The sequence below is a fragment of the Pseudomonas sp. PvP001 genome (assembly GCF_040546375.1).
Classification (GTDB): Bacteria; Pseudomonadota; Gammaproteobacteria; order Pseudomonadales; family Pseudomonadaceae; genus Aquipseudomonas; species Aquipseudomonas coleopterorum.
In genome coordinates, this window is the sequence record NZ_JBEPNQ010000001.1 from 1659075 (window position 1) to 1772582 (window position 113508).

The following is a 113508-nucleotide window of genomic DNA, read 5'->3' on the forward strand; positions in this document are numbered from 1 at the left end:
AGGGCGAATACCGCAGCGCCTGGAATCAACTGGCGAACGGCCTGGTCGTGATAGTGATCCAGACGCCACTCCAACGACTTCAACGACTCGTGACGCAGTTCGTTCAAGGCGCCCAGCATGCTGTCGATACTGCTTTCGAACTGCGCGGCAGACAGCTTGATGTCGCCGCCGAACAGATTTTCGTCCAGCCGCTTCAACTCGCCGTCCAACGTCCCCAGCGCTTTCTGGTACTGCGCATCCCAGCCGCGCAGTTGCTCCGGCAAGCGCTGCTGCAAGGCGCCACCGGCTTTCACCAGTTGCTCGCGCGCATCGTTGATGCGGCTGCGCAGATCACGCATCTGCAGACGACTCTGCAGGCTGAACTGCCCCGCCACCAATGACGAATGACCAATGCTGCCCAACCGCCCGACGCGCTCGATCAGATCAGGCGCCTGCTGGGTCGCGATCTGCATCAGGAGATAGGTTTCCCGCCACGGGTCGACGATTAATCCGCTGGCCATGGCGATCTGCTCGCGCAGCACCTGCACCGACGTCAGCGCGGCCGTGAAGCGATCGTAGCCGTCAGGCCACCAACCCACCTGGCGCAGGCTCGCCAAGTCCAGACCCTTGGTCGCGGTTTGTACCGCTTGCAGCCGCTCCAGGGTATCGGCAGGCGCCTTTTCGCGCGCCAGCTCGCTGCCCAGCTTGTCGAGCGACGCCTGGATCCCCGGCGTGGCCGCCTCAAGCGCAGCGATCGCCGCCTGAGCCTCTGGCGTTGGCTGGCGCTGGATATCCACCGCCTTCCAGCGCGCGGCACGGTTGCGCTGCGCCGACAGCTGCGCATCCAGGCTGTCGAGTGCCAGCAACTGATGCACGCCGCTGCGCTCGGCATCGATGACCGCCAGCCGGTCGCGAAAGTCTTCCCCCAACAGCCACAGACTGCCTACCAGTGGCAGCATGAAAAGGAGAAACAGCAGCTGAAACTTGCGCGCGAAACCATAGCGACCCAGCAACCGGATACCCGGCGACAACAAAGCATGCATGTCCGACAACTCCACGGAGACTGCAGGTACCTACGGAAACGTGGCGCCAGCAAAATGCCATCTCAGCAAGATTCAGACCAATCATCTTCCCTCGGCTTTGCCCGTACCCCGGATCGCCCCCACTGCTGGCGCGGCTCCGCTTTGGTGCAGAAGCCCCTGATTCCCTGCTTCCAATCAGTGCAAAGAATGTGTAACCGGAAGTGGCACGAAAGCCGTAACGCATTACCGATGGCGCGCAAACACTGCCTCCAATGACATGGCCCGGAACCTGCTACACGCAAACCGCAAAAGCTGACCACACAGTTATGTTTCAGCACACGCCAACGCTCACTCAGGCTGGCTCGCTACACACACCGTCGCCGCACGATCCGGCGTCCATCGCCCCAGGGGAGCAACATGCTGGACTCATTCTTCAAGCTCAAGGCGCACAACACCACCGTGCGCACGGAAATCCTCGCCGGGGTCACCACCTTCCTGGCCATGGCCTACATCCTGTTCGTCAACCCCAGCATCCTGGGCGAAACCGGGATGGACAAGGGTGCCCTGTTCGTCGCGACCTGCCTGGCGGCGGCCATCGGCTCGGCGATCATGGGCCTGATCGCCAACTACCCGATCGCCCTGGCGCCGGGCATGGGCCTCAATGCGTTCTTCACCTACACCGTGGTCCTGCACCTGGGCCACAGCTGGCAGGTCGCACTGGGCGCGGTGTTCATCTCGGCGGTGTGTTTCTTCCTGTTGTCGATCTTTCGCATCCGCGAATGGATCATCAACAGCATTCCACTGCCACTGCGTTCAGCCATCGCCGCGGGCATCGGCCTGTTCCTGGCGCTGATCGCACTGCAAAACGCCAAGATCGTGGTCGCCAACCCGGCCACCCTGGTCGGCATGGGTGACCTGTCGAAACCCGAGCCGGTCCTGGCGATCCTCGGCTTCTTCATCATCGTCGCCCTGGAAGCGCTCAAGGTCCGCGGCTCGGTGCTGATCGGCATCCTGCTGATCACCGTGCTGTCCATCGTGCTCGGCATCACGCCGTTCGGCGGCGTGGTATCGATGCCGCCATCATTGGCGCCGACCTTCCTGCAACTGGACATCAAGGGAGCGTTCGACGTCGGCCTGATCAGCGTGATCTTCGCCTTCCTCTTCGTCGATCTGTTCGACAACTCAGGCACCCTCATCGGCGTGGCCAAACGTGCCGGCCTGATGGGCAAGGACGGCCACATGCCGAAAATGGGCCGCGCCCTGATCGCCGACAGCACCGCCGCACTGGCGGGCTCGCTGCTGGGCACCTCGACCACCACCAGCTACATCGAGTCGGCAGCGGGCGTCAGCGCCGGCGGGCGAACCGGCCTGACCGCCATCGTGGTCGCCTGCCTGTTCCTCCTCGCGCTGTTCTTCGCGCCCTTGGCCGGCAGCGTTCCAGCATTCGCCACCGCCCCCGCGCTGCTGTTCGTGGCGGTACTGATGGCATCGGGGCTGGCAGAAATCGATTGGGACGACATCACCGTGGCCGCACCCGTCGTCGTCACCGCGCTGGCCATGCCGCTGACCTACTCGATCGCCAACGGCATCGCGTTCGGTTTCATCACCTGGACGGCGGTCAAACTGCTGAGCGGCAAATGGCGCGAACTCAATTCGGCACTGGTCGTGCTGTCGATCATCTTCGTCATCAAGCTGGGCTGGTTCGGTGGCTGATCGCCGCGCCGCGCGTGCCCTTGTACCCGCGCATGGCCTAAGCGTTTGATCGCGCGCATAAATATTTTGCAAAGGGGTGTTGACACAATCCCGTTTCAAGCGAATAATGCGCGCCACTTGGCTACATAGCTCAGTTGGTTAGAGCATAGCATTCATAATGCTGGGGTCCGGGGTTCAAGTCCCTGTGTAGCCACCAAGTACGAAAAAGGGCTTACCGAAAGGTAGGCCCTTTTTTTATGCGCGCATTTCCACATGACCACAACTTGCTACCATGACCTTCATTTCCCACCCCGGAGGTCTACATGCGCGCAACGGTGCTGGTGCTGGTCGAAACCATCAACGACTACGTGTCGATTCTCGAAGATCAAGGCTACGACCTGATCATGGCGCCCTCGCCTGCCGAGCGTGCCAAGGCGATCGCCGACCACGCGGACCGCATCGATGCCGTGCTCACCCGTGGCCCGTTGGGTTTGACGGCGGAAGAGATGGCGGCTCTCCCTAAGCTGCGCATCATCTGCGTACTGGGCGCAGGCTACGAGAACGTCGATCTGTCAGCCGCCAAGGCACACGGCTTGACCGTGACCAACGGCGCTGGGGTGAATGCATCCTCGGTGGCTGACCACACCCTGGCGCTCTTGCTGGCCCTGATGCGCGATATCCCGCGCGCCGATGCGTCGGTCCGGCGTGGCGAGTGGGTCAAGAGCATGCGCCCTTCGGTGGCCCGCAAGCGGCTGGGCATCATCGGGCTGGGAGCCGTCGGCCTGGCAATCGCCAAGCGCGCCGCGTTGGGTTTCGACATGAGCGTGCACTACCACAACCGCACGCAACGCGATGATGTCGACTATGGGTACTGCGCCAGCCCGGTAGAGTTGGCCGCAGTCAGCGATATTCTGGTGATTGCCACACCAGGCGGCGCGCAAACCCGCGCCATTGTCGACGCCAGCGTGCTGGAAGCGCTCGGGCCGCAAGGGTTTCTCGTGAACATCGCCCGCGGCAGCGTAGTGGCGACGGACGATCTACTGACGGCTCTGCAAAACAACGCAATAGCCGGTGCGGCGCTGGACGTGTTCGACGACGAGCCCAACGTACCAGACGCCTTCAAGACGCTGCACAACGTCGTCCTGACGCCTCACGTGGCAGGCCTCTCACCAGAAGCCACGCGAGACACGGTGACAATGGTAGAACGCAACCTGAGCGCATTCTTCAATGGCGAACCAGTGCTCACACCCGTCCACCTCTAACCACCACCATGCATCACGGCAAACACCCTGTACCCTGTGGGAGCGGGCTCTGCCCGCGAAGGCCGCACCACCGCTCCCCGACCTCACACAAAGATCAAATCACCCCACAAGCCATCCGCGCCGCACCACCACCCAACGGTGCCGGTGAATCGGAATGGTTGTCACCACCGGCATGTACCATCAACGCATGCCCTTCCACCTCGCTCAATTTCTTCAAGCGCGGCGCCAGCACCGGATAGGTCGCGGTGCCATCGGCATTCACGTAGATCGCGGGCAGATCCCCCAAGTGACCTTTGGCATCATAGGGGCCCAGGTGCTTGCCGGTCTTCTGTGGATCGAAGTGTCCGCCCGCCGCTTCCGCAGCCGACATCTTGCCGTCCTTCATCGCCGCCGCGCAGCTGCCGTTGGCATGCACGTGGAAACCATGCACGCCTGCGGGCAGCGACTTGAGCTGCGGCGTGAACTCCAGCCCGTACGGCGTTTCCTCGATCATCACCGTGCCGATCGGCTGCGGCGCGCCCTCGGCGCTGACCAGATTCATCTGGACTTCCTTGGATGCCGCATTGGCGCTACCGATCGACATTGCAGCCATCAGTGCAAGCCAGCCATAAGACTTCATCGTGCCTCCTTCGCTTCGCGTTTGATTACCGGTAGGGCCGCGACTCGCGTCGCCACCCCATCCAGTTCAGAACCCGAATCGGGCCCACTCGTTCCTGCCCATCAATCCAGCGCGCGCAGTCGGTATTGCGGCGGCAGTTGATCGAAGCCACTGATGGTCACGTCCAGGCTTTTCCAGCGCCCATCCTTGATGCCATAGATGCAGCCATGCACCGACAGCTCCTGACCGCGGTGCCAGGCGTTCTGGACAATGCTGGTATGCCCGACGTTGGCCACCTGCTGAATGACGTTGAGTTCGCACAGACGGTCGACCTGCTCCTCCTCGGTCGGCAAGGTCGCCAGCACCTTGCGGTGCTCGTAGTACAGGTCGCGAATGGTCCGCAGCCAGCCATCGATCAAGCCTAGCTGGCGATCCTGCATCGCTGCGCGCACGCCGCCGCAGCCGTAATGGCCGGTCACCAGGATGTGTTTGACCTTGAGCACATCGACCGCGTACTGGATCACCGACATGCAGTTCAGATCGGTGTGCAGCACCACGTTGGCCACGTTGCGGTGCACGAACAGATCCCCCGGCAGCATGCCCACGATCTCGTTGGCTGGCACCCGCGCGTCCGAGCAGCCGATCCAGAGAAACTCCGGGGTCTGCTGACGCGCCAGCTTGGCGAAGAACTCCGGATCTTCTTCCTTGATCGCCTCGGCCCAGCGCGCGTTGTTGTCGATCAGTTCCTGTAGATCATGCATGTTCAAGCCTCAAGAATGATTTGGATTATGACTGGCCAGCGCCGCACAAGGTCACGGTCGGTCCCGACAAATCACGCTGAATCTTTCCATCCGCACGAGGGTCAACCCTATCTAGACACACACCAGAGGATTGCCGTAATGACTGACTCCCATCGCCCCTACGATGCGCCACAACCCAACCCGATCGACGACACCGAAGATCGCATGGGCCAAGTCCGCGAGCTGGATTTCGATGACACGGACGGTCCCACCGGCAGGATCGGCGATACCATCCCCGCCGACGAGCTGGAGCAGCTTGTCCCTGAAGAGCGCGTACGCGAAGCAGGCCTGACCGGCGCCTCGATGGATGATCACAATCCAACCGACGACGACCTGAGCCCTGAAACACTGATCCACGAAGACGGCGCACGTTCGCCCAACGAGCCAGGCGAAAGCGGTCCCGCTGACCAGGAACTGAGCTTCGTCGATGAAGATGACATTGGCGGCGGCGATGGCCTGGATGAAGAAGAACTGGCCCTGATCGATCCGCTCGACGGCAAACGCTGAGGCCGGCGTCCACACCGATCACTTTACCAGGCTCATGCAGGGCAGTGATCGGTGGCGCTTACTTGAACAAAGCAGTCACTCGAACAACGTACAGGCCATGACCAGCGCATCCTCGCGCCCACCGGCCATGGGGTAGTAGTCCCGTCGCTTGCCGATTTCGTTGAAGCCATAGCGCTCGTACAGTCGGTACGCCGATTGATTGCTGGCGCGTAGTTCCAGAAAGCACTCACGCCCGCCCAGCTCGTAGGCTCGCGACATCAGCCGCTCAAGCAACTTCAAACCCAGTCCACGACCCTGGTTCTCCGGCTTCACGGTGATGTTCAGCAGATGAGCTTCGTCGATGATGACGTTGAGCACGCCATGCCCCACCCGTTGCTGGCCGTCGAACATCAACCAGATTTCGTATGATTTCAAACCATCGAGAAAGATGCCACGCGTCCACGGATGGGTGTAGGCAGCGAATTCGATCTTGAGTACGGCATCCAGATCCGCTTCGGTCATTCGGCGAAAGCTTACGGCATCACTCATCACGGTTTTTCCAACGCGGTAGCAGACGGCGCATCGCCTGCCACACGGCAGCCTTGCGCTCGGGTTCATCCATCAACAGCTCAAGACCCGGCACGGCCCAGGCCAGCCCAAGCCCTTCCACTTCCAGCTCGCGGTTGTAATCTTCGGCATTGGCGCGCCCGGCAAAACGAATTGCCGGCAGCCCGACCAACCATAGGCACGTGCACGGCGCCTGCTCCAGCTGCGCCATGACGAAGCCCTGTACGAAATCGCAGGCCGCATCCGGCCCCTGGTCCAACTGGCCGCGCTGCAGAAACGGCCAGCGGATCGGCTCGCCCAGAATCTGCGGCGCATCGGGCAGGCCGGCAGCGCGCAGCATATCCTTGAGCAGCAGGTACGAAGGATCGCGGCTCTGGAACGCCTGACCCGTCGCCAGCTCCACCAGCACCAGGCAAGGACCGGCGCGCAGCACCTGCAAGGCGAAGCGCGGGGGCGGACTGACCGGTTTGGCGACCGGCGCCTCGACGACCTCTTCGGTCACAGCAGTCACGGCCGGTCGTGCAACGCTGGGCCGCGGCACCTCGATCCTGGGCCGCTGAACCTTGGCCGGATCGGGCAGCGCAGGCTCCACCGCGCGCGGAGCATTCGGCAACGCCGAGGTCACCGCCGCCTGCTCGCCAGGCTCCAGAGGCGACGGCAGCACCTCGACATGCGCAAGTACACAGGCACGCGAAGGCGCTGCGAACGGCAGCTCGGTACGGGGCAGCCAATGCACTACCTGCATGGCGTCCAGATAGGCGCGGCGACGGGACTCGTTGAGCAAAGGGTCAGCCATCTGTGGGTAAGTCGAGGCGGTGGATTCTACCGATGTTCGACACGATGTGCCGCCACGTTTTACACAAGCGCTCGCGCGCAGCACCAAAACCCGCCCCATCATGCAGTACAATCGCGACCCTTTAACCTGGCACGAGTCGACCAGCCGATGATCGAACCCAAGCGCGTGCTGCGCGCCCTCGCCGACCACTGGGCCCTGCTGGAGCCGCTGTGCGAGCACTTCGACCAAGGTACCCTGAGCCTTGTCGAGCTGCGTCAGCAGCTGGCTGCCCAACGCCTGGACAGCACTGCCCAGGAGATCACCAGCCTGCTCGACACCTGGATCCGGCTGGACATCCTGGTACCTGTAGCGAAAAGCCCCAACCGCTTCGAGCTCAATGCGCAGATCCACGACTTCCTCGCCTACCTGCGCCGCGAACACCGCCTGGGCCTGTGCCTGGAGATCGAAGCCTACCTGCGCCACCTCGAACGTTTGGCCGGGCACATCCAGGATGCCTTCGACATTCGCGATGGCAACGACCTGGCTCGCCAGCTGCGACTGCTCGACATGCGCGTGCGCGATGTGCTGAAGAAACTGGCCAATGACGAACAGGCGCTGGTGGCCGTGGCCGAGCGGGCCAAGACCCGCGATCGCCAGGTTGACCTGCGCCAGCGCTACGCCGAGGTCCTCGCGACATGGGATGAATACGTCGAACCCATGATCCAACTGGTCAACGCCGACGGCGCCTTCGAGCAAGGCGTGCGCAAGGTCGAAAACGTGCTGCTGCGTTTGCTCGGTGAACAGCAGCGCCTTGGTCACCTGGTCGATGACGACATGCTATTGCGCACCCACGCGCGCATTCTCGAAATGCAGACGTGCGCGCAGTTGACCCTGCGCCATGCCCGCGAACTGCTGCTGCCCCTGCGCGAAGAAGCACGCCGTCACAACGCCGTGACCCGCGGCGCAGCCCTCGCACTCTCGGCCATTCGCCGCAAAGGCCTGGACGCCGTCCCCCAGGCCGCCCTGCCATTGTTCAGCCGTCCGCAGAGCACATTTCTGGGCAGCGCCAGCCAGGTCGAAGCTTACGTCTACGCCCTCGCCCGCTTCGAAGCCAAGCCCGCGCCCTTCCCCAAGGCGCACAAGAGCGACATCGCAGGCAGCCAGCGCGCACCCCGCACGGTCAAGGAAATGCTCGAACGTTGCGAAAACGCCCTGCCGATGCCCGACCTGATGCTCTGGCTGCTCGATCAGGAACCCGATGGCGCCACCGATGAGCTGCTGTACTGGTTCTCGCGCCTGTCACGGGACAAGCGCTTTGCCCGCCAACGCCTCGAACGCCGTGACTACCATACCCGCGAGCACCAGCTGAGCCTGCGCTCCTTCGCCCTGCTTTCCAGCGCCGAGCCCGCCACAGCGGTCACCCCGGCACACTCCGCGAGCACCGAACATGCATCTTGACCTCAACGAATTGACCCACCTGGCGCCGATCTTTCGCGAGCTGCTCAAAGGCTTTCACATCAGCCGCCGCGACCCGGAGCTCTACTCGCAACTCTCGACCCTGCAGGACGTGTACCGCGGCCTGTTCAAGGCCCTGGGCTTCGAACTGGTCTGCGATACCCGCGGCTTCTACTACTTCGTTCCAGAGCTGGCCGCCGCTCAGGTCAACAAGACCGCTCAGCGTCTGTCCCTGTTCACCTTCATCCTGGTAGAGCACCTGGCCGATCAAGGCCGCGATCCGATTGCCGTACTCGATGGCGGCAGCCTGGGCCGCGACGAACTGCCGGCCCTGTTGGACAAATACCGCGACCTGTTCCTGCAGGCCGAAGTGCAGACCCAAGAAGAACTGGAAGAGAAGATCCTGCGGCGCATGACCCAACTCGGCTTCACCGCCGAAGACAATGGCATCTATCGCTTCCTGGCGCCGATGCACCGCTTCCTCGACGTGTGCCTATCGGTGCAGCAGGACCGCGACCTGGCCGCCAGCCTGCACAGCGCCCTGCCCCTGCCGGTGCCGATGCTGGCCGGTGACGACACCGATGAGGGCGATGACATCAGCGACGAACAGGCCTTGGCCCTCGCCATAGCCCAAGAGCGACAGGAGCTCGACGCATGACCCAGGAACGCTACGGCATCCGCCGCTTCGCCTTGCTCAACACTGCCGGCTACAGCCTGGGCCTGTTCCCGCTGGAGCAGCCGCTGTCGGTCTATGGCGCCAACAACCTGGGCAAGAGCGCCTCGATCAACGCCCTGCAGTTCCCGATCCTGGCGCGCATGTCCGACATGAGCTTCGGCAAGTACACCCTGGAGCAGTCGCGTCGCTTCTATTTCGCCACCGATACCAGCTACATCCTCTGCGAAGTCGTCCTGGCCCACGGCCCCCATGTCATCGGAGTCGTCGGTCGCGGTCCTGGTGGGGGCTTCGGTCATCAGTTCTTTGCCTATGCAGGCGAACTGGATCTGGCGCATTACCAGCAGGACGGTACCTGCCTGCGCCAGAAAGAGCTGTTCAGCAATCTCGAACGCCATAACCTCAAGGCCTATGAGCTCAAACCCGAGGAGCTGCGTCGCCTGCTGGTCGGCGGCCACACCAGCGTACCGCTCGACCTCACCCTGATCCCCCTGCGCTCGACCAGCGAGCAGAGCCTGAAAACCTTCCGCGCCCTGTTCATCAACCTGCTGCACATGCGCGAAATCACCGCAGCCAAACTCAAGCAGCTGTTCCTCGATGCCTTCGAGCACAGCCTGCGCTCGGGCAGCGTCGACTACATCGCCGCCTGTGAAGAGGCCTTCCGCGACGTACGCCGCATGGAGCAGGACTACAACGCCCTGGTCGCTGCCGGCCCGCTGGTCGAGGCACTGGCCAATGGCGTCGCCCAGCGCGACGGCCTGCGCGGCAAGCTGCACCGTCTCTCGCCGATCCTGGATGGGCTGCTGGGTACCTGGCAGGACTATGCCGGCGCACGCAAGGAAGAACTGGTCATCCAGTCCGAGCACTACCGCAACGAACAGGATGTGCTACAGACCAATCAGCGCGGCAGCACCCAGGAGCTCATGCGCCTGGAGCGCGAAATCTCGACCATCCAGCGCTGGCTCGGCGAACTCTCGGTCCTCAAGAATCGCTTCGCGCTGGTCACCGACGTACGGATGCTGGAGCAGCAGCTGCTGGCTGCCAAGGATGCCCACGACGAACTGGCCGGCGCCCTGGCGCAGTCTCGGCAGTTCAGCGCACAGGACCTGCAGGAGCGGGTCGGCGACGTCGAGCAGCGCCTCAAGTCCATTCGCCAGCAACTGGAGCATGCCGACAACAACAGCTACGCGCGCCTGCGCGAAGAGTTCTCGCAGCAGGATGTCGACCGCCTGATGCGCCTGTTCAACGGCGCGCTGTTCAGCCTGCCCACCGGTCCACGAGGCCTGGACCTGGATGACGGCAACGCCTGGGTCGACACCGTGCAGACTGTGCTTGACCGCTTCAAGGGCGAGCGCTTCGAACTGCCCGGACTCTCCATCGACCTGTCCACCATCGAACCGCCGGTGTTGCAGGCCCTGGCTGATCGCGCCGCCCTGCGCGAGCAACGTGCGCGCCTGGAAAAGGAGTTGCAGCAACTCAAGACCCAGCAGGCCGTTGCCGCGGACCTTTCGGCCAGCAAGTCGCGCTCCGAGACGCTGTACCAGGAGGTTCTGGACGCCCAGAAGGCCTTGGAAGACTACCGTCGCAGCCAGACTTTGAGCCGCGAAGAGCAGGACCAAACTCGAACAGCTTGCCCAACTCGAAGCGGCCCAGGACGAACTGGCGCGCTCCAGCGACGCCTTCACCGAGCGCGTCGGACAGCTGTCTGCCAAGCTGCAGCTGGTGGGCCGGCAGATCGCCGACCTGGAAAGCAAACAGCGCACCCTGGACGATGCCCTGCGCCGCCGCCACCTGCTCCCGGCCGATCTGCCATTCGGCACGCCTTTCATGGAGCTGATCGACGACTCGATGGACAACCTGCTGCCCTTGCTCAATGACTATCAGGACAGCTGGCAGAGCCTGCAACGTGTCGACGGACAGATCGAAGCTTTGTACGCCCAGGTGCGCCTCAAGGGCGTGGCCAAGTTCGACAGCGAAGACAACGTCGAGCGCCGCCTGCAATTGCTGATCAACGCCTATGCCCATCGCACCGACGAGGCCCTGACCCTGGGCAAGGCTCGACGCGCCGCCGTCACCGACATCGCCCGGACCCTGCGCAACATCCGCAGCGACTACGACAGCCTCGAACATCAGCTGGCGTTGTTCAACCGCGAGATCAACAAGCGCCAGGTGTCGAACCTGCAAAGCTTCCGCATCGTGCTCGCACCCAACAAGGACGCCCTCAAGCACATCGACCAGATCATCCACAGCGCAGGCCAATACGAGGAAGGTGAAACCCTTTCCGTATTCGACCTCAACCAGAGCGCCGAGCAGGACAGCAAGAACGAGGAGGCCAAGGAATACCTGGCCCGCATGGTCGCGGCCAATCATAACCAGCTCGGCCTCAAGGACCTGTTCGAACTGGCCTTCGAAATCACCAAGATCAACGGTCAACCGGTCATCCACACGGACATCGATGGCGCCGCCTCCAACGGCACCACAATGACCATCAAGGCGCTGACCAACATGTACCTGTTGCTGCACCTGATGGATCGCGATCAGGCCGGCCGCATCCGTTTGCCCTATTACCTCGACGAGGCCGCCGATATCGACGAACGCAACCAGGCCGCCCTGCTGGAAACCAGCCAGCAACTGGGTTTCACACCGATTCTGGCGAGCGTGAAACCACAGGTATCCGCTCACGTAGCCATCGATCTCGAAGGCGGTAGTAGCGCCGAAGGCATCTACATCGATGAAGCGGACTGGAAATTCATCCGCCGTCACGACGAACTGACGAAAGCGGTCGCTGCACTCGAAAGCGAGGCAACTCGGTAAACGCAACGCAATGAACGAGCCCCGCAACAGCGGGGCTTTTTTTTGAAGCCTTCAACCACTCGCCGGTCTGATCAGCTCAACCGCCGCCGGGTCGGTCTTGATCAGGCTCAACTGGTGCAGGCTGATGTAGCACCCACCCTTGTATTCGACATCGCGCAACGTACCTTCGTGGGCAAATCTAAGCTTCTCCAGCAGATGCAAGCTGGCGGCATTCTCCGGTTCGACGTCTTCGTGAACTCGACTTTTTCAACCCTTCGAGCGTTCAGTCGTCACTCATATGGATGCCCAGATCGTTACGCCCAGGCGCAACATGCGGCTTGAGAGTCAACGCCGGAATCTCATAGTCCCCACCATTCTGGCGACGAAATCGCAGCGGCTCATCATTGAACAGATTATCCAGGCGGACTGCGTAGGCTTCACAAACCTGTTCGAACCGAGTCGCGTCCATTTTGCCTGTTTTGTAGATCGGAAAAGGCGGCATCACCGTGAACCCAGGATAGAAAAGCACGCCATGTTGAATGGGGAAAAGCAGATCATTCAGCGCACCGTTCACGCCTCGATCACTGTAATGAGGCTCCCACCCGCCCATGGTCACCACCAACATGGCGCGCTTTCCCATCATGCTGCCTTCGCCGTAGCGATCACCCCAATGACTTTCGCTGTGTTCGCCAACGCCGTAGGCAAACCCATAGGCATAGACGCGCTCGATCCAGCCCTTGAGGATTGCAGGCATCGAGAACCACCACAGTGGAAACTGAAAGATCACGGCGTCCGCCCAACGCAACTTTTCCTGTTCTCTCTCGATGTCCAGCGGCTGCGTGCCCGCAGCGAATACACGCTGCGATTCAAGCGCAGGGTTGAAAGGCGCCTGGTTGTCATAGCCAGGCGCATCGTCGGTATCCAGAGGCGCTTTCCAACCCATGGCGTACAGATCCGAAACGACTACTTCGTGCCCCCCGGCTTTCAGGTGAGCGATGGCGAAATCCTTGAGTGAGCCATTCAGGGATCGAGGTTCAGGATGAGCGTAGACAAGCAGCAGCTTCATGTGGAGCTCCGAGTAAATGAAGGCCACACGGTAGCGACTGGCTCGCTATGATAGAAATGAATTCCCGAAACATCTGGTATTTACATGCACAATACCTTGCGCCGCCTGGATCTCAATCTGCTGGTCACGCTGGATGCACTGCTGTCCGAGCAAAACGTCACGCGTGCCGCCCGACTCCTCAATCTGGCTTAATCGACAGTCAGCCTGCAACTGGGCCGGCTGCGAGAGATTCTGGACGATCCTTTGTTGCTGCCAGGCCCGCGAGGGATGTCACCTACCGAGCGGGCCAAGGAGTTGCGCGGACCGTTGCGTGAAGCGCTGGTGGCTTTGGAAGCGACGCTGAGCCCCAGCGCCCCATTCGAGCCTGCACTGTCCAATCACACCTGGAAAATCGCTGCGAGTGATTACGCCGTGACCGCATTGGTCTGGCCATCATTGGCGGTGCTCAGGCGCCTGGCACCGGACACCCGCTTGGTGCTGTTGAACAAGAGTCCCCTCAGCCTCGCCGATGACCTTGAAAATGGTCGGATTGATCTGGCCCTGCACACCCGCGATGAAGCACCACCAAAACTGCGTCACAAGTCTTTGGTTCACGAACGCTATGTGCTGGCAGGGCGTAGAGGTCATCCCGCATTGGCAACCCCGCTTTCACTTGAGGCATTCTGTGGTCTGGAACACGCCGTGGTGTCACCCAATGGCGCTGGCTTCGTCGGCAGTACTGACCAGGCACTGGCTGCCCAAGGCCTGGAACGCAAAGTCGTTCTATCCGTGTCCACTTTCAACTCACTTGTCTCAGCACTGGCTCACAGTGACCTGGTCGCAGTGGTGCCGGAAAGACTTGTGCAGGATGAGCCAGCGCTGCACGTCCAGACACCTCCACTTGCTATTCCAGGTTTTGAGATGCTCATGTTGTGGCCGGAAAGACTGCATCGAGACCCTGGCCACATATGGCTGCGCGATCTCATCACCTCTGGACTGCATAAAGGCACAGATCCATAGGCAGGCGTGCTGCAAAAAAACACCCTCCAGGGTCGTTATTTTTGCCTCGAGAAAGACAAAACCCCTACCTGCTCGCGCAGATAGGGGTTTCGGAATTGAATCTTGACGATGACCTACTCTCACATGGGGAAACCCCACACTACCATCGGCGATGCATCGTTTCACTGCTGAGTTCGGGATGGGATCAGGTGGTTCCAATGCTCTATGGTCGTCAAGAAATTCTGTAGCCAGGATGCCCTTTGGGGGGCACTCCAGCGAATCGGGTATGTGATATTTGTGGGTTGTCTTGCTGCGAACTTTCGGTTCGTGTCATCTCCACAGTCACCGCAATCTGGTCTTCGACGCAAATTGCTTGGGTGTTATATGGTCAAGCCTCACGGGCAATTAGTATGGGTTAGCTCAACGCCTCACAGCGCTTACACACCCCACCTATCAACGTCGTAGTCTTCGACGGCCCTTCAGGGAACTCAAGGTTCCAGTGAGATCTCATCTTGAGGCAAGTTTCCCGCTTAGATGCTTTCAGCGGTTATCTTTTCCGAACATAGCTACCCGGCAATGCCACTGGCGTGACAACCGGAACACCAGAGGTTCGTCCACTCCGGTCCTCTCGTACTAGGAGCAGCCCCTCTCAAATCTCAAACGTCCACGGCAGATAGGGACCGAACTGTCTCACGACGTTCTAAACCCAGCTCGCGTACCACTTTAAATGGCGAACAGCCATACCCTTGGGACCGGCTTCAGCCCCAGGATGTGATGAGCCGACATCGAGGTGCCAAACACCGCCGTCGATATGAACTCTTGGGCGGTATCAGCCTGTTATCCCCGGAGTACCTTTTATCCGTTGAGCGATGGCCCTTCCATACAGAACCACCGGATCACTAAGACCTACTTTCGTACCTGCTCGACGTGTCTGTCTCGCAGTCAAGCGCGCTTTTGCCTTTATACTCTACGACCGATTTCCGACCGGTCTGAGCGCACCTTCGTACTCCTCCGTTACTCTTTAGGAGGAGACCGCCCCAGTCAAACTACCCACCATACACTGTCCTCGATCCGGATGACGGACCTGAGTTAGAACCTCAAAGTTGCCAGGGTGGTATTTCAAGGATGGCTCCACGCAGACTGGCGTCCACGCTTCAAAGCCTCCCACCTATCCTACACAAGCAAATTCAAAGTCCAGTGCAAAGCTATAGTAAAGGTTCACGGGGTCTTTCCGTCTAGCCGCGGATACACTGCATCTTCACAGCGATTTCAATTTCACTGAGTCTCGGGTGGAGACAGCGCCGCCATCGTTACGCCATTCGTGCAGGTCGGAACTTACCCGACAAGGAATTTCGCTACCTTAGGACCGTTATAGTTACGGCCGCCGTTTACCGGGGCTTCGATCAAGAGCTTCGCTTGCGCTAACCCCATCAATTAACCTTCCGGCACCGGGCAGGCGTCACACCCTATACGTCCACTTTCGTGTTTGCAGAGTGCTGTGTTTTTAATAAACAGTCGCAGCGGCCTGGTATCTTCGACCGGCATGAGCTTACGGAGCAAGTCCTTCACCCTCACCGGCGCACCTTCTCCCGAAGTTACGGTGCCATTTTGCCTAGTTCCTTCACCCGAGTTCTCTCAAGCGCCTTGGTATTCTCTACCCAACCACCTGTGTCGGTTTGGGGTACGGTTCCTGGTTACCTGAAGCTTAGAAGCTTTTCTTGGAAGCATGGCATCAACCACTTCGTCGTCTAAAAGACAACTCGTCATCAGCTCTCGGCCTTGAAATCCCGGATTTACCTAAGATCCCAGCCTACCACCTTAAACTTGGACAACCAACGCCAAGCTGGCCTAGCCTTCTCCGTCCCTCCATCGCAATAACCAGAAGTACAGGAATATTAACCTGTTTTCCATCGACTACGCTTTTCAGCCTCGCCTTAGGGACCGACTAACCCTGCGTCGATTAACGTTGCGCAGGAAACCTTGGTCTTTCGGCGTGGGTGTTTTTCACACCCATTGTCGTTACTCATGTCAGCATTCGCACTTCTGATACCTCCAGCAAGCTTCTCAACTCACCTTCACAGGCTTACAGAACGCTCCTCTACCGCATCATCAAAAGATGATACCCGTAGCTTCGGTACCTGGTTTGAGCCCCGTTACATCTTCCGCGCAGGCCGACTCGACTAGTGAGCTATTACGCTTTCTTTAAAGGGTGGCTGCTTCTAAGCCAACCTCCTAGCTGTCTAAGCCTTCCCACATCGTTTCCCACTTAACCAGGATTTCTGGGACCTTAGCTGACGGTCTGGGTTGTTTCCCTTTTCACGACGGACGTTAGCACCCGCCGTGTGTCTCCCATGCTCGGCACTTGTAGGTATTCGGAGTTTGCATCGGTTTGGTAAGTCGGGATGACCCCCTAGCCGAAACAGTGCTCTACCCCCTACAGTGATACATGAGGCGCTACCTAAATAGCTTTCGAGGAGAACCAGCTATCTCCGAGCTTGATTAGCCTTTCACTCCGATCCACAGGTCATCCGCTAACTTTTCAACGGTAGTCGGTTCGGTCCTCCAGTCAGTGTTACCTAACCTTCAACCTGCCCATGGATAGATCGCCCGGTTTCGGGTCTATACCCAGCGACTAAACGCCCTATTAAGACTCGCTTTCGCTACGCCTCCCCTATTCGGTTAAGCTCGCCACTGAATATAAGTCGCTGACCCATTATACAAAAGGTACGCAGTCACAGAACAACGTCTGCTCCCACTGCTTGTACGCATACGGTTTCAGGATCTATTTCACTCCCCTCTCCGGGGTTCTTTTCGCCTTTCCCTCACGGTACTAGTTCACTATCGGTCAGTCAGTAGTATTTAGCCTTGGAGGATGGTCCCCCCATATTCAGACAAGGTTTCTCGTGCCCCGTCCTACTCGATTTCATTGACAAGAGATTTTCGCGTACAGGGCTATCACCCACTATGGCCGCACTTTCCAGAGCGTTCCGCTAATCTCAAACCAACTTAAGGGCTGGTCCCCGTTCGCTCGCCACTACTAAGGGAATCTCGGTTGATTTCTTTTCCTCAGGGTACTTAGATGTTTCAGTTCCCCTGGTTCGCCTCGCATGCCTATGTATTCAGCATGAGATAACTGTCTTATGACAGCTGGGTTCCCCCATTCAGACATCTCCGGATCACAGTCTGTTTGCCGACTCCCCGAAGCTTTTCGCAGGCTACCACGTCTTTCATCGCCTCTGACTGCCAAGGCATCCACCGTATGCGCTTCTTCACTTGACCATATAACCCCAAGCAATCTGGTTATACTGTGAAGACGACATTCGCCGAAAATTCGCATTTACTCAAAGAGCAACTCACAAATTTTACCTTAGCCTGAACCTACACCAGTGAAAGTGTCTGTCCAGTCTATCTTTCTATCACATACCCAAATTTTTAAAGAACGATTCTGAAAAAGATCAGAAATCAGCATTCAACCATCAACCGATGGAATGCTCATTTCTAAGCTTTGACAACGATGGAGCACCAAAAGTGGTGGAGCCAAGCGGGATCGAACCGCTGACCTCCTGCGTGCAAGGCAGGCGCTCTCCCAGCTGAGCTATGGCCCCATAATTGGTGGGTCTGGGCAGATTCGAACTGCCGACCTCACCCTTATCAGGGGTGCGCTCTAACCAACTGAGCTACAGACCCAATCGTCTTCTTCAATGAATCAAGCAATTCGTGTGGGAGCTCATGAGCCAGCTGTTGTCGTCGATTAAGGAGGTGATCCAGCCGCAGGTTCCCCTACGGCTACCTTGTTACGACTTCACCCCAGTCATGAATCACACCGTGGTAACCGTCCTCCCGAAGGTTAGACTAGCTACTTCTGGTGCAACCCACTCCCATGGTGTGACGGGCGGTGTGTACAAGGCCCGGGAACGTATTCACCGCGACATTCTGATTCGCGATTACTAGCGATTCCGACTTCACGCAGTCGAGTTGCAGACTGCGATCCGGACTACGATCGGTTTTGTGAGATTAGCTCCACCTCGCGGCTTGGCAACCCTCTGTACCGACCATTGTAGCACGTGTGTAGCCCAGGCCGTAAGGGCCATGATGACTTGACGTCATCCCCACCTTCCTCCGGTTTGTCACCGGCAGTCTCCTTAGAGTGCCCACCATAACGTGCTGGTAACTAAGGACAAGGGTTGCGCTCGTTACGGGACTTAACCCAACATCTCACGACACGAGCTGACGACAGCCATGCAGCACCTGTCTCAATGTTCCCGAAGGCACCAATCCATCTCTGGAAAGTTCATTGGATGTCAAGGCCTGGTAAGGTTCTTCGCGTTGCTTCGAATTAAACCACATGCTCCACCGCTTGTGCGGGCCCCCGTCAATTCATTTGAGTTTTAACCTTGCGGCCGTACTCCCCAGGCGGTCAACTTAATGCGTTAGCTGCGCCACTAAGAGTTCAAGACTCCCAACGGCTAGTTGACATCGTTTACGGCGTGGACTACCAGGGTATCTAATCCTGTTTGCTCCCCACGCTTTCGCACCTCAGTGTCAGTATGAGCCCAGGTGGTCGCCTTCGCCACTGGTGTTCCTTCCTATATCTACGCATTTCACCGCTACACAGGAAATTCCACCACCCTCTGCCCTACTCTAGCTTGCCAGTTTTGGATGCAGTTCCCAGGTTGAGCCCGGGGATTTCACATTCAACTTAACAAACCACCTACGCGCGCTTTACGCCCAGTAATTCCGATTAACGCTTGCACCCTCTGTATTACCGCGGCTGCTGGCACAGAGTTAGCCGGTGCTTATTCTGTCGGTAACGTCAAGACAGCAAGGTATTCGCTGACTGCCCTTCCTCCCAACTTAAAGTGCTTTACAATCCGAAGACCTTCTTCACACACGCGGCATGGCTGGATCAGGCTTTCGCCCATTGTCCAATATTCCCCACTGCTGCCTCCCGTAGGAGTCTGGACCGTGTCTCAGTTCCAGTGTGACTGATCATCCTCTCAGACCAGTTACGGATCGTCGCCTTGGTGAGCCATTACCTCACCAACTAGCTAATCCGACCTAGGCTCATCTGATAGCGCAAGGCCCGAAGGTCCCCTGCTTTCTCCCGTAGGACGTATGCGGTATTAGCGTTCCTTTCGAAACGTTGTCCCCCACTACCAGGCAGATTCCTAGGCATTACTCACCCGTCCGCCGCTGAATCAGGAAGCAAGCTTCCCTCAACCGCTCGACTTGCATGTGTTAGGCCTGCCGCCAGCGTTCAATCTGAGCCATGATCAAACTCTTCAGTTCAATACTGCAATCGGGTTTTGAGAAAACCCTATAAACTTGGCTCAGCAATCGCAAACTCGAACCCGAAGGATCGAGGTAACTCTTTGATTTCTCGTGGAGTCATTGTGATGCTGATAATCTTGTTGACTAACAGTCTTAACTCACAAGCACCCACACGAATTGCTTGATTCAATTGTTAAAGAGCGGTGGGTTGATTCTTTCGTCTCAACCGAGGCGCGCATTCTACGCTGGCCTCATATTCTGTCAAGCGTTTATTTCGAAGTATTTTTCCAGAAAACTGAACAACTTCAAACACTTGACTCGCTTCGATCACTCGTCAGCGGGAGGCGAATTCTACAGCGTTTAAAACCGCTGTCAACTGCCTTTTTCACCGCTTCCGACCTTGAAGATCGAAGCACTTCCTCACTAGCTGAACGACTAACTCATTGATTAACAAGGCGTTTATCGTTTCGGCTGCGCCGGAAGTGGGGCGAATTATAGAGAGATCTGAGAGGCCGTCAACCGTTAATTCAAACCTTTTTCACTGTAGCTGGTTTTCGCCCCGCCAGGCGGGGAATACGCCGCGCCACGGCAGGAACTCGAAGCAGCATCAGCAATGCGCCGACGGCCGCGTAGATCGACCACTCCTCGAGGTCTGCACGAACGATCCAGAGGAAGTGCAGCAACCCCAGCCCCAGCACTGCATAGATGAGGCGATGCAGTTGCTTCCAACGCCGACCCAACCGCCGTTGGCTGTAGCGGTTGGACGTCACGGCCAATGCCAGCAGACACAGGAACGCCAGGCTTCCAACGATGATATAGGGGCGCTTGACCAACTCGACGCCAAGCTGACTCCAATCCAGCCCCAATACGAAAAACAGGTAAGCCGCCAAATGTAGACAGACATAGGCAAAACACCAAAGGCCCAGCTGACGGCGTACGGCTATCCAGCCCGGCCAGCCAGACAGCTTTTGCAAAGGAGTCATGCATAGGGTGATCAACACCAGAACCAAGGTGCCCAGACCCAGACGATCGACAAGCACCTTGCCCGGATCGGGCCCCAAGGCAAAGATCCACGCCTGGTACAGCCACAACAGCGGCCATACGCAAGCGACCACGAATACACTCAAACGCCAGAACGGGTAACGCATCAGTAGTTTTTCCGCAGATCCATGCCGGTGTAGAGGGATGCCACTTCCTCGCCGTAGCCATTGAACATTGCCGTCTCGCGGACATTGGGGCTGAACAGGCCACTGGGCAGGCGTCGTTCGCGGGCCTGTGTCCAGCGTGGATGGTCAACCTCCGGGTTCACGTTGGCATAGAAGCCATACTCGCTGGGGGCAAGGTTTGCCCAGGTCGTCTCGGGCTGCTCGCTGACCAGACTGATCCGGACGATGGACTTCACGCTTTTGAACCCGTACTTCCACGGCACTACCAGGCGCAAAGGTGCGCCGTTCTGGTTGGGCAGCTCGCGGCCATACATGCCGACGCCAAGAATCGCCAGTGGATTCATCGCTTCGTCGAGGCGCAAGCCTTCCACATAGGGCCAGTTGATCAAGGCAAAGCCGGAGCGCTGGCCAGGCATGCTCTTGGGATCCTGCAGGGTTTCGAAACGGATGTACTTGGCTTTCGAGGTAGGCTCGACCTGCTTGAGCAAGGCCGAGATGGGAAAGCCGATCCAGGGGATGACCATGGACCACGCCTCGACGCAGCGCAGCCGATAGATCCTCTCCTCCAGTTGATAGGGCTTCATGAAGTCTTCGAGCGCATAGCGCCCGGGTTTGGCGACCTCACCGTCTATCACGACCGACCAGGGTTCGGTTTTCAAGGCGCCGGCATTGACTGCAGGGTCGCCCTTGCCGGTGCCGAACTCATAGAAGTTGTTGTAGTGGGTGGCATCCTTGAACGGCGTGATCGCCTCGCCTTGCACGGTGACCGCGCCCCAGCGGGTTTGACCCAGCTTGTCATTCAGCCAGGCGGGCGCACTGCTGGCGTCGACGCCTTCATAGCGTGACGGGTCGGCAGCCGATGCCCAGGAAGGAAGTGCCGAAACGGCCAGTGCTGTTGCGGTGGCGCCCATGAGCGAGCGGCGGGAGAGATAGATCGATTCGGGAGTGACTTCGGACTCTTTGCAGTCCGAAGCACGCGGTAGCTTGATGAGCATGATGCCTCCGTAGCCCTGGCGGTATTCACATACCAAGAGACTACGGATTATGCGGGAAATTGAATTTACTCGGCCTTTTTGTGACGACGCATGCGTAACAAATACTGTACGGGACCGGAAGCCGCGTAGGCGAGGAAGATCAACAGCAGGATACGGGGTGGATCGCTGAACACCACGGCAAACACCAGCACGACCGCCAGGATGGCCACGAAGGGTACGCGCCCCTTGAGATCCAGCTCCTTGAAGCTGTTGTACTTGATGTTGCTGACCATCAGCATGCCTGCGGCGGCTACCAGCAAGGCGACCAGGAATGACATCTTCGAGCCCTGGATGCCGTAGTCGCTGAACGCCCATACCAGACCGGCGACCACACCCGCCGCTGCAGGACTGGCCAGACCGATGAAATAGCGTTTGTCAGCCGTACCGACCTGGGTGTTGAAGCGGGCCAGTCGCAAGGCGGCACCCGCGACGTAGATGAAGGCCACCATCCAGCCAACCTTGCCCATGTCACCCAATGCCCAGCCAAAGGCGAGCAGTGCAGGTGCGACACCGAACGCGACCATATCGGAAAGCGAATCGTATTCCGCTCCGAAGGCGCTTTGGGTGTTGGTCATGCGCGCCACTCGGCCATCGAGGCTGTCGAGGACCATGGCGACGAAGATCGCGATGGCTGCGTAAGCGAAGTACTTGCTGGCTTCGGCAGCATTGCCGGCGCTCTGGGCGCTGATCGAGTTGATGATCGAGTAGAAACCCGCAAACAGGTTCGCCGTGGTGAACAGGTTGGGCAGAAGATAGATACCGCGGTGCCGGACTTTACGTCCTTCGGCGTCATGCCCTTCTTCGACATGCTCATCGATCGGCAGGAGGCTTTCGGCGTCAGGAGCCTTGTTTGGCTCTTGGGGACGTTCGCTCATGGACAATACCTTGCAACGGTGTGGAAAGTTTCGACAGGCGTCTGGGTCGAGGGTTCGACCGCAAAACGTTGCAGCTTTATACCAGAAGCTTGCCACCATAACGAAAAAACGCGGCCGGGGCCGCGTTTTCATCGCTTGGAACTGTATCAGTTCTTGGCTTTGTCGACGATCTTGTTGGCAGCGATCCAAGGCATCATGGAACGCAGCTGCTCACCAATGACTTCGATGCCATGAGCGGCGTTGTTGCGACGCTTGGCGGTCATCGATGGATAGTTGGTGGCGCCTTCGTTGATGAACATCTTGGCGTATTCACCATCCTGGATGCGCTTGAGTGCGTTGCGCATCGCCTGGCGGGACTCGGCGTTGATGACTTCAGGGCCGGTCACGTACTCGCCGTATTCGGCGTTGTTGGAGATCGAGTAGTTCATGTTGGCGATACCGCCTTCGTACATGAGGTCGACGATCAGCTTGAGTTCGTGCAGGCACTCGAAGTAGGCCATTTCCGGTGCATAACCGGCTTCGACCAGGGTTTCGAAGCCGGCCTTGACCAGCTCCACGGTACCGCCGCACAGAACGGCCTGCTCACCGAACAGGTCGGTCTCGGTCTCGTCCTTGAACGTGGTTTCGATGATGCCGGTACGACCACCGCCCACGCCCGAAGCGTAGGACAGCGCGACGTTCTTGGCGTTGCCCGACGCATCCTGGTAGATGGCGATCAGGTCAGGGATACCGCCGCCCTTGACGAACTCGGTACGCACGGTGTGACCCGGCGCCTTGGGTGCGATCATGATCACGTCCAGGTCGGCGCGTGGCACGACCTGGTTGTAGTGAATGGCGAAGCCGTGAGAGAACGCCAGGGTAGCGCCCTGCTTGATGTTGGGCTCGACTTCGGTCTTGTAAAGCTGGGACTGAAATTCGTCCGGGGTCAGGATCATGACCAGGTCGGCACCGGCAACGGCGGTAGCGACGTCGGCAACTTTCAAGCCGTGGGCCTCAGCCTTGGCGACAGTAGCCGAGCCCTTGCGCAGGCCCACAGTGACGTCGACGCCCGAGTCCTTCAGGTTGCATGCCTGGGCGTGGCCCTGGGAACCGTAGCCGATGATGGCTACTTTCTTGCCCTGGATGATCGAGAGGTCGCAATCTTTGTCGTAGTAAACTTTCATTGAATATCACCTGTTATCTGGGCCGTTTCGGCCAGTCGCCAATTGAGTTAGATGCTCAGCACTTTGTCGCCGCGAGCGATACCGGTCACGCCACTGCGCACGGTTTCAAGGATCGAGGCGGTGCCGATAGACTGCAGGAAGCTATCCAGCTTGTCGCTGGTGCCCGTCAGCTGAACGGTGTAGACGCTACTGCTGACATCAACGATCTGCCCACGGAAGATGTCCGTGGTGCGTTTGATCTCGGCGCGTTGGGCGCCAGTGGCCTTGACCTTGACCAGCATCAGTTCGCGTTCGATGTGAGCGCTTTCCGACAGGTCTACCAGCTTGACCACCTCGATCAACTTGTTGAGGTTCTTCGTGATCTGTTCGATCACTTCATCATGCCCTACCGTGGTCAGCGTCAGACGCGACAGGGTCGGGTCTTCGGTGGGCGCCACGGTCAGGCTTTCGATGTTGTAGTTGCGCTGCGAGAACAGCCCTACCACGCGCGACAGGGCGCCGGGTTCGTTCTCGAGCAAAAGTGAAATGATGTGCCGCATAATCAGGTCCGCTCCGTCTTGCTGAGCCACATGTCGCGCATCGAGCCGTCCTTGATCTGCATCGGATAGACGTGCTCGCCGACGTCGACCTGGATGTCGAGGAAGACCAGACGGTCGGTCATGGCGAAGGCTTCTTCCATTTTCGGCTTGAGGTCCTTGAGATCAGTGATGCGCATGCCGACGTGACCATACGCTTCGACCAGCTTGACGAAGTCGGGCAGCGATTCGACGTAGGAATGCGAGTGACGACCGCCGTAGCTCATGTCCTGCCACTGGCGCACCATGCCAAGTACCCCGTTGTTGAGCAGGATGATCTTGACCGGCAAACCGTACTGCAGGCAGGTGGACAGCTCCTGAATGTTCATCTGGATACTGCCCTCCCCGGTCACGCAGGCAACGTGGGCATCGGGAAAGCTCATCTTGACACCCATGGCCGCCGGGAAGCCGAAGCCCATGGTGCCCAGGCCACCGGAATTGATCCAGCGATTGGGCTTGTTGAACAGGTAGTACTGCGCGGCGAACATCTGGTGCTGGCCCACATCCGAGGTGACGTAAGCGTCGCCCTGGGTGACTTCGCACAGCGTCTCGATGACCTTCTGCGGCTTGATCTTGGAGCCATCGCCCTTGTCGTAGGGGAACAGGCCGTTATCGCCACGCCATTCTTCGACCTGCTTCCACCAACCGGCAACGGTGTCCTTGTTCGGGGTTTCGCCGATGTCCTTCAAGGTTGCGAGCATTTCGGTCAGGACGCTGTCCACAGGACCCACGATCGGCACGTCTGCCTTGATGGTCTTGGAGATCGAGGCCGGGTCGATATCGATGTGGATGATCTTGGCGTTCGGGCAGAACTTGGCCGCGCCGTTGATCACACGGTCGTCGAAACGTGCGCCCACGGCCAGGATCACGTCGGCATGGTGCATGGCCAGGTTGGCGGTGTAGCTGCCGTGCATGCCGAGCATGCCGACGAACTGACGATCCATGCCCGGATAGGCGCCCAGGCCCATCAGGGTGTTGGTCACCGGCAGGTCGAGGATCTGCGCCAGCTCGGTCAGGGCCTCGGAGGCGCCACCGAGAATGACGCCACCTCCGGCGTACATGACCGGACGCTTGGCGGCCAGGAGCATTTCCACGGCCTTGCGAATCTGACCGGAGTGACCGCGAACCGCCGGGCTGTAGGAGCGCAGCTTGGCTTTTTTGGGATAGACGTATTCGAATTTTTCGGCCGGGTTGGTCATGTCCTTGGGGATATCGACCACCACAGGACCGGGACGACCGGACTGCGCCAGGTAGAAGGCCTTCTTCAGGACTTCGGGGATCTCCGAGGCGTGCTTGATCATGAAGCTGTGCTTCACGATGGGACGGGAGATACCGATCATGTCGGTTTCCTGGAACGCGTCGGTGCCGACCAGGGTGCTGGCCACCTGGCCCGAGAGGATCACCATCGGAATGGAGTCCATGTAGGCGGTGGCGATACCGGTAATGGCGTTGGTGGCACCCGGGCCGGACGTCACCAGTACCACGCCGGCCTTGCCGGTCGCGCGGGCATAGCCATCTGCCATGTGAGTTGCGGCCTGCTCGTGCCGGACCAGCACGTGCTCGACTGCGGGTTCCTTGAACAGGGCGTCATAGACATGCAGGAGGGCACCACCGGGGTACCCGTAGATGTGCTTAACGCCTTCGTCGCGCAGGAAGCGGACGACCATTTCAGCGCCAGATAAAAGCTCCACGTTGTTCACCTCTAAAACGCCAGAATACCGCTCCATGGGAACGGGTCTTAATAGGTTTACTGCCAGCAGAGCATGAGCGACGGTGGTCGCCGACGTACGTCAGCACTGACTGAGCAAGTATTGGGAGCACCCAAGTGTCACGGGCTTTCCCACCCAGCGCGAGGTAACGCGTTGCGGGTATTACGGGTCGGCGCTGGTGTGCGCCTGTGCTCTGCTGTGTGGGTCTGCTTCTGGCAGTCCCTGTACAGCGGACTTTGGATTGTTGTGATTCGTCTGCTGCAAGTCAAGTGATGCGTGCATTTTATTGCGCACCTGCACCCAAACGGCGCAATAAACCCTGCCTGGCTACTGAGCTATGGTAGTTTCATGCGTAACCAACCCTCAGAGAAGGCGCCATGCGTTCAACCGTTGCCGCAAGTTTGCTGCTGTTTGCCCTGTCCCCATGGGTGATGGCAGGACAAATCTACAAATGGGTCGATAGCCAGGGCGTGACGCATTTTGATGCACGACCGCCCAACGGTGTTGAGGCAACCGCCGTGGAAGGCGTGAAGCCGGTAACCCCGCCCGAGCCGATCTCCAACGAAGCCGTGATGAAAGCCAGTGGTGAAGCCGAGCAACGCCGGATCGACCGCAAGGTGAAGTCGCAGGTGGCCGACGAGACGTCGCGGCGCAACGAGTTCTGTACGGGGGTCAGGACCAACCTGGCGCAGCTCAAGAACAACCCGCGGGTGCTTCAGCAGGTCAACGGCGAGGTCAGGCGCCTGACCGAACAAGAGCGTCAGGCGAAGATCGAGGAAGTGCGCAATGTGATCGACGAGCAGTGCACGTAAGCGTCTAGCGTACCTGCCCGATCAGCTCGTCGAAGCGCGCCAGGCTGGCGCGCAGACCGCGGCTCTGATCGGGGCGATCGGCGTAGACCATTTCAGCCATCGCCAGAATGCCCGAGGCGTTGGGCAGGGGGAGATCCTGCTCGATGATGGTCTTCATGCGGGGCAGGAAGATCCACTGCAACCACTGGTCGAAGTCCAGGGTATCGACGCTGAACGGCTCGACGCTGGCCAGCGCTTCGGCACTGGGTGGCACATCCTGCCACCAACCCTGCTGACGCAATTCGCGTTCGATCAACAGCAAATGCTCGGCGATCGCGAGGAAACGATCATCCATCACGAAGCGCTCTTGGCTTTCTGGCGAGCCAGGTTGGCGCCCGCCGCATCGCCCTGCTTGTCGCGTGACTGGGCAATGATGTTCCACAGGCTCCCCTGCAGATCGGGACGACCATTGGCGTAGGTCAGCGCTCGGCGGGCCAATTGCTCAGCCTGGGCGGCGTCACCCTGGGCCAGCCGCACTTGCGCCAGCTTGTACAGTACCTGCGGCTCGCGCGGTGCGATGCGTTGGGCGCGCTCCAGGCTGGAGGAAGCGCCGTTCAGATCGCCGCCACCCTGCTGTTGCTGAGCGGTGGTCAACAGTGCCAGGACCGGGCCGTCCAGTTGTTCGTCGGCGGACAGGCCGCCACCGCTGCTGGCCCTCGGAATTCCGCTCGGAGCGCTGGCCGGCATGTTGTAGGTCGTGCTTGGCGCCGCAGGGGTATAGGCCGGTGCCTGGCTGACGGGCGCCGAGCTGCTGGGGCCGGGCACTATCGGGCCGGGCGTGATCGGCCCGGTGCTGATCGGCGCGCTGTTGCCTGGCGCTGGGAAGCTCTGGATCGGCTGCGAGCCCGCCCCTTGCGGCACCATGACGACCACGCCGGAATCTTCGGTGATCGCCTGGGCCTGTGCCTTTGGACGAACCACGGTGGTCTGGCGGAAACCGCCGGTGCGCGATACCCGCTCGCCATTGGTGACCGCGGAGCCGGAATCAACCACTGGAATGGAGCCACGTTCCACGCTGGCGCAACCGTTGAGCAAAGCCAATGCCGTCAAGGCAGGAAACCACCACTTGTTCACTTCATTCCCCTTCGCTTAGTTCAACCAGCCTTTGACCCAGTCCATCACCGAATCGTCGGTGGCCGGATTGGCGCCGCCGCATGCGGTGCCTGGAGTCGGTTCGCTGCCGCGAATATACGGCATCTGCACGGCGTTGGGGCAGCTTGCGTCAGAGCCCTGTCCGGTCTTGGCGTCGACCCAGGCCTGCACGATGTTTTCCGGCACCGGTGTATCCAACGGCAGCGGATCGGCTTTCTTCATGAAACTGGTCCAGACCTGCAGCGCACCGGTGGCGCCGGTGAACGGTGTCTTGCCGTTATCGTCACGGCCCAACCAGACCACGGCCAACACGTCCTGGCTGAAGCCGGCGAACCAGCTGTCGCGCGAGTCGTTACTGGTGCCGGTCTTGCCGGCCAGATTCAGATTGCTCGGCAGCACGTTGTAGACCGAACGTCCGGTGCCTTCGCGCATCACCCGCTGCATGGCGTTCTGGATCAGGTAGATGGAGGCCGGGTCGAAGCGCTGCTGGATCTGGAACGGGTAGCGCTTGAGCGGTTCGCCTTCGGCCGTGAGTACGCTGCGAATGCCCCGCATCGGCGTATTGAAACCGCCATTGGCCAAGGTCTGGTACATGGTTGCCACCTGCATCGGCGCCAGGCCGCCGGCCCCCAGCAACATCGATGGGTAGGCAGGCCAGTCGACCTGTACGCCCAGCTTGCCGAGGGTCTTGAGCACGTTGGGCACGCCCAGATCCAGGCCCAGACGGGCCGTCGACAGGTTGTAGGAATGGGCGAGGCCCTGATACAGGAACACCGTGCCATTGGAATTGCGTTCGTAGTTCTGCGGCTTCCAGATCTGACCATCCGCGCCCTTGACCGAAAACGGTACGTCCTGCACCCAACTGGTCAGGGTGTATTTGCTTGGCTGCTCCAGCGCAGTCAGGTACACCGCCGGCTTGATCAGCGAGCCGATGGGGCGCACTGCATCGAGCGCACGGTTGAAACCGGCGAAACCCGGTACGCGGCTGCCGACCAAGGCCTGCACTTCGCCGCTTTCGGGGTTGGTCACGACCATGGCCGCCTCGACTTCATCGGCGCCTTTGCGCCCGGCCAGGCGTTTGAAGGTGTCGGTAACCGACGATTCAGCCTTCATCTGCAGGATCGGGTCGAAACTGGTGAAGATCCGCAGGCCTTCTTCGGTCAAGTCTTCGTCGCGATAATCGTCGCGCAACTGGCGCTTGACCAGGTCGAGGAAGCCGGGGAACGAGCTGTCCGCCAGGCTGCCGCGCTTGGTCACGCCCAAGGGCATCTTCTTGGCGGCGTCGACCGCTTCCTGGGTCGCTACGCCCTGCTGCGCCAGCAGGTCGAGCACCAGGTTGCGGCGTTCCAGGGCCCGCTCGGGATTGCGGCGCGGGTTATAGGAGGACGGGCCCTTGACCATACCCACCAGCAATGCCACCTGGTGCAGCTTGAGCTCGGACAACGGCTGACTGAAGAAGAACTGGCTGGCCAGACCGAAGCCGTGCACGGCGCGCTGGCCGTCCTGGCCGACGAAAACCTCGTTGAGATAGGCCTCGAGGATTTCACCCTTGTCGTAGTGCAATTCCAGCAGCACCGCCATCATCGCTTCGGTCAGCTTGCGGGTCAGGCTGCGCTCGTTGGTCAGGTAGAAGTTCTTCACCAACTGCTGGGTCAGGGTACTGCCACCCTGGCGCATGGCGCCGGAGGAGGTATTGACCCAGATGGCGCGGGCGATGGACTTGGGCGAGACGCCAAAGTGGTGGTAGAAGTCGCGATCCTCGACGGTCACCAGGGTGTCGAGCAGATAAGGTGGCACCTGATCGAGCTTGATCAGAATGCGGTCCTCGAGGTTTTTCGGGTACAGGCCACCGATCAGCAACGGCTCCAGACGCACCACCGCGACCTTCTTGCCGCCGCTGCCGCTGAGCTCCGAGACGTAGTCGCCGGAGAACTTCACACGCACGGCCTGGGGCTGTTCCAGCCCTTCGTAGAACTGGAAGCCACGGGTGTTCAGGTCGACCGTATTGCCGTTGACCGAGTCGGTGCCCGGACCATCGACGGTGGTTTGCCGACGGTAGCCGAGCGCATCGAGCTCGGTCAGGAAATCATTCTTGGCCAGCTTCTGGCCGACGAACAATTCCAGCGGGCGGGCGTACACCTTGGCCGGGATGGTCCAGCGCTTGCCGGAGAATTTCTCCTGGACCACGGCGTCCAGGTAGACGGCAAAGCCGGCGAGGATCACCAGGCCTACCAGGCCCAGCTTGAGGCCCCAGCCGAGCCAGGTGCGCAGGCCGCCAGATGGGGGTTTTTTAGGGGTACGGGAAGATCGGGTTCGAGTCATGGCGGCGGATTATACGCACTTTGATTTGTCGCGGGCAGGGACCGTCGGCGGTTTGCATCACCGCAGACACTGGCCATAATGACGGCCTTGAAATCATCCCAGCCTATGAAGGATCGCCTGTGAGCCAGACCCTGATCGCCGCCCTGCAAAACCCGGCCCTGTACCCGCATCCGGTGGAAGGGTTCCAGGTCATCGAGACGCACATTTCCTGGGTGATACTGACCGGCCCCTACGCCTACAAGATCAAGAAACCGATGAACTTCGGCTTTCTGGACTTCTCCGCACTGGCCGATCGCGCCCACTTCTGCGCCGAGGAGCTGCGCCTCAATCAGCGCCTGACCTCCGATCTGTACCTGCAGGTGCTGCCGATCACCGGCAGCGCGGAAGCGCCTGTGCTGGGCGGCGAAGGTGAGCCGATCGAATACGCACTGCAGATGCGCCAGTTCGAGGGTGGCAATCTGTTGAGCACGCTGCAGGCCAACGGTGAACTGACCCAGGCGCATGTAGATTCGCTGGCGCGGCAGATTGCCGACTTCCATCGTGCGGCCCCCGTGGTCGCCGATACGCACGAAGCCGGCACGCCGAAGGCGGCGATGGCTCCGGTCGAACAGAACTTCGAGCAGATTCGCCCGTTCCTCACCGACAAGGATGACCTGGCCCAGCTGGATGCCTTGCAGGCCTGGGCACAAAGCAGTTATGTGCGCCTGGAACCGCTGCTGGCGCTGCGCAAGCAAGAAGGGTTCATTCGCGAGTGCCATGGTGACATCCACTTGGGCAACGCTACCGTCATCGATGGCGAAGTGGTGATCTTCGACTGCATCGAGTTCAACGAGCCGTTCCGGTTCACCGACGTCTATGCCGACATCGCCTTCCTGGCCATGGACCTGGAAGACCGCGGTCTGAAGAGCCTGGCGCGGCGTTTCATCAGTCATTACCTGGAACTGACCGGTGATTACCAAGGCCTCGAACTGCTGAACTTCTACAAGGCCTACCGCGCGCTGGTGCGGGCCAAGGTGGCGCTGTTCAGCCTGTCGCCGGACGCCACCGGCGTACAGCGTGCAACGACGCTGCGCCAGTACCGCAACTACGCCAACCTGGCGGAAAGCTACAGCGCCATCCCTTCGCGCTTCCTGGCCATAACCAGCGGCGTATCGGCAGTGGGCAAGAGTCACGTCGCCCTGCGCCTGGTCGAAGCACTGGGCGCCATCCGCCTGCGCTCGGACGTGGAGCGCAAGCGCTTGTTCGGCACCCAGACCGCCGAGACAGGCCTGTATGACGCCAGCACCAGCGAAGCGACCTACCTTCACCTGCACAAGCTGGCGGAACACGTGCTGCGCACCGGCCTGCCGGTGGTGATAGACGCGACGTACCTCAAAGCCGAGCAACGCGCGGCAGCGGCGCAAATCGCCGAGTCCACCGGGGTGCCTTTCCTGATCCTGGATTGCAACGCGCCGGCAGCGGTGATTTCCAGCTGGCTGCAGCAGCGTCAGGCCCATTCCGACGACCCCTCCGATGCCACCCAAAGGGTGATCGACGCTCAGCAAGCGAGCCGCGAACCGTTGAGCGAGGCCGAGCTGTTGCAGACCCGTCGCGTGGAAACCCATGAAAGCGGCAGTCTGGACAAATTGGTGGAGCAGATCCGCCAACGCCTGCCAGGGCTGTAACACACCGTAGCGCTCGATCCGAGCAGACCGGCCACGCGGCACGCCGGTCTGCCGCCGCTACACTGTTTGCTGCTGCCTGCCCCATCGTTCCCCCTCTCATGCCTTGGCCGACGCCAGGAGGTTTGATGACCGATGAACTTCTGGCCCTGAAGAATCTGGGCAAGACCTCCGCTCAATGGCTTCATGCTGTCGGTATCCACAATGCTACCGATCTTCGCCGGGCAGGTGCCGTACAGGCGTACTGCGCAGTGAGGCATCGCGGTTTTCGTGCTTCGAAGGTGCTTCTCTACGCGATCGAGGGAGCATTGCGGGATGTGCACTGGAGCGAATTGTCATGCGAACGCAAGCAGAGCCTGAACCGTCAGGTCGCGGCCCTGCTGCCTCCGGGCAGGTTCTAGCACCCATTTTGCACAGCCGACGCAAATAAATGCGCAGAGCACTTGACTCTTAAATGAGAATCGTTATGATTATCACATCCAGTCGCGAGACTGGTGATCTCTGGAAGGCCCTTGGTTCGGACTTTCAGATGTCTCCTCATCAGGCTAATCACGGTTATTGACCCGGCACTTTGCCGGGTCTTTTTTTGCCTGTAGATCCGTAGCGCCCTGCCCCGCGAAGGCTACAGAAGCACCGGCAGGCAACGGTCGATGACGATCTCGTGGGAATCCAGGTGCACGCCATAGGCCAACACCTCGACACCGGCATCCACCGCCTGGCGCAACGCCAGCGCGTAGCCTGCGTCGATCTCCGACGCCGGTCTTACGGCGTCCACGCCATCGATGTTGACGCAATACAGCTGTACAGCGCGCACTCCGCTGCGGGCCAGCGCGGCCAATTCACGCAGGTGCTTGGCGCCTCGCTGGGTCACGGCATCGGGGAACGCTGCGATGCGGCTGTCGGCAAAGCCCAGGGTTACGCTCTTCACTTCGACCCACGCGGAGCCATGCGGGTAATCCAGACGGAAGTCGATACGGCTGCGCTCCTGGCCATAGGGCACCTCGCGCTTGAATGCAGAGAATCCGGCCAGCTCCGCTATCCGGCCGGCGATCAACGCTTCCATCTACCAGCGCATTGGCCCGCGCAGTATTGATGCAGGCCAATCGGCCCTGCGGCGTTTCACTGATCTCCCAGGTACCCGGCAACTTGCGCTTGGGGTCGTTCGAACGCGTGAACCAGACGCGACCACCGGGCATCATGCAGTTGAGCATCGAGCCGGTATTGGGGCAGTGAATGGTCAGCCGCTCGCCGTCTTCAAGCTCGATGTCGGCAAGAAACCGCTTGTAGCGCTGGATCAGACGCCCTTCTTCCAAGGCCGGTGAGAAGATCATCTTGCCTGCCAGCTTTGCAGGCCACGAGCGATCCGCGCCACGGCCTGTTCCAGACGTGGAAGGCTCTGTGTGTAGGCGAAGCGGACATGGTGGCCCGCTTTGTGACGACCGAAGTCCAGCCCCGGCGTGAAGGCCACGTGCTCGGTTTCCAGGAAGTATTGGCAGAATGCGAAGGCATCGTCGCTGAATGCACTGATATCGGCGTACAGGTAGAAGGCGCCTTCAGGCTCGACGGCAATGGCGAAGCCCAAGTCGCGCAGCGCAGGCAACAGATAATCGCGGCGCTGGCCGAATGCTTCGCGGCGCTGTTCGAAGATCTCCAGCGTGGCCGGCTCGAAGCAGGCCAGTGCCGCATGCTGCGCCATGCTCGGGGCGCTGATGTACAGGTTCTGCGCCAGTTTTTCCAGTTCGGGGATAGCCTGAGGGGGTGCAACCAGCCAGCCGAGGCGCCAACCGGTCATCCCGAAATACTTGGAAAAACTATTTAGGACGAAGGCATCGTCATCCACTTCCAGCACACTGGCGGCGGTCGTGCCATAGGTCAATCCGTGATAGATCTCGTCGACCACAAGATGGCCCTGGCGATCCTTCACGGCCTGGCTCAAGGCACGCAATTCGTCGCGACTCAGTAACGTGCCGGTGGGGTTGGCCGGGGACGCTACCAAGGCTCCGACGCTGTGCTCGTCCCAATGCTGCGCCACCAGCTGGGCGTTGAGTTGATAACGCTGCTCAGGACCCACCGGGACCAGTTGGGCAGCGCCTTCGACCAGGCGCAGGAAGTGCCGATTGCACGGGTAGCCGGGGTCGGCCAGAAGCCAGTGCTTGCCGGGATCGACCAGCAGGCTGGCCGCCAGCAGCAAGGCGCCCGAGCCGCCCGGGGTGATCATGATGCGCTGGGGATCGATGTCCAAGCCATAGCGCTGTCGATAGAAGCCGGCGATGGCTTCGCGCAGTGCCGGCAGCCCCCGTGCAGCGGTGTAGCGGGTATGCCCGGCGGCCAATGCGGCCTGTCCGGCAGCAACGATGGGGGCGGCCGTGGTGAAGTCCGGCTCGCCGATTTCCAGGTGGATCACATCGTGCCCCTGGCTCTGCAGTTCATTGGCCCGGGCCAGTAGCGCCATCACGTGAAACGGTTCGATGGCGCGACTGCGTGCGCTGTAGAGCGGAGCCATGGGGATTCCTTGTGGCAGCGAAAAAAGCCGATTCTACCGAACCTTTGCATCGAACGTTTGCACCGAACGCGCGATCGAAACCCACCACATCGTGCCTGCGACGCAGGCGTTCCAGGCACGACAACCGGGAGTAGCGCGTGCTGGTTCGATCTGGTAAGTTCGCCGGCTTGCAGTCGCAGGGCCGGCGGGTGCCGGAGAAGGATCATCCTGCGCAATGGATTAGTAGAGCGAGAGGCGGTTGATTCATGCCCACCAATGAAAAGCAACAAAACACTGGCAACTTGTCCGGTTTCGCTCCCTACGTTCCGACGAAGGGCGAGGAGTACATGGGCAAGCCGATGCGTGCTCACTTCACCAAGATCCTGAACAAGTGGAAACAGGACTTGATGCAGGAAGTGGATCGCACCGTCGACCACATGAAGGACGAAGCCGCCAACTTTCCTGACCCGGCCGATCGGGCCAGCCAGGAAGAGGAATTCAGCCTCGAATTGCGCGCTCGCGATCGTGAACGCAAGTTGATCAAGAAGATCGACAAGACGCTGCAGTTGATCGAAGACGAAGAGTACGGCTGGTGCGAATCCTGCGGCATCGAGATCGGCATTCGCCGCCTTGAGGCACGTCCGACCGCCGATCTGTGCATCGACTGCAAGACCTTGGCGGAAATCAAGGAAAAACAGGTCGGCAAATGACCTGTCGACAAAGGGGCGCCACGGCGCCCCTTTGTATCTGTATTGCCCGTAGAATCCTGCGCCCATGACAACCCCTCCTTATATAGGTCGCTTCGCCCCGACTCCGAGCGGCTACCTGCATTTCGGCTCCCTGGTGGCCGCCCTGGCGTCCTGGCTGGACGCACGCGCTGCGGGCGGTCGCTGGCTGGTGCGCATGGAGGACCTCGATCCGCCGCGGGAAGTCGCCGGTGCCCAGGCAGCCATCCTCCAGACGCTGGACAGCTACGGGTTGCACTGGGATGGCGAGGTGGTCTATCAAAGCCTGCGTCATGACGCCTACCAGCAGGTGATCGACCGCTTGCTCGCGCAGGGGCTGGCCTATGCCTGTACCTGCTCGCGCAAACAGCTGGAACCCTATCAAGGCATCTATCCCGGCACCTGTCGCAATGCCGGGCACACGACCGAGGATGCAGCCATCCGCGTGCGCGTTCCGGAACTGCTGTATCGCTTCGAGGACCGAGTGCAGGGTGCATATTCGCAGCATTTGGGCCGCGAGTCGGGGGACTTCGTCATCCGTCGTCGCGACGGTCTGTATGCCTATCAACTGGCGGTGGTGCTGGACGATGCCTGGCAGGGCGTGACGGATATCGTCCGCGGGGCCGACCTGCTGGATTCGACACCGCGCCATCTGTATCTGCAGGAGTTGCTGGGGTTACCACAACCGCGCTACCTGCATGTCCCTCTGATCATCCAGCCCGATGGCAACAAGCTGGGCAAAAGTTACCGATCTCCTCCCCTGGATCCGGATCAGGCAGCTCCCCTGCTGGTGCGTGCCCTGCGCGCGCTGGGCCAGGCACCTGAGGCCGATCTGGCCGACGGCAGCGTTCAGGATGTGCTGGGCTGGGGCGTGGCGCATTGGAACAGTGATGCGATTCCCCGTGTGCGCACGGTGGCAGAGGCGCAGCTGGGCGAGTGATCGGCAGCCGGGGCATACCCGCCCCTTCGCAGCGACACGCCGATCCGCTACCATCGCCGCACCGTTTTTGCACACGACCCTACCCCGAGGCCAGCATGTATATCTATCGATTGGTCCTGCTTCTGGTGGTGGGGATCTACCTGTTCTCCCCCGCCATCATGGACTGGTGGATCGAGCCCACCGGTGCGTGGTATCGACCCTACCTGCTATGGCTGATTCTGATCGTGGTGACCTTTATCCTGCAGAGCCAGCGTGATGCCGATGAGCTTTAGCCTTACCCAGATGTTGCTGGTCAGCGCAGCCTACCTGCTGGTGCTGTTCGCGGTAGCCTGGATCAGCGAACGCGGCATGATCCCACGGGCGATCATTCGCCATCCGTTGACCTACACCCTGTCACTGGGCGTCTACGCCAGCGCCTGGGCATTCTATGGCACGGTTGGCCTGGCCTATCAGTATGGCTATGGTTTTCTGGCCTGCTACCTGGGAGTGTCCGGCGCCTTTCTGCTGGCGCCGGTGCTGCTGTATCCGATACTCAAGGTCACGCGCACCTATCAGCTGTCATCGCTGGCCGACCTGTTCGCCTTTCGCTTCCGCAGCACCTGGGCCGGCGCGCTGACTACCGTGTTCATGCTGGTCGGCGTACTGCCGTTGCTGGCGCTGCAGATTCAAGCGGTTGCCGATTCCATCGGCATCATGACCGGCGAGCTGGTGCAGAATCGAGTGGCGTTGAGCTTCTGCGTGCTCATCACTTTGTTCACGATCTTTTTCGGCTCGCGTCATATCGCGACCCGCGAGAAGCACGAGGGACTGGTGTTCGCCATTGCCTTCGAATCGGTGATCAAGCTGATCGCGGTGGGCGGTATCGGCCTGTACGCCCTGTACGGTGTATTCGACGGGCCGCACGATCTGGAGCAATGGTTGCTGCAGAACCAGACCGCGCTGGCTTCGCTGCATGCGCCCCTGCAAGAGGGGCCCTGGCGCACGCTGCTGCTGGTGTTCTTCGCGTCGGCGATCGTCATGCCGCACATGTACCACATGGTCTTCACCGAGAACCTCAACCCGCGTGCGCTGGTCAGCGCCAGTTGGGGGCTGCCGCTGTTCCTGTTGCTGATGAGTCTGGCGGTGCCGCTGATCCTCTGGGCCGGTCTGCGTCTGGGCGTCACCACCAACCCGGAATTCTTCACGCTGGGGGTCGGCATCGCCGCCAACAGTCAGGCGCTGGCGCTGCTGGCGTACGTCGGCGGGCTCTCTGCGTCCTGTGGACTGATCATCGTCACCACCCTGGCGCTGTCGGGCATGATGCTCAACCACCTGGTGCTACCGCTGTACCAGCCGCCGGCCGAGGGCAATATCTACCGCTGGCTGAAGTGGACGCGTCGAGCCTTGATCGTCGCCATCATCATGGCCGGCTATGCCTTCTACCTGCTGCTGGGCGCCAAGCAGGACCTGGCTCACCTGGGTATCGTCGCCTTCGTGGCCACGCTGCAGTTCCTGCCGGGTGTGCTGTCGGTGCTGTACTGGCCCACGGCCAATCGCCGCGGATTCATCGCCGGTCTGTTGGCGGGCATGGCGGTCTGGATGGTAACCATGCTGTTGCCGCTGATCGGCAACCTGCAAGGCTTCTACATTCCGCGCTTGAACATGATCTACGTGCTCGACGATACCAGCTGGCACATGGCAGCCATTGCTTCGCTGGCGGCCAACGTCTTGCTGTTCACGCTGATCTCGCTGTTCACCGCTGCCAGCACCGAGGAGGTCAGTGCCGCCGAAGCCTGTGCAGTGGACAACGTACGCCGCCCGCAGCGCCGCGAGCTGCACGCCGCCTCGCCCCAGGAGTTCGCTACGCAGCTGGCCAAACCGCTGGGCGCCAAGGCTGCCCAGCGGGAGGTGGAACAAGCCCTGCGCGATCTCTACCTGCCCTTCGACGAGCGACGGCCCTACGCCTTGCGCCGTCTGCGTGACCGGATCGAGGCCAACCTGTCCGGCCTCATGGGCCCTAGCGTGGCCCAGGACATGGTCGAGACGTTTTTGCCCTACAAGTCGGGCAGCGAAAACTATGTGACCGAAGACATCCACTTCATCGAAAGCCGCCTGGAAGACTACCACTCGCGCCTGACCGGCCTGGCCGCCGAGCTGGACGCGCTGCGTCGCTACCACCGCCAGACCCTGCAGGAATTGCCCATGGGCGTCTGCTCGCTGGCCAAGGATCAGGAGATCCTGATGTGGAACAAGGCCATGGAGGACCTGACCGGGGTGCCTGCCCAGCACGTGGTCGGCTCGCGCCTGGTGACCATCAGCCAGCCATGGCGCAGCCTGCTGATCGACTTCATCAACGTGCCCGACGAACACTTGCACAAGCAGCGCCTGGCTCTGGATGGGCAGACCCGTTGGCTGAACCTGCACAAGGCCGCCATCGATGAGCCGCTGGCACCGGGCAACAGTGGCCTGGTGGTGCTGGTCGAGGACCTGACCGAAACGCAAATGCTCGAAGACAAGCTGGTGCATTCCGAACGCCTGGCCAGCATCGGCAGGCTGGCGGCCGGGGTGGCCCACGAGATCGGCAACCCGATCACCGGCATCGCCTGCCTGGCGCAGAACCTGCGCGAAGAGCGCGAGGAAGACGCCGAGATCACCGAACTGAGCAGCCAGATTCTCGAACAGACCAAGCGCGTGTCGCGCATCGTCCAGTCGCTGATGAGTTTTGCCCATGCCGGTGGCCACCAGCACAGCGATGAGCCGGTCAATCTGGCCCAGGTGGCCCAGGATGCCATTGGCCTGCTGGCCCTGAATCGCCGCAACTTCGAGATCCAGTTCTACAACCTGTGCGACCCCGAGCACTGGGCCGTGGGCGATCCACAACGCCTGGCACAGGTGCTGATCAATCTGTTGTCCAATGCGCGGGACGCCTCGGTGGCCGGGCGGCGCGGTACGCGTCAAGACCGAGGCGAGCGAACAGACCGTCGACCTCATCGTCGAAGACGAGGGCAGCGGCATTCCCAAGAACATCATGGATCGGTTATTCGAACCGTTCTTCACCACCAAGGATCCGGGCGAAGGGACGGGACTGGGGCTCGCTCTGGTCTATTCCATCGTTGAAGAGCATTATGGACAGATCACCATCGACAGCCCGGCCGATATCCAGAGCCAGCGCGGTACCCGGATTCGGGTGACATTGCCGCGTCATGTCGAAGCGACGTCCGCTGTGAACTGAGACCGTCGAGAGAATAGAATCAATGCCGCATATTTTGATCGTCGAAGACGAAACCATCATTCGATCTGCCCTGCGTCGCCTGCTCGAACGCAACCAGTATCAGGTCAGTGAGGCCGGCTCCGTGCAGGAAGCACAGGAGCGGTTCAGCATTCCATCGTTCGACCTGATCATCAGCGACCTGCGCCTGCCCGGTGCGCCAGGCACCGAGCTGATCAAGCTGGGCGAAGGCACTCCGGTACTCATCATGACCAGCTACGCCAGCCTGCGCTCGGCTGTCGACTCGATGAAGATGGGCGCGGTCGACTACATCGCCAAGCCCTTCGATCACGATGAAATGCTCCAGGCTGCCGCACGCATCCTGCGCGATCGGCAAAGCGCACCGGCGGCGGCCGTCGAACGGCCGGCAAACAAGCCAGGCGCCGACAAACCAGCCGCGCAGAACGCCAATGGCGATATCGGCATCATCGGCTCCTGCCCGCCCATGCAGGATCTCTACAGCAAGATCCGCAAGGTGGCTCCGACCGATTCGAACGTGTTGATCCAGGGCGAATCGGGCACTGGCAAGGAACTGGTCGCCCGAGCCCTGCACAACCTGTCCAAACGTGCGAAGGCGCCGATGATCTCGGTCAACTGTGCCGCGATCCCGGAAACCTTGATCGAGTCCGAACTGTTCGGCCATGAGAAAGGTGCCTTCACCGGCGCCAGCGCCGGGCGTGCCGGACTGGTCGAAGCCGCCGATGGCGGAACGCTGTTTCTCGACGAGATCGGCGAGCTGCCCCTGGAGGCTCAGGCACGTCTGCTCAGGGTCCTGCAGGAAGGCGAGATTCGCCGCGTGGGCTCGGTACAGTCGCAGAAAGTCGACGTTCGCCTGATTGCCGCGACTCACCGTGACCTGAAAAGCCTGGCCAAGCTGGGCCAGTTCCGTGAGGACCTCTACTACCGCCTGCACGTGATCGCGCTGAAGCTGCCACCATTGCGCGAGCGTGGTGCCGATGTCGGCGAGATCGCCAAGGCGTTCCTGATTCGCCAGAGCGCCCGGATCGGACGTACCGACCTGCGTTTCGCCGCCGATGCCGAGCAGGCGATTCGGCAGTATTCCTGGCCAGGTAACGTTCGCGAACTGGAAAACGCCGTCGAGCGCTCGGTGATTCTCAGCGAGAGCACCGAGATATCGGCCGAGCTGCTGGGCATTGACATCGAACTCGCCGATCTGCAGGACACCGATGACTTCGTCGGCCTGCCTTCCCAACCGAACGGGGCGAACAACACCGCTCACGACCCCACCGAAGATCTTTCCCTGGAAGATTATTTCCAGCACTTCGTGCTGGAGCATCAAGACCACATGACCGAGACCGAATTGGCGCGCAAATTGGGCGTCAGCCGCAAGTGTCTGTGGGAGCGTCGACAGCGCCTGGGCATCCCGCGACGCAAGTCGAGTGTGGCCAGTGAAAGCTGATACGTTTCAGCTCTAGCCCGCGGGTTTCGCGGCTTGACGGGTAGCCGTGACAAACTGTTACCCTAGGCCTGCGACGTAACAAAACACGGTTCTATCGGTAACGAATCCCGGGTCGATTCTGACCCTCGACCACCGGCCTTTTACCCGCAAAGCCCCGTTCTACAGGGTCTCGCAAAAGTTGGCATGGGACCTGCTATATCTCTGGTACAAGAACAACAACAAGCAAGCAAACCCATAACAAGAACAAGACGAATCGACTCACGCATAACAAGAACAACACGGCGGAGGCGCAGCTAACTGATTCTTTTGGAGAGGCGTTGTTTTTGGGGAAACCCGCAGCCAGGCAGAGAACTACAACAACTGCTTTGAAGCAGAAGCCAGAACTGGTTGGATCACCGCGATCATCACAGCACAGCGACCAAAGCAATCCGTTTGCTCTTGCTCCCGAATAGGGAGCCACCCCCGAACCCAGGTTCGGTGGACAGGGCACTCAACAAAAACAAGAAGCCCGACAAAAAATAAAAACAGAGCACGCAACTACTTCTTGGGGAGCTTCGGCTCCCCTTGTAGTTTCCGGCTTTTGTCCTGCCGCTTGCGCCGACCGGCGCTGCCTCCTACACCATCCCTCGACTAAATGCTAGAATCCCCGCCCATCATGCGGTCGTTCTTCGTATATGGCCGAAAATCCCTTCAAACAGTGCATCCCATGCTGAAGAAGCTGTTCAAGTCTTTGAATACTCCCGCGCGTCACCCGCAGCACCGGCGCACCACGCCCGAAGTGCTCAATGCTGGTCAACACTCGCTGCAACGCAGCCAGTTCAGCCGCCACGCCGTGGGCATCGTCGAGCGCCTGCAGAGCGCGGGTTATCAGGCCTATCTGGTAGGCGGTTGCGTACGTGACCTCATGCTGGGCATCGTGCCCAAGGATTTCGACGTCGCCACCAGCGCCACGCCCGAGCAGGTCCGTGCCGAGTTCCGCAACGCGCGCGTGATTGGCCGGCGCTTCAAGCTCGTACACATCCATTTCGGCCGCGAGATCATCGAAGTCGCAACCTTCCGTGCCAATCATCCGGAAGAGGATGACGAACAGGATGTCCATCGCTCCTCGAGCAGCGAAAGCGGACGCATCCTGCGCGACAACGTCTACGGCACCCTGGAAGACGACGCCCAGCGCCGCGACCTGACCATCAATGCCTTGTACTACGATCCGGTCAGCGAACGGATCCTGGACTACGCCAATGGCGTGCACGATGTGCGCAACCGCCTGATTCGCCTGATCGGCGATCCAACCCAGCGCTATCAGGAAGATCCGGTGCGGATGCTGCGCGCCGTGCGCTTCGCCGCCAAGCTGGACTTCGGCATCGAGAAGCACACCGCTGCGCCGATTCGCGAACTGGCGCCGATGCTGCGCGAGATACCGTCGGCACGCCTGTTCGAGGAAGTGCTCAAGCTGTTCCTGTCCGGCTACGCGGCCGATACCTTCGAGATGCTGGTCGATCTGCACCTGTTCGACTCGCTGTTCCCGGCCACCACCCAGGCTCTGGAAGACACGCCGACCTACACGCACACGCTGATCAGCGAGGCGTTGCGCAATACCGACCTGCGCATCAAGCAGGGCAAGCCGGTTACCCCTGCCTTCCTGTTCGCCGCCCTGCTCTGGCCGGCGCTGCCGGCGCGTGTACTGCGCCTGCAAAGCCGCGGCATGCCACCGATTCCGGCGATGCAGGAAGCAGCGCACGAGCTGATTGCCGAACAATGCCAACGCGTCGCCATTCCCAAACGTTTCACCATTCCAATCCGCGAGATCTGGGACATGCAGGAACGTCTGCCGCGACGCAGTGGCAAGCGCGCCGACCTGTTGCTCGACAATCCACGTTTCCGCGCCGGCTACGACTTCCTGTTGCTGCGCGAAAAGGCCGGCGAAGAAACCGATGGCCTGGGCGAATGGTGGACCGACTATCAGGACTGCAACGACAGTGAACGCCGCGACATGATCGCCGACCTGGGTGGCAAGGACGAGTCTGGCGCGCCACGCAAGCGTCGTCGTACCGGCGCCAAACGCAGCAAGCGTGGCGAGGCCGACGAATAAGCATGGTGCGGGTACACATCGGGCTGGGCAGCAATCTGGACAGCCCGCAACGGCAACTGCGTGATGCCCTGCAGGCCATGGCTGAGCTGCCGGATACCCGACTGGTCGAAGCCTCATCGTTCTATACCAGCGACTCACTGCTGCCCGGCCAGCCTCGCTATAACCAATGCCGTGGCGGCGCTGGACACCGAGCTGGCCCCACTGACGCTGCTCGACGCACTGCAGGCGATCGAAAGCGATCAAGGCCGTGAGCGTGGCGAGCGCTGGGGGCCGCGTACTCTGGACCTGGACATCATCACCTACGCTGATCGGGTGATCGACGAGCCTCGCCTCAAGGTGCCGCACTACCATCTGCACGCACGCGCGTTCGTGCTGTATCCGTTGGCCGAGCTGGTGGACGAGGCATTCGTATTGGCCGATGGCCGCAGCCTGCGCGCGCTTCTGGCTGCCTGCCCGTTTGTGGGGCTGGACAAGCTGTAGCGCCGGTGAGGCCTCTTCGCGGGCAGAAGGCTTGCCGCCCGCCCCGCTCCTACAAAGAACGTGTTGGATTGGGCTTCCGGACCTGTGGGAGTGGGCTCTGCCCGCGAAGAGGCCTTCAACCCAATTGACTTCCCCGGTCGTGCTCACGACTATAGGCGGCCCGTTGCACCCTGAGGTGCCAAACGGCGCGAAACCAACGTTTATGCGTGGGTTTCCAAACATCACGACAGATGATGTTGTGTCGACACAGCGCCAGTCCGAGGATTTTTTTCATGCCCGAAATCACCCTGACCACCCTGCAGAGCCTCAAGCTCAAGGGTGAAAAGATCACCATGCTGACCTGCTACGACGCAACGTTCGCCCACGCCGCCTCTGCGGCAGGTGTCGAAGTGTTGCTGGTGGGCGATTCACTGGGCATGGTTTTGCAGGGGCATGACAGCACATTGCCCGTGACCGTTGCCGACATGGCCTACCATGTGGGCAGCGTGAAACGCGGCAACACAGGCGCGTTCATCGTGGCCGACCTGCCTTTCATGGCCTATGCCACCAGCGAGCAAACGCTGACCCACAGCGCTTTGCTGATGCAGGCCGGGGCACACATGGTCAAGCTCGAAGGGGCTGCCTGGCTCGCCGAGTCGGTCCGCCTGCTCGCCGAGCGGGGGGTTCCCGCGTGTGTCCACCTGGGCCTGACCCCACAATCGGTCAACCTGCTCGGCGGCTACAAGGTGCAGGGGCGCCAGGATATCCAGGCGCGCCAGATGCGTGCCGATGCCATCGCCCTGGAACAGGCCGGCGCGGCCATGCTGCTGCTCGAGTGCGTGCCCGTCGAACTGGCAGCCGACATTGCCCAGGCGGTGAAGATTCCGGTCATCGGCATCGGCGCCGGCAGCGCCGTGGATGGCCAGGTGCTGGTGCTGCACGACATGCTCGGGCTGTCGTTGAGCGGCCGCGTGCCACGCTTCGTGAAAAACTTCATGACCGGGCAGAGCGATATTCAAGGCGCCCTGCGCGCCTATGTGAACGCCGTCAAGGCGGTTGATTTTCCTGCACCTGAACATGGATTCGCCTCATGAACACCGTCAAGACCGTCCGTGAACTGCGCGCCGCCGTGGCCCGCGCCCGTGGCGAAGGCAAGCGTATCGGCCTGGTGCCGACCATGGGCAACCTGCACAGCGGCCATGCGGCGCTGGTCGCCAAGGCCACCCAGCGTGTCGATTTCGTGGTGGCCAGTATCTTCGTCAATCCTTTGCAGTTCGGCCCCAGCGAAGATCTGGACAAGTACCCGCGTACCCTGGCTGCCGATCAAGAGCGCCTGGTGCAAGCGGGCTGCAGCCTGCTGTTCGCACCCTCGGCTGCCGAGATGTACCCCGACGGCATGGCCGGGCAGACCCGTGTGAGCGTTCCGCAACTGTCCGAAGGTCTGTGCGGCACCAGCCGTCCCGGCCACTTCGAAGGCGTGGCGACGGTGGTCAGCAAGCTGTTCAACATGGTTCAGCCGGATCTGGCCGTCTTCGGTCAGAAGGACTATCAGCAACTGGCGGTCATTCGGGCGCTGGTGCGCGATCTCAACATGCCGATCCAGATCATCGGTGAGCCGACCGTGCGTGCCGAAGACGGCCTGGCGCTGTCGTCGCGCAATGGTTATCTGAGCGAAGAACAACGTGCCCAGGCACCGTTGCTGTACCAGGTGCTCAGCCAGGTGGCGGCACAGATCAGCCAGGGCCGTCGCGACTATCCGCTGCTGCTGGACCAGGCCAGGCAAGTCATTGCCCAAGCGGGCTTCGTGCCCGAGTACCTGGAAGTGCGTCACGCACTGACCCTGCGGCCAGCCACGGCCGATGACCGCGATCTGGTCATTCTGGTCGCGGCCAACCTGGGTACCACGCGACTGATCGACAACCTGCACCTGGACCTCGATCACGACCCTCAGCACGGCTGAGCCAAGACGGCTCGAAAGTCGTTCACGCATCGTCCACTAGGCGCAGACAGAACGCGCGCGGCGGTTTAAGGTGGTGCAGCGTCCGAACCGTGCATTGGCAGCCGATCAGCGGCCCCGCAATGACCCTGGCCGCCTGTTGGATCTTTTGATGCAACAGGCACGCAACCGGCCGAGCGTTCCAATGTCCAAAGGCAGTTCAAGAAAAAGGAAATTTGCAGCGATGGCGTACTACCGAACCCCGCACGACGTGACTACCCTGCCCGCTTGGCAGGCGCTAACCCAGCACCGCGCTGCCATGCAAGACTTCAGCATGCGCGATGCCTTCAACGCCGACCCTCAGCGTTTCGAGCATTTCTCCCTGAGCGCCTGCGGCCTGTTCCTCGACTATTCGAAAAACCTGATCGACACGCAGACCCGCGACCTGCTGGTAGAGCTGGCCAACGAAGTGGATCTGCAAGGCGCCATCAAGGCTATGTTCGCCGGCGAGCTGCTCAATGCTTCCGAAGGTCGCCCGGCTCTGCACACCGCTCTGCGCCGTCCGGTTGGCGACAAGCTCAACGTCAATGGCGTCAACGTGATGCCGGACGTGCACAAGGTTCTCAACCAGATCACCGAGCTGGTCACGCGCATCCATGACGGCCTGTGGCGCGGCTATACCGAGAAGCCGATCACCGACGTGGTGAACATCGGTATCGGTGGCTCCTTCCTCGGCCCTGAGCTGGTGTCCGAAGCCCTCCTGCCATACGCGCAGAAAGGCGTGCGCTGTCATTACCTGGCCAACATCGACGGCAGCGAATTCCACGAGCTGTCGGCCAAGCTGCGTGCCGAGACGACCCTGTTCATCGTTTCCTCCAAGTCGTTCAGCACCTTGGAAACCTTGAAGAACGCCCAGGCCGCGCGGGGCTGGTACCTGGCACAGGGCGGTTCGGAAGCCGAGCTGTACCGTCACTTCATCGCCGTGTCGAGCAACAATGCTGCCGCTGTGGAGTTCGGTATCCGCGAGGAAAACATCTTCCCGATGTGGGACTGGGTGGGTGGGCGCTATTCGCTGTGGTCGGCCATCGGCTTGCCGATCGCCATGTCGATCGGCATGGCCAACTTCAAGGAGCTGCTGTCGGGCGCCTACACCATGGACCAGCATTTCCAGTCGGCACCGTTCGAACAGAACATGCCGGTGCTGCTGGCCCTGCTGGGCGTGTGGTACGGCAACTTCTGGGATGCCAAGAGCCACGCGATCCTGCCGTACGACCACTACCTGCGCAACATCACCAAGCACTTGCAGCAATTGGACATGGAATCCAACGGCAAGAGCGTGCGCCAGGATGGCACGCCGGTGAACATCGACACCGGCCCGGTCATCTGGGGCGGCGTCGGCTGCAACGGTCAGCACGCCTATCACCAGCTGCTGCATCAAGGCACCCACATGATCCCGGCCGACTTCATCGTTCCGGTAGTGAGCTTCAACCCGGTTGCCGACCACCATCAGTGGCTGTTCGCCAACTGCCTGTCGCAGAGCCAGGCGCTGATGCTGGGCAAGAGCCGCAGCGAGTCGGAAGCCGAACTGCGTGAACGCGGCATGGCGGAGGAAGACGTGCTGAGACTGGCGCCGCACAAGGTCATTCCCGGCAACCGTCCGAGCAACACCCTGGTGGTCGAGCGCATAAGCCCACGTCGCCTGGGCGCGCTGGTTGCAATGTATGAACACAAGGTGTTCGTGCAGAGCGTGCTGTGGGGCATCAATGCCTTCGATCAGTGGGGCGTGGAACTGGGCAAGGAACTGGGCAAGGGTGTCTACCAGCGTCTGATCGGTGAAAACGAAACGACTGCCGAGGATGCTTCGACCCAAGGCCTGATCAACTACTTCCGCGGCCGTCACCGCGGCTGACCCTCACACGGTCGCGACGCTGCTGGGCAGCGCCGCGACCGTGCGATCCCTCGCAGCACCGGGCAATTGAGGTAGAATTGCCACCCTCCTTTTTTCGTCAGGCGCCTTGCATGCCCGCTTTGATCCAGGCGCTGCGCGCCGCCCTCGACGCTCGTTCGTCATTGCTCGACTCATTGCATGAACAGGGTACCGATTGCTATCGCCTGTTCCACGGCAGCCAGGAAGGTGCCGGTGGCCTGACCGTCGACCGCTATGGCCCACAGTTGCTGGTGCAAAGCTTCCACCAGACGCTGGAGCGTGAAGACCTGTTGGCCTTGCACGGTGCGGTCGAGCAGCATCTGCAGACACCGCTACTGCTGGTGTACAACGACAGGTCACGGGGCAATTCGCGGATCGATCGGGAAGACACGGTGTATCGCGCCGAAGACGCCGCGCTGGTGGATCTGGTTGGACACGAATGGGGTCTGAACTATCGCGTGCGTGGCCGTCATCCTGGCCAGGACCCGTTGCTGTTCCTCGACCTGCGCAATGCCCGTGGCTGGGTCAAGCAGCACAGTGCCGGCAAAAGCGTGTTGAACCTGTTCGCCTACACCTGCGGCGTTGGCCTGAGTGCAGCGGCAGGCGGTGCCCGTGAGGTGTGCAACCTGGACTTTGCCGAAGGCAATCTGGCGGTCGGTGCCGAGAACGGAGCGCTGAACCCCGAGCTTGCGCCCATGCAGTTCATCCAGTCGGACTATTTCCCGGCCATACGCCAGTTGGCCGGGCTGCCGATCACCGCGCGCCGAGGCCAGAAGCTGCCCGCCTACCCGCGCTTGCCGCAGCGTCAGTACGACCTGGTCTTTCTCGATCCGCCAGCCTGGGCGAAGAGCGCATTCGGTACGGTCGATCTGCTGCGTGATTATCAGAGCCTGCTCAAACCAGCGATTCTCGCCACGGCCGAGAACGGTGTACTGGTCTGCTGTAACAACCTGGCGAAGGTCAACCTGGACGACTGGCGCGATCAGGTGCTGCGCTGCGCCGAGAAAGCCGGTCGGCCTGTACGTGAATGCTCGGTACTGGCGCCAGCCGCTGATTTTCCATCCAGCGATGGTCAGCCACCCTTGAAGACGCTGATCCTGAATTTCTAGTTTTCCTACATCAACTGGTGAAAATTCCATGACTTACGTGGGCTGAGTCATAGGAACCACATTGACGTGCCATACTCCAAGCACCTCCGATCACGTCAGATGGCCCCATTTCCATGTCCAAAGGATTGAAACGCACCGCTGCCACCCTCGTGGCGCTGGTTGCGCTGTACGCGATGCTCGGTTTCCTGATCCTCCCCGGCGTAGCGCTGCGGGTAGCCAATCAGCAGCTAGCGGCCTACTCCACCGTGCCTGCACAGTTGCAGCGGTTGGAGTTCAATCCGTTCAGTCTCGAGCTGACCCTGTGGGGGCTGAAGATCGGCGAGCCCGGCGCCGAACAGATCGGTTTCGAGCGGCTGTACGTTAATCTGCAAGTGGACAGCCTGTGGACCGGCGCCTTGCATCTGGTCGCAGTGGAAATGGACAGGCCGCAGACTCAAGTACTGTTCGACAAAAGCGGCAAACTGAACCTGAGCGCTCTGTTCAAGCTTCCGGCCAGCGATACCGCTGCCGAGCAGGACGCGCCTTCCGAGCCCTTCGCCTTGCGCATCGGCAGCATCAAGCTGGTCGATGGGCGTTTGCATTTCAAGGATCTGCGCCCCAGCCAGCCCATCGAATTTCTATACGACTCGATGAATCTGGAGCTGCAGAACCTCAGCACATTGCCGGACGATCATGCCGACATGACCCTGGTTGCCAACAGCCCTCAGGGCGGTCGTATCGACTGGCGCGGCCGGATCGGCCTGAGTCCGGTGTCGTCCCAGGGGTCGTTGAAGGTGACCGATGCGCAGATGAGCGTCTGGTGGCCGTACGTGCGCGACAGCGTGCCGTTGGTTCTGGAAAAGGGCGTGTTCACCCTGAGTGCCGATTACAACCTCAATCTGGCCAAGCAGACCGAGCTGAAACTGGACAAGGTGGCGCTGAGCGTCGCGCCCTTCGCGATCGCGGCTCCCGATGGACGTCCCCTGGCTCGGCTCGAACGCCTAGACGTCAGCGACACGTCGATCGACCTGGTCAAGCAACTAGTCAGTGTCGGTCGGATACGCAGCCACAAGCTGGAAACCTGGGCCGCCCGCGAGGCGGATGGGCAGCTCGATTGGCAGAAGCTGTTCGCCAGCTCGGCACCGCAGCAGCCAGCACCCAAAGAACCGACGAGTTCGCCGGCCAAGCCCTGGCAGGTGCTGCTCAAGGATGTCCAGCTGCGTGACTACCAAGTGCATCTGGCCGACCGTGTGCCTACCGATGAGGTCGCCATGGACGTGGGCCCACTCAACCTGGACCTGCATGACTTCGACAGCCTCAACGGCGCGCCCTTCACCCTCAAGCTCGATACCGGCCTGGGCAAGCAAGGTCATGTGCAGGCCAGCGGCGAGGTCAGTCTGGCACCCGTTACCGCTCGTTTGAAGGTCAGCACCCAGGACATCGACCTGCGTATCGCGCAGGCCTACATCAGCCCGCTGATTCGTCTGGAACTGCGCAGCGGCATGCTCGACAGCGATCTCGATGTGCAACTGACCGGCACCGAGCCCTTGGCCATGACCGTATCCGGTCGCGCCGAAGTCGATCAATTGCACACGCTCGATACGCTCAAGGAGCGCGACTTCGTCAAATGGCAGCACCTGACCCTGACCGGTCTGGAGTATCGCCACGGCGATCGCCTGGACATCGAACGGGTCCAGCTGCAGCAGCCGTATGCGCGCTTCATGATCAACGAGGACCGCACCACCAATATCGACGACCTGCTGATTCCGCAACCGGCGCAGCCCGCCGAGCCGGTCCGGGCTGGCAAACCGGCCGATGCGGAAACGCCAATGGGCATCCGCATCGGCGCCGTGGACATCGACAACGGCTCAGCCAACTTCGCCGACTTCAGCCTGACGCCCAACTTCGCCACCGCCGTCCAGCAACTCAACGGGCGCATCGGCACCATCGACAACCGCCAGGCCAAGCCAGCGCGCATCGACATCCAGGGCAAGGTCGATCGCTATGCGCCGGTGACCATTTCCGGTGCGCTGAACCCGTTCGATCCGATGGCCAGCCTGGACATCACCACCAGCTTCAAGCGCGTGGAACTGACCACGCTGACGCCCTACTCCGGCAAGTTCGCCGGTTATCGCATTCGCAAGGGCCGTCTGAATCTTGACCTGCACTACCTGATCACCAAAGGCCAGCTCAAGGCGGAAAACAAGCTGCTGGTGGAACAACTGCAGTTGGGTGACAAGGTCGACAGCCCCGACGCAGTGGATCTGCCGTTGCGGCTGGCGATTGCCCTGCTCAAGGATTCCGAGGGCAAGATCGCCATCGAGCTGCCGGTGAGTGGCGACCTCAACAGCCCCCAGTTCAGCGTCATGCCGATCGTCTGGCAGACCCTGCGCAATCTCATGGTCCGCGCCGCTCAGGCACCGTTCAAGTTCATTGGCGGGCTGGTCAGTGGTGGTGGGTCGCAGGATCTGAGCACCGTCTCGTTCCGCCCAGGCTCCGATGAGCTCAGTGCCGAGGCGCAAGCGGCGCTGATGAAGCTGGCGACCGCCTTGAAGGAACGTCCGACCCTGCGCCTGGAAATCGAAGGCACCAGCGCCCAGGCCAGCGACGGCCCGCTGATTGCTCAACAGCGGCTGGAGCGCGAATACCAGAGCACCTACTATAAGATGGCCCAGCGCCGCGGCGACAAGGTCCCGGCCACGGCTGCCGAGATGCAGGTGCCCGAAGACGACAAACCGCCGATGCTCGAAGCCATCTACCGCACTCGACTCAAAGGCCAGCCGCCGGTGGAATGGCAACAGCTGGACATCAAGGCGCGCGCCGACAAGTTGCGTGAGGCGGTGCTCAAGTCATGGGCGTCGAACAACGCATTGCTGCGCCAGCTGGGTCAGGCGCGCGCTGGCAGCATCAAGGATTTCCTGGTCGACCAGGGCCAACTGGCTGACGAGCGCGTGTACTTCATCGATGCGGCCCTGGGTCAGGCTGAAAAAGACGGGCGCATCATCACCCCACTGCATCTGGATGCCGAATGAACAAGTTGATTTGGATGAGCTGCGCGCCTTTGTTACTGGCGCTGTGCAACACGGCCAGCGCTGCCTCGACGATGCGCTGCGGCAGCACTCTGGTGTCGCTGAATGATCGTACGGTTCAGGTCGAGCAGAAGTGTGGTGCTCCTGCGAGCAAGGCACAGACTGGCTATGAGCGTTCAGGCCCGATCAATCGGCGGGTAGAACTGCCCATCGAGGAATGGGTGTACGGACCGTCCAACGGCATGAGCCAGTACTTGAAGTTCGTCGGTAGCCGTCTGGTTCAGATCGAGAGCAGCCGCAATTGATTCGCCATTGATTGGTACCCAATTCGCGGGCGTAAAAAAGCCCCGGCGCAGGACGCCTGGGCTTTGAGTGGCCACATCCCTGTGGCCTTCGCATGAAACTTACTCGGCTTTCAGGCCATCAGCGGAAACAGCTTTCACGCCTTTGATTTTCTTGGTGATGGCGACGGCAGTTGCCTTCTGAGATTCGGTCACAGCAACGGTCGACGACAGGGAAACCACGCCTTTGTTGGTCTCTACCTTGATGTCGGTGCCTGGGATGCCTTTCTCGGTGACCAGATCGGATTTGACCTTGGTGGTGATCCAAGTGTCGGAAGTTGCTTCTTTGGCGTGAGTAACTTCACCAGCAGCAACCACCATAGGAGCCTGGGTGGACTGTTGAGCGAAAGCAGCGTTGGCCATGGTCAGGGTCAGCGCGGTAGCAGTAGCGGCAGCAATTGCGAACTTCTTCATACGATTCACTCCTGTTTTTTGAAAAGGTCTGCGACCATTTAATGTCTTGGTGGCAGGTGACAGGGATGTTGCAGGCGTCATGCCAACCTGCTTAACTATTAAAAACCCTTGATAATCAATGACTTAAAATTATGGAACGGCTGTATGATCGTGCAGTTTGCACGCTCGTACAGTTTTTTGCGTGCAAGTTGCAAGTCCACAAAAGTTCCCTGCTCACTTCAATCTTTCACCTGCGCAGCCTTCAGCGTTCCAACCGCTACTTAGTGAACTCTAGGCGAAAAAAAAAGAGCCCCGAAGGACTCTTTCTTTACACCTGCGGGTTTAGACGCCCGAGGCCTTTGCAGCAGCAACGTCCTTGATGGACAGCTTGATACGGCCGCGGTTGTCCACGTCCAGTACCAGTACTTCGACTTCCTGACCTTCCTTGAGGATGTCGGTCACTTTCTCTACGCGTGCATCGCTGAGCATGGAGATGTGGACCAGACCGTCCTTGCCCGGCAGGATGTTGACGAAAGCACCGAAGTCGACGATACGCTCGACCTTGCCGACGTAGATCTTGCCGATCTCGGCTTCTGCGGTGATGCCCAGAACGCGCTGACGAGCAGCTTCAGCGGCTTCCTTGGACTCGCCGAAGATCTTGATCGAGCCGTCGTCTTCGATGTCGATCGAAGCCTTGGTTTCCTCGCAGATGGCACGGATGGTTGCGCCACCCTTGCCGATCACGTCGCGGATCTTGTCGGTGTCGATCTTCATGGCGATCATGGTCGGAGCGTTTTCCGACAGCTCGGTACGCGAAGTACCGATGATCTGGTTCATCTGACCGAGGATGTTCAGGCGCGCTTCCAGAGCCTGGCCCAGGGCGATTTCCATGATCTCTTCGGTGATGCCGTTGATCTTGATGTCCATCTGCAGCGCGGTGACGCCCTTGGCGGTACCGGCGACCTTGAAGTCCATGTCGCCAAGGTGGTCTTCGTCACCCAGGATGTCGGTCAGGATGGCGAACTTCTCGCCTTCCTTGACCAGACCCATGGCGATACCGGCCACCGGCGCCTTCATCGGCACACCGGCGTCCATCAGGGCCAGGGAAGCACCGCAGACCGACGCCATGGAGCTGGAACCGTTGGACTCGGTGATTTCCGATACCACGCGGATGGTGTACGGGAACACGTCGGCGGCGGGCAGCATGGCCTGTACCGAACGACGGGCCAGACGGCCGTGACCGATTTCGCGACGGCCTGCACCGCCCATGCGACCACACTCGCCCACCGAGAACGGAGGGAAGTTGTAGTGCAGCATGAAGGGGTCTTTCTTCTCGCCTTCCAGGGTGTCCAGCAACTGTGCGTCGCGGGCGGTGCCCAGGGTCGCGACGACCAGCGCCTGGGTTTCACCACGGGTGAACAGGGCCGAGCCGTGGGTCTTGGGCAGTACACCGACTTCGATGTTCAGCGGACGCACGGTCTTGGTGTCGCGACCGTCGATGCGTGGCTTGCCGTTGACGATGTTTTCGCGAACGGTGCGGTACTCGATCTCGCCGAAGATTTCCTTCACTTCGGCTGCGGTCGGCTGACCTTCTTCGCCGGAGAACTTGGCGATCACCTGCTCACGCAGCTCGCCCAGCTTGGCGTAGCGATCGGCCTTGACGGTGATGGTGTAGGCCTGGGAAACGGCGTCGCCGAATTCGCCACGGATCGCGCCGAGCAGCTCGGTGTTCCAGGCTTTCGGCGTCCAGCTCCAGGTAGGCTTGGCGGCTTCGGCAGCCAGCTCGCCAACGGCCTTGATGACCGACTGGAACTCGTCGTGGGCGAACAGCACAGCGCCCAGCATCTGGTCTTCGGTCAGCTCTTTGGCTTCCGATTCAACCATCAGCACGGCGTCTTTGGTACCGGCCACGACCATGTCCAGGCTCGACGCCTGCTGCTGCTCGTAGGTCGGGTTCAGCAGGTAGCCAGTGCTCTCGTGGAAAGCCACGCGCGCAGCGCCGATCGGACCATCGAACGGAATGCCGGAAATGGCCAGGGCTGCCGAGGTACCGATCATCGCAGCGATGTCCGGATCGGTTTTCTTGCTGGTGGAAACGACGGTGCAGACGACCTGCACTTCGTTCATGAAGCCTTCTGGGAACAGGGGGCGGATCGGGCGATCGATCAAACGCGAGGTCAGGGTTTCTTTCTCTGAAGGACGGCCTTCACGCTTGAAGAAACCACCGGGGATCTTGCCGGCAGCGTAGGTCTTTTCCTGGTAGTGCACGGACAGCGGGAAAAAGCCCTTGCCTGGATCGGCTTGCTTGGCACCTACCACGGTGACCAGCACGGTCACGTCGTTATCGACGGTGACCAGTACGGCGCCGGAGGCTTGACGGGCAATGCGGCCCGTTTCGAGGGTTACGGTCGATTGACCGAATTGAAACGTCTTGATTACCGGGTTCACGGTTTCCTACCTTCTGTTGGCTCTTGGGGGAACTGGTTTCTTGCGAAATTCTTGGGCAGAGCGGGGAATCGGCCCCGTTGACCGTCCAGATACAACTTGAGGCTGGAAACCTGCCCGCCCCTGCGGTAAGACCGCTGGGGTACGACAGACAACCAACCTCAGGATTGCGCGTGGCGCCCTCGCAGGCCCGAGCTTGTGCCCAGGCCTGCGAACATGGCGAACCACGCTTGTCACCGCGTGTCGGGCCGCTATTAGCGACGCAGACCCAGACGACCGATCAGGGCGCTGTAACGGGTGACGTCCTTGCCCTTCAGGTAGTCCAGCAGCTTGCGGCGCTGGTTGACCATGCGGATCAGACCACGACGCGAGTGGTGGTCTTTGCCGTTGGCCTTGAAGTGACCCTGCAGCTTGTTGATGTTGTGCGTCAGCAGTGCAACCTGCACTTCTGGCGAACCGGTATCACCAACGGCTTGCTGGTAGTCGGCAACGATTTGAGCTTTGTCTTCAACGCTAAGAGCCATGAGGCATCTCCACTATCAAGGGCACTGCATGCAGTGTCCAACAGGCCAGGGCAGAACCCTGTATTCATGAGAAGAGGTGCGACCGTGCCTGTTGACAGCCGTCCTCGACCAGCCGTCACGAACACCGTGACGACCGGGATCGGTCATTCCGACCGAATCAAGCGACGCGGCGCAATGCGCCCGTCTTCGCTCACTTCACCGATACCGATGAAGCGACCATTGTGATCCTGTACCCGCACCATGCCGAACTTGGGGGCTTCCGGAGCCCTTACCGGCTGGCCATGAAGCCAGTAGAACGCACTGTGCTCCGAGAATTGCAGCAGTGGCCAATCCTGCAGGCCGCTGTCCGATGGCAGCAGGAACTTGTCCACCGCCTCGTTTCCGCCCTCGGCATGCACCGCTTCAAGCTCTTCGAGCGTCACGGTTTGCGCCAGGCTGAAAGGGCCCGCCTGGGTCCGACGCAGCTCGGCGACGTACGCACCACACCCCAACGCCTCGCCGATGTCCTCGACCAGGGTCCGAATGTAGGTGCCTTTGCTGCAGTCCACAGCGAACCGCGCGGTGGTCTGCTCGCAGCCAAGCAATTCGAGCCGCGCAATAGTAACAGAACGCGGCTCGCGCTCCACTACTTCACCGGCACGCGCCAGTTTGTAGAGTGGCTGGCCGTCACGCTTGAGCGCCGAGTACATCGGCGGTATCTGGCTGATCTGCCCGCGGAATCGAGGCAACACGGCTTCGATGTCGGACTGACCGACGGTCACCTCGCGGGTCTGCAGAACCTCGCCCTCGGCATCGGCCGTGGTCGTGGTCTTCCCCAACTGGGCCAATGTCTCATAGCCCTTGTCGGAGTCGAGCAGGTACTGGGAGAATTTGGTCGCCTCGCCAAAGCACAGCGGCAGCACGCCGGTAGCCAAGGGGTCGAGACTGCCGGTATGACCGGCCTTCTCGGCATTGAGCAGCCAGCGCACTTTCTGCAAAGCGGCGTTGGAAGTGAACCCCAGTGGCTTGTCCAGCAGGATGATGCCACTGACGTTGCGACGGATACGCTTGACCTGAGCCACCGGGATTACTCCTTGGACTCTTCGGCCGAATCATCTGCGTGATGCTGGCTGTCTTCGGCCACGGCACGCTCGATCAACGCCGACAGATGAGCGCCACGGCTCACGCTTTCGTCGTAGTGGAAATGCAGTTGCGGCACGCTGCGCAACTTCATTTCCTTGGCCAACTGCATGCGCAGGAAGCCGGCGGCCGAGTTCAGCACCTTGATGCTCTGGGCGATATCGGCAGCGCTGTCCTGGCCCATGACGGTGATGAACACCTTGGCATGGCCGACATCGCGGCTGACTTCCACCGCTGTGATGGTGACCAGGCCGACGCGTGGATCCTTGACTTCGCGACGGATCAGTTGCGCCAGTTCACGCTGCATCTGATCACCGATGCGCTGGGTACGGCTGTATTCTTTTGCCATGTTTCATTACCTGTAACTAGAGCGGCAAACGCCCGATCAGGCTGGGCCGGATCGGGCGTTGCGTTTAGAACCTGCCCGGCGACGGCCGGACCGGTTCCTGGAGGTCGCGGCTTAGAGGGTACGAGCCACTTGGACTTTCTCGAAGACTTCGATCTTGTCGCCGACCTTGACGTCGTTGTAGCTCTTGACGCCGATACCGCATTCCATGCCGGCACGCACTTCGGACGCATCGTCCTTGAAGCGACGCAGCGATTCCAGCTCGCCTTCGAAGATCACGATGTCTTCGCGCAGTACACGGATCGGACGGTTGCGGAAGACCACACCCTCGATGACCATGCAACCGGCGATCGCACCGAACTTCGGCGAACGGAACACGTCACGCACTTCGGCGATACCCAGGATGTTCTCGCGAACATCGCTGCCAAGCATACCGGTCAGGGCTTTCTTGACGTCTTCGATGATGTCGTAGATCACGTTGTAGTAACGCATATCCAGACCTTCCTGCTCGACGATCTTGCGCGCTCCGGCATCGGCCCGCACGTTGAAGCCGAACAGTACCGCTGTCGAAGCCAGGGCCAGGTTGGCATCGGATTCGGTGATACCACCGACGCCGCCACCGACCACACGCACCTGCACTTCGTCGTTGCCCAGGCCATTCAAGGCGCCCTGCAACGCTTCCAGCGATCCACGGACGTCGGATTTGAGGACGATGTTGAGCGTCTTCTTCTCTTCCTGGCCCATGTTCTCGAAGATGTTTTCCAGCTTGCCGGCGTGAGCACGGGCCAGCTTGACTTCGCGGAACTTGCCTTGACGGAACAGAGCCACTTCACGGGCTTTCTTCTCGTCGGCAACCACGCTCATCTCATCGCCAGCATCCGGGGTACCGTCAAGGCCCAGGATCTCGACCGGGATGGCCGGACCGGCTTCCTTGATCGGCTTGCCGTTCTCGTCGAGCATGGCCCGTACACGGCCGTAGTTCGAACCGACCAGCACCATGTCGCCCTGACGTAGCGTACCGTCCTGAACCAGCACGGTGGCTACCGGACCGCGGCCCTTGTCCAGGCGCGATTCGACGACCACACCACGGCCAGGAGCCGAAGGCGTTGCGGTCAATTCCAGTACTTCAGCCTGCAGCAACACAGCTTCGAGCAATTCGTCGACGCCGGTACCCTGCTTGGCCGAAACCGGTACGAACGGGGTGTCGCCGCCCCACTCTTCGGAAGTGACGCCGTGAACCGACAGCTCGCTGCGGATACGGTCCAGGTCGGCACCCGGCTTGTCGATCTTGTTCACCGCGACCACCAGTGGCACGCCAGCGGCTTTCGCATGCTGAACGGCTTCGATGGTTTGCGGCATCACGCCGTCGTCCGCCGCGACCACCAGGATCACGATGTCCGTCGCCTTGGCACCACGGGCACGCATCGCGGTAAACGCGGCGTGGCCCGGGGTGTCGAGGAAGGTGACCATGCCACGCTCGGTTTCGACGTGGTAGGCACCGATGTGCTGAGTGATGCCGCCGGCTTCGCCAGCAGCGACCTTGGCACGACGGATGTAGTCGAGCAGCGAGGTCTTGCCGTGGTCGACGTGGCCCATGACGGTCACGACCGGAGCACGAGCGAAGGCTTCACCTTCGAACTTCAGCGATTCGGCCAGGGAATCTTCCAGGGCGGTGTCGCTGACCAGGGTCACCTTGTGGCCCAGCTCCTCGGCAACCAGCTGAGCAGTTTCCTGATCCAGCACTTGGTTGATAGTGGCCGGAGTGCCCAGCTTGAACATGAACTTGATGATCTCGGCAGCCTTGACCGACATCTGCGCAGCGAGATCGCCGACAGAGATGGTCTCGCCGATTTTCACGTCACGCACCAGAGGACCGGTAGGGCTCTGGAAGCCGTGGGCGTTGCGCTTCTTCAGCTTGCCCTTGCCACGACCGCCACGACGGAAGCCATCGCTTTCTTCGTCGGTGGTACGAGGCGCGGCGCGCGGAGTCGGAGCCTTCTCCTTGACGGTGGCACGGTGAGGCTGGTTCTTGCGCTCGCCATCACTGTTGCCACTGCCGCTGCGACGGTCGTCGTTGCGCGGCTTGTCGGGACGACGAGGCTCTTCCTTCTTGCGCTCGGGGGCCGGTGCCGGAGCAACGGCAGCCACATCGACGCTCGGCGCCGATGGAGCTGGCGCCGGTGCGGCAGGGACGTCCGCCTGAACGGTGCTGCCAGGCTGCTTGCGTGCTTCTTCTTCGGCACGCGAACGGGCTTCCTGCTCAGCCTTCTGACGGGCAGCATTTTCCGCTGCGCGACGCTCTTCGAGCTCACGCTTCTGCTCGGCCTGGATTTCTTCCGGGCTGCGCTGAACGAATACTTTCTTCTTGCGTACTTCTACGCTGATGCTCTTGCTACCGGCCACACGCAGGGTGCTTTGGGTCTTGCGCTGCAAGGTAATCTTGCGCGGTTCTTCCGCTTTCGCCTTGTGGCTGCTTTTCAAATGAGCCAGCAGAGCCTGCTTCTCATTGTCGGTCACAACTTGTCCGGCGTCGGTGTGCGGCAGACCTGCCTCACGCATCTGCTGAAGCAGGCGCTCTACCGGTGCGGCGACCTCTTGGGCCAATTCTTTCACCGTGACTTGCGTCATGCACTTCTCTCCTCAGGCCGCGCCAATTACTCGAACCAATGGGCTCGGGCGGCCATGATCAACTTGCCGGCACGATCTTGGTCAATGCCGTCGATGTCGAGCAGGTCGTCAATCGACTGCTCGGCCAGGTCTTCGCGGGTAACTACGCCGCGCACCGCCAGTTCCATCGCCAAATCCTTGTCCATACCCTCAAGCGAGAGCAGGTCTTCGGCCGGATGGGCGTCTGCCAGCTTTTCCTCTGTAGCGATGGCTTTGGTCAACAAGCGATCCTTGGCCCGAGCGCGAAGCTCGTTGACGATATCTTCGTCAAAGCCGTCGATGTTGAGCATCTCTTCCAACGGTACGTAGGCAATCTCTTCCAGGCTTGTGAAACCTTCGTCAACCAGTACCTGGGCCAGTTCTTCATCGACTTCCAGCTCGTCGATGAAGTTGCGCAGGATGTCACCGGTTTCCGCTTGCTGCTTGGCCTGGATGTCCGATTCGGTCATCACGTTCAGTGTCCAGCCGGTCAACTGGCTGGCCAGACGCACGTTCTGACCGCCACGACCGATGGCCTGAGCCAGGTTGTCGGCGCCCACGGCGATGTCCATGGCATGGGCGTCTTCGTCGACGATGATGGCCGCGACTTCCGCCGGGGACATGGCATTGATGACGAACTGTGCCGGGTTATCGTCCCAGAGGACGATGTCGACGCGCTCGCCGCCCAACTCGCCGGACACAGCCTGCACACGCGATCCGCGCATGCCGATACAGGCACCCTGCGGGTCGATGCGCTTGTCCTTGGAGCGAACGGCGATCTTGGCGCGCGAACCCGGATCACGGGATGCGGCCATGACTTCAATGAGGCCTTCAGCGATTTCCGGCACTTCGATGCGGAACAGCTCGATGAGCATTTCCGGCGCAGTGCGCGAAAGAATCAGTTGAGGACCACGGTTTTCGGTACGGATTTCCTTGAGCAGTGCACGCAAGCGCACACCGACGCGGAAGGTTTCCCGCGAAATGATATCTTCCCGAGCCAACAGGGCCTCGGCGTTGTTGCCCAGGTCGACGATGACATTGTCACGGGTCACTTTCTTGACCGTACCCGAGATGATCTCGCCCAGACGCTCGCGGTAAGCGTCGACCACCTGGGCGCGCTCGGCTTCGCGAACTTTCTGCACGATGACCTGCTTGGCGGTCTGTGCAGCGATACGACCGAACTCGATGGAGTCGATCTTCTCTTCGATGACGTCACCCACCTTGGCTTCGGGATGGGTCAATACAACCTTGCTCGGCCAGGTTTCGATGGCCGGATCGTCCAGATCGGCTTCCTCGACGACCGTCCAGCGACGGAAGGTTTCATAGGAGCCGGTGTGGCGATTGATTTCCACGCGAAGATCCACTTCGTCTTCGAAGCGTTTCTTGGTCGCGGTCGCCAGAGCAATCTCCAGCGCTTCGAATATTACGCCTGCCGGTACACCCTTTTCATTGGATACCGACTCAACAACCAGCAGTACTTCTTTGCTCATCGTACGCCTCGCCTTTCGCAAGCCATTGGATCCGCGGGACCCGCAGTATCTGGCACGTCTCAGTCAAAACTGGGAATGATATTGGCCTTGTCGATCGAATCGATCGGCAGCAGGAATTCGTGTTCGTCTACTCGAATCACGACATCCTGGTCCTCCACACCGTGGAGAAGGCCCTGAAAGTTGCGTCGTCCTTCGAAAGGCGCGCGCAGCTTTATCTTTACTTGTGCTCCGGCGTACGCTGCAAACTGTTCGATGGTGAACAGCGGGCGTTCCATGCCTGGAGAAGAAACTTCAAGGGTGTATTCGACCGTGATGGGATCTTCGACATCCAGCACACCACTGAGCTGGCGACTGACGATGGCGCAGTCGTCCACCAGCACGCCGCCCTCTTTATCGATATAGACACGCAAAAGTGAATGGCGGCCTTGAGCCGAAAACTCAATACCCCAGCATTCATAGCCTAGGGCCACGACCACCGGGGCCAACAAGGCCTGCAACTGTTCTAGCTTGCTCGACACCTGAACCCCCTCGTGCATGCTGTGCAAATAAAAAATGGGCGAAGCGCCCATCCCGGATACGCCGTTGAATACCGGCGCTAAGAACTGTCCAGCTAACAAAAAGCCCCTTTGAAAAGGGGCCTTGCTAAAACTGGTTGCGGGAGCTGGATTTGAACCAACGACCTTCGGGTTATGAGCCCGACGAGCTACCAGACTGCTCCATCCCGCGACAAAGCTGGGGCGAAAGTATACGACCGAACCCGTTTTGGGTCAATCCAAGCTTCCACCGACAAGAAAGCCCGCAACAGCGGGCTCTCCTGATTACTAATTGGTACCGAGAAGGGGACTCGAACCCCTACACCCTATGGGCACAACCACCTCAAGGTTGCGTGTCTACCAATTCCACCACCTCGGCAATACAACGTTTGAAACCCTTACCGCTTTTGTAACCCTGATGCTCTTTCGAGAATCATTTTTGCTCTTGAGCCTGAGGAACGTCAGCAGCAGGAGCCGCATCGGTCTTTTGCTCTTGAAGCACCGGAACATCATCTGTAGCCGGCTTCTGCCGTGGTGCTTCGATAACCGCTGGATCTGGCAAACCTACTTGAGTCAGCTGTTGAGCTTTCTCTTTAGCAAAGTAACCTAACCCCAAGCTGGTTATGAAGAAACAGGCGGCAAGTATAGCAGTAAACTTACTAAGAAAGGTAGAGGAACCTTGGCTTCCGAAGACAGTATTTGATGCACCTGCCCCGAACGACGCGCCAGCGTCCGCACCTTTACCCTGTTGCAGCAAAACCAGAGCGACGACGCTCAGGGCACCCAACAGATGAAGAACGACTACGACTGTTTCCAGCATTTTCTCAGTTTCCCGCGGCGCGACAGATCGCACCGAAATCATCTGCATTCAGGGAAGCACCACCAATCAGGCCCCCATCGATATCCGGCATGCCGAACAGTTCGGCCGCATTGGCCGCTTTGACGCTACCGCCGTACAACAGCCGCACAGCTTGTGCGACCTTGGCATCTTCTGCCGTCAACTGGGCGCGGATGGCAGCGTGCACATCCTGAGCCTGTTGCGGCGTGGCCGTCAGCCCGGTGCCAATGGCCCAGACCGGTTCGTAGGCGATCACCGCATGGGTGAACGCTTCGATACCCAGGGCTGTAACCACACTGCCCAGCTGACGACCTACAATATCCAATGTCTGACCGGCTTCGCGCTCTTCCAGGGTTTCCCCTATGCAAAGCACTGGCGTCAGGCCGGCCGCTTGCGCGGCGCGGAATTTCTCGATCAACTGCTGCTCACCTTCGCCGATGACCTGGCGACGCTCGGAATGGCCGATCAGTACCAGTGAACACCCGGCATCGACCAACTGGCTCGAAGCCGTTTCACCGGTCAGCGCACCCTGCTCGGCCTGAACCGCGCAGTTTTGAGCACCGACTGCGACCTTGCTCCCCTGCAGACCCTCGACCACACGGTCGATGAACAGCAGAGGTGGGAACACCGCAACCTCGACAGAGTCGGGCAAGGACTGATCAGACAGACCCTTGATCAGCTCAGCGACGCTGGCGCGGGTACCATGCATTTTCCAGTTACCAGCTACCATGGGGCGACGCATGCTGTACCTCGTCGATCAAAGTGGGCGCAGATGTTACCCAACGCAACGTTCACTGGCAAGCCGTATTCAGGCGCAAACTTCACTCACCAGCCTGGCAAGCTCATCGGCATAGCCACGCACGACCTTTTCGTCGTCGCCTTCGACCATTACCCGCACCAGCGGCTCGGTCCCGGACTTGCGCAACAGTACCCGCCCACGCCCACCCATGGCCTGGGTGACGCGCTCGCACGCTTCCTTGACCGAAGGATGCTCGACCGGATTGACGTCGCCACCGGCGAAGCGCACGTTGACCAATACTTGAGGGCACTTGCGCAGCCCTTGGCGGGCATGGGCAAGGGTTTCATCACGACGCTTGAGGGCCAGCAGCACCTGCAACGCAGCAATGATCGCGTCACCCGTGGTGGTGTGATGGCAGCAGACGATGTGTCCGGAATTCTCGCCGCCCAGCTGCCAGTCGCGCTCCTTGAGCTCGGCCATGACGTAGCGGTCGCCGACGCTGGCGCGCACGAACGGGATGGACAGGTCCTTGAAGGCCAACTCCAGCCCCAGGTTGCTCATCAGCGTCCCCACTACACCGCCATGCAGCTTGCCGCGCTCCTGAAGGTCGCGCGCGATGATGAACAGCAGGTCGTCGCCATCGACGATGGCGCCGGTATGGTCGACCATCAGGACGCGGTCGCCGTCACCGTCGAAGGCGATGCCAAGGTCCGCGTGCCCGATCAGCACGGCAGCCTGCAGCGCTTCCATGTGGGTGGAGCCACAATTGTCGTTGATGTTCAGGCCGTCGGGCGCTGCGGACAGTACGGTGACCTGCGCACCCAGCTCGCGAAAGACGTTGGGGGCAACTTTGTAAGTGGCGCCATGCGCACAATCGATCACCAGTTTGAGACCGGCGAAATCGGTGGTGGTGGGCACACTGCTCTTGCAGAATTCGATGTAGCGGCCAGCGGCATCGTTGATGCGTGAAACCTTGCCCAGCTTGCTGGACTCGGCCACGGTCATGGGTGCATCCATGAGCTCTTCGATCATCGATTCAACTTCGTCAGGCAGCTTGGTGCCCTGACCGGAGAAGAACTTGATGCCGTTGTCATCGTGCGGATTGTGCGAGGCGCTGATGACGATACCGGCCTCGGCATGGAACGTGCGCGTCAGGTAGGCAATGGCAGGCGTTGGCATCGGGCCCAGCAGCAGCACGTCGGCGCCAGCCGCTGACAAGCCGGCTTCCAGCGCTGACTCGAACATGTAGCCGGAGATGCGCGTGTCCTTGCCGACCAATACGCGGCAGGCGCCCATCTTGCGGAACGCCATGCCCGCCGCCCAACCCAGCTTGAGCATGAAGTCAGGGGTGATCGGGTACTCGCCGACACGGCCACGAATGCCGTCGGTGCCAAAATATTTCCTGCTCATAAGTACTCCGTAATTCTTATTCGGCCGCTTCAACGGCGGCGATCATCCGAACGACATCGATCGTTTCGGCCACATCGTGGACGCGCAGGATCTTTGCCCCCTTGGTCATCGCCAGGGCGGCCAGGGCCAAGCTGCCGTTGAGGCGCTCGGTCACGGGCTTGTTCAGGGCCAGGCCAACCATGCTCTTGCGCGAAACACCCACCAGCAAGGGCCGCCCGAGCGCATGCAGTGCCTGCATGTGCTTGAACAGGCTGAGGTTGTGCGCATGCGATTTGGCGAAGCCGAAGCCTGGGTCGAGCAGTATACGCTCAGCAGGGATGCCTGCCGAAGCGCAGGCTTGCATCCGTTCGAGGAGAAAGCTCGACACTTCGCCCAGCAGGTCATCGTAATGAGGGTGATCCTGCATGGTGCCAGGCTCGCCCTGCATGTGCATCAGGCAAACCGGCAGGCCGGTGGCCGCCGCAGCGTCCAGCGCGCCGTCACGGCGCAACGCGCGCACATCGTTGATCAGGCCAGCGCCAAGCCGTGCACTTTCGCGCATGACGGCCGGAGTGGACGTGTCCACCGAAATGATCACATCGAGTTCGCGGTTGATCGCTTCGACCAATGGCGCGACACGCTCCAGCTCTTCGACCACGGAGACCGGGCGAGCGCCCGGACGTGTCGACTCGCCACCGATGTCGATGAGGGTGGCACCCGCCTCGACCATGGCCTGCGCATGACGCAGGGCAAGATCGCGCTGGTTGAACCGGCCGCCATCGGAGAAAGAGTCGGGAGTGATATTGAGGATACCCATGACGTGCGTCTGGGTCAGATCGAGAACTCGGTTGCCGCAAGGCAACCGAGTGGGGTATTGCGAAGGGGTCATGTCAAACCTTAGGTATCAAGCGCGAGACGTCGTGTTTCAGACTTCGGCCGCTGGACCACCGATGGGTGTCTCAGGACGCGGATCCGGTGCGATGGTCGTGCCCGAAGGACCCGAACCACCACCGGACCAGTCGCGAGGCTCACGTGGCGTACGGCCGGCCATGATGTCGTCGATCTGATCGGCATCGATCGTTTCGTACTTCATCAGCGCATCTGCCATCGCATCCAGCTTGTCGCGGTTGTCGGTGAGGATCTGCTTGGCCGTGCCATAGCACTGGTCAATGATGCTGCGCACTTCGGAGTCGATCACCTTCGCGGTTTCACCCGATACGGCTGCTGCGCCACCACCGCCGCCACGACCCAGGTAGCCCTGGTCTTCGTCTTCGGCGTAGAGCAGTGGGCCGAGCTTCTCGGACAGGCCCCACTTGGTCACCATGTTCCGGGCGATCTGGCTGGCACGCATGATGTCGTTGGAGGCACCGGTGGTGACGCCATCGAAGCCCAGGGTCATCTCTTCGGCGATACGACCGCCGTACAGCGAGCAGATCTGGCTGATCAGCGCACGCTTGGAGAGGCTGTAGCGATCCTCTTCAGGCAGGAACATGGTCACACCCAGGGCACGACCACGGGGAATGATCGAGACCTTGTAGACCGGATCGTGTTCGGGCACGACGCGACCGACGATGGCGTGGCCCGCTTCGTGATAGGCAGTGTTCTGCTTTTCCTTCTCGGACATGACCATGGTCTTGCGCTCGGCGCCCATCATGATCTTGTCCTTGGCGAGTTCGAACTCTTTCATCTCGACAAGGCGCTTGCCATTACGGGCAGCGAACAGCGAAGCCTCGTTGACCAGGTTGGCCAGATCGGCACCAGAGAAGCCTGGCGTACCGCGAGCGATGACAGCAGGGTTCACATCGTCGCCCAACGGCGCCTTCTTCATGTGCACCTTGAGGATCTGCTCGCGACCACGGATGTCCGGAAGCCCTACCACGACCTGACGGTCGAAGCGGCCTGGACGCAGCAGCGCAGGGTCGAGTACGTCAGGACGGTTGGTCGCGGCAATGACGATGATGCCGTCATTCATTTCGAAACCGTCCATCTCGACTAGCAACTGGTTGAGCGTCTGCTCGCGTTCGTCGTGACCGCCACCCATGCCAGCGCCACGATGACGACCCACGGCATCGATTTCGTCGATGAAGATGATGCAGGGCGCATGCTTCTTGGCTTGCTCGAACATGTCACGCACACGGCTGGCACCGACGCCGACGAACATCTCGACGAAGTCCGAACCGGAAATGGTGAAGAACGGAACCTTGGCTTCACCGGCGATGGCCTTGGCCAGCAACGTCTTACCGGTACCGGGCGGGCCGACCATCAGCACGCCGCGGGGAATACGACCACCCAGGCGCTGGAACTTGCCCGGATCGCGCAGGAACTCTACCAGCTCGCCGACTTCTTCCTTGGCTTCGTCGCAACCGGCGACGTCAGCCAGGGTGGTCTTGACCTGATCTTCGGACAGCAGGCGCGCCTTGCTCTTGCCGAAACTCATCGGGCCGCCCTTGCCGCCTGCCCCGCCCTGCATCTGGCGCATGAAGAACATGAACACCGCGATGATCACCAGGATCGGGAAGCTGGCCACCAGGAGCTGGGTCCAGATGCTTTGCTGTTCAGGCTGCTTGCCTTCGACCACGACCTTGTTGTCTACCAGATCGCCGATCAGGCCGTTGTCCTGGATGGCGGGCCGGATGGTCTTGAAGGCATCGCCGTCGGTGCGCTTGCCGGTGATGACATAGCCATCGACCGCAACGCGTTCGACCTTGCCGTCCTTCACCTGCTGGATGAAGTCGGAATAGTTGAGGGTCTGCGGCTCGTTGGGGCTGGAGAAGTTGTTCATGACCGTCACCAGGACGGCGGCGATGATCAACCACAGGATCAGATTCTTTGCCATATCGTTCAATTCGCTACCCTCTGAAGCCTGCTACCCGCAACCCGCGCAGGCGTGCTTCGCATGATGTTCACCGGCCAAACTTACTACATTGCCTGCGGCTCCGCAGGCGGCGTCTGTAACCTTTTGTGAAACTTTGACTGCGTAATCTTCGTTTATGCTCAGCATGCCGCGCCATTTAATAAAAGCTATCGACAGCCTCAGACCTCTTGGTCCGGCTTTTCCACACCCTTGAAACCGCGGGCCAGCAGGTACTGCTCGCGGGAGCGGTCACGGGACGAGGAAGGCTTGCGCATCTGTACCTTCTCGAACATCTGCCGAACGGTCTTGTGATACACGTCGAAGCCTTCACCTTGGAAGACCTTGATCAGGAAATCACCGCCCGGACGCAGGACCCGGCTGGCCAGGTCGAGCGCCAGCTCGCAGAGAAACATCGCACGAGGCATGTCGACTGCGGCCAGTCCACTCATATTGGGGGCCATATCGGAAATCACAAGGTCGACTTCCGAATTGCCGACGGCTGCCAGGATCTGCGCCAACACCGCGTCTTCGGTGAAGTCGCCCTGAATGAAAGTGACATCGGGGATGCTGTCCATTTCCAGGATGTCGGACGCAATGAGGCGACCCTGGCCACCAATCAGACGACTGGTCACCTGGGACCAGCCTCCGGGCGCTGCGCCCAGGTCGATGACGCTCATGCCAGGACGGATCAGGCGGTCGCGCTCCTGTATTTCCAGCAGCTTGTAGCTTGCACGCGAACGATACCCGTCTTTCTGCGCCATTTTGACGTAGGGATCGTTGAAGTGTTCTTTCAGCCAATTGAGGCTTGTCTTGGAACGGGCCACGGGGCACCTCGAATAACGGGTCGTGATTAACTGGGCGGAGCCGAGGGCGCTCGGGTAAACTGGCCGCCGCTTTTTACAAGATCAGATGAAGGGTCAGATTATGCCGCTCACTCAGGAGCAGAAGAAACAGTACAAATCGATTGGTCACCATCTCAAGCCGGTTTTGATGGTTGCCGACAACGGTTTGACTGAAGGTGTTTTAGCAGAATTCGAACGCGCCTTGAGCGATCACGAGCTGATCAAGATCAAACTCAACATCCTCGACCGCGAACAACGCCTGCAAGCCGTTGCCGAACTGTGCAAGGTCGGCCGTGCCGATCTGGTCCAGGTCATCGGCAAGATGGCACTGGTTTACCGCAAGAACCCGCAAGTGAACAAGCAGCTGTCGAACGTGCATCGATTCCGCTGATGCTCATGCCGATCCTCAAGGTCGCGCCCTGCGCGCCCTCGAGGGCACCGGCTGCACCACCAGCACCAGGCCGGTAACGCCCGCCACCAGATAGCACAACAACTGCCAGCGCACTGCATCGGCCAGCATCCAGGCCACGGCGAAGTACGCCGCGCACGCCACCAATACCGCCCACAACAGCTGCCCGCGCGCGTCGCGCACAAGGCACGCCGCACCTTGCAGCCGTGCCAGCAACAGCAGTTGCAGCACCGCGCAGAAACCGGCGAACCCCATCAGCATGGAGCCTGTCTGGCTACCGATGTCTTCCACCAGCAGCGGCGCGAGGCCTACCTTGACCAGCGCTGGCAGCACACCGAAATGCAGCATCCACAGGCCACCGACCCAAAGCGTCTGGGTCAGTTGCCAGATGACGGCGCTTACCTGCCGGGACTGCGGCCGATCAAATGTGGGCGACTTCGACAATCTCGTACTCGATCACGCCACCGGGCGTCTTCACGGTAACCACATCGCCCTCTTCCTTGGCGATCAGGGCACGTGCGATGGGCGAGCCATGGGACAGCTTGCCGCCCTTGATGTCGGCTTCATCCTCTCCCACGATCTTGTACTTCACGCGCTCGTCGGTATCGACATTGGCGATTTCCACGGTCGTGCCGAAGATCACCTTGCCGGTTTTCGGAATCGTGGTGACGTCGATCACCACAGCATTCTGCAAACGGCCTTCGATGTCGCGGATACGTGCCTCGACCATCCCCTGCTCCTCGCGGGCGGCATGGTATTCGGCGTTTTCCTTGAGGTCGCCCAATTCGCGCGCCTCACCGATGGCCTGACTCAAGCGCGGACGCTCGGTCTTGCTGAGAAACTCGTGTTCTACCTCCAGGGCGCGATGGCCCTGGACGGTCATTGGATATTTGATCATGCGTTGAGTCCTGCATGGAGATCCTGCAAACGGCGTACGGTCTTTTCCGGACCGAACTTCAGCGCTTCACAGATCGCTTCGCCAGCGGCAATGGTCGTGGTGCAGTAGATCTTGTGCTGCAAGGCGTTGCGACGGATCGAGTAAGAATCGGCGATCGATTGGCGACCTTCGGTGGTGTTGATGATCAAGGTGACTTCGTCGTTCTTGATCATGTCGACCACGTGGGGACGGCCTTCGGTCACCTTGTTCACGCGACGTACTTTCAGACCGGCTTCTTCGATGACGCGCGCGGTGCCTGCGGTGGCGACCACTTCGAAGCCCAGCGCGATCAGGTCGCGAGCGACACCCGCCACCAGTGGCTTGTCGTCGTCGCGCACGCTGATGAACGCGGTGCCGCCGGTTGGCAGCACTTCGCTGGCGCCCATCTGGGCCTTGGCGAAGGCTTCGCCGAAGGTGTCGCCGACGCCCATCACTTCACCGGTGGATTTCATTTCCGGGCCGAGGATCGGGTCGACGCCTGGGAACTTGGCGAACGGGAACACCGCTTCCTTGACGCTGTAGAAGTTGGGAATGATTTCCTGGGTGAAGCCGATTTCCTTCAGCGTCTTGCCGGCCATGACACGCGCCGCGATCATCGCCAGCGAGGTGCCGATGCACTTGGACACGAACGGCACGGTACGCGAAGCGCGCGGGTTGACTTCGATCACGTAGATCTTGTCGCCCTGAAGGGCCAGCTGCACGTTCATCAGGCCGATAACGCCCAGTTCCAGGGCCATCTTCTTGACCTGCTCGCGCACTTCGTCCTGCACGTGAGCCGGCAGCGAGTACGGTGGCAGCGAGCACGCCGAGTCACCGGAGTGAACGCCGGCCTGCTCGATGTGCTGCATGATCGCGCCGATGACCACGTCGGTCCCATCGCACACCGCGTCCACGTCCATCTCGATGGCGCAGTTGAGGAAGTGGTCGAGCAGTACCGGGCTGTCGTTGGACACCTGCACGGCTTCACGCAGGTAGCGCTTGAGCTCGTCCAGTTCGTAGACGATTTCCATGGCACGGCCGCCCAGCACGTAGGAAGGACGCACGACCAGCGGATAACCGATGGTGCCGGCAGCACGAATGGCTTCTTCTTCGCTGCGCACGGTGGCGTTCGGCGGCTGCAGCAGGTTCAGGCGCTGGACCATCTGCTGGAAGCGCTCGCGGTCTTCGGCGCGGTCGATGGCATCCGGGCTGGTGCCGATGATCGGCACGCCGGCTTCTTCCAGCGCGCGGGCCAGTTTCAGCGGGGTCTGGCCACCGTACTGGACGATGACACCCTTGGGTTTCTCGACGCGCACCACTTCCAGCACGTCTTCGAGCGTCAACGGCTCGAAGTACAGACGGTCGGAGGTGTCGTAGTCGGTGGAGACGGTTTCCGGGTTGCAGTTGACCATGATGGTCTCGTAACCGTCGGCGCGCAGGGCCAGGGCCGCGTGAACGCAGCAGTAGTCGAACTCGATGCCCTGGCCGATACGGTTCGGACCACCGCCCAGGATCATGATCTTGTCACGGTCCGACGGGTTGGCTTCGCACTCTTCCTCGTACGTGGAGTACAGGTAGGCGGTGTCGGTGGCGAACTCGGCGGCGCAGGTGTCGACGCGCTTGTAGACCGGGAAGATTTCCAGCTTGTGGCGGTGGCGACGCAGGTTCTTGTCGGTGATGCCCAGCAGCTTGGCCAGGCGCTGATCGGAGAAGCCCTTGCGCTTGAGGCGGAACATCAAGGCCTTGTCGATATCGGCCAGACCCAGGGTCTTGACCTTCTCTTCTTCCTTGATCAGGTCTTCCATCTGCACCAGGAACCAGCGGTCGATCATGGTCAGGTCGAAGATGGCATCCACGCTCATGCCGGCGCGCATGGCGTCGGCGACGTACCAGATGCGCTCGGCGCCCGGCACGGTCAGTTCGCGCTTGAGGATGCCGCTGGCTTCAGGGCTGCTCAGGTCGACTTTCGGGTCCAGGCCGCAGACGCCCACTTCCAGACCACGCAAGGCTTTCTGCAGGGATTCCTGGAAGGTCCGGCCGATGGCCATGACTTCACCCACGGATTTCATCTGGGTAGTCAGGCGGGCGTCGGCCTTGGGGAATTTCTCGAAGGCGAAGCGCGGCAGCTTGGTGACGACGTAGTCGATCGACGGCTCGAAGGACGCCGGGGTCTTGCCGCCGGTGATGTCGTTCTGCAGTTCGTCGAGGGTGTAGCCGACGGCGAGCTTGGCCGCGACCTTGGCAATCGGGAAGCCGGTGGCCTTGGAGGCCAGCGCCGAGGAACGCGACACACGCGGGTTCATTTCGATGACGACCATGCGGCCGGTGTTCGGGCAGATACCGAACTGCACGTTCGAACCGCCGGTTTCCACGCCGATCTCGCGCAGGACCGCCAGGGAGGCGTTGCGCAGGATCTGGTATTCCTTGTCGGTCAGGGTCTGCGCCGGTGCGACGGTGATCGAGTCGCCGGTGTGCACGCCCATCGGGTCGAAGTTCTCGATCGAGCAGACGATGATGCAGTTGTCCTTTTTGTCGCGGACCACTTCCATCTCGTACTCTTTCCAGCCGATCAGCGATTCGTCGATCAGCAGTTCCTTGGTCGGCGACAGGTCCAGACCGCGGGCGCAGATTTCTTCGAATTCTTCACGGTTGTAGGCGATGCCGCCGCCAGTGCCGCCCATGGTGAACGAAGGACGAATGATGCACGGGAAACCGAGCTTCTCGAGGACTGCGTTGGCTTCTTCCATGCTGTGGGCGATGCCCGAGCGTGGGCAGGCCAGGCCGATGGACTTCATGGCCTTGTCGAAGCGCGAGCGGTCTTCGGCCTTGTCGATGGTGTCGGCGTTGGCGCCGATCATTTCCACGCCGAACTTGGCCAGCACGCCTTCGCGCTCCAGGTCCAGGGCACAGTTCAGGGCAGTCTGGCCACCCATGGTCGGCAGCACGGCGTCCGGACGTTCCTTCTCGATGATCTTGGCCACGGTCTGCCATTTGATCGGTTCGATGTAGGTGGCGTCGGCCATGTCCGGGTCGGTCATGATGGTGGCCGGGTTGGAGTTGACCAGGATGACGCGGTAACCCTCTTCGCGCAGGGCCTTGCAGGCCTGGGCGCCGGAGTAGTCGAATTCGCAGGCCTGGCCGATGACGATCGGGCCGGCACCAAGAATCAGGATGCTTTTCAAGTCTGTACGTTTTGGCATGGTTCTCACTCAATTGCGCAGTTCAGCCGGCTGCCCGCCTGGACTTTATTGGGCGGCGCCCTGGCGGCCTGTCCGTCTTCAACGGGGCCAGCCGGGGCGCGCGTTACACACGGGTCCGACAGGAATCAGCGGCGTTTGGCCATCGATTCGATGAAGCGGTCGAACAGTGGCGAGACGTCGTTGGGGCCAGGGCTGGCTTCAGGGTGACCCTGGAAGCTGAAGGCGGCCTTGTCGGTCAGCTCGATGCCCTGCAGGGTGCCATCGAACAGCGATTTGTGGATCGCACGCACATTGCCCGGCAGCGTCGCTTCGTCTACCGCGAAACCATGGTTCTGGCTGGTGATCATCACCACGCCACTGTCGACGTCCTGCACCGGGTGGTTGGCGCCGTGGTGGCCGTGACCCATCTTGACGGTCTTGGCGCCGGCGGCCAGGGCCAGCAACTGGTGACCCAGGCAGATACCGAACACCGGAATCTCGGTCTGCAGCACTTCCTTGATCGCCTGGATAGCGTAGTCGCAGGGCTCTGGATCGCCAGGGCCGTTGGACAGGAACACGCCATCGGGGTTGAGCGCGAGCACGTCGGCGGCCGGGGTTTGCGCCGGCACCACGGTCAGGTGGCAGCCGCGCTCGACGAGCATGCGCAGGATGTTGACCTTGACGCCGTAGTCGTAGGCGACCACGTGGTACGGCAATTCACTGTTGGGCACGTCGGGGTGGCTGTCGGACTTGAGGTCCCAGACGCTGGAGCGCCACTGGTAGGTGTCCTTGGTGCTGACTTCCTTGGCCAGGTCCATGCCCTTGAGGCCCGGGAAGGCGCGAGCGGCGGCGATGGCGGCCTCTTCGCTGATGTCGTCGCCGGCCATGATGCAGCCGTTCTGCGCGCCCTTCTCACGCAGGATGCGGGTCAGGCGGCGGGTATCGATGCCGGCGATGGCGACGACATTGTTGGCTTTCAGGTATTCGTCCAAGGACAGCGTGTTGCGCCAGTTGCTGGCAACCAGCGGCAGGTCGCGGATCACCAGGCCTGCGGACCAGACGCGATCGGACTCGGCGTCTTCGGGCGTGGTGCCGGTGTTGCCGATGTGGGGGTAGGTCAGGGTAACGATTTGCTGGGCATAGGAAGGATCGGTAAGGATTTCCTGATAGCCGGTCATGGCGGTGTTGAACACCACCTCACCAACGGTTTGCCCGTCGGCTCCAATGGCTTCGCCGCGAAAGATGCTGCCATCGGCAAGGGCGAGTATGGCTGGCTTAGTCAAGAAGACCTCCCGTAAATAAAGCCTGAAAGGGCGATCGCAGGTTGTAAAAAAGCGGAATGCCGTATGGATACGTCACCCCGCTTCTTTTCATCGAATTATCTGCGCGCTTTTAGTGGACACACTAAAGCTGTAGCTTACAGAAAAGAGGGGTTTTGGTCTACCGCGAATGCGGTGGGAAGTTCGCGTGATGCGACAGGGGGCAGGGATTTGCGGAGATGGGGCTGGCGTCTTCGCGGGCAGAGCCCGCTCCCACAGGGGTAGCGTTTACCTTTGGGAGCGTGACTAGGGCGATGAAGTCAATGCAGGTCGAGCACATCCTGCATGTCGTAGAAGCCTGGGGCACGGCCGTCGAGCCAGAGGGCGGCGCGTACCGCGCCCTTGGCGAACGTCATGCGGCTGGAGGCCTTGTGGGTGATCTCGACGCGCTCGCCGTCAGCGGCGAACAGCACGGTGTGGTCACCCACCACGTCACCGGCACGCACGGTGGCGAAACCGATAGTCTGACGCTCGCGTGCACCGGTCTGGCCTTCACGGCCGTAGACCGCCACTTGCTTGAGGTCGCGACCCAAGGCACTGGCAACCACTTCACCCATGCGCACTGCCGTGCCCGACGGGGCGTCGACCTTGTGCCGGTGATGGGCTTCCATGATCTCGATGTCAACATCGTCACCCAACACCCGTGCTGCGGTGTCGAGCAGCTTCAGGCACAGGTTGACACCGACGCTGAAGTTGGCAGCGAAGACGATCGGAATGTCCTTGCCTGCCTCGGCCAGCAACGCCTTCTCCTCGGGGCTGAAACCGGTCGTGCCGATGACCATGGCCTTGCCGGCCTTGCGGCAGAACGCCAGGTTTTTCAGGGTCACGGTTGGATGAGTGAAGTCGATCAATACATCGAATTCTTCCGCCACCTTCGCCACGTCACCCGACAACGGCACGCCGATACGACCCAGCGCCGCCAGTTCACCGGCATCGGCGCCGACCAGCGTGCTGTCCGGCCGATCGACCGCGGCAGTCAGACCGGCGCCGGGCGCCTGCTGGACTGCTTCGATCAACGTCTTGCCCATGCGCCCGGCGGCGCCCATCACAGCTATACGTCGCATGCTCGAATCCTTATGCCTTACAGGTCGCCGAAGAAACGCTTCACACCCTCGAACCAACCATTGGCCTTGGGCGAATGGGATTCGTCGCCTTCCAGCGAAGTGCGGAATTCTTCCAGCAATTCACGCTGACGGCGGTTGAGGTTGACCGGCGTTTCCACCGCCACTCGGCACATCAAGTCGCCAGCACCACCGCCACGCACGGGCGCAACGCCCTTGCCACGCAGACGGAACTGCTTGCCGGTCTGGGTACCTTCCGGGATCTTCAGCTTGACCCGACCGTCGAGAGTCGGCACTTCCAGCTCGCCGCCCAAGGCCGCATCGGTGAAGCTGATCGGCACTTCGCAGTACAGGTGCTTGCCGTCGCGCTGGAAGATCGCGTGCTCGCGCACGTTGATGACCACGTACAGATCGCCGGTCGGACCGCCCTGCATGCCCGCCTCGCCTTCGCCGGAGAGGCGAATGCGGTCGCCGGTGTCGACGCCCGAAGGCACCTTGACCGAGAGGGTCTTGTACTCTTCGACACGGCCTTCGCCGTGGCACGAATCGCACGGGTCGGAGATGATCTTGCCCTGGCCATGGCAGCGCGGGCAGGTCTGCTGCACCGAGAAGAAGCCCTGCTGCATACGCACCTGGCCGATACCGCCACAGGTTGGGCAGGTGATCGGCGCCGAGCCCTTCTTCGCGCCACTGCCGTCGCAGGGCTTGCAGTTGACCAGCGTCGGCACACGGATACTGACCGTGGTGCCGCGCACGGCTTCTTCCAGGTTCAGCTCGAGCGTGTAGCGCAGGTCGCTGCCACGCTGGGCGCCACCGCGGCCATTGCCGCCACGGCCGCCACCGAAGAAATCGCTGAACACATCACCGAAGATGTCGGAGAAATTCTGCCCGCCGAAGCCCTGGCCACCGCCACCCATGCTCGGGTCGACGCCGGCATGACCGTACTGGTCGTATGCCGCGCGCTTGCTGGCGTCGGACAGCACTTCGTAGGCCTCGTTGGCCTCCTTGAAGGCTTCTTCGGATTCCTTGCTGTCGGGGTTGCGATCCGGGTGATGCTTCATCGCGAGGCGGCGATAGGCCTTCTTCAGATCCGCTTCGCTGGAGCCTCGCTCCACCCCCAGAACCTCGTAATAGTCACGCTTTGCCATAAGTCTTTTTACTCTTTTGGGAGCCAGCACGCAGGGGCGCCGCTGACCGCGCCGCCAACATCCGATCGCTGTCGCATGTTGTTAAAATTCATGTATTCCAGACACACCAACGCGGGAGCAAGCCCCCGCGCGGCGACATCCTACCAGTCACCGTGCGAGCACAGTCAACCGGCCGACCAACAAGAATTACTTGTTGTCTTTGACTTCTTCGAATTCGGCATCGACGACGTCGTCGTGCTTGCCGGCTTCTTCCGCTGGCTGAGCAGCGGCACCTTCAGGCTTCTCGGCCTGTTCGGCGTACATCTTCTGCGCCACTGGAGCGGAGACCTTGGACAGTTCTTCGACCTTGGCATCGATCGCTGCCTTGTCGTCGCCCTTGACCGCAGTTTCCAGCGCTACGACGGCCGCTTCGATGGCAGTCTTCTCGTCGGCGGTGACCTTGTCACCTGCGTCAGCGACCATCTTGCGAGTCGAGTGCACCAGTGCATCACCCTGATTACGGGCAGCGGCCAGCTCTTCGAACTTGCGGTCTTCCTCGGCGTTGACTTCAGCGTCACGAACCATCTGCTGAATTTCGTCTTCGGACAGACCGGAGTTAGCCTTGATCACGATCGACTGAGTCTTGCCGGTGGCCTTGTCTTTCGCGCCGACGTGCAGGATGCCGTTGGCATCGATGTCGAAGGTCACTTCGATCTGCGGTACGCCACGTGGAGCCGGTGGAATCTCGGCCAGGTCGAACTTGCCCAGCGACTTGTTCTGCGCGGCTTGCTTGCGCTCGCCCTGCAGGACGTGGATGGTCACGGCGCCCTGGTTGTCGTCGGCGGTCGAGAATACCTGCGATTTCTTGGTAGGAATCGTGGTGTTCTTCTCGATCAGCGCAGTCATCACGCCACCCATGGTTTCGATACCCAGGGTCAGCGGGCTGACGTCGAGCAGCAGTACGTCCTTCACGTCGCCGGCCAGTACGGCACCCTGGATGGCAGCACCCATGGCAACGGCTTCGTCAGGGTTGACGTCCTTGCGAGCTTCCTTACCGAAGAAATCGGTCACCAGCTTCTGTACCAGCGGCATACGGGTCTGACCACCGACCAGGATCACGTCGTTGATCGCGCCAACGTCGATACCGGCGTCTTTCATGGCGGTGCGGCAAGGCTCGATGGTGCGTTGAACCAGGTCTTCGACCAGCGATTCCAGCTTGGCGCGGGAGATCTTCACGTTCAAGTGCTTCGGACCGGTCGCGTCTGCAGTGATGTACGGCAGGTTGACGTCGGTCGACTGGCTCGAGGACAGTTCGATCTTGGCTTTTTCCGCAGCTTCCTTCAGGCGCTGCATGGCCAGCGGATCACCCTTGAGGTTCATGCCGCTTTCTTTCTTGAACTCGTCGACGAGGTAGTCGATCAAGCGGATGTCGAAGTCCTCACCACCCAGGAAGGTGTCGCCGTTGGTGGCCAACACTTCGAACTGGTGCTCGCCATCGACTTCGGCGATTTCGATCACGGACACGTCGAAGGTACCGCCACCCAGGTCATAAACGATGACAGTGTGGTCGCCCTTGGCCTTGTCCATGCCGTAAGCCAGTGCAGCGGCAGTCGGCTCGTTGATGATGCGCTTGACGTCCAGACCCGCGATACGACCGGCGTCTTTGGTGGCCTGACGCTGGCTGTCGTTGAAGTAGGCTGGCACGGTGATGACCGCTTCGGTCACCGCTTCGCCCAGGTAGTCTTCGGCGGTCTTCTTCATCTTTTTCAAGATTTCAGCCGAGATCTGTGGCGGAGCCATTTTGTTGCCGTTGACTTCAACCCAGGCGTCCTTGTTGTCAGCTTCGACAATCTTGTAAGGCACCATCTGGATGTCTTTCTGCACGACGTCTTCGGAGAAACGACGACCGATCAGACGCTTCACCGCGTACAGGGTGTTATGCGGGTTGGTGACCGCCTGACGCTTGGCCGACTGACCGACGAGGATCTCGCCGTCGTTGGCGTACGCGATGATCGAAGGTGTGGTGCGAGCGCCTTCGGCGTTCTCGATGACCTTGGCCTTGCCGTTTTCCAGAATGGAGACGCAGGAGTTGGTGGTCCCCAGGTCGATACCGATAATCTTGCCCATGTTTCTTCTCCTGGCACTAAGGCCCGAAAATTTTGGATTTGGTTGCCGCGACAGTGGTGGCTGTCTGCGGTAGCACTTAAACGCTTGACACTAAGATGGGGGCCACTTGGCCGATTTCAAGCCTGCTCGTCGATCGAAGGCGAAACCGGTGCGGCGGCCTTGCTGACCACGACCATGGCCGGGCGCAGCAGGCGTCCATTGAGCTGATAGCCCTTCTGGAAAACTTTCAAGACACTGTTGGGCTCGACGTCCGCACTTTCCTGCATGGCCATGGCCTGATGATGCTCGGCGTTGAACGGCTGACCGTGCGGATCGATGGCTTCGAGGTTGTAACGCTTGAGCGTGTCCTGGAACATCTTCAGGGTCAGCTCCATGCCTTCGCGCATCGGACGGATGCTTTCGTCATCGGGGCTGGACAGCTCGATGCCGCGCTCCAGACTGTCGAGCACAGGCAGCAGGTCGCCGGCGAACTTCTCGAGGGCAAACTTGTGCGCCTTTTCCACGTCCTGGTCGGCGCGGCGACGAACGTTCTGCAGGTCGGCGGCTACGCGCAGGGACTGGTCCTGGGCGGCGACGAGCTGTTCTTCGAGCAATTGCACGCGCGCGGTGAGGTCTTCGGCACCGGCGTCGGCAGCCTGATTAGCGTCTAGATTCTGATCGTCCAGGTTCTGTTCGTCAGCCATTGGTTCTCTCCTCTCGATTACGTCCGCGAGGTCGACTCGCGCTTCTGACCGGTATATGGGGTCACAAATCCGCGCTTCAAGGGCTGACGACAAGCGGCGACACGCGAGCTTTGCGAGTCAGCAATAAAAAATCCCGGGATCAGGCGAAAACGAGCTAAGGACGAATATTGTCAGCCCTGCATGAAACACTGTATAAATAACCAGACACTCATGCCTGGGGGCGGTCTTATGCTGGTGCACCTGTCCGTACACAACTATGCCATCGTCGAACATCTCGACCTCGAACTCGAGCGCGGGATGAGCGTGATCACGGGCGAGACCGGCGCCGGCAAATCGATCATGCTCGATGCGCTGGGCCTGGCCCTGGGCGACCGTGCCGACAGCGGCGTGGTTCGCCCCGGCGCCGACAAGGCCGACATTCTGGCCACGTTCGACCTGGTCGATATCCCCGAGGCCAGTGCCTGGCTGGCCGAGCGCGACCTGGAAACCGACGGCCCCTGCATTCTGCGCCGGGTGATCACCGCCAAGGGCGGTTCGCGCGGCTACATCAACGGCACCCCCTGCCCGCTGGGCGACCTCAAGTCCCTGGGTGAGCTGCTGATCGACATCCACAGCCAGCACGAGCACCAGTCGCTGCTCAAGACCGACACCCATCGCCGCCTGCTCGACGAATATGCCGGTGCCAGCGACCTGGCTCGCCAAGTGCAACTGGCCGCGCAGAAATGGCGGCAGACTCGCCAGGAACTCGAACGCCTGTCGGATTCCGGCGACGAGCAGCGCGCACGCCACCAACTGCTCAGCTATCAGCTGGAAGAGCTGGAGAATCTCGGCCTGGGTGAAAATGAGCTGGAGCAGCTGGAACAGGAACACAAGAACCTGACCAACGCCGAAGCACTGTTCGGTATCTGCCGCCAGGTCATCGACCACTGCAGCGAAAACGATTCGGGCAACGTGCTCAGCGCGCTGACCGCCAGCCTGAATCGCCTGGGCGGCGTCAGCAATGCACCGAACGCACTGGGCGAAGCCGCCTCGATGCTGGCCACGGCGCAGATCCAGGTGGAAGAAGCGGTTGGCGAACTCAATCGCTTTCTCGATCACTTCGAGGCAGACCCGGCGCGTTTACAGCACATCGAGGAACGCCTCGACACTATCTATACCCTGGCGCGCAAACATCGCGTGCACCCAACCGAAGTCGTGGCGCTGCAACACCGCTTGCTCGAAGAGCTGGAAGGCTTGAACGCCAGCGACGAGTCGATCGAGCAACTGGGTGAAGAACTGGCGGCCTATGCCCGTCACTATCAGGAAAAAGCGCGCGAGCTGACCGGCCTGCGTACCCATGCGGCAGCGCAACTGGCCTCGGCGGTGGAAGTGGAAATCCAGCGCCTGGGCATGCCTGGCGGGCGCTTCACTATCGAACTGCGCGCCAACGCCCATGAGGATTTGCACCCCAATGGTCTGGAGCAGGTTGAGCTGCTGGTCAGCGCCAACCCTGGGCAGCCCATGAAGCCCCTGGCCAAGGTGGCTTCGGGTGGTGAGCTGTCGCGGATCAGTCTGGCGATCCAGGTGATCACGGCGCAGACCTCGCGGGTCCCGACGCTGGTGTTCGACGAAGTGGACGTGGGCATCGGCGGGCCTACCGCCGAAATCGTCGGCCAGTTGCTGCGTCGCCTGGGCGAACGTGGCCAGGTGTTGACCGTGACCCACCTGCCACAGGTGGCGGCTCAAGGGCATCATCACCTGTTCGTGCACAAGGTGCGCGGCAGCGACGAGACGCGCACGGCGGTGTCGAACCTGGGCAAGGGCGAACGCGTGGAAGAAGTGGCGCGAATGCTGGGCGGGATCGATTTGACCAAGGAATCGCTGGCGCATGCCAAGAAGATGGTGGTGACGGCCAAGGGGTGATGGTGGCGGGTCTGGCCTCTTCGCGGGCAGAGCCCGCTCCCACAATACTGCAATGCAACCCTGCTCCATGTGGGAGCGGGCTCTGCCCGCGAAAGGGCCGTGACTGACACACCGCGCACAAAAAAGGCGACCCTAGGGTCGCCTTTCTGCATCAAGCCCGAGATTACTTGGGCCGGCGCACGTACAGCACCAGGTTGTGATCGACCAACTCGTAGCCGTTCTGGATCGCACGCTCCTTCTGGAGCCGTTCAATCTCGTGATCGGTGAACTCGATCACTTCACCCGACTCCACATCGACCATGTGGTCGTGATGCTCGCCGTCTGCCAATTCGAACACGGCATGGCCGCCGTCGAAGTTATGGCGCGCTACCAGACCGGCCGCTTCGAATTGAGTCAGAACACGGTAAACCGTGGCCAGACCCACATCCTCGCCAGCTTCCATCAGCGCCTTGTAGACCTCTTCGGCGCTCATGTGGCGTTGCTGTGCCGATTCCAGCATTTGCAGAATCTTGACCCGTGGAAGGGTCACCTTGAGGCCGGCTTTACGCAGTTCGCTATTATCAACCATGGTCAGCTTTCTCAACGATGCGGCTTCGCAGCATCTCTTAATACGGGTATGATCGGGGTTTACGTTGTCCCAGCCAAGATAGTGGAAGTCGCCCACCGATGCAAAACACCAAGCACTTGCTAACCAGCCTCACCTTCGTGGGACTGCTCGCACTCGCCGGTTGTTCATTCCCCGGGGTTTACAAAATCGACATCCAGCAGGGCAATGTCGTCACGCAGGACATGATAGACCAGTTAAGGCCCGGAATGACCCGTCGGCAAGTAAGGTTTATCATGGGCAACCCTCTGCTGGTCGACACGTTCCACGCCAATCGCTGGGATTACCTGTACAGCCTGCAGCCAGGCGGCGGCGAACGTCAGCAGGAACGCATGAGCGTCCTGTTCAACGGCAACGACCAACTGGTTGGCCTGTCCGGCGATTTCATGCCTGGCGTCAGCAAGGACCAGGCGATTCTGGGCAGCGATACCGACACCAATGTCGTGCCTCAGCAGGGCGAGCCACAGAAAGTCGACGAGCCGCCCAAGCCTGGCTCGATGCTCGAAGACATCCAGCGCGATGTGGACGGTGTGAAGACGGTTCCCGTCCCAACGCCCCAGCCGCTGGACGTTTCGCCGCAGTAAGCAGGCGATACGAAAAAAGCCCGGTGATGCCGGGCTTTTTCATGGGCGAAGAAAACAGGTCTCAGCGTGCCTTGCGCGCTTGCGCCGCCTTGGCCGCGCGCAATCGCCGCACTTCTTTCGGGTCCGCCAACAAAGGTCGATAGAGCTCGATGCGATCACCTGCCTGCAGCACGTATTCGGCAGGAGAATCCACAAGCTTTGCGAAGATGCCTACCGGGCATTGGGAAAAATTCACGCGTGGAAAGCGTACGGCGATGCCTGACATTTCGATGGCCTGGGCCACCGTGGTACCCACGGGTACCTGAAGCGAGATCAATGCCTGGTCATCGACAGCGGCATAGACCACTTCAATCTCGATCGACTGGTCAGCCATGCAACTGCTTGGCGCGCTGGCAAAAGGCATCCACCAGGGTATTGGCAGCCTGGTTGAACAGCGGACCCAAGGTGGCACGAACGATAGGGCCTGCGTAGTCGAAGGACAGATCCAGGCTGATCTTGCAGGCCTTCTCACCCAACGGCTTGAATACCCACATACCGTGCAATTGATTGAACGGGCCTTCCTCCAGATTCATCTCGATGGAGCGACCGGGCTCCAGGGTATTGCGGGTCACGAAGTGCTGACTCAACCCACCCTTGGCAATGTCCAGGTTGGCGCGCATCAAGGTGTCGGTTTCTTCGAGGATGGTGGTGGCCGAACACCAGGGCAGGAACTCGGGATAGCGCGACACATCGTTGACCAGGTCGTACAAGGCCTGAGCAGGATATGGCAGCAAAGCCGAGCGTTGAATATGGGTAGTCATGCGAGCGTCACTTCCAAAGCTGGGCGGCGGACGCGAGCATCACGCGCCGGCCGGACGACGCCAACGGCGCCTTGAAAATAAGGTAGGCATGCCAGCAGACAGGGGGCATGCCAACGAAATCATGGGGCTTCTTTGTCGACAGCGGCAGAGCGCAGGCTATCCAAAAAGATCACGTATTGTCCGGTATTCATTGCAACCGCTCAAGCACACCGCAATACCGTAGCCGAGAGCGCAACGACTGCCTATAATGCGCGCCCTATGGCCAAATTAAAGAAACACCCTACAGGGACCATCGCGCAGAACAAGAAAGCGCGACACGATTACTTCATCGAACACCGTTTCGAGGCTGGCTTGGTCCTGGCCGGTTGGGAAGTAAAAAGCCTGCGTGCCGGCAAGGCGCAACTGGTGGACAGCTACGTGCTGCTCAAGGATGGCGAAGCCTGGCTGATGGGTAGCCACTTCACCCCCCTGACCACGGCCAGCACCCACGTGATCGCCGACCCGACGCGTACCCGCAAACTGTTGCTCAACCGCCGCGAGCTGGAAAAGCTGTTCGCCCAGGTTCAGCAGAAGGGCTATGCCTGCGTGGCCTTGTCGATCTACTGGAGCAAGCACTTGATCAAGTGCGAAATCGCTTTGGGCAAGGGCAAGAAGGAATACGACAAGCGCGACACCGAGCGCGAGCGCGATTCCAACCGCGAGCTGCAGCGTGCCGTGCGCAACAAGGGCAAGGAAGACTGATCTACCCGCCCTTGCAGCGCCGGTTTCACCGCGTTTTCCGGCTTGCTTTCACAAGCCGTTGCGTCGCTGCGCGCGAGCGGTTCGCTGCACCGTCTGCCGCGCCTCGTCGAGCACACCCTGCACGTAGGTGATGTGCAGACTGGCCAACTCCCGCGCCTGTTCTGCCTGCCCCTCGACGATTGCTTGAAACAGCCGCCGATGCTGCGCGATGAGCTTGTCGCGGGTTTCGACACTGTGCCGATGCATCCCCCCGATGTTCACCACCATATTGCGCTTGAGCATGTCGAACAGCCCGCGCACGGTGTGCAGCAACACTGCGTTGTGACTGGCTTCGGCGATGGCCAGATGGAAGTTGGCATCGGCCACGCCCTCCTCCTCCCGCGTCACGCTGTCGACCCGCCGGTAACAGTCTTCCAGAACATCCATGGCGAGCTCCAGTTGTTCACGATCGATCTCCGTGGCGCGCTGCGCCGCATAGAACGCGCATGACGCTTCCAGCGTGTGACGAAATTCCAGCAGATCGCGCTGGCTCTCCGGATTGCTTTCCAGCAGCGCCAGCAATGGATCGCTGAAGGTCGAGCCCAGCTTGTGGCAGACATAGTTGCCGCCGCCCTGACGACTGACCAACATGCCCTTGGCCACCAGCTTCTGGATGGCTTCACGCAACGAGGGGCGCGACACGCCAAATTGCTCGGCGAGTGCTCGCTCGGCCGGCAAGCGCTCGCCTGCACGCAGCGTGCCCTCCAGGATCATGGCTTCCAGACGCTCGACAATGCCATCGGACAAACGCCGCTGGCGGACTTGATCAATACCCATGGGTGGCTCCAACACACGATTGCTTCGGCCGCACTCGACCAAAGTCATAGACAAGGAAATTGACAGCCCCACGGCTGCGCCCTAACCTGACTTGGATTTATTGTAAATTGGTATTACCAATCTGTGCAATCAAACAGCCGCACAACAGCGCCAAGCCTTCCAAAAAAAACAAGGGGCCTCAGCTTATGCAAACCTGGCAGCAGATCTACAACCCGCTCGGAAGCCTCGGGCTGTCCGCCCTGGTTGCCGTCATTCCCATCGTGTTCTTCTTCCTGGCGTTGGCCGTATTCCGCATGAAGGGGTACATCGCCGGCAGCATCACGCTGGCGCTGTCCATCATCCTGGCCATCTTCGCCTACGGCATGCCCGCCGACATGGCGCTGGCCGCCGCGGGTTACGGGTTCATGTACGGCCTGTGGCCGATCGCCTGGATCATCGTGGCCGCTGTGTTCCTCTACAAGCTGACGGTGAAGAGCGGCCAGTTCGAAATCATCCGCAGCTCGGTGCTGTCGATCACCGACGACCAACGCCTGCAGGTATTGCTGATCGGCTTCTGCTTCGGCGCGTTTCTGGAAGGTGCGGCAGGCTTCGGCGCGCCGGTGGCGATTACCGCTGCCCTGTTGGTGGGCCTGGGCTTCAACCCGCTCTACGCCGCAGGCCTGTGCCTGATCGCCAACACCGCGCCGGTGGCCTTCGGTGCCCTGGGCATCCCGATCATCGTCGCGGGTCAAGTGACCGGCATCGACCCGTTCAAGATCGGCGCCATGACCGGCCGCCAACTGCCGTTGCTGTCGCTGATCGTACCGTTCTGGCTGGTGTTCATCATGGACGGCCTGCGCGGCGTTCGGGAAACCTGGCCAGCGGCGCTGGTCGCAGGCTTGAGCTTTGCCATCGTGCAGTACCTGACCTCCAACTTCATCGGCCCGGAACTGCCCGACATCACCTCGGCCCTGGCCAGCATCGTCTGCCTGACCCTGTTCCTCAAAGTCTGGCAACCCAAGCGCGCGGCCAGCAGCGAAACGGTCGCCGTCAGCGGTGGCGCAGCCGTGATGGGCGGAGGGCCAACAGGTAAAGCCACCAACGTCGGTGGCTCGACGCCAACGCCCTACAGCCTGGGGCAGATCCTCAAGGCCTGGTCGCCGTTCCTGATCCTGACCGTACTCGTCACCATCTGGACCCTGAAGCCGTTCAAGGCGATGTTCGCCCCGGGCGGCGCCATGTACAACTTCGTGTTCAACTTCGCCATCCCGCACTTGGACCAACTGGTGCTGAAGACTGCGCCCATCGTCGCCACCGCCACACCGATGCCCGCCGTGTTCAAGTTCGACCCGATCTCGGCCACCGGCACGGCGATTCTGTTTGCCGCGATCATCTCGATGATGGTGCTGCGCATCGACATCAAGACCGCGCTCAAGACGTTCGGTGAAACGTTGTTCGAACTCCGCTGGCCGATCCTGTCCATCGGCATGGTGCTGGCCTTCGCCTTCGTCACCAACTTCTCGGGCATGTCCTCCACCATGGCGCTGGTCCTGGCCGGTACCGGCTCCGCATTCCCGTTCTTCTCGCCGTTCCTGGGCTGGCTCGGTGTATTCCTCACCGGCTCGGACACCTCGTCCAACGCCCTGTTCGGCTCGCTGCAAGCCACCACCGCGCACCAGTTGGGTGTGAGTGACGTGCTGATGGTGGCCGCCAACTCCAGCGGCGGCGTGACCGGCAAGATGATCTCGCCGCAGTCCATCGCCGTCGCCTGCGCCGCCACCGGCCTGGTGGGACGGGAGTCCGACCTGCTGCGCTTCACGCTCAAGCACAGCCTGTTGTTCGCCACCATCATCGGCTTGATCACCTTGGCCCAAGCATACTGGTTCACCGGCATGCTGGTGCACTGATCGGCAGCCGATCTACGTCTATCACACCAAACCTGGGGGCTAACATGCCCCCTTTTGGTGCCTTATGAATTTTTTTACATCCGCACACGTTTTGTACAGAACCCCTGCATTGGCGCGAAGTCCATTCATCAGGCCCGTAAGCAATCGGGCTATTTCTGACTGCGGACGCCGATCCTACCGAGGAGCGCCGAGTCCACCTTGAGTAAGGAGATTCTTATGAAGCGTACCTATCTGTCCGGCCTGATCGTAGCCTCCGCCCTGGTAGCATCCCCTGTGTTCGCAGCTGAAGACCTGTGCGCCGTCAACATGCAGAAGCTGAACGACGCCAAGACCACCTCCATGCAGCTGGGCGACCCTGCCAAGAGCCAATACGACGACGCATACAAAGCAGCCATGGCCGCCCACGCTGCCAAGGACGAAAAAGCCTGCATCTCGCACTCCACCGATGCCATGAACATCCTGATGGATGCTCAGAAAAGCAAAGGCTGACCGCCACGCCAACCATAGGGTTGGCCTGACGCCGCAAAATGACGTAGACTACGTCTCCCCTGCCTAACCGCAGGGGCTGGGGCCGATTAGGATTCGACGCCGGTTGCGAAACTTTAGGTGCATGCCGACTTGGTAACAGAAGTCGTAAATCCACTGTTGCAACTTTCTATAGTTGCCAATGACGAAACCTACGAGGGCCAAGCTCTCGCTGCCTAACGGTAGCTGAGCCGCTCTTCTGGCTACTTCGGTGCCAGCGATCATCAGGGGATGCCTGTAAACCCAAAGTGATCGTCACGCAGAACAGGATCGTCGTGTAGCACGCTGTGGGCAAAGCGACTAAAACTTACACAGCTCGTCCAATGCACCCTGCCAGTCGGGCGGCTGCGGATTAACTCAGTAGACACGGCTAAGCATGTAGTACCGACAGCGGAGTACTGGCGGACGGGGGTTCAAATCCCCCCGGCTCCACCAAACAAGCTTTACAAATCAAGCACTTAGCGAATATCGCAAGTGCTTTTTTTGTGCCTTTTAGGGCTGTTTTGGCTCCATAATGACAGCCTAATGCCAGCCTCAACATATTGGATTTTGGTAGGCGTATGACTGGGCAAAATGAGCATGGAAGATGAGAATGGTTATCGCACCTAAAGCACGGATAGCGCACCCTGCGCACCTCAGGGTAGACTTACCATAATGGTAACCTCGACGATCCTCAGCCGATATTCTCACAACGAGACACCAAGGATCAGCGCTCGCACCATACCAGACGGGCCGTTGTACCCTCCCGCTGAAGTCCTTCAGTTGCTTGCTAATGGAGCCCTGATAAGCCCAACAACCAACGACTGTATCGACAACGTTCAGGACCTAAACCTAGATCCATCTGCGCTGGCAGATTTGCTGGAAGACGCTGTGGTACGGGGGCGTTATCTCAACGCTCAGTGGTGTCAGACAGGCAAACCGGGAGTCTGGGCCGCCTGCGACGCCTACCGTGTCTCCAGGAAGGAATGGAATGAATACGCCTACAAGGAACTGGATGTGACCTACTACGTCAAATTTTGCATTGGCAAGCTAGGTGGGCTTATCTTGCTAGTCTCCTGCCACACCTCAGACCGCTAGGGAGGAAACATGAGCACTCAAATTGAAATTTGCCCCCTTTGCGGCGAAGGGAGCTTGCACGAGGCAGGGCGTAACCGCAAAGTCGAGCATCAAGGCGTCGTTGGCCTTGTATACACCAAAGCATCTGTCTGTGATTCGTGCGGTTGCGCTCAAGCTTCTTCGGCGCAGGTACGAGATAACCAGCGTGCAATGACCGCCTTTCAGAAACAAGCTGAGGGAAGGTTGACAGGACTTGAAATGCGCGAAGTTCGCAAGAAGATTGGCCTTACTCAAGCCCAAGCGTCCTTTATGTTTGGCGGCGGACCTAATTCATTTGCGAAGTACGAAGCCGATGATGTCGCACAATCCGAAGCCATGGATAACTTAGTGAGGATGGCTTTTGAGTTGCCAACTGCTAGAGCCTGGCTCCAGAATAAAGCCTCTGCCAAAATCATGAAGACCACCACTGGACATATTCGGGCGCAGCGAAATTATCATTATCAGGTACAAGCTCTGCACCGCGGCGAGATGACAACTGTATTAACCAATGCGCTGATCGATGTAACAAGAGTCGTCACATTATCTCAAATTGAAAGCAACCCAAAATTTACAGCCGTTACACTACAAGATCATGACGTGATGCTGGTGGCAAATTCGCTTGGTGTATGGAACGAAAAAGACCTAGTGGATAAACAGACTCGTCTATATGGCGAAGAAGAAAATCTCCAATCGCACCTAGTCCCAAAGTACAGCGAGACAGACTATGACCGCCATACCCGACGGTAGGGATACCCCAGAGTTCAAAGACGTCTACGTGACACAAGTCAACGCAGCCATTGCAGACGCCTTTGATCCAACCTCTGTCATAGATTTAGCCGGTTTGGAGTTCCGAACTCTTGTCTTTGTCGAGCGTTCTCAGTCAATCGTTTCAAAGTCTGAAGGTACGGGCCTCTTTAAAGTCTTCTTTAAATTTGGAGCAAAGTGGGCACGATTGCATGATACCGACTCAGAGCCAACCCCTGCAGCTTTAGAAACAAAACTGGGCCCAGAGCAAAACGACGTAATTACCATTGAATGTGGTATAGCAGCCGAGTTTGCGTTAGCTAAACGATACAAGCAAACTGAGTTGGACGACTTCGCCTTGACCAGAGCAGTCGGCTTTGTAGTTCCTTATTGGAGGAATTTCCTAATTGCACAATGCGCCATGATGCGCTTGCAGGGCTTGGCAATTCTTGATGGGAATTTAACTAGCGAAAGCAATAACGGCAATCTTTAAGCTATGAATTTCAGTATAGTTGGTGATGCTGACCCACACGAAGAAGGCTAGCACCACCTCCACCTACGTCATACCTGCACCTTCAAGATTATACGCTAGCGAAAAAACTGGCTTATGGCTAATGCAGGTAAGTTTGTATAGGGCGCATATGGGCACGCTGGAATGGCTGAACCCTACACCCAAGCTGAGTGACGTTGACACCTAGACCAGATTCTGGTCCGTGCACAACGACCCCTTCCCACACATCCGCTGCAGGAGCTGTGATGGGTGGCAATCGCTACAGGATAATACTAGTCCGCCACCAGCCCAGCGAGTGACCTGAATGACCAAAGACTTTGCGCCTCCGCGCTTTCAAACCGACAACTTTCATTGTCCATTCCCTGAATGCGGGACTTATTCACACATGGAGTGGCTTCGGTACGATCCGATAGTGTGGATTGCCAGGTGTGCTCGCTGCCAGCAAAGCTCCATCTGGCGTAAGTATCTCGCAGGAGAGAGCGTCGGCGCGCAAGAAACTGGTGGTGCCCTGTTGTACCCAATCGCGACGGAGGCACCGCCACATCATCCGGACCTTCCTGTGCATATCCAGCCTGACTATGAAGAGGCCCGGCTGATCTGCTCCACCTCTCCCAGAGCTGCAGCAGCACTGTTGAGGTTATCCGTGCAGAAAATTTGCAATCATTTACTTCAGAAACAGGGCGATATCAATAGTCAGATTGGCGAATTGGTCCGACAAGGACTGCCTGCGAAGGTGCAGAGATCACTGGACTCTCTGAGGGTAATCGGAAACGAATCAGTTCATCCTGGAACGATGGATCTCAACGACTCTCCAGAGCTGGCTCTTGCGCTTTTTCGACTCATCAACCTTATAGTCCAAAGCTGCATAACCGACCCTAACGAAGCAGATGAAATCTTCAGATCGTTGCCTCCAGACAAACTAAAGGGTATCGAGGCACGGGATAAAGCAAAACCGGGAGATACATAGGGGCTTCCAGAATAGGGCAGCACGGCGCTTCACCTGCCGCTGTCGAAGTAGTCTCGGTACGGCTGAACAGCAGCATCCCTGGTCAGATTGAGTTTCATCAGCCTCAACCCTCCCACGCCGCCCAGGCCCTGGAATCGGATCCAGACCCTCTTCGTATCGGCGCCGGTGGTGAACTGCAGCGACCAACGAGCTTCGGCCGCAGCTGCCGTGAATCGCATGGACGCCAGGGTGGTGCCTGGGAAGGCATGGCCGGCGCCGTCATCTGCGCCGGTATTGATCTGCACCTGAGGATAGTTCCCTGTGAAGGTGGCGGTTCGGGTACCGCTGACGATGTAGGTAGTGGACGGCTCCACCAGCATCCCCGAATCAGCATCGTTCGAAGTGGTGAAGTTGTCGAAATTGCCTGACACGCCATTGTACTCGACAAACGGGTCACCGCCGTTGAAGCCAGCTTCTGTCTTTCGCGCGTAGCCTGGGTCCGCCGACCACCCAGCAAGGTCAGCCGCGAACTTGTAGTTCTTGATCAGCTGCAGCCCGCGGCGATCCTCTTTGCTGGCAATGACGCCTTGAATCGAGGCCTTGTTGCCCGGCCCCGTGCTCACTGCACTCCCTGCCGTGACCGTCATAGTTCATCGATCTCATAGACCGCGTTCCCAGTCGGTGTCACGCGGAAGCTGCCACGGCCCAGCCACAAGGCCTGGCAGGCGGTTTCTGTGAATGTGAAGGCGGGAACCCAGGTTTCGCCGGATGGCTTCTCGACTATGACCGTGCCGGACTTGACTACAGCGGTTATCACGACCGGTGAATTGGAGAGGCGCCAAGGGAAAACGTTTTGAACGGTGTAAGCAGCCACGGTGGTCACCTTTGGAAAGCAGCGCAGTGAAGCGCAGGATTGTTGGTCAGGTCACGCGATACCCAGGAACAGGGATCGCTCGGCGGCGCGGCGCTTGACCAGGCCCGGCAGCACCTTGCCGCCAGAGTTGACCCAGCGCGAGAACTGCTCGGCGGCGCCAGCGGCATCGCCAGCGTTCAGCTTGCGCAGCAGCGTCGACTTGGTGAAATTGCCCTCCCCGACGTTGTAGGTGAACGACACCAGCGCATCGAACTGGCCTTGGTTGAGCGGCACCCGTACCAGGCGCTCCACGATGCCCTCGAACCGGACCAGGTCGGTCGCCAGCATCTGCTCGGCCTGGGCTTCGGTGATGACCATGTTCCGGGTGACGCCCGATGTACTGCCGTAACCGATCGTCCAGGGAAGGCCGCCGGTGCCGGGGTCCGGGTAGGCCTTGAGTCGCAGCCCCTCGGCGGATTTGATGAGGGCGATGCCCTTCGGTGAGGTCTTCATGTGTTTCTCCAGGCGAAAAAAAGCCCGCGCTGGGCGGGGATACAGGTTTGTATTTGCAGTAATTTTATTCAGGTGATAGACATGTCACTCATCCTTTAGGACTTGGTGAATAAAGTGGAAATGGCCGTCGCACTAATATCGCTCGCAACAGCAATAATCTCTTTAATAAATGCGTGGAAATCAAGAAAAATTGCATCTCAAGCAATGATCGTGATCCAGCAAAACTCTCTGAGGATTAATGAGTTAGAGCAGAAGATAGTAGTATCTCAGAGGAATACCCATGGCGGTGTAAATGTTAGTGGCAATACCGCATATGGAAATGGCGGAGATGGATTCAATATACGTTCTAACTAGCCTAGGCCTCTGAATAGCCATCCGATACGGTAGCAGTGGATGGCTATTCAGGAGTTTGTGCATTAGCAAGTTGCGCCACCAGTTCGGCAATGGTCTGCTGAGCGGTACACAGATCCGCCTTCTTGGCGCTCAGTTTGCCACGCATCTGGATCAAGCTGCTGGCTCAACCGCCGATCGCATCGTTTCCGTGACATAGCGCTCCGGCGGAGATGGCCATTCGGAGGCTGCTGGCCAGCCGATCTGCGATGGAACTCGACCAAGCGCGACGCGGTACTTCTTCCAGGCCTTGAGCGCGGCGGCCTCAACGTCCGTGGCATCGTCCAGGTCGACGGCATCCTGCAGCGGCGCGATGGCGTAGTCGGCAGCAGCGCGCCGGCGGGCGAGCTCCGCCTTGGCGTCAGCCATCATCCTGTCTGCTGCGGCCTGCTCCTTCATCGCCTTGGTGATCAGTTGGCTCCAGTCGATATTGCTCATGCCTCAGGCTCCTGGGCGGGCGAAGCGACAGCTTCAAGTGCGGAAGTGACCTCGGGTAGCGGTTGGGGGAACAGAACCTCACCATCTGGCACGTCCAGCAAAGGCACCGGGAACGCCTGGGCCGGGCTGTAGTTCTGCGGCAATGGCAGCAGTAGGGTCAACTCCAGCTCCCCGCCTACCTTGTCCAATTGGTTGACGAACCACTCGCACTTGATGGCTGAGGCTGGAAGCGTGTCGCCGTCATTCATCCGGGAGAAGTCGAATGCCTCTCCGTTGACGATCAGTGTTGCGCCCACGCGGGAGACTTGAAGCGTATCGTCTCGCCGCTGGGGGGAAAGATTGATCTTCATTATTTCCAGCGACCTCTTGCGATATAGGAAAGGTAAGATGCCGCACCATTCGCAGGTGAAATAACCCTAGCCGCAAAACCGTATGTCTGGGCTTGCCCGTCTGTAGCAGCCCAGCAATAGTACCCACCGCTAGTAATCGCGCTAATTACGATTGATGGAATATTTACGAAAGCAACAGCAAAGGTGAAACCGACAGCAATGGAGTGAAAAACACTCCCCCCCCCAGTATTTGCGGTTTGTGAATTAGGACTGATGCCCCAACATTCCATGGTGCCGTCAGCGTACTTTACATAGCTGCCGTTGGAGTTGGAGCCAGAGTCGACAATGCCACCGACGCCCATCAGTGCGTAGAGCTCGCCATCGTTGGCGTTGAGCTTTGCAAAGGCAGACGGTGCTGGCTCGCCTCTCTTCCCGTTCGCCTGAACGGTGGTGATATCGACAATCTGTCTTGCCATTATTGACCCCTAATTATTCATCTTGGCGAAGAGCGCAGGCAGGTAGAAAGCTGTTGGGTTACTGGTGCCGGAAGTAATGGCCCAAAGTGTTCCGGATGGGAAATCCCACCAGCAATACAACAGCCTGCCTGGCGCGTTGCCCGCCACCATGCTCATGGAGAAGTTGTTCAGCATCATGTATTCATTGGCGGGAAAGTTGAACGGCACGGTGTAATAGTTGAAAAAAGCTGCGCCGCCGCTTGGCACGGACTTTACGAACGTCCAGTTCTGATAGGCACGAGTAAAGAGCGCAGACGGGGTTCCGCTGTCGAAGAGCAACTTACCCGCGCCGTCCCATAGATCCATCCCCCATGTAGCGACACGCGTAGCCATGAACGCTGCTGCGAAGTATCGACCGTTTGGTTGTGCGGTATTTACGTCATAGGCTCGGACGTAGAAGCCCGTCCAAGCGCCGGGCGACCCGATGACGCGCGCAAAGCAGAGACCGGAGATATTGCCGGTGGTGTCCGGTCTCACGAAGATCAGGGGCGGCTCCGTGCTGGTTATGGTGAATGGGAAAGAGGTGGTAGAACCCAGCCCGGACTCCTCGGTAGGCGCATATCGCCCACTGCACATCACGCAAAGTCGCGCGTACTCGGAGTCCAGCGTGACTACGTTGCTGTTGTTGGTGAATTCCAGGCCGTACGCCATTATGCAAACCTTATGACAAGTAGCCTCATGGTCCCCGCAGTGGCCGTCCATGTCCCTGCGGGAAAACCTCGGTTCCAGTTGTAAACGCGCACCACATCGTTGAGCACCTCAGTCTCGAATTGAGTAGCGCCCGAATACGCACCGATAGGGATTACTGTTGCTGTTCCATTGCTCGGCGTGATGCCTGGCACCGAGAAGTCCTGCGAGGCCTTTGGGCTGCTTGGGTTCGTCGGAAAGCTGACCAGCGCCGATAACACCACACGCATCGTGAATGAGGTCGGATCGAGTTGTAGCGCCCCGTCCGGCCCCCATGTCGCCAGTCCAAAGCTCATTCGGTGAGGTCTCCCAATTGCACGCGCTTGACGTTGTTGTTGTCGTAAACCCGCACGGATCGATTGGTGATCACCAGACGCCCGCCGCCGGCGACCATCCCGTTTATTTCAAGCGTGCCGTTCTTGTTCAGGATCCATCCTGACTGCCCCGCGACGTAGTTCGTCGAGCTGATGTAGCTGCCGATCTTGGCATTGGTGATGGTTCCATCCTGGATATAGGCCGCCTGAATGAACGTCTGCCCGCCGGTGATGGCGAAGAACGACTGCGGATCCTTGTTGTTGGTGTTCATCACCAAGAATGTATCGGCGCGCACCACAAACTGGGATCGAGCGCCGCTCGAACCTGCTTCGAGCCCAAGCCCGAAACCCGCTGCGTAGGGTTGGCCGTCCTGAGTAAGCTCCATCCGCACCGACCAGATAGCGGCCAGCTTCCCATTGGTGTTGGCCAACGCACTGCTGGTCTGCTGAACTGCTGCGGTGGCCCCATTGACAGCGGCCTGGGCCGTATCCACGCGCGTTGACAGCGCATTGTCTGCGCTGACCCTGGCGGTCTGCTCGGAGGAAAGCGCCGCATTGGTTTGGCCAATAGACGCATTGATGCTGTCGATGCGCTGGGCGACGGCGTTCGTTGCATTGACTGTCACCGACTGCACGGTGACGGTACCCGCGTAGACGGTGTCCTCGCCGACGTTCCATCCATCATCCCCGGTCAGGTCTGGTGTGATCTGCGCCGTCAGGCCGTCCACCCTTTGCGCGGTCGCCGTCAAGTCTGAACCCTGCTTGTCCACAGTGCTTTTCAGGCTGCTGATCCCGTTGGCGTTTGCCGCAAGACCTGTGGCCGGATCATTGATGGCAGACTCAACGCCGGACAGCTGCTCCGCGTTCGCTGTGGTTTTGTCATCGACCGTGCTGATGTCCGCGGTGTTTTTCTGCACCTGCGCAGCGAGGCCGTTGGCCGCTTGCACGACCTGGCCCGTGTCCAGCCAATAGTTGCCGTTGGGCGGAGCATTGGCCTCACCCGCCGGCACTGCAACCTTTGCCGTGTACAGACGCTGTCCTTGGCGTATGGTCTCACCCGCTGCATAGGCCTTCGACGGTTCGTACTCCAGAGCATCTACCAAGTCGCCGATATCGGCTTTCAGCTCGTCCAGACGATCGTTTACCGATCCCGGACCCGAGCCGTCGATCAAGTCGATCCGGTCAAGCAGGTGCTCGCCGAGCTGTGTTTCCGTGAGGCGGCCTGTCAAAGCCTCGAGGTAGGCGCCCACATCGTTGGAGGTGGCCGCAGCCACGTACAGGAACGCGCTCTTGCCATAGGCGTTCACCGAGCGCACGAAATAGTAGTAGTTCGTGTAGAAGGCCAGGCCGGTGTGCGTGAAGGTCAGGCCCTGCCCCAGGTACTGGGCGTCCGATGCTTGTGCCTTGGGGTTGGTGCTGAAGAAGTACTCATAGAAGCCGCCATTCAGCCCGCGCAGGGTGTTGCTCGGGATCAGGGTGATCGAATCAATCGAGGCCTGCACGACGCAGGCTTCCGGCATAGGCGGGCCGTCGATCGATACCGTGATGGATGCCTCGCCCGAGCGCGCCATGGGCCCGATCGCGGCAACACTCATGGTGTAGCTGCCCGATCCCAACCCACTGATGTTGCATTGGCTGCTGGTCGCCGGGATGGTGTGGGCCTGCACAACGGCGCCGCCCTGGCGCACGGTGACCACGAAGGCCGAGACGATACCGGCCGGCTGGTTCCACGACAGCACGCCCTGCACCACCTCTGCGGAGGTATCTGGCGTCCAGGCAAGGCCGGTGGGCGAGCCCAGGCCACCCGACGGCAGGCTGATGAAGCCCAGAGGGTTGTAGGGCTGGCCCACGGCGTCATCGAAGATTGCCTGCTCATACTGAGCCAGAGAAACCGTACAGCCTTCCTTGGCGCCCATGGCCCAGTTGGTGACGATGAACTCGCCCAAAATGTTCAACAATGGCAGGTTCACGCGTACCACGCGGCCCGGACGGCAGTTATACCCGGCAAAGTTCATCGGGATGCTAATCGCGCCGCCCGCGCGCCGCCGGCGCAACTCGATGTTGGCCAGGCGTTGCGGCTGATAGGCGTCCGTCACATAGGGATAGCTCAACGTCTCCGCCGCTTCGCCACCGTCCTCGGCCAGCCACTGGCTGACCACCACCTCGGGATAGTCCGTCTCGGCCCATGCCTGGGTGGTATCAATGAAGGTACCGCGCACCGTGTTGATGGCCGCATCGTTGGTCGATTCGGTACCGCCCTTGATGACACCGATGACCATGTCTTCAATGATCTCGAAGTCATAGGGGCCATAGTAGGCACCGGCCTGCAGCATCCAGCGACCACCCACCCGGATAAGCTTGCCTGCGCACGACGCCTCCAGCTTCTGGATGACCTGCGTGCGCTGCTCATCGGCGGCGATCACGCAAGCCGTGGTGTAACGCTGGCTGCTGGTGCCGTCTGCGTTCGTCACCAGCTCGTCGCACACGTTGGCCGCGCTGGCGAAGGTGGGAAACACGATCTCGTCGTCAGGCACGCCGCACCGGGTGCGCAGATACCAGAGGATGTGCAGCGCCGTGTTCTGGGTGTAGCCGGAGGCGCCGGTGCGCGGATCGTAAATGTCGTCGCGCCCTCGCACCACAAACCGCACGTCCGGAATGCCTGAGGGGAATTTCTCGGCGTTGTAACGCAGCGAGAGGCGCACATAGGACAGGCCCCGGCCGATCTGCGTGTCTTTCCAGTCAGGGCAGTTCGCCTTTAGAAAGGCGTTGACCGTGGTCGGGTTGACCACCAGCTCGTACGTGGCATCGTCGCCAAACTTGCTGATCGATTCTTGCCCCAGAAAAATGTCTTCCAGCCTGCTGACGGGGCCTTCGCTCAGGACATAAACCAGGTGCACCCACTCCCCTGCCAGTTGAACGCCGCTCTGCTCCTGAGCCCAGACAAGCACGCCACCGGTGCTGACGCGACCCAGGATGAAACGGATCGGCGCCTTTGACGACCGAACCGTCTGAGCGGACGGCTCACTGGCACGCGTTGACGAACTGTTGGTAAGCGCCTCCTGCTGGGAAGCGGCATAGAACGCCAGACCGGCGCCGACGACCGCGCCGACCGGACCGCCCTGGACGAAGCCGACGACAGCGCCCACGGCGACCTGAGCAATTTTCCTGACTCCGCCGCTCATTCAACTCTCCACACTGTTGTCGGCTCACACACCACCCGAGCGGCGCCGTCATTGGTCGCTGCCCAGAATTCGCCCGCCCAGAACACTGCGATGGCCTTACCCTGCGGTCCTTCGTACATGGCGACGTCTCCGCGCTGGACGAATGCCGGCGGCACTCGGGCGAAACATGCGTCCCACGCCGCCTCGAGGCTGCCATGGTTCTTCTTCAGCGCGCGCTTGGCACCTGCCTCGGTGCGGTACTTGCCGCGGTACAGCTCAGCAGGATCAACCCCGCACACAGCCACTGTGCAGTCAGCAGCGAACAGGCAGCAGTCAAATTCGCCCCATGAAAAAGGCCGCTCTAGGGCGGCCTTGATGACGTCGTGCAGACGCGTGGTCCAATCTCGATTTCGCATAGGGTCACTTTTCGTAGGTGAACGCCGGAGCATCCTTGCCAGCGCCCCAATACAGGGGCCATTCGGCCATCTGTGCGACGGCGTAGAAGAAGCGATCGCCGTCGTGGCGGGCCTGGTGGTTTTCATCCGTCCAGCGCTCGGTGCCCGTGCGGTTCCACTCCGCCATTCGGTCGATCACCGGGACGATGATGCTGTTGCCGTTGCTGCCGTTTCCGCCGAACTGAAACTCGGCGGCGTCCATGCGGCCGGAGAACAGAATGTCGGCCGCGTAGTTGCCGGCCTCGTCGAATGCGACAAACATGAGCTTGCCAGGCCTGCCGCGACAGCCCCGGATGTTCGTCTCGCGAAGGATGTAGGCGTCCAGGCCTGACAGCTTCAGATCAACAGACATGGGCGACCCAGAGTTATCGCTTTCCTGCGACTGCCCAATCTCCCCGAACTGACCGACGCCCTCATAGGTGATGCCTTCGATGACGATCTGTCCGGTGCCCGTGTGTGCGTACACCATGCCGTCGATGAAATCCAACTGGCAGGCATAGACCACCATGAAGCGACCGGTGGACAGGATGTCGATCACGCCTTGGCTGAAGGGAAACGAAGTAGCCATCAGAAGGCCTCCCGGAATTGCAGGGTGCAGTTGGATACCACCGGCTGAATGGCTACCTCGTGGGTATCCACGACGCGGCGCATTTCCGAGTACGGGTTGCGGTACTCCACCGCGGTACCTGCCTTGAGCGAACGACGGATACGCTTGTTCAGCATCACCGTGACCCTGCCCTGGGCATTCGCGAAGGCGTCCTGCACAACTTCGAACATCTCGCCTTCGATCGTCAGGTAGTCGCCTAGGGAAAAAACCCTGGCGTTTGGAGTGACGCCGCCGATGATCATGGTAGTGGCCTGGGCCACTCCAGAGACCACCACCGCCGCACCCACGTCATCGTCACGGGTGCGCGTGAGCGCGGGAATCTTTACCGTGCCGAACATCCCGTGCAGTCGACCGATCAACGCCGTCAGCTGCCGCTCATCCTCTTCAAACAGCACGCCGAAGGTCAGCGTGCACATCCAGTAGGCGCCAGGGTAGCCAACGATCTGCTGCGCGTTGGAGAGTGTCGAGGTGAACGCCTGGTTGTTGTACGTCATGCCCCACGAGGTTTCGGTCGGTTCCAGCGATTCAGGCCACTCAAGCGCCATGGGTACTCCTAAAGCCGGTCACCGGCGATTGATCAGTTGTCGGGCTGCCCCGTTTCTTTTGAGGTCGCCGAGCACCATCTGGTAGCCGGCCTGTGCGCCTTCCTGCGCCGCCTGCTTGAGCTCCGCCCTGGACACCGCATCACCGCCGCCACCGAAGTGAAAATGCTGAGTCACGCCCGCCAGGGTACTGGCGGCCTTCGAGCTTGAGTCGGTATCGCCGCCGCCCAAAGCACGTACGCCCAATGAGCCGTCCGCGCCACGCGTCAGCGGCATGATCGCTTCCGGCCCAGCTTCGCCAAAAACGCCTGCGCCCTTGGCAAAAGCGAAAACCTGCGGGCTGTCATAGACACCACCGGAAAAGGAGGACAGGCTGGGAGAGTCGTAAACGCCGCCCTTGGCATTCGCGACAACTTCGCTGAATCCGGTCATGGTTCCCTGTCCGAGAGCTGCACTACCGCCGGACAGAAAGCTAAAGGCGGAACTAGCGAGCCCGACCAGGGCCTGCTTGGCCTGGATTCGGATCAAGTCCTCAATAACGGAGTCGGCCAGGCTTTTGAACGACAGCTTGCCGGTTTTGGCGAACTGCACGATGGCGTCTTCGGTGCTGCTGAGCGCATTGGAGAACATCGATTCGGTCTGGCCAGCAACATCTGCAGCGCTGTCGCGATAGTTTTGCCACGCGCGGGTCGCGCCATTGCTCCAGTCGCTTTGCGCCTGGTCGATCTTCTGCCAGCCTTCCTGCATGACCTGCACTTGCCGGGTGCCGTATTCCTCGGTCAGCTCGATCTGTTTCTGCAAGTCCTGCCGTTGCTTTTCGGTGGTAGCCGTGGCCAGGTCGGTGCGTAGCGCAAGGATCTTGTCGTTGGTCTGCCGCTCCAGGTCGAGGCGCGCTTGAGCACGCTCCGAGTCCTTGTCGCCCATGCCCACGGCCGATGCCATGGCGTCGTAAGAAGCCCGCGCGTTGTTCAGCTGCTTTTCCAGATCCGCCTGATACTGCATGGCCTGTGACAGGCCGGTCGCCGACGCGACTGTGGTGTCGTACTGATCCTTCAGCCAGCCAAGGCCCTTGGCGTATTCATCAACCGAAATTTTGTTGCTCTGGAACAGCAGGTCGAGCTCTTCGGTTTTCTTCTTGAGCTCATCAGCCGCAGCGCCTACCGGGTCGAAGGTCTTTTTCAAGGCATCGAACGATGTCTGGGCCGTCTTGACCTGCTGTTCCAGCGCGCTGTTGGCGGCCTTGCGGGCCCTTTCTGCTTCGGACTCCCCCTTGGTGGCGGCCTTGTCGGCCTCCTTGAGCTTATCAATCGCCTTCGCTCGCTCGCGGATCTTGGCGGCCAACTCACTTTCGGACTTGATCTTGTTCTCGATGATGAACCGATCGGCCTGCTCCAGAGCGGTCTTGTCCTGCAGCGTGTGCTGCTGTTTCTCAAGTTGCTGAAGGAACGTGTTGCCCGCATTAATCGCGGCAGCGTCATCACCGCTTCCCCCGGTAACCGGCTTGGAGGCTTCGACCTTCAACGCTTTGATGCGCTCCTCAGCGATCCTGGCGGTCTGGTCAATGTTGGAGAACTGCTCAGCCTGTTTCTTCCATCCGTCGATTGTCTTCGGATCAACACCGCTGGCTGCGGCTTTTTCCAGAATTGGAATAATCGACTGCCCGGTCTTCCGCGCCTCCTCCATCTCGTGAGTAAGGGTGCGGTAGGCAGCTGTACCGGCTTCGCTCGATCGTGGGCCGACCAGCGCCGTCTTCATCATGTTTTGCAGCGATGAGAACTCTTCGCCGGCCTGCTTGGCCGCCTGCGTTTGCTCTTCGCCCCACCGAACCATCGCCCCTGCACGCTGCTCGGCAGTCATCTGCCTGAACTTCCCGATGAGCTGGTCGAGGGGTTCCTTCAGGTCATCAAGGCTTTTCGCGGCGTCCTTGGCATTGCTGCCCATGGTGAGGAACGCTATGCCGGCGCCGACGGCCAGTGCTGCGACACCAGCCGGGCCACCCAACAGGGCGAGTACGCCGGTAGAGGCCGTTTTAAGCGTGGTCTGAGCAGCGGCGAGTTGGGCAGTCGCGGCCCGCTCCGCCATCCGGGCCTCGGCCAGCTGGATCGACATCTGCGTCTGAACTGCCGTTCCGCGTGCTGCGATGGCTTCTTTCTCCGCCCGCAACACGGCTGATTGCGCCGCGATCTGGTTGGCAGTGGCCACGCGCTCTGCGCTAGCGGCCTGGGCAATGTTTGCCGAAAAAGACTTTGCACTCGCCGCGGTGCTCGCAGCCAGGTTCGACAAGTAGCCGACAAATGCAGCCGTTACCTTGCCCCCCAGGATCGCCACCAGAATATTCAGGTTGTCGGCAAGGAAGCCGATGCCAGCGCCCAAGCCTTCGGTGACGCCATTCTTCGACATCGCGTTGAGGCGCTGGGTAACGCTTTCGATACCAGGCAGCATTCCAGCCACCAACTGGTGCGAAGCACCCGCAAACGATGCCTCCAGCGTCTTTATGGACTGGTTGACCTCAACCAGCCGAGCCACCTGGATGCTCGAAAGAATGTTGCCGGCCGACTCCGCTTGATCGCCAAGCTGCTTGAAACCTGCGCCGTTGTTCCTGAGCAGTGGAATCAGCGCTGTAGCCTCATCCGCCATGGCCTCCATGTAGGTGGTCATCTGCTGCTGGTTAAGCCCCGCCTTTTCCAGCGAGTTGTAGTAGAGCTGCAGGGCCTGAGGCCCGGACAGGCTGGCGAACATCTGAGCGGTGACGCCCACCCGAGGCGCGATCTCCTTGAAGAAGTCCGCCATCTCGCCACCGCCGCGCGAGATGAACTCCCCGGCGCGGTCGGTGGTGTCCTTGTAGATATCGGCCAGCTTTTCCTGCTCGACACCCACGGTTCGGGCGCCGGCGGCCATGCGCTGGAACTCGGTGGTGGAGGTGTTCGACAACGTGGAGAGGTTGCGCACTTCCTGCGCATACTCGGTCGTCTTGGTGGTGATCGCCACCAGCCCCGCGATCGCAGCCGTTGCGGCCAAGCCCATGCCCGTGAATGCCGCGCTGATCGAGCGCTGTAGCACGCTGGCATTGGCACCGGTGCGGTCGAAGGCTTTATCGACCACACCCAGGCTGTTATCGATTTGGCCGGACGTTTTGGCCACGGCCGTTTCGCCCCGCGCCAGCTCTTGGCGCAACTGAGCGGTGGTGGCCTCGATGCGTACGAGCATCCCCTGGACGTCGGAATCAGCCATGCGGGGCCCCTAATGATGGTTCACAGATCTACTGCGCAGCCTTGCGCCCGGTCAGTGCCTGGCGCAGTTTTTCAGCCACGGTGGTGGGTTTGGGTTTTTCTGCCGATCGGCCACTGCCAAATGGGTTTGTCATCCGCGCCCATTCGATCTTGGCGTCCATGGCAATGAAGAGTTCGGGGAGAGGTGTTCGCCAGGCAATGTCCGGCGCCCAGCCTAGCCAGCCGGTGGCCACCGCAAAGAGGCGGTCCACATAGCTGCCATCTTCGACGGCGCTTACGCCTTCCCCGCTTCGACGTTTCCCGGCGTTTCGCCGCGGGGGTTATACAGCGCGCCGAGGTAACCGGTTAGCTGCACGGCGATGCCGGAAACACCAGCCAGCCAGACCTTTTCGGGCATTTCGCGGGAGGCATCGGCGCTGAGCCCGGCGCCGGCGGCGATGATCAGCGCCACACCGTCAACGCTCAGCACACGCAGGGATTCCGCAGCGCCGCGCAGGCCACCAAAGTGCGCTTCGATCTTGCGCACCGCCGCCAGGGTAATGGTCAAGTCGAAGGATTCGTCACCGACCTGCACCGAGGTCGCGCCGTGTAGGGTTTTGCTCATGGATCAATTCCTTGGGAAGCGGGGCCGAAGCCCCGGCAATCAGGCGGCAGGGCCGGCGATCACTTCGATGATGTCGGAGTTGATGCCCATGGTGATGTTGCGGCGGACGACGTTGTCGGCAGCGCCGGGTGCCACGGTGTTGTTCATCACCTTCACCCGGAAATAGAAGGTGGTCGGCAGCACTACCGGGTTGGCCGTCGGGCCGCCATCGTTCAGCGTGACCTTGATGTTGTAGTCACCCTTGGTACGGTCCTTGTGCGCGACCTTCACGGCTTTCTGGCCCAGGTCGCCGTTGTCCAGGCCGACCGTCAACGTCAGGTCGCCCGCATCGGCGGTGCCCTTGTACTTGCGCACGCGGCCATCCTTGAGCGACGTGAAATTCACGCTGCTGAAGGTGTCGCCGAACTCGCCCAGATCCTCGATTTCGCCCACGTCGACGTAGACGTCCTTTTTGTAATCGGCTTCGGTGTTGGCACCGGTCTTGGTGCCGATGCCGAGGCGGCACCCGGCGGCGGTGTTCAGATTGTCGGCCATGGAAATTCCTCCAAAAGGCACATTGGATAAAGCCGCGAGGCGGCCGATGTTGAATCAGTGAGTGGTGATGACGCGCACCGTGATAGCGCCCATGTAGGTGACACCGTCGGCATCGCGCTGCGCATCCGCACGCTCGACCCGGACAGACACCGCCCGGCCCTCTTCCAGCGGCAAACGGCGCTCATCCAATGCGGCTGTGACTTCGGCGTTGATGCGCTTCACCTCGGCTTGCCCGTGGGCATCTGACCAGACGGTGAGATAGATCAGGCGCATCTGCCGCTTGCGGCCGGCGATAGGGCTGATGTTGGTCGAGATTTCGCGGTCGATGGAGAGGTACGGCATCGGCGTGTCGAGTGGCGCGCCATCGTAGATGGGGCATGTCACTTCGGCCTCCAGCCGCGCGACCAGCGCCACCTGAAGAGCCACGGATGGATCAGCCATCGCTCACCCCCTGGCTGGCCTTCTTCAGCGTTCGGTTCACAGCAGCGCGAATGTCTGCCAGCACTACCTCCCGGTTCACGTCCAGGGCAGGCCGTAACCATGGGTGTGCCGGCAGCGCGGGAATGTCGGGATACTTGCCGAAGAAATGCGCACCATCGGACTTGTTCTTGACCGAGCGGTTGCGGTTGCCCGCGCGCTTCTTGCCGTCGTACCCCTTGGTTCCATACTCCAGAAACCGCAGGTAGAAGAATCGACGGTTGTCCTTTTTGCCCCGAATGCCAATCTGCGCATCCAGCCCGCTCTTGGACACGAACGCCTGCAGGGCGCCGGCCGCTTCACCGGTGTCACGCGGCACGGTCGCCTGCATGGTGGCCAGGATTTTGTTGGCGGCCTCCTGCATGGCCGGGCGCAGTTCGTTGTCCATCGTCTGATGGATATTGCGTAGCGTCCGGCGCAGCTTGAAGTCGCCGGACATGCGGGACCGGCGCGCCACGGCTTACTCCTTGCTCTTGGCGGGCTTGGCGGGGGCGCCCGCGTCGTCATCGACTTTTGCCACCAGGCCGCGGTCGATCAGCGACTGGGCGGTGGTGGCGTCGGTGACAAACTCGTCGCCGGCGGCGCGATCGCCTACGGTACCGGACAGATCGGCCAGTGCTCGAACTTTCATGGGAATATCCTCAAGGGTTGGGAACGTTGGTGCAGAGCAGCCGGAGCATCGAAAGCTCGTTGTCCGGCAGCGCTGCCACGATCAGATAGGTGACGCCCCTGTTCTCCAGGCGGCAGCCGGCGACCAGATCGGCGCGGGGCCTGACTCGCACTTCTGCGGTTACGATGGCAGACAGCTGTTCAGCCACCGCTTCGATGCGGCCGGTGGGCAACGTGAACTCGGCCCACAGCTGGCCAGAATCGACCCAGGTGTCATCAAAGCCACCGGTTCGATTCTTGACCCGCACAGGTTTGTAGAGGGTGGGACGGTGTCGAAGGGGCCCGGCTCGCATCAGAATTTCTTCCTGTACCAGAGCAATCGATCAACGGCCAGCGGGACCTCCGAGGAGATTGTGCCGATGACCACCGCTTCACGGTTGGCGTACCAGTGGCCTACCAACAGCAGGACCGCCTGCTGAACATCCTTGGTCAGCGCCATCTGGTCCGGAAGCACGGGGACGCCCTCGACCAGCACACGGTCGCAGTGCTGTTCGACGTGAGCCAGCGCGGCCGCCATATAGCCTTCGATCAGCTGATCCTCTTCGACCCCGTCGACGCGCAGGTGCGTCTTGACCAGGGCGAGCGCGATCATTACGACGCCTCTTTCTTAGCCTTATCCTCGGCTTCTTTCTTGGCCTTTTCCTCGGCCTCGAGGCGGTCGGCCTCTTCCTGTGCCGCCTGCTCTTTCAACCGCTCCTGCTCAGCTTTTTCAGCTGCCGCTTTGTCCGCTGCAGCCTTTTCTGCTGCCGCTTTCTTTTCGGCTGCCGTGGCCGGCTTGGTTTCCTTCGGTGCAGCACCGTCGGTAACCTGAACGGCCAGGCCCTTGCCGATCAAGCCATAGGCATACTCGTCATCAACATCTTCGAGAACTTCGCCAGCGTGGATCCGCGCCAAAGCCACACCCAACTTGACCGGGTCACCCTCAAAGCCCCACAGGGTTCGAATTTTCATGCATCACCTCAACAAAAAGGGGCCCGCAGGCCCCCAGCGACTGGAAGGGTTACTTGGCAGCCGCGAAGCGGCCTTTGACGAAAGCGTATGGACGGCGAACCGCCAGGCCCAGGCGCTCTTCCACCAGCAGCACGCGCTGGTTCTTCACGAAGTCGTCATTGATCCAACCCACCTTCACGGTGAAGGCCATGCGGTCGTACAGGCGGGCGCCCTGGGCAAACGAGCCAACCACGAATTCACCGCCGGTGGCCGCTACACCGCCAGCAGCAGGCACGCCTTCGTCCATGCTGTCGGACACCACGACCGGACGGCCCCACAGCACAGGAGTGACCATGCCCTGCAGGTTGGCGAACAGGTAGCGGCTGTCTGCATCCTTGAGCAGCTCGATGTTCATCCAGTCCAGGTCGGTCATGACGATCGCGTCAGCGCCGCGCTTGGACTGCTTGCGGACCTGGTAGATCGCACGACGCACAGTATCGATCGCCGTATCGCCAGCCTGGCCCAGGGCAGCGTTGAAAGCGCTGGCCTGGGTCATGATGCCGTTCAGGTTGTTGCCCTGACCGTCGCCTTTGAGGATCTGCCCTTCTTCCTTGAGCTTCAGGTCGTAGCGCAGCAGTTCCTGGATGTAACTGTACAGCTGAGGGATGTCGTCGAGCGCTTCGTCGGTGACAGGCATCCACACGGCGATCTTGCGCACGTTGTCGGTTTTCTGCTCGAACGTGACGTCGCTAGACGGCTTGGCCGCGCCTTCGGCAACCATGCCAGCACCGCGGGTATGCAGCTTCTCGAGGAAGTAGCTGTAGCTCTGGCCATCCACCGGTGTGGTGGGGATCAGGTCGCGGATCACCAGATCCTGGCGCGGCCGATCCTGGATGACAGGATCCCACTGCGTGGGCACCAGGCCCGCGCTGGTCAGCTTGGTTTCAGACATGGAAGCCATGTCGGACTTGGTGATTTCGATCTCGGCCTGGTTCTGGTTCTTCTGCTGCAGTGCCTTGTAGGCGTCGTTGCCCTTGACCAGATCGATGAAGCTTTTCTTCTCCCCGCCATGGTTGCGCAGCTGAATGCCCTTTTCCTCGAGCTTCTGCACTTGCTCGATGACGCGCTCCAGCTCGCCTTTCTGGGTTTCGATCTTGGACTTCATTTCCAGCGTCACGGAGTTGCCTTTCTGCAGCTCTTCGGTGACGTGGTCGTACTTTTGCTGCAGGCCCTGGAAGCCTTCTTTCAGTTGCTTGTCCAGGGAGTCGCGCAGCTCTTTCACTTCGCTCATTGTGATGCTCCGAAATGTTGAGTGAACAGGGTTGAAATGTCTTTCAGCTCATCCACGATCACCGTGGCCGCTGCGCCACCATCACGGTGCACAGCGGAGTAGCCGAGCGAAGCGACAGCTGCCGCTTCCTTTTGCGAAAGGCCCATGCGGTCGCGCAGTGCCTTCTCAAAAAGTCTGATGTCCGATTTGACGTCGGTAACGGTGGCTTCCGGGTTCATGCCGAAAGGCACCAGCGAGGCTTCCCACAACTCAGCCTGCTTGATGATCCTGATGCTGCGGCCCTCGCGCTCTTCGTACGCGGCCAGTAGCGTGTTGAAGCCGATGGACATGCTGTCCAGCGTGCCTTCCTTCATCAGCTCATACGCATCGCGCGCATAGCTCACAGCCAGGTTGACCTTGCCCTTGATGTAGAGGCCGTGGGCATCCTGGGTGAAGTCCGCAGAGCCGATGAGCCGGGTCAGATCATGAAACAGCGCCAGCTTCAGACGGCCCGCGCGGGTGGTTTTCACCTTCGTGAAGGCGCCCGGCAAAATGACGTCGTCACCCAGGTCAACGTTGTTGAACACCGCGGCATAGCCCTCGAAGTTGCCAGCGTCGTCGACGGCCTTGACCTCGAAGGGAAACTCAATTTTTGTCAGCATTGCCTTGCGTCTCCCACCGGGTGACCCGGTTGTATTCTTCGCCTACCAGCGGCGGCAGGTTTTCCTTTTCGCGAACTTCGTTGGTGCTCATCCAGCCAGAGCCCCCCGAGCCACCCAGCGCCGACCCGTAGTACGAAGCGCGCGCGGAACTGTCGGCCCGCAGCAAACCCTCGACGACAAACTCGACGAACCGATCCGTATCTGCGTAGAGCTTGTCGTTGAGCTCGTCTTCGATGGCGTCGAGGTAGGGTTTCACGCCGAACGTCACGAACCCGCTGGTTTGCTGCTCCAGGTTGGAGCCCATGATCGAGGTCTTGCTGGCACGGTTGGCCAGGTACAGCGGAACGCCCCAGACGCCGGCCAAGGCCTCTTCCTGGAACTGCTGGGACTCAATGAACTGACTGTCTTTCTGGGTCAGGCCAGCGGGCACGATCTTCGGCCCACCCTGGAGGATGGCCATCTTGCCGAGGTCTTCGGTGTCGGCCTTGCGCACGTCGGGAAACTTGGCCATCACCTGAGCCTGCTGCTCAGCGGTGAGGAAGTTGTCGTAGATGACGTAGCCGCCGGTGAACCCACCCTTGCGCATGAACCGCGCCGACCAGTCGTGTGCCGCTTTGGCCAGGCCGATGGTCTCCGCCTGGTGCTCCACCGGCGACATGCCGTTGATGCCGTCGGTGCTGAACAGCTTGAAGTGGAGCATGTTCTCCGGAGATACCGGAACACGATTGCCATCAAGGTTGACGTAATAGATCAACCGAGATTCGAGCGTGTCGACGGTGACGTTGTCCGGCGATACCAAGGTAAAACCGATTGGGTCACCTGATCCATTGCGCTCGATGATTGCGTACGCGTTGCCGCGCAGCGCCATGTTCACCACCACGGCCTTGAGAAAATTCAGCCGCGTCATGTACGGGTTCGGCTTGCGCAAGATCCGACTGGCGCGGTCTTTCGCTTTCACTATCTGCCGCTGGCCGTCCTTGTCGTCGTAGAGCTTGAGCGGCAGTCCGGACACCGTTTCGCTGAGGATCTTCACGCAGGCCCAGACGATGCTGATGTTCATCGCCTTCGTCGGAGTGATGCGCACGCCGGCTTTGGTCGCCTTGCCGCCGACGGTCATGTCGACTTCGACGTGGTCGCCGGTTTTCGGATCCTCATAGCCGAACATCCGCCAGGACAGCGGGTTGTACCAATGAGATGCCATAGTCAGCCTACAAGGTCGAAGAAACCGTTTTTCAAGTAGTCATCCATCCCGCCTTTGCTTTCGGGGTTGAGTGACATAAGGGATACCGCGTTGAAGGTCGCCATGAGCGGGTCGATCTTGGCCGAGCCCGATGCCTGCTTGGTGATCAGGATCGAGTTGCCGCGCGGCTCAACGCGGGCGTTGCCGCAGCACCAGGCCATCATCGGTTGCCCGCCATGGATCAGGCCGCCCTCGGCCAACTTGCGCTCGGTCGTCTTGATCGCGCCACCCAGCTTCCAGCCCTGCGAAATGCCGATGATCTTGTCTTGGGGCACACCCGCCGCGACCAGGGCGTCGAGCACACCGCCGATACCGGCCGGGTCGACACCGACTTGGTCCAGCAGGCCAGCCTTCTCAACGCGCGCGGCCAGATCAGCGACCTCTTCCAGGTCATCGCCGATCAGCTCGACCATGGTCAGGTGGTTTTCCTTGGCGAAGTCATGGAGCCGCGGCGCCTCGGCCTTGCGGCGTTCCAGCACCGAGGGGTGGGCCCAGGCGTGGGTCCAGAGCAGCCATTGCCGTGTGGCCTTGTCGCGACCAATCGCCGCGAAGCCCAGCAGGTCGTCCAGACCGCCGCCATCGATGCCGATATCGATCACTTCGCAGCGCTCGATCAGGTCATCCAGCGTCAGACCGGGCGCCTTCGCCTGGACCTCCCAGAACTCGGCGCCAGCCCAGCGATCGGAGCGCAGCGCCAGACCGATCTCGACGTTCAAGTGCTTGGCGAGGAAGCCGCGAAACGACTCTTCTCCGTCGATCTGCGCCTGTGCAAACCCGCGCTCAATGAATGGCTCGTCCACCGACAGCCCCAGGTTGGGGTTGGTGATGTACGCGTTCTTCACATCGCGGTGAGCGCCGACGTCGATCATGTGTTTCGGGAATTCGTAGAGCACTGGCAGAAACGACTTGTCGACGATGCCGCCGTCTCGCACCTGGCGGGCATATAGCAGCTTCTGCCGGAAGACGCCTGCAGGTGGCTCATCGGACTGGGTCGTTGCCCAGATGATGAAACCCTCAGGCCTCGAGGCCAGCCCACCGGTAGCCTCGCGCAACATGGCCTCGGCATTGGCTCGCTTGCCGAAGACCCAGAGTTCGTCAATGAACACGCCAATGGCTTTCTTGCCCGAGACGGTTTCACTGTCGGCTGCCACCACCTTCAGCGTGGCCCCTGTCTGATGATGGGTAACCGTGCGCAGGTGATCCTGCACCTTGAACAGGTCCTTGAGCTCGTCGTCGGCTTTGACCATGTCCCTGATCGGGATGTAGGAGTTGTCGGCGATCTCCTTGGTCGGGGCCAGGATGATGAACTCGCCCGAGGTCCGCCAGTTCAGCACCAGGGCGGTCAGCATGATGCCGGCGGCGATGGTCGACTTGCCGTTCTTCTTGCTGATCAGCAGCATGAACTCACTGATCATCCGGCGACCGCTGTACGGGTCATAGGCGCCGAAGATGGCGGCGACGAACTCGTTGACCCACGACCGCACGGTCTCGCTCATTAGTGGGCTGCCGGTGGCATCCACCATGCGCAGGCCACCGAACACTTCCAGCGCCTCGGCCGCTTGATCTGGGAACAGCGGGTCGAACGGGATCAAGCTCTGGCGGGCAACAATGCGCTGCTCCCAGTCTTTGCAGGCGGTTGACCACTCCATCATTTCACCACCGACAGCGGGCCTTTACGCACGCCGAACTTGCCTTGAGCGGCACCGGCCGCCTTGTCCTTGGCCACCTCCTTCTTGCCGCTCTCGCCCTTGCGCGGGTGAATGAATGGCATCAGCGCCTTGGCTGCGTCCACACGCAGTTTGGCCTCGGCCTCGAAGTCATTCATCGTCGCCAGCAGGAAGTCCTTCGGATCAGAAAACCGCAGAGCCCTCGACAGATCGAAGGCCGGGTCGCCCTGCTCCTCAGCCGGTAGATCCTGACCGTCGGCTACCGAAGGTTCCGCCGTAGCCGGGGGGCTGCCTTTAACAAATTTGTTAACTTTTTTGTTAACTGGTTGGCCGGTCAAAGCCTCGATCACGAACCTGTCTTTCGCCAACCTGGCGCCAGCCTGCGCAGCGCTGGAAGCCGCGTATCCTGCGGCTATCGCAGCATCTTTGTTGGACGCACCTCCCCTCACCGCATCGACGAATGCGCGCTTTTTGGGGGTGAGTGCCATTTAACAAAAAATCCTGAGCGGGAAAAAATCTGTACGTGCGGTCGAGGGCGGTCTAGCAACCGGGAAAACCCATTTTTTTGACCCCCCCCTCCTACCGGCCATTTTTCGCACCAAAACCGTGCAAATTCGACCCGAACCGGTCAAATCGCCCGACCTGCGGCCTCCTCGCGCTGCTTCACACCGTCATGGCAGGGCTTGCAGAGGGATTGCCAGTTGGTACGATCCCAGAACAGGTTCTGGTCACCGTTGTGGGCGACGATGTGGTCGACCACCGATGCAGCGACTACCAACCCGGCTCGGTCGCAGTACACGCACAGCGGATGAGCTGCCAGATGCACCAGTCGCGCCTTCTGCCAGGCGTAGTTGTAGCCTCGCTGGTTGGCCGTGGTCTTCCCCGCGCGCCATGTGGCCGGAGGGGCGATGCCCACTCGGTCACCTTGAGTAGCTACTCGGTTAGCAAGGGTCTTCAAACGGGCCATCGACTAGCCTTGACCAATAAGTGGAGCGTGGTCGATACGAGCAAGCGACTGAAGCTGGAGCGCAAGAAGGTCGTCCAGATGCCTGGATAAGCGTTCGGCAAGGAAGCCTTCGGCATGCTTCACCAGGTCAACGGTCTGGCTGATTGCGCTCTCCAGCTCATAGCCTGTAGCGAGCGGCGCAGACAAACTGAAACCTTCGACACCAATCATCGGCATAGCGGCCGATTCGAGTACTTCACTCATACAGTCTCCTGCAGCCCTGCTGCTGTAGTCGCGCCACAAAATGGCGGTTATGAATTTGTGGCGCTGTCCGCATCGGCATCCAGTGCGCGTCGACCGCTCCGGGCCAGCACAATGTCTTGGCACCGATGGATAGCAGTGCAGAACTCGGTCCGCTCCATTGGGTGCTCAACAGGCAGCGCCAGGTAGGCGTTCCACACTTCGCCGAGTAGCCGGGCTATGGCGGCTTCCTGTTTGGTGGGCATCGGCTATTTGCTCTGGCTGCGCTTGATCTGCGCGTCGACCTGATCAGCGCAGGTATCGAGCAGGTTGATGGCCCGATCCTTCAGCGCCCAAAGGTCGCCGTTCAGCGCCAGGTTGTCATCGCTATCACTGACCCGTTCGCACGGCACCATTACCGGCGCTTCCAGCCTTACCGCCGATGTCCTTGCCGGCGCTGGTGGCGGGCTTGCCGCGCAGGCCGTCAGGCAAAGGCTGATCAGCCCACTTGCGAACAGCCGGGCTCTTACGCTTGAGGTCTTCAAAGTCCTTCCTCGCTTGGCGGGCCTTGTCTTCGCTGGCCTTGAGGCGCTGCTGCAGATCGGCCAGGTAGTTGGCGTTACGCTTGGCCTCGGCCTGGAGCGTGGTGATGGTCTTCAGGCTTTCGGTGTTGGCTTCGGTTGCGTCCTTGGCCGCCCGCGTCTGCACCGTCACCTGCCCTTCCAGCGCGATCACGCGGTACTGCTGGATGGCAATAAGCAGTGCAGCCACCAAACCGATGATCAGTGCCGCGGCAATGCTTTTGAGCATGTTCATAGGCCGTCCGCCTTGCGTCCGAGGAACTTCACGATCATTTCGCGGATGACGGTCACACCGACAAAGCCGATCGCACCGCCGGCGGCAACGGACAGGCTCGAGGGCCATTCCATCCACTCGATCACGCTGCTCGCGGACAGGCTCAGCCCACCGCAAATCAGTGACTCCAGCAGGATGCGGCGCTTGCTGGTCTCTTTGGCCTCGTACAACACACGAAGCCCAGAAATAACCGTTGCCATGATCGCTCCTTGCCAGAGAGGGTTGCTCAGGTACAGGCGCAGGTGCAGCCATACCTGGGCCCAGAGGTCAGGGTCTTTCTCTGGCATGATTGAAATCCGAATGCCTCCCCACGCTGGGGAGCTAGATACGAAAAGCCCCGGCGATTGCCAGGGCTCGGAATGGGTGCAGGTGGCTGGCGCAAACCTCCAGCTCTAGTGGGGCGGATCGCTGGGTCACGTACCCCGCCCTCTCATCGCGTAGCCGCCCATTGTCCGCACGGGATTAGACGACGCCTCTACCGACTTAGCGCAGCTGCCTGCGCGATAACCTGCATAACGTGCGTGTCTTCCCACGCTGCCCATCGAGCCCTTCCAGTGAGTAGCACAGGTCAAGAATGCTCGAATGCCGGTGTTCTTTCGTAACACGTGACGACCGGCGATACCGTGTCCAGGCTCTACCGGAGGACACCCTCGCTATGGACACACATCAAAACAAAAAACCCGTGCTATCGTTTTGACTCCACGTCAACGGTTTCACGGGGCAAAAACCTATGCAGATAACGCTCAAGTGCAAAAAGTGCGGTAGCACAAACTTCGAGATTCCCAGCAACCCCACAAGTAGCTCGAAGGTCACCTGCGTCGGGTGTGGAGCTACCGAAACTCACGGAAAGCTCAGCAAGCAGGCCCAAGACCAAGCGATGGAACTCATCAAAGGGAAATTCGGAAAATTGTTTAAGTGAAGTGAGCGTACCAATCAGCTGGCGCAGCCAGTCATCGAGGCAGACTTCGTCAGCTTCCAAAGCTAGTTTTGGCATGATCACTTCTAATAAAAAGCCTCGCATTTGGCGAGGCTTGGTAAATATGGTTGCGGGGGCTGGATTTGAACCATCGACCTTTTGGTTATGAGCCCAACGAGCTACCAGGCCGCTCAACCATGCAAACGGAAAGCCCAGCGCTCGGGCTGGGCTTCAGATCCTATTCACCATTCAACTGATCAAGCAAATCATGGCCGGCCCAAGTGAGTTGCACCTTGGCTGGATCCATGGCTTTCGCGGGTGTTTTGCTCAAAAATCCGCCATTTACTAACAGATCAAAATTGTATTGATCATTTGAAGTCCACTCACCGTGGCGTCCAACATGCTCACTCTTCAAATGGGGCAGATCAATGCCGTCAAAATCCGCTTGCTGCTCCACAATATTCAACAACCTGGCGATAGAACTCTCGTCTCGCTTCATGGGGTGCATCCGATGATAAAGGAGAGATCACTATCCGACATCTGAGGTCCGCCATAAAGCAAAAAGCCCGGCGCTATGGCCGGGCTTCGTGTGCTCATCCTGTAGACGCAGAATGGCAATGTGGGTAATTAGATTCTCATTTTCTCAAGAAATCAAGCAGCTTGTGCAATGAGCCCCGCCTCGCCCAGAACGATGCCCGCCGAATGGAAGGCCTTGTCCATTTCCTCCCGCAGCCAGCGGCGCATATCTGATCGCCACCGGTACAGCGTTTTCTCCGGCGTTGG

At 60.4% G+C, this 113508-nt stretch carries 103 protein-coding genes, 5 tRNA genes, 3 rRNA genes, 1 other RNA gene and 6 pseudogenes (2 of these 118 running past the window's edge); 34 read left to right on the top strand and 84 right to left on the bottom strand.

From position 1 onward, the window contains the following. Positions 1-1022: pseudogene (locus ABMD26_RS22160) on the bottom strand (HAMP domain-containing protein) (its annotated part extends 175 nt beyond the left edge of the window); the annotation flags it as partial. 396 nt (positions 1023-1418) lie between these two features. On the opposite strand from ABMD26_RS22160, the gene ABMD26_RS07595 reads away from it, so the two are divergent. The 3 genes from ABMD26_RS07595 (at position 1419) to ABMD26_RS07605 (ending at position 3955) form a co-directional block, all read left to right on the top strand. Further along, a complete protein-coding gene (locus ABMD26_RS07595; RefSeq protein ID WP_049861797.1) occupies positions 1419-2714 on the top strand; it encodes an NCS2 family permease in 1296 nt (431 codons plus the stop codon). A 119-nt stretch (positions 2715-2833) separates the two neighbouring features. Further along, positions 2834-2910 (top strand) — tRNA-Met (locus ABMD26_RS07600). 106 nt (positions 2911-3016) lie between these two features. Further along, the gene (locus tag ABMD26_RS07605) at positions 3017-3955 is read left to right on the top strand and encodes a 2-hydroxyacid dehydrogenase (protein WP_354308816.1); all 939 of its coding nucleotides are present in this window, start codon (positions 3017-3019) and stop codon (positions 3953-3955) included. A 94-nt stretch (positions 3956-4049) separates the two neighbouring features. Here ABMD26_RS07605 and sodC read toward each other — a convergent pair whose 3' ends face one another. Together sodC and can are read right to left on the bottom strand one after the other, a co-directional pair. Continuing rightward, a complete protein-coding gene (gene sodC, locus ABMD26_RS07610) occupies positions 4050-4574 on the bottom strand; it encodes a superoxide dismutase family protein (RefSeq protein ID WP_056844925.1) in 525 nt (174 codons plus the stop codon). Positions 4575-4675: 101 nt separating this feature from the next. Beyond that, positions 4676-5314 (bottom strand): carbonate dehydratase, encoded by a 639-nt coding sequence (gene can / locus ABMD26_RS07615; RefSeq protein WP_049861794.1) that lies wholly within the window; start codon positions 5312-5314, stop codon positions 4676-4678. Between the two features lie 138 nt (positions 5315-5452). Here can and ABMD26_RS07620 point away from each other — a divergent pair, with 138 nt between their 5' ends. After that, a complete protein-coding gene (locus ABMD26_RS07620; protein WP_134721684.1) occupies positions 5453-5860 on the top strand; it encodes a serine kinase/phosphatase in 408 nt (135 codons plus the stop codon). 75 nt (positions 5861-5935) lie between these two features. Here the strand turns inward: ABMD26_RS07620 and rimI are convergent, their stop codons facing one another. Together rimI and ABMD26_RS07630 are read right to left on the bottom strand one after the other, a co-directional pair. Continuing rightward, on the bottom strand, positions 5936-6388 hold the full coding sequence (gene rimI, locus ABMD26_RS07625; protein WP_354308819.1) for a ribosomal protein S18-alanine N-acetyltransferase: 453 nt from the start codon (positions 6386-6388) through the stop codon (positions 5936-5938). Continuing rightward, positions 6381-7190 carry an energy transducer TonB gene (locus tag ABMD26_RS07630; protein ID WP_354311807.1) on the bottom strand — a complete coding sequence of 270 codons (810 nt, stop codon included), beginning with the start codon at positions 7188-7190 and terminating at the stop codon, positions 6381-6383. Before ABMD26_RS07630 ends, rimI begins: the two co-directional genes overlap by 8 nt. Before the next feature lie 159 nt (positions 7191-7349). Between ABMD26_RS07630 and mksB the strand changes: the two genes are divergently transcribed. The 3 genes and pseudogenes from mksB to mksF all read left to right on the top strand — a co-directional run bounded on the left by mksB (position 7350) and on the right by mksF (position 12123). Then, a complete protein-coding gene (mksB, locus tag ABMD26_RS07635; protein WP_354308821.1) occupies positions 7350-8639 on the top strand; it encodes an Mks condensin complex protein MksB in 1290 nt (429 codons plus the stop codon). Next, positions 8629-9294: an Mks condensin complex protein MksE gene (gene mksE / locus ABMD26_RS07640; protein WP_049861792.1), complete on the top strand. Its 666-nt coding sequence runs from the start codon at positions 8629-8631 to the stop codon at positions 9292-9294. Before mksB ends, mksE begins: the two co-directional genes overlap by 11 nt. Next, positions 9291-12123, top strand: a pseudogene (mksF, locus tag ABMD26_RS07645) (Mks condensin complex protein MksF). Before mksE ends, mksF begins: the two are co-directional and overlap by 4 nt. Before the next feature lie 262 nt (positions 12124-12385). Here the strand turns inward: mksF and ABMD26_RS07650 are convergent. Then, complete coding sequence (locus ABMD26_RS07650) at positions 12386-13168, bottom strand: NAD(P)H-dependent oxidoreductase (RefSeq protein WP_134721680.1); 783 nt, start codon at positions 13166-13168, stop codon at positions 12386-12388. Between the two features lie 84 nt (positions 13169-13252). Here ABMD26_RS07650 and ABMD26_RS07655 point away from each other — a divergent pair. Further along, positions 13253-14167: pseudogene (locus ABMD26_RS07655) on the top strand (LysR family transcriptional regulator). A 100-nt stretch (positions 14168-14267) separates the two neighbouring features. On the opposite strand, the gene rrf reads toward ABMD26_RS07655, so the two are convergent. The 11 genes from rrf to ABMD26_RS07710 all read right to left on the bottom strand — a co-directional run bounded on the left by rrf (position 14268) and on the right by ABMD26_RS07710 (position 25921). Beyond that, positions 14268-14383, bottom strand: a 5S ribosomal RNA gene (rrf, locus tag ABMD26_RS07660). 147 nt (positions 14384-14530) lie between these two features. Next, positions 14531-17425: ribosomal RNA gene (locus ABMD26_RS07665) — 23S ribosomal RNA — on the bottom strand. 250 nt (positions 17426-17675) lie between these two features. Further along, positions 17676-17751, bottom strand: a tRNA-Ala gene (locus tag ABMD26_RS07670). Positions 17752-17756: 5 nt separating this feature from the next. Further along, a tRNA-Ile gene (locus ABMD26_RS07675) sits at positions 17757-17833 on the bottom strand. Between the two features lie 65 nt (positions 17834-17898). Further along, positions 17899-19435: ribosomal RNA gene (locus tag ABMD26_RS07680) — 16S ribosomal RNA — on the bottom strand. The 16S, 23S and 5S rRNA genes sit together here with 2 tRNA genes alongside, the layout of an rRNA operon. A gap of 509 nt (positions 19436-19944) precedes the next feature. Beyond that, positions 19945-20565 (bottom strand): protein-methionine-sulfoxide reductase heme-binding subunit MsrQ, encoded by a 621-nt coding sequence (msrQ, locus tag ABMD26_RS07685; protein ID WP_134723044.1) that lies wholly within the window; start codon positions 20563-20565, stop codon positions 19945-19947. Further along, positions 20565-21578 carry a protein-methionine-sulfoxide reductase catalytic subunit MsrP gene (msrP, locus tag ABMD26_RS07690; protein WP_134723045.1) on the bottom strand — a complete coding sequence of 338 codons (1014 nt, stop codon included), beginning with the start codon at positions 21576-21578 and terminating at the stop codon, positions 20565-20567. Before msrP ends, msrQ begins: the two co-directional genes overlap by 1 nt. Positions 21579-21643: 65 nt before the next feature. Continuing rightward, complete coding sequence (pssA, locus tag ABMD26_RS07695; RefSeq protein WP_192069138.1) at positions 21644-22492, bottom strand: CDP-diacylglycerol--serine O-phosphatidyltransferase; 849 nt, start codon at positions 22490-22492, stop codon at positions 21644-21646. A 146-nt stretch (positions 22493-22638) separates the two neighbouring features. Beyond that, complete coding sequence (gene ilvC / locus ABMD26_RS07700; protein ID WP_049858694.1) at positions 22639-23655, bottom strand: ketol-acid reductoisomerase; 1017 nt, start codon at positions 23653-23655, stop codon at positions 22639-22641. Positions 23656-23702: 47 nt separating this feature from the next. After that, entirely contained in the window at positions 23703-24194 is a 492-nt protein-coding gene (gene ilvN, locus ABMD26_RS07705; protein ID WP_049858693.1) for an acetolactate synthase small subunit, read from the bottom strand. Between the two features lie 2 nt (positions 24195-24196). Continuing rightward, positions 24197-25921 carry an acetolactate synthase 3 large subunit gene (locus ABMD26_RS07710; RefSeq protein WP_354308826.1) on the bottom strand — a complete coding sequence of 575 codons (1725 nt, stop codon included), beginning with the start codon at positions 25919-25921 and terminating at the stop codon, positions 24197-24199. Between the two features lie 395 nt (positions 25922-26316). On the opposite strand from ABMD26_RS07710, the gene ABMD26_RS07715 reads away from it, so the two are divergent. Then, positions 26317-26751, top strand: coding sequence for a DUF4124 domain-containing protein (locus ABMD26_RS07715; RefSeq protein WP_354308828.1), 435 nt, complete (start codon positions 26317-26319; stop codon positions 26749-26751). 4 nt (positions 26752-26755) lie between these two features. Here the strand turns inward: ABMD26_RS07715 and ABMD26_RS07720 are convergent, their stop codons facing one another. From ABMD26_RS07720 to mrcB, 3 genes are read right to left on the bottom strand one after another with little or no spacing between them, the layout of a single operon-like run. Further along, the gene (locus tag ABMD26_RS07720; RefSeq protein ID WP_056845258.1) at positions 26756-27085 is read right to left on the bottom strand and encodes a YqcC family protein; all 330 of its coding nucleotides are present in this window, start codon (positions 27083-27085) and stop codon (positions 26756-26758) included. Further along, on the bottom strand, positions 27085-27864 hold the full coding sequence (locus ABMD26_RS07725; RefSeq protein WP_134723048.1) for a tetratricopeptide repeat protein: 780 nt from the start codon (positions 27862-27864) through the stop codon (positions 27085-27087). Before ABMD26_RS07725 ends, ABMD26_RS07720 begins: the two co-directional genes overlap by 1 nt. 15 nt (positions 27865-27879) lie before the next feature. Further along, on the bottom strand, positions 27880-30204 hold the full coding sequence (gene mrcB / locus ABMD26_RS07730; RefSeq protein ID WP_049858689.1) for a penicillin-binding protein 1B: 2325 nt from the start codon (positions 30202-30204) through the stop codon (positions 27880-27882). A 119-nt stretch (positions 30205-30323) separates the two neighbouring features. On the opposite strand from mrcB, the gene ABMD26_RS07735 reads away from it, so the two are divergent. Together ABMD26_RS07735 and ABMD26_RS07740 are read left to right on the top strand one after the other, a co-directional pair. Further along, positions 30324-31868, top strand: a complete 1545-nt coding sequence (locus ABMD26_RS07735; RefSeq protein ID WP_354308831.1) for a bifunctional aminoglycoside phosphotransferase/ATP-binding protein — start codon at positions 30324-30326, stop codon at positions 31866-31868. Positions 31869-31993: 125 nt separating this feature from the next. Continuing rightward, positions 31994-32266, top strand: a complete 273-nt coding sequence (locus ABMD26_RS07740) for a TfoX/Sxy family protein (RefSeq protein ID WP_049858687.1) — start codon at positions 31994-31996, stop codon at positions 32264-32266. A 221-nt stretch (positions 32267-32487) separates the two neighbouring features. On the opposite strand, the pseudogene sfsA reads toward ABMD26_RS07740, so the two are convergent. Together sfsA and ABMD26_RS07750 are read right to left on the bottom strand one after the other, a co-directional pair. After that, positions 32488-33196 (bottom strand): annotated as a pseudogene (gene sfsA / locus ABMD26_RS07745) (DNA/RNA nuclease SfsA). Next, on the bottom strand, positions 33193-34368 hold the full coding sequence (locus ABMD26_RS07750; protein ID WP_354308833.1) for a pyridoxal phosphate-dependent aminotransferase: 1176 nt from the start codon (positions 34366-34368) through the stop codon (positions 33193-33195). Before ABMD26_RS07750 ends, sfsA begins: the two are co-directional and overlap by 4 nt. Before the next feature lie 245 nt (positions 34369-34613). On the opposite strand from ABMD26_RS07750, the gene dksA reads away from it, so the two are divergent. The 13 genes and pseudogenes from dksA (at position 34614) to ABMD26_RS07815 (ending at position 51512) form a co-directional block, all read left to right on the top strand. Then, on the top strand, positions 34614-35057 hold the full coding sequence (gene dksA / locus ABMD26_RS07755) for an RNA polymerase-binding protein DksA (protein ID WP_049858684.1): 444 nt from the start codon (positions 34614-34616) through the stop codon (positions 35055-35057). 64 nt (positions 35058-35121) lie between these two features. Then, the gene (gene gluQRS, locus ABMD26_RS07760; protein ID WP_049858683.1) at positions 35122-36012 is read left to right on the top strand and encodes a tRNA glutamyl-Q(34) synthetase GluQRS; all 891 of its coding nucleotides are present in this window, start codon (positions 35122-35124) and stop codon (positions 36010-36012) included. Positions 36013-36107: 95 nt separating this feature from the next. Next, positions 36108-36284, top strand: coding sequence for a hypothetical protein (locus tag ABMD26_RS07765; RefSeq protein ID WP_003250005.1), 177 nt, complete (start codon positions 36108-36110; stop codon positions 36282-36284). Beyond that, a pseudogene (locus ABMD26_RS07770) lies at positions 36268-39223 on the top strand (sensor histidine kinase). The gene ABMD26_RS07765 and the pseudogene ABMD26_RS07770 overlap by 17 nt, the downstream one beginning before the upstream one ends. A gap of 22 nt (positions 39224-39245) precedes the next feature. Beyond that, positions 39246-40679: a sigma-54-dependent transcriptional regulator gene (locus ABMD26_RS07775; RefSeq protein ID WP_134723054.1), complete on the top strand. Its 1434-nt coding sequence runs from the start codon at positions 39246-39248 to the stop codon at positions 40677-40679. A gap of 706 nt (positions 40680-41385) precedes the next feature. Further along, positions 41386-42768 (top strand): polynucleotide adenylyltransferase PcnB, encoded by a 1383-nt coding sequence (locus ABMD26_RS07780; protein WP_354308845.1) that lies wholly within the window; start codon positions 41386-41388, stop codon positions 42766-42768. Positions 42769-42770: 2 nt separating this feature from the next. After that, a pseudogene (folK, locus tag ABMD26_RS07785) lies at positions 42771-43248 on the top strand (2-amino-4-hydroxy-6-hydroxymethyldihydropteridine diphosphokinase). Positions 43249-43520: 272 nt separating this feature from the next. Further along, a complete protein-coding gene (gene panB, locus ABMD26_RS07790; RefSeq protein ID WP_122743205.1) occupies positions 43521-44321 on the top strand; it encodes a 3-methyl-2-oxobutanoate hydroxymethyltransferase in 801 nt (266 codons plus the stop codon). Further along, on the top strand, positions 44318-45187 hold the full coding sequence (gene panC / locus ABMD26_RS07795) for a pantoate--beta-alanine ligase (protein WP_056845247.1): 870 nt from the start codon (positions 44318-44320) through the stop codon (positions 45185-45187). The genes panB and panC overlap by 4 nt, the downstream gene beginning before the upstream one ends. A gap of 220 nt (positions 45188-45407) precedes the next feature. Further along, on the top strand, positions 45408-47072 hold the full coding sequence (gene pgi, locus ABMD26_RS07800; protein ID WP_134723059.1) for a glucose-6-phosphate isomerase: 1665 nt from the start codon (positions 45408-45410) through the stop codon (positions 47070-47072). A gap of 110 nt (positions 47073-47182) precedes the next feature. After that, entirely contained in the window at positions 47183-48199 is a 1017-nt protein-coding gene (locus tag ABMD26_RS07805; RefSeq protein ID WP_134723060.1) for a class I SAM-dependent rRNA methyltransferase, read from the top strand. Positions 48200-48312: 113 nt separating this feature from the next. Continuing rightward, the gene (locus ABMD26_RS07810) at positions 48313-51210 is read left to right on the top strand and encodes a DUF748 domain-containing protein (protein ID WP_354308848.1); all 2898 of its coding nucleotides are present in this window, start codon (positions 48313-48315) and stop codon (positions 51208-51210) included. Then, a complete protein-coding gene (locus ABMD26_RS07815) occupies positions 51207-51512 on the top strand; it encodes a DUF2845 domain-containing protein (RefSeq protein WP_354308849.1) in 306 nt (101 codons plus the stop codon). Before ABMD26_RS07810 ends, ABMD26_RS07815 begins: the two co-directional genes overlap by 4 nt. Positions 51513-51611: 99 nt before the next feature. Here ABMD26_RS07815 and ABMD26_RS07820 read toward each other — a convergent pair whose 3' ends face one another. The 16 genes from ABMD26_RS07820 to rlmE form a co-directional block, all read right to left on the bottom strand. After that, on the bottom strand, positions 51612-51962 hold the full coding sequence (locus ABMD26_RS07820) for a BON domain-containing protein (RefSeq protein WP_354308851.1): 351 nt from the start codon (positions 51960-51962) through the stop codon (positions 51612-51614). Between the two features lie 321 nt (positions 51963-52283). Then, positions 52284-54389, bottom strand: coding sequence for a polyribonucleotide nucleotidyltransferase (gene pnp / locus ABMD26_RS07825; protein ID WP_049858673.1), 2106 nt, complete (start codon positions 54387-54389; stop codon positions 52284-52286). A gap of 251 nt (positions 54390-54640) precedes the next feature. Beyond that, positions 54641-54910 carry a 30S ribosomal protein S15 gene (rpsO, locus tag ABMD26_RS07830; protein WP_043190760.1) on the bottom strand — a complete coding sequence of 90 codons (270 nt, stop codon included), beginning with the start codon at positions 54908-54910 and terminating at the stop codon, positions 54641-54643. A gap of 143 nt (positions 54911-55053) precedes the next feature. Further along, the gene (gene truB, locus ABMD26_RS07835) at positions 55054-55971 is read right to left on the bottom strand and encodes a tRNA pseudouridine(55) synthase TruB (protein ID WP_056845243.1); all 918 of its coding nucleotides are present in this window, start codon (positions 55969-55971) and stop codon (positions 55054-55056) included. A gap of 5 nt (positions 55972-55976) precedes the next feature. Beyond that, complete coding sequence (gene rbfA, locus ABMD26_RS07840) at positions 55977-56378, bottom strand: 30S ribosome-binding factor RbfA (protein ID WP_049858671.1); 402 nt, start codon at positions 56376-56378, stop codon at positions 55977-55979. A gap of 111 nt (positions 56379-56489) precedes the next feature. Next, positions 56490-59003, bottom strand: coding sequence for a translation initiation factor IF-2 (infB, locus tag ABMD26_RS07845; protein WP_192001417.1), 2514 nt, complete (start codon positions 59001-59003; stop codon positions 56490-56492). A 26-nt stretch (positions 59004-59029) separates the two neighbouring features. Continuing rightward, complete coding sequence (nusA, locus tag ABMD26_RS07850; RefSeq protein ID WP_043190771.1) at positions 59030-60511, bottom strand: transcription termination factor NusA; 1482 nt, start codon at positions 60509-60511, stop codon at positions 59030-59032. 59 nt (positions 60512-60570) lie between these two features. Continuing rightward, positions 60571-61029, bottom strand: coding sequence for a ribosome maturation factor RimP (gene rimP / locus ABMD26_RS07855; protein ID WP_049858705.1), 459 nt, complete (start codon positions 61027-61029; stop codon positions 60571-60573). A gap of 131 nt (positions 61030-61160) precedes the next feature. Further along, positions 61161-61237 (bottom strand) — tRNA-Met (locus ABMD26_RS07860). 100 nt (positions 61238-61337) lie between these two features. Next, positions 61338-61423: transfer RNA gene (locus ABMD26_RS07865), tRNA-Leu, on the bottom strand. 54 nt (positions 61424-61477) lie between these two features. Beyond that, positions 61478-61864, bottom strand: a complete 387-nt coding sequence (gene secG, locus ABMD26_RS07870) for a preprotein translocase subunit SecG (RefSeq protein ID WP_082223522.1) — start codon at positions 61862-61864, stop codon at positions 61478-61480. A gap of 4 nt (positions 61865-61868) precedes the next feature. After that, entirely contained in the window at positions 61869-62624 is a 756-nt protein-coding gene (tpiA, locus tag ABMD26_RS07875) for a triose-phosphate isomerase (protein ID WP_134723065.1), read from the bottom strand. Positions 62625-62690: 66 nt separating this feature from the next. Next, positions 62691-64031 (bottom strand): phosphoglucosamine mutase, encoded by a 1341-nt coding sequence (gene glmM, locus ABMD26_RS07880; RefSeq protein WP_049858668.1) that lies wholly within the window; start codon positions 64029-64031, stop codon positions 62691-62693. Positions 64032-64047: 16 nt separating this feature from the next. Further along, positions 64048-64899, bottom strand: coding sequence for a dihydropteroate synthase (folP, locus tag ABMD26_RS07885; RefSeq protein ID WP_122743198.1), 852 nt, complete (start codon positions 64897-64899; stop codon positions 64048-64050). A 36-nt stretch (positions 64900-64935) separates the two neighbouring features. Beyond that, positions 64936-66846, bottom strand: coding sequence for an ATP-dependent zinc metalloprotease FtsH (gene ftsH / locus ABMD26_RS07890; protein ID WP_049858666.1), 1911 nt, complete (start codon positions 66844-66846; stop codon positions 64936-64938). 197 nt (positions 66847-67043) lie between these two features. Beyond that, on the bottom strand, positions 67044-67688 hold the full coding sequence (gene rlmE / locus ABMD26_RS07895) for a 23S rRNA (uridine(2552)-2'-O)-methyltransferase RlmE (protein WP_049858665.1): 645 nt from the start codon (positions 67686-67688) through the stop codon (positions 67044-67046). 100 nt (positions 67689-67788) lie between these two features. On the opposite strand from rlmE, the gene ABMD26_RS07900 reads away from it, so the two are divergent. Then, positions 67789-68097 carry a YhbY family RNA-binding protein gene (locus ABMD26_RS07900; RefSeq protein WP_049858703.1) on the top strand — a complete coding sequence of 103 codons (309 nt, stop codon included), beginning with the start codon at positions 67789-67791 and terminating at the stop codon, positions 68095-68097. Positions 68098-68112: 15 nt separating this feature from the next. On the opposite strand, the gene ABMD26_RS07905 is transcribed toward ABMD26_RS07900, so the two are convergent. The 8 genes from ABMD26_RS07905 to grpE form a co-directional block, all read right to left on the bottom strand. Next, positions 68113-68463, bottom strand: a complete 351-nt coding sequence (locus ABMD26_RS07905) for an MFS transporter (protein WP_090361969.1) — start codon at positions 68461-68463, stop codon at positions 68113-68115. A gap of 73 nt (positions 68464-68536) precedes the next feature. Beyond that, complete coding sequence (gene greA / locus ABMD26_RS07910; RefSeq protein WP_090356213.1) at positions 68537-69013, bottom strand: transcription elongation factor GreA; 477 nt, start codon at positions 69011-69013, stop codon at positions 68537-68539. Continuing rightward, entirely contained in the window at positions 69010-72231 is a 3222-nt protein-coding gene (carB, locus tag ABMD26_RS07915) for a carbamoyl-phosphate synthase large subunit (protein WP_049858663.1), read from the bottom strand. Before carB ends, greA begins: the two co-directional genes overlap by 4 nt. A 125-nt stretch (positions 72232-72356) precedes the next feature. Beyond that, a complete protein-coding gene (carA, locus tag ABMD26_RS07920; protein ID WP_049858662.1) occupies positions 72357-73493 on the bottom strand; it encodes a glutamine-hydrolyzing carbamoyl-phosphate synthase small subunit in 1137 nt (378 codons plus the stop codon). Positions 73494-73789: 296 nt separating this feature from the next. After that, positions 73790-74593, bottom strand: coding sequence for a 4-hydroxy-tetrahydrodipicolinate reductase (gene dapB / locus ABMD26_RS07925; protein ID WP_354308860.1), 804 nt, complete (start codon positions 74591-74593; stop codon positions 73790-73792). A gap of 17 nt (positions 74594-74610) precedes the next feature. Continuing rightward, a complete protein-coding gene (gene dnaJ, locus ABMD26_RS07930) occupies positions 74611-75738 on the bottom strand; it encodes a molecular chaperone DnaJ (protein ID WP_049858660.1) in 1128 nt (375 codons plus the stop codon). 186 nt (positions 75739-75924) lie between these two features. After that, positions 75925-77898: a molecular chaperone DnaK gene (gene dnaK, locus ABMD26_RS07935; RefSeq protein WP_269082545.1), complete on the bottom strand. Its 1974-nt coding sequence runs from the start codon at positions 77896-77898 to the stop codon at positions 75925-75927. Positions 77899-77960: 62 nt separating this feature from the next. Then, positions 77961-78527: a nucleotide exchange factor GrpE gene (grpE, locus tag ABMD26_RS07940; protein ID WP_354308863.1), complete on the bottom strand. Its 567-nt coding sequence runs from the start codon at positions 78525-78527 to the stop codon at positions 77961-77963. A gap of 228 nt (positions 78528-78755) precedes the next feature. Here grpE and recN point away from each other — a divergent pair, with 228 nt between their 5' ends. Then, a complete protein-coding gene (gene recN / locus ABMD26_RS07945; RefSeq protein WP_056845238.1) occupies positions 78756-80429 on the top strand; it encodes a DNA repair protein RecN in 1674 nt (557 codons plus the stop codon). Between the two features lie 163 nt (positions 80430-80592). On the opposite strand, the gene fur is transcribed toward recN, so the two are convergent. Beyond that, positions 80593-80997, bottom strand: a complete 405-nt coding sequence (fur, locus tag ABMD26_RS07950; protein ID WP_049858656.1) for a ferric iron uptake transcriptional regulator — start codon at positions 80995-80997, stop codon at positions 80593-80595. A gap of 98 nt (positions 80998-81095) precedes the next feature. Between fur and ABMD26_RS07955 the strand changes: the two genes are divergently transcribed. Then, positions 81096-81617 carry an outer membrane protein assembly factor BamE gene (locus ABMD26_RS07955; protein WP_354308866.1) on the top strand — a complete coding sequence of 174 codons (522 nt, stop codon included), beginning with the start codon at positions 81096-81098 and terminating at the stop codon, positions 81615-81617. A 61-nt stretch (positions 81618-81678) separates the two neighbouring features. Here the strand turns inward: ABMD26_RS07955 and ABMD26_RS07960 are convergent, their stop codons facing one another. Both ABMD26_RS07960 and ABMD26_RS07965 read right to left on the bottom strand, forming a co-directional pair. After that, positions 81679-81990 carry an RnfH family protein gene (locus tag ABMD26_RS07960; RefSeq protein WP_354308868.1) on the bottom strand — a complete coding sequence of 104 codons (312 nt, stop codon included), beginning with the start codon at positions 81988-81990 and terminating at the stop codon, positions 81679-81681. Next, positions 81983-82417: a type II toxin-antitoxin system RatA family toxin gene (locus ABMD26_RS07965; RefSeq protein WP_043190809.1), complete on the bottom strand. Its 435-nt coding sequence runs from the start codon at positions 82415-82417 to the stop codon at positions 81983-81985. The genes ABMD26_RS07960 and ABMD26_RS07965 overlap by 8 nt, the downstream gene beginning before the upstream one ends. Positions 82418-82675: 258 nt before the next feature. Here ABMD26_RS07965 and smpB point away from each other — a divergent pair, with 258 nt between their 5' ends. Further along, positions 82676-83158, top strand: a complete 483-nt coding sequence (smpB, locus tag ABMD26_RS07970) for an SsrA-binding protein SmpB (protein WP_043190812.1) — start codon at positions 82676-82678, stop codon at positions 83156-83158. A 48-nt stretch (positions 83159-83206) separates the two neighbouring features. Here smpB and ABMD26_RS07975 read toward each other — a convergent pair whose 3' ends face one another. Continuing rightward, entirely contained in the window at positions 83207-83974 is a 768-nt protein-coding gene (locus ABMD26_RS07975; RefSeq protein WP_354308872.1) for a GntR family transcriptional regulator, read from the bottom strand. A 185-nt stretch (positions 83975-84159) separates the two neighbouring features. Here ABMD26_RS07975 and ABMD26_RS07980 point away from each other — a divergent pair, with 185 nt between their 5' ends. The 6 genes from ABMD26_RS07980 to ABMD26_RS08005 all read left to right on the top strand — a co-directional run bounded on the left by ABMD26_RS07980 (position 84160) and on the right by ABMD26_RS08005 (position 89702). Next, complete coding sequence (locus ABMD26_RS07980) at positions 84160-85860, top strand: lactate permease LctP family transporter (RefSeq protein ID WP_354308874.1); 1701 nt, start codon at positions 84160-84162, stop codon at positions 85858-85860. A gap of 216 nt (positions 85861-86076) precedes the next feature. Next, positions 86077-86349 (top strand): PA2433 domain-containing protein, encoded by a 273-nt coding sequence (locus tag ABMD26_RS07985; RefSeq protein WP_043190822.1) that lies wholly within the window; start codon positions 86077-86079, stop codon positions 86347-86349. A gap of 78 nt (positions 86350-86427) precedes the next feature. After that, positions 86428-86820: a transfer-messenger RNA gene (ssrA, locus tag ABMD26_RS07990) on the top strand. Positions 86821-87471: 651 nt separating this feature from the next. Beyond that, positions 87472-88227, top strand: coding sequence for a type II toxin-antitoxin system MqsA family antitoxin (locus ABMD26_RS07995; RefSeq protein WP_354308876.1), 756 nt, complete (start codon positions 87472-87474; stop codon positions 88225-88227). Positions 88228-88255: 28 nt separating this feature from the next. Continuing rightward, positions 88256-88717 (top strand): hypothetical protein, encoded by a 462-nt coding sequence (locus tag ABMD26_RS08000; RefSeq protein ID WP_354308878.1) that lies wholly within the window; start codon positions 88256-88258, stop codon positions 88715-88717. A gap of 322 nt (positions 88718-89039) precedes the next feature. After that, positions 89040-89702 (top strand): DUF4145 domain-containing protein, encoded by a 663-nt coding sequence (locus ABMD26_RS08005; RefSeq protein WP_354308880.1) that lies wholly within the window; start codon positions 89040-89042, stop codon positions 89700-89702. A 29-nt stretch (positions 89703-89731) separates the two neighbouring features. Here ABMD26_RS08005 and ABMD26_RS08010 read toward each other — a convergent pair whose 3' ends face one another. The 34 genes from ABMD26_RS08010 to ABMD26_RS08180 form a co-directional block, all read right to left on the bottom strand. After that, the gene (locus tag ABMD26_RS08010; RefSeq protein WP_354308882.1) at positions 89732-90328 is read right to left on the bottom strand and encodes a hypothetical protein; all 597 of its coding nucleotides are present in this window, start codon (positions 90326-90328) and stop codon (positions 89732-89734) included. Beyond that, entirely contained in the window at positions 90325-90555 is a 231-nt protein-coding gene (locus tag ABMD26_RS08015; protein ID WP_354308884.1) for a hypothetical protein, read from the bottom strand. The genes ABMD26_RS08010 and ABMD26_RS08015 overlap by 4 nt, the downstream gene beginning before the upstream one ends. Positions 90556-90606: 51 nt before the next feature. Continuing rightward, entirely contained in the window at positions 90607-91047 is a 441-nt protein-coding gene (locus ABMD26_RS08020; RefSeq protein ID WP_354308886.1) for a lysozyme, read from the bottom strand. 504 nt (positions 91048-91551) lie between these two features. Next, a complete protein-coding gene (locus tag ABMD26_RS08025) occupies positions 91552-91875 on the bottom strand; it encodes a tail fiber assembly protein (protein WP_354308888.1) in 324 nt (107 codons plus the stop codon). Next, entirely contained in the window at positions 91872-92225 is a 354-nt protein-coding gene (locus ABMD26_RS08030; protein ID WP_354308890.1) for a hypothetical protein, read from the bottom strand. Before ABMD26_RS08030 ends, ABMD26_RS08025 begins: the two co-directional genes overlap by 4 nt. Further along, the gene (locus ABMD26_RS08035) at positions 92225-92680 is read right to left on the bottom strand and encodes a hypothetical protein (protein ID WP_354308892.1); all 456 of its coding nucleotides are present in this window, start codon (positions 92678-92680) and stop codon (positions 92225-92227) included. The genes ABMD26_RS08030 and ABMD26_RS08035 overlap by 1 nt, the downstream gene beginning before the upstream one ends. Before the next feature lie 9 nt (positions 92681-92689). Next, positions 92690-93370, bottom strand: coding sequence for a hypothetical protein (locus ABMD26_RS08040; RefSeq protein WP_354308894.1), 681 nt, complete (start codon positions 93368-93370; stop codon positions 92690-92692). 328 nt (positions 93371-93698) lie between these two features. After that, positions 93699-96902 (bottom strand): phage tail protein, encoded by a 3204-nt coding sequence (locus tag ABMD26_RS08050; protein ID WP_354308896.1) that lies wholly within the window; start codon positions 96900-96902, stop codon positions 93699-93701. Further along, positions 96899-97297: a DUF6950 family protein gene (locus tag ABMD26_RS08055; protein ID WP_354308898.1), complete on the bottom strand. Its 399-nt coding sequence runs from the start codon at positions 97295-97297 to the stop codon at positions 96899-96901. Before ABMD26_RS08055 ends, ABMD26_RS08050 begins: the two co-directional genes overlap by 4 nt. A 4-nt stretch (positions 97298-97301) precedes the next feature. Then, positions 97302-97904, bottom strand: coding sequence for a hypothetical protein (locus ABMD26_RS08060; protein ID WP_354308900.1), 603 nt, complete (start codon positions 97902-97904; stop codon positions 97302-97304). After that, positions 97904-98488: a hypothetical protein gene (locus ABMD26_RS08065; RefSeq protein WP_354308903.1), complete on the bottom strand. Its 585-nt coding sequence runs from the start codon at positions 98486-98488 to the stop codon at positions 97904-97906. The genes ABMD26_RS08060 and ABMD26_RS08065 overlap by 1 nt, the downstream gene beginning before the upstream one ends. A gap of 18 nt (positions 98489-98506) precedes the next feature. Further along, positions 98507-101716: a phage tail tape measure protein gene (locus ABMD26_RS08070; RefSeq protein WP_354308905.1), complete on the bottom strand. Its 3210-nt coding sequence runs from the start codon at positions 101714-101716 to the stop codon at positions 98507-98509. Positions 101717-101744: 28 nt separating this feature from the next. Beyond that, positions 101745-101966 (bottom strand): hypothetical protein, encoded by a 222-nt coding sequence (locus ABMD26_RS08075; protein ID WP_502948306.1) that lies wholly within the window; start codon positions 101964-101966, stop codon positions 101745-101747. A 23-nt stretch (positions 101967-101989) separates the two neighbouring features. Beyond that, positions 101990-102319: a hypothetical protein gene (locus ABMD26_RS08080; RefSeq protein WP_354308907.1), complete on the bottom strand. Its 330-nt coding sequence runs from the start codon at positions 102317-102319 to the stop codon at positions 101990-101992. Positions 102320-102358: 39 nt separating this feature from the next. Then, on the bottom strand, positions 102359-102853 hold the full coding sequence (locus ABMD26_RS08085; RefSeq protein ID WP_354308909.1) for a hypothetical protein: 495 nt from the start codon (positions 102851-102853) through the stop codon (positions 102359-102361). A 54-nt stretch (positions 102854-102907) separates the two neighbouring features. After that, the gene (locus tag ABMD26_RS08090; protein WP_354308911.1) at positions 102908-103294 is read right to left on the bottom strand and encodes a DUF3168 domain-containing protein; all 387 of its coding nucleotides are present in this window, start codon (positions 103292-103294) and stop codon (positions 102908-102910) included. Further along, positions 103287-103787 carry an HK97-gp10 family putative phage morphogenesis protein gene (locus ABMD26_RS08095; RefSeq protein WP_354308913.1) on the bottom strand — a complete coding sequence of 167 codons (501 nt, stop codon included), beginning with the start codon at positions 103785-103787 and terminating at the stop codon, positions 103287-103289. The genes ABMD26_RS08090 and ABMD26_RS08095 overlap by 8 nt, the downstream gene beginning before the upstream one ends. 3 nt (positions 103788-103790) lie before the next feature. Continuing rightward, entirely contained in the window at positions 103791-103961 is a 171-nt protein-coding gene (locus ABMD26_RS08100; RefSeq protein ID WP_354308915.1) for a hypothetical protein, read from the bottom strand. A 10-nt stretch (positions 103962-103971) separates the two neighbouring features. Continuing rightward, complete coding sequence (locus ABMD26_RS08105; RefSeq protein ID WP_049859351.1) at positions 103972-104292, bottom strand: head-tail adaptor protein; 321 nt, start codon at positions 104290-104292, stop codon at positions 103972-103974. Then, complete coding sequence (locus ABMD26_RS08110; RefSeq protein WP_354308917.1) at positions 104292-104591, bottom strand: head-tail connector protein; 300 nt, start codon at positions 104589-104591, stop codon at positions 104292-104294. The genes ABMD26_RS08105 and ABMD26_RS08110 overlap by 1 nt, the downstream gene beginning before the upstream one ends. Continuing rightward, the gene (locus tag ABMD26_RS08115; RefSeq protein ID WP_354308919.1) at positions 104591-104950 is read right to left on the bottom strand and encodes a hypothetical protein; all 360 of its coding nucleotides are present in this window, start codon (positions 104948-104950) and stop codon (positions 104591-104593) included. Before ABMD26_RS08115 ends, ABMD26_RS08110 begins: the two co-directional genes overlap by 1 nt. Positions 104951-104999: 49 nt before the next feature. Next, the gene (locus tag ABMD26_RS08120) at positions 105000-106220 is read right to left on the bottom strand and encodes a phage major capsid protein (protein WP_354308921.1); all 1221 of its coding nucleotides are present in this window, start codon (positions 106218-106220) and stop codon (positions 105000-105002) included. After that, on the bottom strand, positions 106217-106861 hold the full coding sequence (locus tag ABMD26_RS08125) for an HK97 family phage prohead protease (protein ID WP_192136667.1): 645 nt from the start codon (positions 106859-106861) through the stop codon (positions 106217-106219). Before ABMD26_RS08125 ends, ABMD26_RS08120 begins: the two co-directional genes overlap by 4 nt. Beyond that, positions 106845-108062 carry a phage portal protein gene (locus ABMD26_RS08130; protein WP_354308923.1) on the bottom strand — a complete coding sequence of 406 codons (1218 nt, stop codon included), beginning with the start codon at positions 108060-108062 and terminating at the stop codon, positions 106845-106847. Before ABMD26_RS08130 ends, ABMD26_RS08125 begins: the two co-directional genes overlap by 17 nt. Before the next feature lie 2 nt (positions 108063-108064). Further along, positions 108065-109750: a terminase large subunit gene (locus tag ABMD26_RS08135; RefSeq protein ID WP_354308925.1), complete on the bottom strand. Its 1686-nt coding sequence runs from the start codon at positions 109748-109750 to the stop codon at positions 108065-108067. Next, a complete protein-coding gene (locus ABMD26_RS08140; RefSeq protein ID WP_354308927.1) occupies positions 109750-110256 on the bottom strand; it encodes a terminase small subunit in 507 nt (168 codons plus the stop codon). The genes ABMD26_RS08135 and ABMD26_RS08140 overlap by 1 nt, the downstream gene beginning before the upstream one ends. Before the next feature lie 140 nt (positions 110257-110396). Continuing rightward, the gene (locus ABMD26_RS08145; RefSeq protein ID WP_354308929.1) at positions 110397-110735 is read right to left on the bottom strand and encodes an HNH endonuclease; all 339 of its coding nucleotides are present in this window, start codon (positions 110733-110735) and stop codon (positions 110397-110399) included. A 3-nt stretch (positions 110736-110738) separates the two neighbouring features. Beyond that, positions 110739-110978, bottom strand: coding sequence for a hypothetical protein (locus ABMD26_RS08150; protein WP_354308931.1), 240 nt, complete (start codon positions 110976-110978; stop codon positions 110739-110741). A 245-nt stretch (positions 110979-111223) separates the two neighbouring features. Further along, positions 111224-111442, bottom strand: coding sequence for a hypothetical protein (locus ABMD26_RS08155; RefSeq protein ID WP_354311810.1), 219 nt, complete (start codon positions 111440-111442; stop codon positions 111224-111226). Further along, positions 111345-111770, bottom strand: coding sequence for a hypothetical protein (locus tag ABMD26_RS08160; RefSeq protein ID WP_354308933.1), 426 nt, complete (start codon positions 111768-111770; stop codon positions 111345-111347). The genes ABMD26_RS08155 and ABMD26_RS08160 overlap by 98 nt, the downstream gene beginning before the upstream one ends. Then, the gene (locus ABMD26_RS08165; RefSeq protein ID WP_185795407.1) at positions 111767-112096 is read right to left on the bottom strand and encodes a phage holin, lambda family; all 330 of its coding nucleotides are present in this window, start codon (positions 112094-112096) and stop codon (positions 111767-111769) included. The genes ABMD26_RS08160 and ABMD26_RS08165 overlap by 4 nt, the downstream gene beginning before the upstream one ends. Positions 112097-112494: 398 nt before the next feature. Beyond that, on the bottom strand, positions 112495-112803 hold the full coding sequence (locus ABMD26_RS08170) for a hypothetical protein (protein WP_354308935.1): 309 nt from the start codon (positions 112801-112803) through the stop codon (positions 112495-112497). A 160-nt stretch (positions 112804-112963) separates the two neighbouring features. Continuing rightward, entirely contained in the window at positions 112964-113224 is a 261-nt protein-coding gene (locus ABMD26_RS08175; RefSeq protein ID WP_354308937.1) for a hypothetical protein, read from the bottom strand. 152 nt (positions 113225-113376) lie between these two features. Then, on the bottom strand, positions 113377-113508 hold the end of the coding sequence (locus ABMD26_RS08180) for a hypothetical protein (RefSeq protein WP_354308939.1). It continues 417 nt past the right edge of the window; 132 of the gene's 549 nt are visible here — the last part of the coding sequence; the start codon falls outside the window, past its right edge — the gene reads right to left on this strand; its stop codon occupies positions 113377-113379.

What these genes read in the sequence shown, in the direction of transcription:
- ABMD26_RS07595 (WP_049861797.1), top strand. Translation starts at nt 1,419, where the DNA reads ATGCTGGACTCATTCTTCAAGCTCAAGGCGCACAACACCACCGTGCGC.
- ABMD26_RS07605 (WP_354308816.1), top strand. Translation starts at nt 3,017, where the DNA reads ATGCGCGCAACGGTGCTGGTGCTGGTCGAAACCATCAACGACTACGTG.
- sodC (WP_056844925.1), bottom strand. Translation starts at nt 4,574, where the DNA reads ATGAAGTCTTATGGCTGGCTTGCACTGATGGCTGCAATGTCGATCGGT.
- can (WP_049861794.1), bottom strand. Translation starts at nt 5,314, where the DNA reads ATGCATGATCTACAGGAACTGATCGACAACAACGCGCGCTGGGCCGAG.
- ABMD26_RS07620 (WP_134721684.1), top strand. Translation starts at nt 5,453, where the DNA reads ATGACTGACTCCCATCGCCCCTACGATGCGCCACAACCCAACCCGATC.
- rimI (WP_354308819.1), bottom strand. Translation starts at nt 6,388, where the DNA reads ATGAGTGATGCCGTAAGCTTTCGCCGAATGACCGAAGCGGATCTGGAT.
- mksB (WP_354308821.1), top strand. Translation starts at nt 7,350, where the DNA reads ATGATCGAACCCAAGCGCGTGCTGCGCGCCCTCGCCGACCACTGGGCC.
- mksE (WP_049861792.1), top strand. Translation starts at nt 8,629, where the DNA reads ATGCATCTTGACCTCAACGAATTGACCCACCTGGCGCCGATCTTTCGC.
- ABMD26_RS07650 (WP_134721680.1), bottom strand. Translation starts at nt 13,168, where the DNA reads ATGAAGCTGCTGCTTGTCTACGCTCATCCTGAACCTCGATCCCTGAAT.
- msrQ (WP_134723044.1), bottom strand. Translation starts at nt 20,565, where the DNA reads ATGCGTTACCCGTTCTGGCGTTTGAGTGTATTCGTGGTCGCTTGCGTA.
- msrP (WP_134723045.1), bottom strand. Translation starts at nt 21,578, where the DNA reads ATGCTCATCAAGCTACCGCGTGCTTCGGACTGCAAAGAGTCCGAAGTC.
- pssA (WP_192069138.1), bottom strand. Translation starts at nt 22,492, where the DNA reads ATGAGCGAACGTCCCCAAGAGCCAAACAAGGCTCCTGACGCCGAAAGC.
- ilvC (WP_049858694.1), bottom strand. Translation starts at nt 23,655, where the DNA reads ATGAAAGTTTACTACGACAAAGATTGCGACCTCTCGATCATCCAGGGC.
- ilvN (WP_049858693.1), bottom strand. Translation starts at nt 24,194, where the DNA reads ATGCGGCACATCATTTCACTTTTGCTCGAGAACGAACCCGGCGCCCTG.
- ABMD26_RS07715 (WP_354308828.1), top strand. Translation starts at nt 26,317, where the DNA reads ATGCGTTCAACCGTTGCCGCAAGTTTGCTGCTGTTTGCCCTGTCCCCA.
- ABMD26_RS07720 (WP_056845258.1), bottom strand. Translation starts at nt 27,085, where the DNA reads ATGGATGATCGTTTCCTCGCGATCGCCGAGCATTTGCTGTTGATCGAA.
- mrcB (WP_049858689.1), bottom strand. Translation starts at nt 30,204, where the DNA reads ATGACTCGAACCCGATCTTCCCGTACCCCTAAAAAACCCCCATCTGGC.
- ABMD26_RS07740 (WP_049858687.1), top strand. Translation starts at nt 31,994, where the DNA reads ATGACCGATGAACTTCTGGCCCTGAAGAATCTGGGCAAGACCTCCGCT.
- ABMD26_RS07750 (WP_354308833.1), bottom strand. Translation starts at nt 34,368, where the DNA reads ATGGCTCCGCTCTACAGCGCACGCAGTCGCGCCATCGAACCGTTTCAC.
- dksA (WP_049858684.1), top strand. Translation starts at nt 34,614, where the DNA reads ATGCCCACCAATGAAAAGCAACAAAACACTGGCAACTTGTCCGGTTTC.
- gluQRS (WP_049858683.1), top strand. Translation starts at nt 35,122, where the DNA reads ATGACAACCCCTCCTTATATAGGTCGCTTCGCCCCGACTCCGAGCGGC.
- ABMD26_RS07765 (WP_003250005.1), top strand. Translation starts at nt 36,108, where the DNA reads ATGTATATCTATCGATTGGTCCTGCTTCTGGTGGTGGGGATCTACCTG.
- ABMD26_RS07775 (WP_134723054.1), top strand. Translation starts at nt 39,246, where the DNA reads ATGCCGCATATTTTGATCGTCGAAGACGAAACCATCATTCGATCTGCC.
- ABMD26_RS07780 (WP_354308845.1), top strand. Translation starts at nt 41,386, where the DNA reads ATGCTGAAGAAGCTGTTCAAGTCTTTGAATACTCCCGCGCGTCACCCG.
- panB (WP_122743205.1), top strand. Translation starts at nt 43,521, where the DNA reads ATGCCCGAAATCACCCTGACCACCCTGCAGAGCCTCAAGCTCAAGGGT.
- panC (WP_056845247.1), top strand. Translation starts at nt 44,318, where the DNA reads ATGAACACCGTCAAGACCGTCCGTGAACTGCGCGCCGCCGTGGCCCGC.
- pgi (WP_134723059.1), top strand. Translation starts at nt 45,408, where the DNA reads ATGGCGTACTACCGAACCCCGCACGACGTGACTACCCTGCCCGCTTGG.
- ABMD26_RS07805 (WP_134723060.1), top strand. Translation starts at nt 47,183, where the DNA reads ATGCCCGCTTTGATCCAGGCGCTGCGCGCCGCCCTCGACGCTCGTTCG.
- ABMD26_RS07810 (WP_354308848.1), top strand. Translation starts at nt 48,313, where the DNA reads ATGTCCAAAGGATTGAAACGCACCGCTGCCACCCTCGTGGCGCTGGTT.
- ABMD26_RS07815 (WP_354308849.1), top strand. Translation starts at nt 51,207, where the DNA reads ATGAACAAGTTGATTTGGATGAGCTGCGCGCCTTTGTTACTGGCGCTG.
- ABMD26_RS07820 (WP_354308851.1), bottom strand. Translation starts at nt 51,962, where the DNA reads ATGAAGAAGTTCGCAATTGCTGCCGCTACTGCTACCGCGCTGACCCTG.
- rpsO (WP_043190760.1), bottom strand. Translation starts at nt 54,910, where the DNA reads ATGGCTCTTAGCGTTGAAGACAAAGCTCAAATCGTTGCCGACTACCAG.
- rbfA (WP_049858671.1), bottom strand. Translation starts at nt 56,378, where the DNA reads ATGGCAAAAGAATACAGCCGTACCCAGCGCATCGGTGATCAGATGCAG.
- infB (WP_192001417.1), bottom strand. Translation starts at nt 59,003, where the DNA reads ATGACGCAAGTCACGGTGAAAGAATTGGCCCAAGAGGTCGCCGCACCG.
- nusA (WP_043190771.1), bottom strand. Translation starts at nt 60,511, where the DNA reads ATGAGCAAAGAAGTACTGCTGGTTGTTGAGTCGGTATCCAATGAAAAG.
- secG (WP_082223522.1), bottom strand. Translation starts at nt 61,864, where the DNA reads ATGCTGGAAACAGTCGTAGTCGTTCTTCATCTGTTGGGTGCCCTGAGC.
- tpiA (WP_134723065.1), bottom strand. Translation starts at nt 62,624, where the DNA reads ATGCGTCGCCCCATGGTAGCTGGTAACTGGAAAATGCATGGTACCCGC.
- glmM (WP_049858668.1), bottom strand. Translation starts at nt 64,031, where the DNA reads ATGAGCAGGAAATATTTTGGCACCGACGGCATTCGTGGCCGTGTCGGC.
- folP (WP_122743198.1), bottom strand. Translation starts at nt 64,899, where the DNA reads ATGACCCCTTCGCAATACCCCACTCGGTTGCCTTGCGGCAACCGAGTT.
- ftsH (WP_049858666.1), bottom strand. Translation starts at nt 66,846, where the DNA reads ATGGCAAAGAATCTGATCCTGTGGTTGATCATCGCCGCCGTCCTGGTG.
- ABMD26_RS07900 (WP_049858703.1), top strand. Translation starts at nt 67,789, where the DNA reads ATGCCGCTCACTCAGGAGCAGAAGAAACAGTACAAATCGATTGGTCAC.
- ABMD26_RS07905 (WP_090361969.1), bottom strand. Translation starts at nt 68,463, where the DNA reads ATGCTGCATTTCGGTGTGCTGCCAGCGCTGGTCAAGGTAGGCCTCGCG.
- greA (WP_090356213.1), bottom strand. Translation starts at nt 69,013, where the DNA reads ATGATCAAATATCCAATGACCGTCCAGGGCCATCGCGCCCTGGAGGTA.
- carB (WP_049858663.1), bottom strand. Translation starts at nt 72,231, where the DNA reads ATGCCAAAACGTACAGACTTGAAAAGCATCCTGATTCTTGGTGCCGGC.
- dapB (WP_354308860.1), bottom strand. Translation starts at nt 74,593, where the DNA reads ATGCGACGTATAGCTGTGATGGGCGCCGCCGGGCGCATGGGCAAGACG.
- dnaJ (WP_049858660.1), bottom strand. Translation starts at nt 75,738, where the DNA reads ATGGCAAAGCGTGACTATTACGAGGTTCTGGGGGTGGAGCGAGGCTCC.
- grpE (WP_354308863.1), bottom strand. Translation starts at nt 78,527, where the DNA reads ATGGCTGACGAACAGAACCTGGACGATCAGAATCTAGACGCTAATCAG.
- recN (WP_056845238.1), top strand. Translation starts at nt 78,756, where the DNA reads ATGCTGGTGCACCTGTCCGTACACAACTATGCCATCGTCGAACATCTC.
- fur (WP_049858656.1), bottom strand. Translation starts at nt 80,997, where the DNA reads ATGGTTGATAATAGCGAACTGCGTAAAGCCGGCCTCAAGGTGACCCTT.
- ABMD26_RS07955 (WP_354308866.1), top strand. Translation starts at nt 81,096, where the DNA reads ATGCAAAACACCAAGCACTTGCTAACCAGCCTCACCTTCGTGGGACTG.
- ABMD26_RS07960 (WP_354308868.1), bottom strand. Translation starts at nt 81,990, where the DNA reads ATGGCTGACCAGTCGATCGAGATTGAAGTGGTCTATGCCGCTGTCGAT.
- ABMD26_RS07965 (WP_043190809.1), bottom strand. Translation starts at nt 82,417, where the DNA reads ATGACTACCCATATTCAACGCTCGGCTTTGCTGCCATATCCTGCTCAG.
- smpB (WP_043190812.1), top strand. Translation starts at nt 82,676, where the DNA reads ATGGCCAAATTAAAGAAACACCCTACAGGGACCATCGCGCAGAACAAG.
- ABMD26_RS07975 (WP_354308872.1), bottom strand. Translation starts at nt 83,974, where the DNA reads ATGGGTATTGATCAAGTCCGCCAGCGGCGTTTGTCCGATGGCATTGTC.
- ABMD26_RS07980 (WP_354308874.1), top strand. Translation starts at nt 84,160, where the DNA reads ATGCAAACCTGGCAGCAGATCTACAACCCGCTCGGAAGCCTCGGGCTG.
- ABMD26_RS07985 (WP_043190822.1), top strand. Translation starts at nt 86,077, where the DNA reads ATGAAGCGTACCTATCTGTCCGGCCTGATCGTAGCCTCCGCCCTGGTA.
- ABMD26_RS07995 (WP_354308876.1), top strand. Translation starts at nt 87,472, where the DNA reads ATGAGCACTCAAATTGAAATTTGCCCCCTTTGCGGCGAAGGGAGCTTG.
- ABMD26_RS08005 (WP_354308880.1), top strand. Translation starts at nt 89,040, where the DNA reads ATGACCAAAGACTTTGCGCCTCCGCGCTTTCAAACCGACAACTTTCAT.
- ABMD26_RS08010 (WP_354308882.1), bottom strand. Translation starts at nt 90,328, where the DNA reads ATGACGGTCACGGCAGGGAGTGCAGTGAGCACGGGGCCGGGCAACAAG.
- ABMD26_RS08020 (WP_354308886.1), bottom strand. Translation starts at nt 91,047, where the DNA reads ATGAAGACCTCACCGAAGGGCATCGCCCTCATCAAATCCGCCGAGGGG.
- ABMD26_RS08025 (WP_354308888.1), bottom strand. Translation starts at nt 91,875, where the DNA reads ATGAGCAATATCGACTGGAGCCAACTGATCACCAAGGCGATGAAGGAG.
- ABMD26_RS08030 (WP_354308890.1), bottom strand. Translation starts at nt 92,225, where the DNA reads ATGAAGATCAATCTTTCCCCCCAGCGGCGAGACGATACGCTTCAAGTC.
- ABMD26_RS08035 (WP_354308892.1), bottom strand. Translation starts at nt 92,680, where the DNA reads ATGGCAAGACAGATTGTCGATATCACCACCGTTCAGGCGAACGGGAAG.
- ABMD26_RS08040 (WP_354308894.1), bottom strand. Translation starts at nt 93,370, where the DNA reads ATGGCGTACGGCCTGGAATTCACCAACAACAGCAACGTAGTCACGCTG.
- ABMD26_RS08050 (WP_354308896.1), bottom strand. Translation starts at nt 96,902, where the DNA reads ATGAGCGGCGGAGTCAGGAAAATTGCTCAGGTCGCCGTGGGCGCTGTC.
- ABMD26_RS08055 (WP_354308898.1), bottom strand. Translation starts at nt 97,297, where the DNA reads ATGCGAAATCGAGATTGGACCACGCGTCTGCACGACGTCATCAAGGCC.
- ABMD26_RS08060 (WP_354308900.1), bottom strand. Translation starts at nt 97,904, where the DNA reads ATGGCTACTTCGTTTCCCTTCAGCCAAGGCGTGATCGACATCCTGTCC.
- ABMD26_RS08065 (WP_354308903.1), bottom strand. Translation starts at nt 98,488, where the DNA reads ATGGCGCTTGAGTGGCCTGAATCGCTGGAACCGACCGAAACCTCGTGG.
- ABMD26_RS08070 (WP_354308905.1), bottom strand. Translation starts at nt 101,716, where the DNA reads ATGGCTGATTCCGACGTCCAGGGGATGCTCGTACGCATCGAGGCCACC.
- ABMD26_RS08080 (WP_354308907.1), bottom strand. Translation starts at nt 102,319, where the DNA reads ATGAGCAAAACCCTACACGGCGCGACCTCGGTGCAGGTCGGTGACGAA.
- ABMD26_RS08085 (WP_354308909.1), bottom strand. Translation starts at nt 102,853, where the DNA reads ATGGCCGACAATCTGAACACCGCCGCCGGGTGCCGCCTCGGCATCGGC.
- ABMD26_RS08090 (WP_354308911.1), bottom strand. Translation starts at nt 103,294, where the DNA reads ATGGCTGATCCATCCGTGGCTCTTCAGGTGGCGCTGGTCGCGCGGCTG.
- ABMD26_RS08100 (WP_354308915.1), bottom strand. Translation starts at nt 103,961, where the DNA reads ATGAAAGTTCGAGCACTGGCCGATCTGTCCGGTACCGTAGGCGATCGC.
- ABMD26_RS08105 (WP_049859351.1), bottom strand. Translation starts at nt 104,292, where the DNA reads ATGCGAGCCGGGCCCCTTCGACACCGTCCCACCCTCTACAAACCTGTG.
- ABMD26_RS08110 (WP_354308917.1), bottom strand. Translation starts at nt 104,591, where the DNA reads ATGATCGCGCTCGCCCTGGTCAAGACGCACCTGCGCGTCGACGGGGTC.
- ABMD26_RS08115 (WP_354308919.1), bottom strand. Translation starts at nt 104,950, where the DNA reads ATGAAAATTCGAACCCTGTGGGGCTTTGAGGGTGACCCGGTCAAGTTG.
- ABMD26_RS08120 (WP_354308921.1), bottom strand. Translation starts at nt 106,220, where the DNA reads ATGAGCGAAGTGAAAGAGCTGCGCGACTCCCTGGACAAGCAACTGAAA.
- ABMD26_RS08125 (WP_192136667.1), bottom strand. Translation starts at nt 106,861, where the DNA reads ATGCTGACAAAAATTGAGTTTCCCTTCGAGGTCAAGGCCGTCGACGAC.
- ABMD26_RS08130 (WP_354308923.1), bottom strand. Translation starts at nt 108,062, where the DNA reads ATGGCATCTCATTGGTACAACCCGCTGTCCTGGCGGATGTTCGGCTAT.
- ABMD26_RS08135 (WP_354308925.1), bottom strand. Translation starts at nt 109,750, where the DNA reads ATGGAGTGGTCAACCGCCTGCAAAGACTGGGAGCAGCGCATTGTTGCC.
- ABMD26_RS08140 (WP_354308927.1), bottom strand. Translation starts at nt 110,256, where the DNA reads ATGGCACTCACCCCCAAAAAGCGCGCATTCGTCGATGCGGTGAGGGGA.
- ABMD26_RS08145 (WP_354308929.1), bottom strand. Translation starts at nt 110,735, where the DNA reads ATGGCCCGTTTGAAGACCCTTGCTAACCGAGTAGCTACTCAAGGTGAC.
- ABMD26_RS08150 (WP_354308931.1), bottom strand. Translation starts at nt 110,978, where the DNA reads ATGAGTGAAGTACTCGAATCGGCCGCTATGCCGATGATTGGTGTCGAA.
- ABMD26_RS08160 (WP_354308933.1), bottom strand. Translation starts at nt 111,770, where the DNA reads ATGAACATGCTCAAAAGCATTGCCGCGGCACTGATCATCGGTTTGGTG.
- ABMD26_RS08165 (WP_185795407.1), bottom strand. Translation starts at nt 112,096, where the DNA reads ATGCCAGAGAAAGACCCTGACCTCTGGGCCCAGGTATGGCTGCACCTG.
- ABMD26_RS08170 (WP_354308935.1), bottom strand. Translation starts at nt 112,803, where the DNA reads ATGCCAAAACTAGCTTTGGAAGCTGACGAAGTCTGCCTCGATGACTGG.
- ABMD26_RS08175 (WP_354308937.1), bottom strand. Translation starts at nt 113,224, where the DNA reads ATGAAGCGAGACGAGAGTTCTATCGCCAGGTTGTTGAATATTGTGGAG.